Genomic DNA, 115343 nt, shown 5'->3' with positions numbered 1-115343 from the left:
AGACACAGCGCTTATTTTCATATCACATGATGGTGCAAATTTTTGCATAGCTGTCTGTTACAGAACGTTGTCGATTAACAGAGCCTTTTAGTTATAAAATATAAAAATGAAAGGCGGACACTTTTACTTTACGTACGAAGTGTCCGCCTAGCTTTTATATAAGGTTTTGCACGCAACATCGTTCATGTCAAATACCAATTTCTCCTTTATTCAATTCACTTCGTATGCTACAATTACAATGCTTTTAGTTTTAATAATTCTAAGCGAATGCGCTCTAGCTTTTGCTTACATTGTGACTTTTTACTTTCATTTTTTTCTTCAAGTGCTTCAAAAAGGGTTGCTAATTCATAGTCCATTTCCATTCGTAAAACTGCTGCTCTATGTCTTTCAACTTCTTTAGCCTTTAACGCTTGGTTCATGACTTGTTTCATAATTAACATTCTCCCTTCCCTAATTAACTAAATTTTCAGATTTGTTTATATATTTATCTTATCATATGATGTCCGACAAAAAATAGCAACAAATTTATACGCTAATTTATCAATAAATTTTTATTTTTTTTTATTCGCTATGCTAAGATAAGCTTAGAAAGTTCAATAGGAGAGGTGCTTAATGAATCAAGTACACTTTACAACAAGTGATTTCAACACATTTACAATCGATGGTCTTGAAGAACGCATGGACGCTTTAAAAGAAAGAATTCGCCCAAAGCTTCAGGACCTTGGTGACTACTTTGCCCAGCAATTATCCATTATGACCGGAGAAGAAATATTTCCGCATGTCGCTAAGCATGCACGTCGAACCATTAATCCACCAAAGGATACATGGGTCGCTTTTGCGGCTAACCGCCGCGGCTATAAAATGATGCCACATTTCCAAATTGGGTTATGGGAAACCCATCTATTCGTTTGGTTTGCTGTTATTTACGAGGCTCCAAATAAAGCAGAATTCGGCAAAAGACTTGAAGAAAATGCCGAGTTATTAAAAAACAGCATACCAGAAAACTTTGTCTGGTCTATCGATCATATGAAACCTGATGTTATTCCTCACAGCGGATTGAATACAGAAGATTTACTTTCCATGTTCAAACGACTTCAAACTGTTAAAAAAGCAGAGATTCTCTGTGGGATCCAGATTCCGCGTGAAGAAGCAGTTCAATTAACGGATAAGGAGTTAGTTGATACAATCCAATACACATTTGAAACGTTATTACCACTCTATAAATTGCAATAAGAATAAACTAAGCATCATCGAAACGAATGATGCTTAGTTTATTTTAAATGGTAGTACATCTTACTGTTGTACTTGCTTTTTACTCGCTTGAATTAACTCGATAATATCTTGTTTGCGATTTTGCTCAAGGCTTTCGATAATTTTGCTGCCTACGATAACCCCATCGCAATATTTTGTTGCACTGCGAACATGTTCCGGAGTAGAAATACCAAACCCTGCTAAGACTGGAACAGGACTGATTTCTTTTACTTGTTCTAGATAAGCTCCCACCTCACTGCCAAATGCTTCACGCGCTCCTGTAATCCCCGTGACCGTGACCGCATAAATAAATCCTTGTGCAGTTTCCGCAATTTCAGCTATTCTTTCTTTCGATGATGTTAAAGTGACTAAACGAATCAAATGGATTCCCGCCTCTTGAATCGGAGCGAATAAACCTTCCTCTTCTACAGGAATATCCGGAATAATACAGCCGGCAATCCCCGCTTTTACGCAATCAGTCACAAACTGCCCGATGCCATAGGCTAAAATGGAATTGCTATATCCCATGAAAATAAGCGGAATCGAAACGTCTTCTCGGATACTCACTAATTCCTCTAAAATTTTCTTTAATGTTGTACCATTGTTAAGTGCGCGAATACCTGCACGCTGGATAACTGGACCATCTGCTACTGGATCTGAAAAAGGAATCCCCAGCTCAACAGCAGTCGCTCCCTGCTGTTCAAAAAATAACAATTGCTCTTTTAAACTAGAAAGCTCGCCATCTCCCGCCATAATATAGGGAATGAATGCTTTTTCACCATTCTGCTCACAGCTTTTTAGTGCCGTAGCTAGTCGATTATTACTCATGTTCACTACCCCCTAATCTCGCTTGAACAGTTTCGACATCTTTATCTCCACGTCCTGAAAGACAGATGACAATCCCTTCCTCTTGTTTCATTTGCTTAGCTAATTTAAAACCGTAAGCAATCGCATGGGAACTTTCAAGGGCTGGAATGATCCCTTCTTCCTTCGAAAGCATCTGAAGGGCTTCTAACGCCTCTTCATCCGTAACAGATGTATAGGTCACCCTGTTGATATCTTTTAAGTAACTATGCTCTGGGCCTACTCCAGGATAATCCAGTCCAGCTGAAATCGAATGAGCTTCTTGAATTTGTCCATCTTCATCTTGTAGTAAATACATATAAGCACCATGAAGCACACCTGGTTTTCCCTTTGTTAAGCTTGCTGCATGAAGCGCTGTGTCAAGTCCATGTCCAGCTGCTTCGACACCGTACATTCGAACAGACTCGTCTTCTACAAACGGATAAAACATGCCCATCGCATTACTGCCGCCGCCAATACATGCAACAACAGCGTGAGGCAAACGACCTTCTTCTTCAAGATACTGCTTTCTCGTTTCCTTTCCAATCACACTTTGGAAGTCCCTTACAATCACTGGAAATGGATGCGGTCCTAATACAGATCCCATAATATAGTGTGTATCTTCCACATGAGCCACCCAATAGCGAAGCGCTTCATTTACAGCATCCTTCAGCGTCCCACTGCCTTGAGAAACAGACACCACTTTCGCGCCTAATAGCTCCATCCGAAACACATTTAATTTTTGACGTCGAATATCTTCACTGCCCATGAAAATAATACATTCTAAGTTTAAAAGTGCACATACCGTAGCTGTTGCCACCCCATGTTGCCCTGCTCCTGTTTCAGCAATGACTTTTTTCTTCCCCATTCTTTTCGTTAACAACGCTTGACCAATTGTATTATTAATTTTGTGAGCACCTGTGTGATTTAAATCTTCACGCTTTAAATAAATTTTTGCTCCGCCAGCTAGCTTCGTTAAACCTTCAGCAAAGTAAAGCGGTGTCTCGCGGCCGATATATTTCTCTAAATAATAGTCTAATTGTTTTTGAAATTCCGGGTCTTGTTTCGCTTGTTCGTATACTTCTTCTAATTCAGTAATGGCATGCATTAATGTTTCTGGAACAAAACGACCACCGTAAACCCCAAAATGTCCTGTTTGGTCTGGTTGTACATATTTACTCATTGTTCATTCCTCGTTTCTGTCGCGCTTTGCTTCGCCTGCAAAACGAAAGCCCGCATTTTTTGTTCATCTTTTACGCCGTCCGTTTCTACCCCGCTCGCTACATCCACACCAAACGGCTTTACGACCCGAATTGCTTCGGCTACATTATCGGCTGTAAGACCGCCTGCTAAGATGATTTTTTCAAATGGTAGAGATGCAGCAGCAAGAGCGTTCCAATCTAATGTTTTAGCTCTCTGTGCGGATTTTGGATTCTTTGGTAAATCAACTAAATAATAATCAGCTGGATAGTTTACTAGTTTCGTAAAATCAGCGCTCGACTCAATCGAGAATGCTTTAATGACAGGAAGAGGCATGCGGCTTGCAAGCTCTGCTGATTCTTGACCATGTAACTGGATATAATCTAATCCTGCAAGAGCAGCTGTACGGATAATATCTGCTTCACTTTGATTGGAGAATACACCGACTTTTTTAATATGCTGCGGTAATTCCTTTGCAATAGCACGAGCCTCTTCTGGCTCAATTTTACGACTGCTCTCCGCAAAAATAAAACCGATAAAATCCGTCCCAGCGTCTGCTGCTATTTGCGCTGCTTCTGCCGTTTTAACGCCACAAATTTTTACAAACATAATGGTCTCCTTATAACGTCAATTGAAACTGCTTTAATGTTTCCGGTAAATCAGCGGCTTGCATCAATGTTTCTCCAACAAGAATGCCTCTTGCACCCGCTTTCTTCACACGTTCTACATCCGCTACCGTTTTAATACCACTTTCGCTAATGATAAGGTGACGATTAGAATCTAAGCGACTTGCTAATCTCTCCGTCACAGCTAAATCGACTTCAAATGTTTTCAAATTACGATTATTAATGCCAATAATTTCTGCATCTATCGCTAAAGCTCTCTCTAATTCTTCTTCATCATGTACTTCTGTCAAAACATCTAATCCTTTTTGTTTCGCATACGTATAAAGAGCTTGCAATCTCTCTTGCGATAGAGCGGCAACAATTAATAAAATAACCGTGGCCCCTGATTCATACGCTCGATCAATTTGAATTTCATCGACCATAAAATCTTTACATAATCTCGGAATTGCTACATGTTGACTCACCTGTTGCAAGTCTTCAATACGCCCTTTAAAAAACTTTTCGTCGGTTAAAACAGAAATAGCCGTCGCCCCGTTTCGTTCATACGTTAATGCTTGCTCTACAGGATTTACATCTAAATTAATTTCTCCTTTAGATGGTGAAGCTCGTTTAATTTCAGCAATGACCGACATTGATGCAGCAGTTCGTAATTGTTCAACAAGCGAAGGCCGCGTCACTTGAAGTGCCTCACCCTTTAATCCGGTTTCTTTTAATCTTGCTACTTCTATTTCTTTCTCGTCAATGATTTTCGTTAGAATATTTCCCATTTATTGCACCACCTTATTGGATGTACCATGTGTAATAAGTGCTTGAAGCTTAGCTAGCGCAGCTCCACTATCAATACTTTCTTGCGCAATCTCAATTCCTTCTTGAATCGTTGCCGCTTTTCCGTAAGCATATAACCCTAAGCCTGCATTTAAAAGAACGGTATCGCGATACGCGCCTTTTTCACCTTTTAATAATCGCAAAAGAATATCCGCATTTTCTTTTGCATCTCCACCTTTAATAGCCGTATTATCATACACTGGCAAACCAACTTCATGAGGGTGAAGAGTAAAAGAAGTTACCTTCCCTTGATCAAGTAATGCAAGGAAGTTTTCTCCTTGTAAACTCGCTTCATCCATAAAACCAGCACCGTTTACAACAACAGCACGTTCTCTACCAATTTTATTTAACGAATGAGCAATTGTCTCAATCATATCACGGCGATTAATCCCAAGTAACTGTGTATTTAAATTTACAGGATTTGTTAAAGGTCCAATAAGATTAAAAATTGTTGGAATTTTCAATTCTTTCCTTACCTTCATAATTCTAGCCGTTTTCGGATGAACAGCTGGTGCGAACAAAAACGTAATCCCAATCTCTTCTAATAAAGACTCCATTTTTTCCTTTTCAAGATATAGATTAATGCCTAGTGCCTCCAGCACATCGGCACTGCCTGTTTTACTCGAAATGCTTCGATTGCCATGCTTAGCAACCTTTACTCCTGCTCCAGCCAACACGAAGGCGGATGTTGTACTAATATTAAAGCTTTGTGAGCCATCTCCGCCTGTTCCGCAGTTATCCATCACATTAACGCTGTTTGTCTCTACCGTTTTCGCTTGCTCACGCATGACTTTCGCTAAACTTGCAATCTCTTCTGCCGTCTCTCCCTTTGATTTTAAGCCAATCATAAAGGCCGCAATTTCACTATCCGTGACCTCTTCACTAAATAACGTTTGGGTTGCTCTGCTCATCTCTTCTGCCGTCAAATTTTGACGCTCTGCTAACTTTTCTAAATATTGTTTCATCCTTAACTCCCCCATTCGCTTTCTTTACTTAAACAGATGTTTCAATTTGATAAAGAAGTGCTATTTTATAAAATTCATGCAATAACTCTTTCCCTGTCTTAGTCCCGATTGATTCTGGATGGAATTGCAAACCATATAGCGGATAACTCTGATGTTTCAACGCCATAATTTCTCCGTCATCTAAAGATGTTGCCGTAACTTCAAGCTCTTCTGGCAAACTTGCTCTTTCAACGACTAACGAGTGATAGCGCATAACCGGAAATTCTACTTCTTGTTTAGCAAATAAATCTGTTCCCGTACTTTTAATCACAGACGTTTTTCCATGCATAATATTTTTAGCGCCAATCACATTTGCTCCAAATGCTGCACCAATCGCTTGATGACCAAGACAAATTCCTAAAATCGGAATCTTTTTGTAGAATGCTTGAATAACGTCAATGCTCACGCCCGCTTCCTCTGGTCGGCCCGGCCCTGGAGAAATCACAATCGCTGTCGGTTGTAGTGATTCAATTTCAGCAATCGTAATCTCATCATTCCGTTTGACGAGAATTTCTTGTTCCACTTCGCCTAAATATTGATATAAGTTATATGTGAAAGAATCATAGTTATCGATTAATAAAATCATTTTTTATGCACCTCCATAAGGGCTCTAGCTTTATTTTGTGTTTCTTCATATTCCTTCGTTGGGTTAGAATCATATACAATTCCCGCCCCCGCTTGCACATATGCTTTCTGATTTTTAATGATCATCGTTCGAATCGCTAATGCCATATCTAAATTTCCACCGTAGCTAATATAACCAATCGAGCCAGCATACACACCGCGCTTAGTATTCTCTAATTTATTAATCAATTCCATTGCGCGAATTTTAGGTGCTCCTGAAACGGTACCAGCCGGCAGACAAACGGTTAACGCATCCAAACTTGTAAATCCATCACGCAGTTCCCCGGTAATTTTGGAAGCAAGATGCATCACATGCTGATAACGTTCAATTTTCATTTCTTCTGTTAAATGAATCGAACCAATCTCACATACACGCCCTAAATCATTTCTTCCTAAATCAACAAGCATACGATGCTCTGCTAATTCTTTCTCATCAATGAGTAAGCTTTCTTCTAAGCCTTTATCCTCTTCCAGTGTCTTTCCTCTTGGGCGTGTACCAGCAATGGGATTAACATTTACCGTTTTTTCAGATACACTAATGAGACTTTCTGGAGAAGAACCTAGTACCGTATAATCTCCAAACTCTAAATAGAACATATAGGGAGATGGATTCGCTAATCGTAAGCGGCGGTAAGCATCAAATGGCTTTCCGTTAAAAGGCGCTTGAAAGCGTTGTGACAGTACAATTTGGAATACTTCACCAGCTACAATCGCTTCTTTTGCGTCCACGATCAGTTGTTCAAATTCCGCTTGACTAAAATTAGATGAGAACTGCAGCGGTTCTGCTAACAGTTCCTCACTCGGAACATTCGGCTCTAAAATCATCTTTTTCATATTAGCAAGACTTGCTTCATAATTTTCTTCGCCTGTTAATAGATGAATTTTTTGTAATAAGTGATCAAACACAATTAATTGTTTAAAAAACAGAAAATGAGCATCTGGCATACCTAATTCGTCTTCTGGGACGTAACCGATATTTTCATATTGACGGATGACATCATACCCGATATACCCCATCGCTCCACCGTTAAAAGGCGGCAATTCTACACCATCTGCTTCAACCTCAACAAGTAGCTCACGCTTTAAAAATTCAACGACTTTGATTTGTTCTTCACTCGTTACTCCCGTTTCGTGATCAGTCACCACGACTTTATTTTCGATTGATTTTACTTCTAAATATGGGTCCGTACCAATATACGAATAGCGGCCATTATCTTGATGAGAATGAGAGCTTTCTAATAAAAATTTCTTCTCACCCTGCAACTTTTGAAAAATAGCAATTGGTGTATGGATATCTCCTTCGATTGTTTTTCCTTTAAACCGGATTTTTCTTTGTTGATTCACCTTATTCATCTTCTTATCCTCCTTATTAGAAAAGCGCAAGGCGCTATGTATTTTTCATATAAAAAAATCGTCCTCTACAAACGTAATGTGTACGTTTGTAGAGGACGATTTAGACCGCGGTGCCACCTCAAATTGGAAAGGACTCTTTCTCTTTCCCTGCTCAATTCCGTTAACGGTGGAAATCCGGGTCCCTCTACTATTGTTCAAGACACCACTCATAAGTCCATTCATCTTTATATATCGTACCGGATTCCACCAACCCCGGCTCTCTGTAAACGCCTCTATAAAGATTACTACTCTTATTCATCGATTTGTTATATGAGAAAAGTGTAAGGCGTCTGGAGCCAGACACCAAAACATATCAGAAATTTTATCATTTCTACCTTTTAAAAAAATGCAAAAAGGGCCCTCATCCAAAGGACGAGGAACCCGTGGTACCACCTTTATTAGCTTCGAAAAGCTCACTTTATAGCATTCTTTATTAGAATGCCTATCTCAAGTAACGATGAGACACATCGCCAAAGCCTACTCCATCCTGTTTCGGTTTGGGGCTCGGAAGTCCATTCTCTTAACTTTGCTCACTGGTTTGCACCAACCACCAGCTCTCTATAGAACAACTATTTAAGATACTACTCTTCGTCTTTGCCTGTATATTCATATAATTTATACTTGTTATGTTAGAACAATCCTTTAATAAAGTCAATAAATTTTCTAAAAGTTTTAACAATAAAATCATTTCATTTGAATCCAGCCATCATCGGCTGTTTCTTTTGCTTTTTTTATTACTTGATAAGCGGAATAACCACTGCTTTCTTGAAATTCATCGGTATAGTTTTTCTCATCCGCTTTTCCTGGCACAATTTCTTTGAAGCGTCGATACGCCTTCATTAGCTCTTCTTTTGAAACTTTACTTTCATAAGCTTTTGCAATTGCTTCAAAAAAAGTAATTACATCTACAATTTCTTCTGTTGACCACGTATAGTCCATTGGATATTGATATTCCATTATTTCGCACCTCTTTATTATATGTTTCGCTCTTGCTGTTCGGCACTTTCGTTTATTTTGCCCATTTATTTCGAATTTCTTCTGCTTGACCAATAATACGATCAAATAGCTCAGCTGTTGACGGAACATCACGAATTAACCCCATCACTTGTCCAGCCCAGCCGAATCCTTCTTCTTCAACACCCTCGTAAATATAGCGTTGATTCGCTTGCCCGCTTATGTAATCTTTCAACTGCTCGTATCCACCGTTTTCTTTCTCGATTTCTAAAATTTTATCTGTCCAATTGTTCGCAATCGCTCGAGCTGGTGCTCCAATAGAACGTTTAATAACAACCGTATCATTTTCCGTCCCAGCTACTAAAGCGTTTTTATACAGTTCATGAGCATGGACACATTCCTTAACTGCAATAAATCGCGTCCCCATCTCAATCCCTTCTGCGCCTAATGCTAATGCCGCCATTAAACCTCGACCATCCCCAAAGCCGCCTGAAGCAATAACAGGAATCTTAACAGAATCAACAACTTGAGGAATTAATACGGATGTTCCGATATCATCACGTCCTAAATGGCCGCCTCCTTCTTGTCCAACAACCATGACCGCATCTGCACCTAATTGCTCAGCTTTTATCGCTTGTCGTCTTGCTGCAACAAGAACAAGTTTTTTAACGGGTGTATCTTTGACAAAATCTAAAAAAGGAGCCGGATTTCCTCCTGTAACAGAAACAGCCTTCACTTCTTCTTTCAAAGCTACTTCAAGAAAATGCTCATACGGACGCCCATGATTACCAATGGCAAAATTAACACCAAATGGTTGGTCCGTCAAAGATTTTGTTTTTCGAATTTCTTCTTGAAGTTCTTCAGGTGTACGTAAAGACATCGCTGTTACTTGTCCAAGACCGCCTGCATTGGAAACCGCTGCAGCCAAATCAGCATATGCTAAATAGGCTAACCCCCCTTGAATAATTGGATATTTAATACCTAACAATTCTGTAACACGCGTACTCCATTTCATTATAAGTCTCCCCCTTTTATTTGCTTTGTTAAATGACGTTATTACTACCTGAATGAACACAGCCTATCATTTACATGATTCCCCTGATAACGCCCGTTCTGGTATTTCCTTATATTATTACAAATTTTTACTAAACCTTCAATTTTCCGATCTTATTTTTCGGAAATTTTCCTATGCAACGACATTTATACATGCTATAATTTCTCTTGTTTTATGCGAAATTTACATTGATTAAGAAATGGGGTCAAAAAGAATTGTCACAATATGAAACTCCTTTATATACTGGCTTAATCGATCATGCAAAAAAAAATCCGATTCAATTTCATATTCCTGGACATAAGAAAGGAAATGGAATGGATCCGGAATTTCGCGAATTTATTGGCGAAAACGCATTATCTATCGATTTAATTAATATCGCTCCGCTAGATGACCTTCATCGACCTAAAGGCATTATTAAACAAGCGCAGGATTTAGCAGCTGAAGCATTCGGAGCTGATCATACATTTTTCTCAGTTCAAGGAACAAGCGGTGCAATTATGACAATGGTTATGACGGTTTGTGGACCTGGAGATAAAATTATCGTCCCTCGAAATGTTCATAAATCGGTTATGTCAGCGATTGTATTCTCTGGAGCTGTACCTATTTTTATTAATCCAGAAATTGATAAAAACTTAGGAATTTCTCACGGCATTACGATAGATCAAGTGGAAAAAACATTACAGGAACATCCTGATGCAAAAGGGTTACTTGTCATCAATCCAACCTATTTCGGCATTGCTGCGGATTTAAGAAGGATTGTCGAGACAGCCCATTCCTATAATGTACCTGTCCTAGTTGACGAAGCACACGGTGTTCATATTCATTTTCACGATGAATTACCTCTCTCAGCGATGCAAGCAGGTGCAGATATGGCCGCAACAAGTGTTCATAAGCTCGGCGGTTCTATGACGCAAAGCTCGATTTTAAATGTGAAAGAAGGGCTCATCCCCGTTAACCGTGTGCAGTCTATCCTTAGTATGTTAACAACAACCTCTACATCTTATATTTTACTCGCTTCCCTTGATACTGCTAGAAAACAATTGGCAACAAGAGGAAGAGAAATGATTGATGAAACGATTAAATTAGCCAATTATACACGCGATGCCATCAATGAAATTTCTTTTTTATATTGTGTAGGAAAAGAGATTTTAGGCAAGAAAGCCACATACAACTACGATCCAACTAAATTAATTATTTCAATCAAGGACTTAGGAATTACAGGATATGATGTTGAAAAGTGGCTTCGTGAAAAGCATAACATCGAGGTAGAATTATCAGACTTATATAATATCCTTTGTTTAGTTACACCAGGAGATACGAAAGCGGACGCTGATTCCCTTATTTTTGCTTTACAAGACTTAGCTGAGCAATTTAAAGGTGAAGCAAACGAGAATGATCCCGTTCGCGTTATACTGCCAGATACACCGAATCTTGCTTGTACTCCTAGAGACGCCTTCTATGCGGAAACAGAAGTTGTACCGATTGAAGAATCTATTAATCGCATTAGCGCTGAATTCATTATGGTATATCCGCCTGGCATCCCAATCTTCATTCCAGGAGAAATGATTACGGCTGAAAACATCACATATATTCAAAAAAATATAGAAGCAGGACTGCCTGTACAAGGACCTGAAGATCCTGAAATCAAATTTTTACGAGTAATTAAGAAACAACAACCTAGAAAAAGCTGGCTCACTTGAGTCAGCTTTTTTCTAGTTACACTATTGATAAAATAAAGTAAAACTTTCATCATCAGGGTTCTTCCTTCCCCCCCCCGCTGATGGTTAGTCACCAATCGGACCTTTACTACAAAAGCGAGGCGACTGTTCAGCCCCGACAAGCATTACAGCTTATAACCTCGAGGGGCTAGGAGCCGCAACTAGATGAAGGCAGTTATCCCCCACCTATCTTCCTTGTTCACTCTGAATCTTGAGGTGGGGTCTTACTGCCCGTTAAATGTGGGATAAATAGTCATTCATACAATCCCCTATAAACAGAGCCTAAAACACAAAAAAGGTACCTTCCAAGTTGAAAAGCACCCGAACTTCTACGTCATTATTTATTTTTTAATTTTCCTCAGCAGCAGTTGCATTACAGCTAGGGCATTTTTGACTATGCGAATAAAGAATACTTACTTTTTCATCTTCAAAATGAGCGATTGTACTATCACAGCTTTGGCAAATGATCGTTCCCATTCCGACAACTCCCTTCTAATATATTAGATGTTATATAATCGAATTGTAACCGCTTTACATCCATAATAATATAACACATTTAAAATTTCAAGCGAAAAAGTATAACATATATTTTGCATTTTCATCATTTTTTCACTTAAATTCTCTTATAGCGTTATAAACAAAATTTATCTTCTTTTTAACAATAAAAATCATACAAATAATAGTAAAGTATAATGAGGCAAATTGGAGTTAAGGAGGATGAACATGACTGAACATGCATATATTAAACTCGTTCCATATCCAGAACGAACGACAGTTACGCTTGACACAATTAAAGAATTATTACATGACTATCAAAACATAACCTCAAAAACAGGCAAGCAAGTAAATTGGAATTACCATGAAGCAGCCTTTCCTTATGAAATAAAAGAGCCAACACCTCCTACAAACAATATGATATACCTTCAATCCCTAACAGACGGTTATCATCTTATCTTAATCGGAATGGATCAAGAACAAATTCATGAGAAAGAAAACGAACGTATCCAAACGTATATTCAGATAACGCTCGTCGAACATTCTACATTTGGAGATAAAGGCAAAGCTAATGAGCTATGTAAATTTCTCGCCAAACAATTAAAAGGGGAACTCCACTTGTTCAATAAGCGCATCATGTACTTTTATCCTCGTAAGTAAAGAAATTCTTTTAATGAATAGGAATAATCACTTCCAAACAAATTTGCAAGACCCCATAACAAAACAAACTCATCACGGTTACTAACAGCGTCTGTTTAGTTGATTGTAAAATAAGCTTTCCAATATAAATAGCGAAATAGGAAAACAGAAGAAACATTAGTGATTTATAGAAGAAGCGATCATTCATTGACAACCATTCCGCAAGCGTATAGCTGCTCCAAATGATTAATTGAAAAAGGAAAACACAATATTTTTTCACATTAGTCACTCCATTCATTTCTAAATCTATGGGCATCCATTAAAACTTCTATAGTTTCATCTTATGTAACGCTTCTGCTATCCATTTCCATTGATCAAAATTTTATAGACAAACCATTCATTCCTCTATAAAGTAAAACTTTTCTATCAGTGAGGGTTTCCCTTCATCCCTCACTGATAGTTAGCCACGTTCTACGGTCACTAAAATCTCGCTTCACTTCAATCAAGTGACCATATGAACCTGATTGGTGAAAGTTTACCAATCGAACTTTTACTATAAAGGCGGAGCTAGGGGCCGCAACTAGATGAGGGCAGTTCCCATTTATCTCTTTGTTTCCTCATAAGCTTAAGGTAGGAGTCCTACCTCCATTAAGTGCCGGATAACGCAAAAAGCACACTGCTAAAAAGCAGTGTGCTAAAAACATCACGTTAATTATTTAATAATATGGATAGGAGTGCCTAGAGCTACTTCAGCAGCTTCCATTGTAATTTCTCCTAATGATGGATGTGCATGAATAGTCATCGCAATATCTTCAGCTGTCATACCTGCTTCAATAGCAAGTCCTAGTTCAGCAATGATATCAGATGCATTTGCACCAGCAATTTGCGCACCAATTACTAATCCATCTTCTTTACGAGTCACAAGCTTCACAAAACCGTCTGTCGCATTTAAAGAAAGCGCACGGCCGTTTGCACCGTATGGGAATTTAGAACCAATTGCCTCAATTCCTGCTTCCTTCGCTTGTGCCTCAGTAAATCCTACAGTCGCTAATTCTGGCTCAGAGAATACAACAGCTGGGATTCCTAAATAGTCAATTTCAGAAGGGTGTCCAGCAATTGCTTCAGCTGCAATTTTACCTTCGTAAGATGCTTTGTGTGCTAATTGTGGACCAGACACAACGTCACCAATAGCAAAGATGTTTGGTATATTTGTGCGGCCTTGTTGATCTGTTTCAATTAAGCCTCTATCAGTTAGGTTAATACCAACTTGCTCAAGACCGATATCAGAAGTATTTGGACGACGACCAACTGTAACAAGTAAGTAATCAGCTTCGATTTTCTTCTCTTCACCTTTTACTTCATACGTTACAATAACGCCGTTTTCTGTTTCTTCTACACCTTTCGCAAGTGCTTTTGTAACAACTTCTACACCTTTACTCTTTAGGTTTTTCTTCACTAGAGTTGTCATTTGTTTTTCGTAAGCACCTGAGAAGATATCATCTGATCCTTCAAGAATTGTTAATTTTGTGCCCATGTTTGCATAAGCGCTACCAAGTTCAACCCCGATAACTCCTCCACCGATTACAACCATAGAAGATGGAACTTCTTCAAGAGCAAGAGCTCCTGTAGAGTTAATAACACGTTTAGAATATTTGAAAGCTGGGATTTCAACCGGTGTAGATCCAGTTGCAATAATTGCATGTTTGAATGTATAAGTTTGAGCTGAGTTTTCAGTCATCACACGTACATTGTTAGCATCTACAAAATATGCTTCACCAGCAACAACTTCAATGTTATTTCCTTTTAATAGACCGCTTACGCCGCCTGTTAATTTATTAACAACCGATTCTTTCCATGCTTGTACTTTTGAAAAATCGATTTTTACGTTTTCTGCAGTAATCCCAATGTTTTCTGAATGCTGTGCATTATGGAAACGATGTCCTGCTTCAATTAATGCTTTAGATGGGATACATCCTACATTTAAGCAAACCCCACCAATTGCACCTTTTTCAACAACTGTTACTTTTTGACCAAGCTGTGCTGCACGAATTGCTGCTACATACCCTCCTGGGCCAGATCCGATGACTAAAGTATCTGTTTCAATTGGAAAATCTCCTACTACCATGATGATTACGCCTCCATTAACAATAATTCTGGGTCATTCAGTAACTTTTTAATATGATTTAAGGCATTTTGACCTGTCGCACCATCAATGATACGGTGATCAAAGCTTAAAGACAGTGCCAAGACTGGAGCTGCAATAATTTCTCCATCACGAACAATGGCTTTTTCAGCTATACGCCCAATCCCGAGAATAGCAACTTCTGGATGGTTAATGATCGGGGTAAACCATTGACCTCCTGCAGAACCGATATTCGTAATCGTACAGGAAGCCCCTTTCATTTCTCCAGGAGTCAATTTACCTTCACGAGCTTTATCAGCTAACTCATTAATCTCTTTTGAAATAGCAAAGGGCGATTTGCGATCTGCATCTTTTACAACGGGAACGAGTAAACCTTTATCTGTATCGGCAGCAATTCCAATATTGAAATAATGCTTATGGATAATTTCACTCGTCTCATCATCAAAGGATGTATTAAGTATAGGATACTCACGTAATGCACTTGTTAACGCTTTAACAACATAAGGCAAGAAAGTTAACTTAATTCCTTTAGCAGCAGCAACCTCTTTGAACTTTTTACGGTGAGCAACAAGTTGCGTAACATCGACTTCATCCATTAATGTAACGTGCGGAGCCGTTTGTTTAGATTTCACCATTGCTTTGGCAATCGCTTTTCTCATTGCACTTACTTTCTCACGCGTTTCTGGATATTGCCCCTCAGGAATCACAACTGTTTCAGCAACTGTTGTTTCCGTTTCTTGTTGTTGCGAAGCTTCAGCTTGTTCAGTTTCTTCTTGTGGAGCTGTTTGACCATTTATGTAAGCCATAATGTCTTCCTTCATAATGCGCCCATTATCTCCCGAACCTGTAACTAAGCGAATATTTACCCCTTGTTCTCGTGCATACTTTCTCACAGAAGGCATCGCAATAATACGACGACTTGAATCAACATCCGCTGCTGGAGCAGGAGATGACTCTTGAACAACCTCAGTTGTTGCCTGAGTTTCAGCTTCCGCCTTACTAACGTCTTCTGTTTTTTCCTCCTCATGATCCCCTTTAAACTTAAGATGTTCATACCCAGGAGCGTCAAATGTAACAAGAACATCACCAACAACGGCAACCGTTCCTTCTTCTACAAGAATGTCTTCCACCGTTCCTTCAACAGGAGATGGAATTTCTACGACGGCTTTATCATTTTGAACTTCACAAAGAACGTCGTCTTCCTGAACTTTGTCTCCTGGCTTTACAAACCACTTTACTATTTCACCTTCATGTATACCTTCTCCGATATCAGGGAGTCTAAATTGAAATGCCACTGAACTCAACCTCCTATATTAAATCATACTTAGTGCTGCGAATAAAGTCATTTGTCACGAATTTCTGATTATCCTTGTCAAATTATCTGACAATCACTTTACCGTTTCTTCAAAAAGTAGGATTAAAACTTCAATACTTTTGTTGCCGTTTCAATAATATCTTTATAATTCGGTAACCATACTTGTTCAGCTTGTGAGAACGGATATACTGTATCTGGTGCAGCAACACGTAACACAGGAGCATCTAAACTTAAAATGGCACGTTCTGTAATTTCTGATACAACATTAGCTGCGATCCCTGCTTGTTTTTGTGCTTCTTGAACAACAATTGCTCGTCCTGTTTTTTCAACAGAAGCAATAATTGTTTCAATATCTAATGGAGAAATGGTACGTAAATCAACCACCTCAACAGAATGACCTTCTTTCGCTAATTCTTCAGCTGCTTTAATAGATTCCTGAACCATCGCTCCATACGTAATAATAGAAAGATCAGTACCTTCACGTTTTACGTCCGCTTTTCCTAGAGGAATGCTATACTCTTCTTCTGGTACTTCTTGGCGAAATGAACGATATAATTTCATATGTTCAAGGAAAATAACTGGATCATTATCACGAATGGCTGAAATTAATAACCCTTTTGCATCATAAGGTGTTGAAGGAATGACGACTTTTAATCCTGGTTGTTGTGCCATTAGTCCCTCTAAACTATCAGCATGTAACTCCGGTGTATGTACACCGCCGCCAAATGGTGAACGAATCGTTACTGGTGCGTTATAGCGTCCGCCTGAACGATAGCGCATACGCGCCAATTGACCGCTAATCGAATCAATGACCTCATAAACAAATCCAAAGAACTGAATTTCAGGAACCGGACGGAAACCTTGTAGAGATAACCCTACTGCCAAACCACCAATTCCAGATTCAGCAAGTGGTGTATCAAAGACACGCTCTTCACCAAATTCTTTTTGCAGATTTTCCGTTGCACGGAAAACCCCACCGTTTACTCCAACATCCTCTCCAAAAACCAATACATTTTCATCATTACGCAACTCTGTACGTAATGCATCTGTAATCGCTTGAATCATCGTCATTTGAGCCATGGCTTACTTCGACTCCTTTTCTTTATAAATTTCAAATTGCTCTTTTAAGTTAAATGGCATCTCATCATGCATAATTGAAATTAAGTCCGTTACTTTTTGTTTCGGCTCTGCGTCCGCTACTTTAATAGCTTCTTTAATATCTTCTTTTGCTTGTTCAATCGTTTCATTTTCTAATTCTTCACTCCACAAACCTTTATTTTCCAAAAACTTACGGAAGCGAACAAGTGGATCTTTCAATTCCCATTCATTATCCAATTCTTCTGTACGATAACGTGTTGGGTCATCACCAGCCATCGTATGTGGTCCATATCGATATGTTAACGTTTCAATTAAAGTTGGGCCTTCTCCATTAACAGCACGTTCTCGAGCTTCCTTCGTTGCCACATAAACGGCTAACGCATCCATTCCATCAACTTGAATACCAGGAATTCCTGCTGCTACCGCTTTTTGCGCTAAAGTTCCTGCAGCCGTTTGTACTTCTACAGGCGTCGAAATAGCAAAGCGATTATTTTGAACGATGAAAATAGCTGGGGCTTTAAACGCACCCGCAAAGTTGATACCTTCGTAGAAGTCACCTTGAGACGTTCCACCATCTCCCGTATATGTGATGGCTACTGATTTTTTACCACGCTTCTTCATGCCGAGCGCCACTCCAGCCGCTTGAACATATTGAGCTCCAATAATAATTTGTGGAGAAATTACATTTACACCTTCTGGAATCTGATTCCCTTTGAAATGTCCACGAGAAAATAAGAAAGCCTGTGAAAGCGGTAAGCCATGCCAAACAATTTGTGGAACATCACGATATCCCGGTAAAATAAAATCCTCTTTTTCTAAAGCAAACTGTGAAGCAATTTGCGACGCCTCTTGTCCAGCAGTAGGAGCGTAAAAACCTAGTCTGCCTTGACGATTTAAAGAGATGGAACGTTGATCTAAAATTCTTGTGTATACCATACGTCTCATTAATTCTTGTAACTCTTCATCTCGTAAATCCGGCATAGCTGCCTCATTTACTAGTTCGCCCTCCTCATTCAATATTTGAAAAGTTTGGAACTGCCCTGCTACCGCTCGAAACTGTTCCTCTACATCCAATTGAAATTGTTTCGTTTTTGAAGCCATTCTGTATCATCCTTTCATTAAAAGGTTATTCATTATTATTGTATAAATCTTAAACTGTAACGCATCTCTAACAAATTATGTTTCCCTTTAGCTTTCGTTTGCAAACATTATCATATAATTTACATTGCACACCTTATTTCTGTATCAATAAAATCCTTTAAAAAAGTAATACAATTTGTTTTCGTACCCACAGTTTACAAGATGAATCGCCCTAAAGTCAATCCCTTTAATAGCGTTAAATCAACTTATTTTTAAGATTACCCATTTATTTACACCAGCACCCCAAAAAGATTCTGTTATAGTATAAAAGAAAAACTGTATTATAAATTTATTTTATCTCTCCCTCTCTCTTATTGATTTAAAATAACGTTTCCCTTTAGCCAATTGAGACATCACCGTGAATTATTCTACACATGAAGCTATTTCCCACATCACCATTACTATTCCACGAAAATATTTAAACGCTTACATTTCCATTTTTTATAGTACAGTTTCTCTCCCAAACAAAAAAACTGGCCAATCAGCCAGTTTTCATTCTTCATCATTTCCTAGTTCATTTTTTCGATAAAAATCTGCTTTTTGTCTCATAAATTTTTCTGTTAATTCATTAAATTGTTCATAATAACGCAGTACTTTTTCATAACTTTTATTTATTTTTTCAATTTGTTCTTGCAGCTGATCCATTTTCAAGGTTTCCTTTGTAAACATTTCATATAATTCTCGATCATAAACTAAACTTTGCCCATATGCTTCATATAACTTCTCATACGTTTCGTAACGTTTGTTCATCGTCTTATGAAGGGTTATGACTTGTTTCTCTATTTCTTTTCGTTCGATTTTATCAATTTGGTCTTCCATTTTCATGGATGTTTTCTGAGAAGCCTGAATTTTTTTATGTTCCACGGCAAGAAATTTTTCTCTTTTCTCAATATTATCCAAAGCCTCTTCCGCTAAAACTCTAATAGAATCTGATTGCCGCCAACCTAATTCAATAATGTCTTTATATATTTTCTTTTCTTCCTTTTCTAACTGTGTAATTCGTTTATGCTGTTCTTCAAATTCATGTTCTTTCTTTACTGACTCTTCTAGTATTCGATACACTTTTTCCTCTGGAGAGACACTGGCCCAACACCCTGATAACAAAATGGTCGAGCATAATACAATAGCTAGTATACTCAAATGTTTATGCATCCATCACTTACCTCCCCTTCATAATTTTATTGATGAATTTATTTATGAACAGGGCCCCCGCCTACACGATTTGCTGCGTTATGCATAGGCTATAGTAATCGTTTGGGAAACCAAAATGATCATGTTTCAAAATATTATATATGGAGGTATCACATATGTTCTACGGAGGCTATAATCAAGCTTGTTGTTACCCTGTTGCTCCTTCCTACGGTTATGGTGGCTGCGGTGCAGTAGGAGGATTTGCGTTAATCGTTGTCCTATTCATTCTGCTTATTATCGTCGGTGCTTGTCTGTGCTTCTAATATGACTATATGGTAAGATTGGGGAGTTCTTACTCCCCGCTTCATTTTTTATCCTATTTTGTGTATCTATTTAACAATTTCTTGTTCATTTTGTTAAAATGATAACATACATAAAAAAATCGGGGTGCAAAACATGTTAACAACAAAAGATATTATTAAAGAAGGAGAACCTACCTTAAGAAAAGTAGCTGAGGCAGTTCCTCTTCCTGCGTCAGAAGAAGATAAACAAATTTTAGCCAGCCTAATGGAGTATGTACAAAACAGTCAAAATCCAGAACTAGTTCAACAATACAATTTACGTCCCGGAATCGGACTCGCCGCTCCACAAATTAATATATCAAAACGAATGATTGCCGTCCATTTAACAGATGGTAAGGGTAAATTATATAGTTATGCCCTCTTCAACCCAAAAATTATTAGTCATTCTGTGGAAAAGGCTTATTTAACAGCTGGTGAAGGCTGCCTCTCTGTGGATCGCGTTGTACCTGGTTATGTTCCTCGGTATGCTAGAATTACCGTAACTGGAACGACACTTGAAGGCGAAGAAGTCAAACTTAGACTAAAAGGACTTGCCGCTATTTGCTTTCAACATGAAATCGACCATCTAAACGGAATTATGTTTTATGATCATATTAATAAAGAAGACCCTTTTAGTATTCCACCCAACTCAATCGCCATCGAAAGGTAGAATGAAACTTCAGCTTCAAGAACTTAATTGTTAGTAAACTACGAGAAGCCTCTCTTGCGCTATGCAAGGGAGGCTCTTTTTACATGACACTGTTGTTTTTGGCTCATATGTGTTACACACAATGCTATGTAACACAATCTTCAAATAAGCTGCAGTTTCTTTAATCCATAATAAATTCCTTCTTCCCCCACATCTTTTGTTACATAATCCGCATGTTCCTTTACAGTTGAAGCAGCATTCCCCATCGCTATACCATGACCAACGGCTTCTAGCATCTCAATATCATTTAGTCCATCCCCAAATGCATAAACATCTTCTAACTGAAACCCAACATGTTCCATAAGCATTTTAATTCCTTCCGCCTTTGAACCATCACTCGGCAGAACATCCGTAGAATATTGATGCCAACGGATAAAACGGAAGGAGTCACAGTGCTCGCTAAATCGCTCCTCTTCCTCTTCTGTACAAAATAACAACGCTTGATATACATCGTGCTGTTCATAGAAATCCGCTTCTACATCAGGATGCGGGAACCGCAAACTTCCTAACGCTTCTTGGATTCGCTCATGGTTGGCCACACTAGATTTCATTGTTGCTTCATCCATAAAAACAATCGGAGTATGATTATATTTCTCTGCCGTTTCATGCAGCTTTTTCAGCTCACTAATCTTTAATGGATTTCGATAGACCACTTCTTTTTCAAATACTACATATTGCCCATTAAAACTTACAAACGTATCAATGTTTAATTCTTCTCGTAACGATTCGAACATAAACGGCGAACGCCCTGTTGCAATGGCCACAAAAACCCCATTATTCTGTAATTGTTTAATCGCTTTTTTTGTTGAACTTGGTAATTTCTTATCATGATCAAGTAACGTGCCATCTATATCAAAAAATACAATTTTCACTCTACCTTCACTTCCTATCATTTGTTTTCATTATGTAATAAATTTCCCTATTTATTAGTCAAGTCACCATTTCTTTTCTACTTCATTCAAATTCCCATATTTATCAACGTAATTTATTACCAAAATGACATATGATAATGATGAATAAACCACTCTTGTATTTCAAATGGTTACTATATCGACTACCGCTTTTTAGAAAAATACGGCAAGTACTACAAAGAAATATTTACATTATTAAATATTGCTATACAATAATATCAAGGGAGCGTGATCACCATGTTAAAAAAGCTGCGTAAAAAACTGCTTAAACAATGGAATGATCTTCTTAGAAAAAATCCATCGCCTAAAGTACCTCTATGAATTTGCGTCAACTTAATCTACTGGTACATTACCTATTTGCGATATTTTTTTAAAACGGTCCTTCTAAAACTTGCGAAGGACTTCTTCCTTATTGTAAAGTTTTATTTAAGTGTACTTCTTACGGATTACATATATAGGCGTTTCCAACGATACATATATGTTACACTATTTACGTACAGTTTTATTGATTAATTAGTTTTAATTAACAATAGTCTATCATATCACTCATTATTCAAATAAAGTTTTATGTGACTAATATGATGTTTAACACGCAGTACAACTAGTTTTCTATTGGTATGATGTTGTAAAACATGAAAAATTTGTTGTTTTTATATATAATGAAACAAGCAATGTAATTAAACGAGGAGAGATTATTATGATTTTTAAGGTATACCATCAAGTAAATATAGCAGAGGTTCCAATTAGAGAAAACACGCAAATTCTTTATGTAGAGGGAAAATCTGTTCGCGACGTTCGTCAAAAGTTAAAACAAAAACCCTTTAACGTAGAATACGTGGAAGTTGTTGAAGGAGCTTATTTAGATTATGAAAAACAAAACGAAGATTATAAAGTATTGGAGCTAGGATAATTTATGAAATTTGTCAAAAACGATCAAACAGCCGTTTTCGCATTGGGCGGTCTAGGCGAAATCGGTAAAAATACTTATGCTGTTCAATTTCAGGACGAAATTGTCATCATTGATGCTGGAATTAAATTCCCAGAAGATGAACTTCTCGGTATCGATTATGTCATTCCTGATTACAGCTACTTAGAAAAAAATGTAGATAAAATTAAGGGAGTATTTATTACGCACGGGCATGAAGACCATATTGGCGGAATTCCTTACCTTCTTCGAAAAGTAAACATTCCTGTATACGGTGGTAAACTTGCACTTGGACTGCTTCGTAATAAATTAGAAGAGCACGGTCTATTACGTCAGACAAAATTAATCGAAATTACAGAAGATGAAGTTATTAAATTCCGAAAAACATCGGTGTCTTTCTTCCGTACAACTCACAGTATTCCAGATTCATATGGAATTGTTGTCAAAACACCACCTGGACAAATCGTCCATACAGGAGATTTTAAATTCGACTTTACTCCTGTCGGTGAGCCAGCTAACTTAACAAAGATGGCTGAAATCGGAAAAGAGGGCGTGCTTTGTTTACTATCAGATAGTACAAACAGTGAAGTCCCTAACTTTACGATGTCAGAACGTCGCGTTGGCGATACGATTCATGATGTGTTCCGTAAAGTAGATGGGCGAATTATTTTTGCTACGTTTGCTTCAAATATTCATCGTCTTCAACAAGTTGTCGAAGCAGCAGTGGCAAACGGACGCAAAATCGCTGTCTTTGGACGCAGTATGGAAGCAGCTATTACAATTGGACAAGAACTAGGCTATATTACTGCACCAAAAGATACTTTTATGGATGCACAAAGCATCAATAGAATGCCAGCTAACCGTGTGACAATTCTATGTACAGGTAGCCAAGGCGAACCGATGGCTGCCCTTTCTCGTATTGCGAACGGAACGCATCGTCAAATCCAAATTATCCCTGGGGATACCGTGGTCTTTTCTTCATCTCCTATTCCAGGGAACACAGTCAGCGTATCTAGAACGATCAATCAGTTATATCGAGCTGGTGCAGATGTCATCTCTGGACCATTAAGTGATATTCACACATCTGGTCATGGCGGTCAGCAAGAACAAAAGCTAATGCTGCGTCTAATTAAACCGAAGTTCTTTATGCCAATTCACGGAGAATATCGCATGCAAAAATTGCACGCTCAACATGCTATCGATTGTGGTGTACCTGAAGAAAACTGCTTTATCATGGATAACGGCGAGGTACTTGCGTTAAGCGAAAACACAGCGCAAGTAGCTGGAAAAATCCCTTCTGGATCCGTTTATATCGATGGAAACGGAATTGGCGACATCGGAAATATCGTTCTACGTGACCGTCGCATCCTTTCAGAGGAAGGATTGGTTGTTGTCGTTGTCAGCATTAATATGAAAGAGTTTAAAATCTCAGCAGGACCAGACATTATTTCTCGTGGATTTGTTTATATGAGAGAATCTGGTGACTTAATCAACGATGCTCAAGCATTAATTTCTAAACACTTAAACAAAGTCATGGAGCGTAAAACAACACAATGGTCAGAAATTAAAAATGAAATTACTGACACACTAGCTCCATTCCTATATGAAAAAACAAAACGTCGTCCAATGATTTTACCAATCATTATGGAAGTATAAAAAAAGCCTCTAGCACATTTTAGCTAGAGGCTTTTTTTTGTTATTCTAATCGTTATTACGTTATATATATCGTAAAAAGCACAAAAAAAGCAAGCATCGACTCACATGCTTACTTTTTTATGCTTTAAACACCACACAATTTTCTTTCAAAACGACTAATATCTGTATCTGCGCCGACTACAATGAGAATATCACCTGCGTTAATGGCATCATGGGCCTGTGGAGAAACATTAATATTAGTTCCCCTTTTAATAGCCACAATATTGAGTCCATAACGAGCTCGAATATTAAGATCAAAAATAGACTTCCCACTCATTTTCTCACTTGCGACAATCTCGACAATTGAATGATCCTCAGAAAGCTCCAAGTAATCTAATATATTATTGGAAACGATATTATGAGCAATTCTACGCCCCATATCCCGTTCTGGATGAACAACTGTGTCAGCCCCAATTTTACGCAAGACTTTTTCATGATAGTCATTTTGCGCTTTCACCGTTACATGATCTACACCTAATTCTTTTAACATAAGCGTCGTTAATATACTGGCTTGGATATTTTCACCGATTGCGACGATGACATGATCAAAATTACTAATGCCAATGCTTTTAAGTACATTTTCATCTGTCGTATCCCCGACGATGGCATGTGAAGCAATTTTGGCAAATTCATTTACACGATCCTCATCTGCATCGATTGCTAGAACTTCCATACCTTCTTGAGCAAGCGTTCTAACAATACTGCCACCAAAACGACCTAGACCAATTACCGCAAACACTTTTTTCACTGTCACCCCTCCAAACATCCCTTAGCCGTATCTAGTAATATGTTACCATATTAACCATTAATAGGTATAAAACGAACTGTTATAGCATGACTAAGGACTTCTAAGGGCTTATTCAGCTTGTTCGTTTTCAGCAAGAACACGGTTCACACGTTTCTCAAGCATTTTCATTCCGCTTCCACCTGCTTGGAAATGACGAAGCTTTCCTTCTTTATCAAACACATAATAAGCTGGAACATATTGATTCTCAAAAGCATCATTCAATTTCAATTCACTGTCTATATAAATTGGTTGAGTAATGTCATGTTCCGCTGCAATTTGTTTAATTTCATCTACATTTAAATCTTTCTCAGAACGCGGCATATGTACAGCCACTACATTTAATTTATCTTTATAATTATCTCTAAACTCATTAATTTGCGGCATAGCTTCCTTACAAAGATGACAACTGATTGACCAAAAATGAATTAACGTTGGTTTTTCACCAATCAATTCAGCTTTCGTTACTTCTCCATTTAACCATTCTGTTGCACCATTTAACTCTGGCATTTGATCGCGTAATTTCATCGTAAACCCCTCCATTATATACATATCACCGTCTAAAGCGTATATGTTCATCGTTTGTGTTACTCGAATTGGATACACCTATCTTTAAAAAAAGACCTAACTAATAAGTTAGGTCTTACTATTAATAGTCAGTAAATGAAACTTAAAGTGTTTTTTGACCAGGTCTCCAGTTCGCTGGGCAAAGACCACCAGTTTGAAGTGCTTGTAGTACACGTAATGTTTCATCAACATCGCGACCAATATTGTTATGATTTACTACTTGATATTGAAGCTCACCTTCTGGGTTGATGATGAATAGACCGCGAAGAGCAATCCCTTCTTCTTCAATTAATACACCATACTCACGAGATACAACATGATTTGTATCAGCAGCAAGCGGGTACTTTAACTCACCAAGACCATTATCTGTACGGTCTGTGTTAATCCAAGCTAAGTGAGTATGAATTGTATCTGTTGATACACCGATTACTTGTGCATCAAGATCTTCAAACTCATCATAACAATCAGATAATGCTGTAATTTCTGTTGGACATACAAAAGTGAAGTCCATTGGATAGAAGAATAAAACTGTCCATTTGTCATTTTTAATGTTTTCTTCAAGACTTACTTTTCCGAATTCTTTGTTTGGTAATACTGCTTCCATTTCGAAGCGTGGTGCTTGTTTTCCTACAAAACGTTCTGCCATTTAAATTCCCTCCAATATGTATTCAATTGAGAATGTGAATTAATATTCTCAGTTATTTTTTACCACTATAGTCTATTGTAGAACCAAATGATGGTAAGGTCAAGAATTTAGCTTATTTTGTCGAATGTGCTTCACTTTTTAACAATTATAATTTCATAATTATTACGAATTACCTTTAAATGTAAAGTAATTCACTAAATGGGTAATCGCTAGATCAATCGCTCGTTCATTTGGATTCAACTTTGCATGATGCAGCCCATATTCCGATTGGACTCCTAACCAAAACATAAAGCCAGGAATCTCTTTTAGCATATAACCAAAGTCTTCTCCCGTCATGGCCTCTTTACAATGATAGAAATCTACCTCTGCTGCTTCATCAGTAAATTTCATAAACTCTCGTGTTAATTGTTCCTCATTATCCACTTGATAATACATTGAACCATAATCAATTTCCGCTTCACATTCAAAGCCTGCTTTTATTCCCTCTACAAGCGCTCTAATTCTAGACTTCACCTTGTTCATTGACTCCGCGTTCAACGTTCGAATAGTCCCTTCTAAACGAGCTTCTTCGGCAATAATATTTTGAACAGTTCCTCCCGTAATCTTTCCAATTGTAATAACAGCTGAATCAAGCGGATTCACATTACGAGATACAATAGATTGTAATTGGCCAACTAATTGACAAGCAGCAATCACCATATCATTTGTTTCATGAGGGTATGCAGCATGTCCACCTTTACCTTTCAGATCGATGAACAATTCAGACGTATTCGCAAATAATAATCCTTCTTTTACAGCAATAGTCCCGACTGGGTATTCAGGAGCCACATGCAGCGCAACAATCATATCTGGCTTCCATTTCTGCATTGTCTCTGATTTCATCATAGGCTCTGCCCCGCCAGGTCCTTCTTCAGCAGGTTGAAAAATAAATAACAAATTATCTTCAATAGCATGCTTAGCAAAATGAGTCAGTACACCTAGTGCAATACTCATATGAAAATCATGTCCACACGCATGCATATAATCTTCATGCTGAGAAGCAAACGCTAACTCAGTTTGTTCTTTAATCGGTAAACCATCAATATCTGCTCGGTATCCTATCGTTTTTCGCGGGTTCGTTCCAGCAATTCTTACAAAAATGCCTGTTCGCCACGTTTCGATTTCCATTCGGTCATTTTGAATACTGTGCAAATAGTTTAATAAGTAAGCTTGTGTTTTAAATTCTTGAAAGCCAATCTCCGGAATTTGATGTAAGTCCCGACGAATAGCAACAAATGGACTTAATTGCGACATGATTCTACTCCCTTTCTATTAAGAAAAGCGCGGATAAAAAATATCCACGCTCTCCCCTGTTTATTGTACATAAAAAATTAAAGTTGACGAAGTTCTTGCAAAATCTCTGTTTTTGATTTTGTTTTTTCATCGATTTCTTTAATAACTCGTGCAGGTACACCCGTTGCTACAGAGTAAGGTGGAATATCTTTCGTTACGACAGCACCAGCTCCAATAACAGAACCTTTACCAATCGTTACACCTTCTAATACAACAACGTTTGCTCCAATCAGAACGTCATCTTCTACAACAACTGGTTTAGCAGAAGGCGGCTCAATTACACCTGCTAATACGCTTCCAGCACCGATGTGAGCGTTTTTTCCAACTGTTGCACGTCCACCAAGTGTAGCATTCATATCGATCATTGTACCTTCACCGATGACAGCACCAATATTGATTGTTGCACCCATCATAATAACTGCATTGTCGCCAATTTCCACTTGATCGCGAATTGTAACGCCTGGCTCGATACGAGCTTTGATTCCTTTTAAATCTAATAAAGGAATCGCTGAGTTACGACGATCATTTTCAATTACATAGTCTTCAATTTTGCTTCCAGCAGCAGTAAGAGCTGCTTCAATATCCGCCCACTCACCGAAAACAACTCCTGTGTTTCCAGTAATGAATGTTTTAGATTCTGCTCCAAAATCGATACCTTCTAAATCACCTTTAACATAAACCTTTACAGGTGTTGATTTTTTGCTATTCGCAATAAATGAAATAATTTCGTGTGCATCCATTTGCTTCATTTCGCTTAACCCCCTAGTTATGTATCCTTACTCGTTTTTAATTTATCAGACAACTGCTCGTAAAACAAGCTGAATCTCTCGAAAAAACATAACCTGCTTGTTTTACTCAGAAAAATAGGATATAATTTCCTATTACTTCACAAGAACAGAATAAATTCGAATCGCTTAACCTCTCTTATATCATTCCTTGCTCGAGAATATGCTCTTTCACTACCTCTGTAAAAGCTTGTACTTGTTTGAGCTGAAACGCCGATTCATAGCCGCATAGCCACGTATCACGCTCAATGGAATGATTCTGGCTATCAAAAAGAGGAATCTTAAAAATATTCGTATCTTTATCATGAAGTGTAATCGCTGGTAAAATCGCATAGCCAATCCCATTAAACACCATTTGTTTACATGTCTCAATTTGATCGACAACAATCGTATTTTTCGGTGTGGTTTGAAATTGTCTATGCCACCAATCTTGAATTTCTTGATAATAATTCGAATCGCTCTTAAACTGAATAAACGGTCGATCCGTCTCAAGCACTTGATCTAGCTCTTTCATTTCCGTGTCCACTAAATACAGCATATCCGTAAATAAATGCTGTTTAACCCCTTTCCAATCAGGAGCTCCACGTATAATGCCCACATGAACTTGCCCTTCATAGAGCGATTTTAAAATCTCACTGCTCCAACCAGTTATGAGGGAAATTTTTGCATGCGGATATTTTTGGACAAACTTCTTTAACACTTGAGGTAACCAATTTTGTCCGACAATCGATGCACAGGCAATTTTTAACGTTCCATACACCTCATGATCCATTGCTTGAATGCTTTCGCGTACCTTTTCTTCCTTCTCACGTACTTCGTTGGCAAAACGAACAACAGCCTCTCCTGCAGGTGTTAGAGATAACCCTTTTTGTGAACGTAAAAATAATTTGGTTCCCCAATCTTTTTCTATCGTCTGCAGTCGCTGTGACAGCGCTGGTTGTGATACAAATAATCGTTCTGCAGCTTTCCGCATATTCATTTCCTCAGCTAGAACAGATAATAAATGATATTCAGAAAATGACATTAAACATCCACCTTGATAATTTTTTCTTATCGTTTTATTTAAATTTATCCCACGTTTCATTATCAACAAAGTCGCTTTATAATACAAGCAAAAAGCGCAAGTATAAGATAAACGGCTAGCAGATACGTTCTTTGCCTTCCGAAGCAATTAATGCTGGCCTGGGGCTAGACACCAAAACGCAGCGAAATGTGATACTTTCTTAACCTCTAAAAAGCATGAACAGCCTTTCCTAATCAAGAAAAGGCCGTACATCCTATTATTTCTTTTTCCGTACAAATAGCAATAATAGAAAGCTAATGACACTTAGCAGCAAGACAATAAGATAGACCATATGTAAAGAAAGTGTCAAACCAGTCTGAAGCACCTCAACAATGTGATCTGGCAGCTTTGCTCGCGCCTCACTATCAAGCAATTGATTAGCCGTATCTAAAGTCACATTCTCTTCTGGTTTCGTATGCTCTGTTAAATAAGCTTGAAAGCGGGTATTCAAAACACCGCCAAGCAAAGCAGCTCCAACCGTATTCCCTACGTTTCGCATAAACATATTTGAGGCTGTTGCAATCCCCCGCTGCTCCCAACTTACTTTATTTTGAATTAATACAATAAATGAAGTGGAAGTTAGGCCCATTCCGACTCCGATAAAAAAGGATCCCATTGCAGCGACAAAAGGCCCTGATTCTGGCTTCATAAAAACGAGTACAATACTTCCGACGATTAAAGATACGCCGCCGAGTAACGACGTTTCCTTAAAACCAATCCTCAGCATTAACCGTCCCGCAAATGCGGACGCAATCGGCCAACCAATCGACATGGCTGTTAATGTAAAGCCAGCAACTGTCGGTGAACGCTCCATAACTCCTTGAACAAATGTCGGGAGAAAGCTGGACAAACCAATCATCATAATACCTGTTGTTAAAGAAACAATATTAGCAATTAAAATCGCCCGCTCTTGCCAAATATTAAACGGCATCATGGGCTCAGGTGCCTTTTTCTCTTCTCGTACGAAAAAGAAAAAGGCACTAAGAGCAGTGATCATAAGTATAAGGATAGGCCATGAAATCCATGTCCATCTTACGCCGCCTTCAACGAGAATAATCATAAATGTAGAAATCCCAAGTGTGAGCAAAAGAGCACCTTTATAGTCAATATTATGCTTTTTCTTTTCAATATTCTCATGAAGGAAAAACCAAATCCCTATGATTGATAAAATACCTAACGGCACATTTATCCAAAATATTAAACGCCAGGTGAGGGATTCAACAATTAAACCACCGAGAGCCGGCCCCATTACAGCAGAAATCCCCCATACGCTAGACAAGTACCCTTGAATCCGCGCGCGCTCTCGCTTATCATAAATGTCGCCGACAATCGTAGTCGCAACAGGCGCTACAGCTCCAGCTCCGAAACCTTGAATAAACCTGTAAATAATCAACTCGGTCATCGTATTAGCGAAGCCGCATAAAATCGAACCGAATAAAAAAAGAATCATACCAAATAAAAAAATCGGTTTCCGTCCAAATAAATCGGATAATTTCCCATAAATCAATACCGTAACCGCGTTCATTAATAAATAGCCAGAGAAAACCCAACTGTATTGGGCAAAACCGCCTAATTCATTCACAATGGCCGGCATAGCCGTCGATACAATTGTTCCTTCAATAGCATTTAAAAACATCGCTAACATAATAGCCGCAAGAATTAACGGTCGCTTTAATGACTTATTTTTCTGTAGTGTATGTTCATCTCGAACCATACCAACACCCTTTCCGGTACAGCTTCACTTACGCTGCACAATATGTAGAAAAACTCTGCTATAAAAAGAAAACTAGCCTCCATTGCGGAGGCCAATTTCATTATCCCTTAAGAGTCCAACTCTTCTTCATATACATGCTGTAATAATACTTTCCTTGTTATAATACCTTCAAAAACCCCTTCGTCTGTTTCAACACATACAAACGGATGGTCAATTAATAACTCTAACCCCTTCATCACTGAATCCTCTACATGAAGTCGAGGGATATCTCGAATCATAACTTCGGAAACCTTTTTATTTTCAAGATTATCAAATTCAATCCGTTCGAGTCCCAATATGGATTCAAGAATCACAGGTGTACTAATTAATCCATGCAGTTTATACATTGGGTCTAGTACCGGAATCGCCGTATAACCACTTTTTGTTAATACTAAAAGCGCATGTTCAAGATTGTTGGCTACTTGCACGTGGGCGACCCGTTCTGAAGATATCATCAAGTCTTTCACGCTTGAATCTAATAAATTCCCATCATGAGTACCAATCATGTAAAAACTCCTTACCATATGTTATTAAAATTCTCTCTTATTTCTAGTGTAACATAGGTAACGAGAAATCGCTTCACCAAATATCCTCGATTTCAAATAAATGTAAACGCATTCATCATCCCTTACTTGTTTGTATATTTTTCGCCACATATCGACAATTCGGACACTCATAAATGACATTTTGATTAGATTGAGCAGTTAACACAGATTCAATATTCCTTTCATCTAAACAACTCGGACATCTTACCATTATTTTATTCATATGACCCCTCCACGTATAGCATTCCTCGATGTTTAATGATTTATGAATAGGCTAGAAGCACTACCTTTGAATGGACGGGGCCTCAGGTTAACATGCTCTTACAAGCAATAGCAGCATACATATAGCCTCATAGAAAAAAGCCAACCCTAAAATTAGATCAGGTTGGCTCTTTTAGCATGTACTATTAAGATTGAAGTAAATCAAAGATTTCGATTGTAATCATATCAACATTATCAAATTGATATTTCGAAGACTTCCCTTTTTCGCTGTATACTTCCAGCTCAAACATGTCCGTTTTGCTGAAATATGTAACTTGGCAGATTTTCACTCCATCTATTTCAAAAAAACGTTGAGCAGACTCGGTTTCCTTTGCTTGCTCTTGAAGATTTTTCAATCTGGTAAGAATGCCCTGTAATTGAGACATACTACCACTCCTTTCTAATATAAAACCTTTTCGATAGGTTTCACTATATCATACTTTTCTATCCAATAACCACGACCAAATAAATTCAGAATACTTAATTATTCATTCTTTACATGGCACTATTAACAGAATAAAATAAGGACAAGCATTTGTACATAATAAATTACGGAGGTGGCCTAAATGGACACAATTTCTGAACTCGGATTTCGCATATCATTAATCGATGGATTCGATTTAAACCGAGAACATCGAACTGGTACATATCTCATACACGATACACCTTTAACGATTGTAGAAACATCAGCAAGTCCCTCTATTCCTCATCTCTTAAAAGGTTTAGCCGAATTAAATATTAATCCTGCAGATATTGCTTACATCATCTTAACCCACATTCATCTAGATCACGCTGGCGGTGCGGGATTATTTTTATCACATTGCCCAAATGCAAAAGTTATTGTTCACCCTAAAGGAGCTAGACATCTCGAAGACCCTTCCCGTTTAATTGCAGGCGCCAAGGCTGTCTATGGTGATAAATTCGATGAATTATTCAACCCTATTTTACCTATACCCAAAGACAAGCTCATTATTAAGCACGACCAAGATATCCTTCAACTCGCTAATGGAGCTTCACTTACTTTTTATGATACACCAGGACACGCGAATCACCATCTCAGCATTTTTGATTCGACTTCTAAAGGAATGTTCTCTGGAGATACAATCGGTGTCTATTATCGCGATTTAGATGAGGCAGGAATTGAATGGTATATGCCATCTACTTCACCAAATCAATTTAATCCAACAGCGATGTTAGCCGCCATTGATTTATATCGGAGCATCGGGGTTGAACGCATTTATTTTGGTCATTACGGTGTATCTGACAACCCTGAAGAAGTTTACCGTCAAATCCAAACATGGCTCCCTATTTATATAGAAACAGCTGAGAGCGCCTTCCATTCATGTTCAAGTTTTGATGAACAAGTGTCAATGACTCAGAAAACACTGTATGACAAAACACGTGATTTACTAGCAAAACAAGGAATTCCTGCTGACCATCCAGTTTTTGAAATTATAGCGCTCGATTTAGAAGTCTGCTCAATGGGACTCATCGATTATTTAATGAGAAAACAAAAAGAAGAAAAGATAAGCAAACCGCTTTAAAAGAATAGTTACTTTCTCTATAATAAGAATACGAAATCGAACTGCATATTGGAGGAAGAAAATGAAAGACGTAACTCTTTATACACAACCGGACTGCCCTCCGTGTCAAATTATGAAATTGTTTTTTAACGACAACAACATATCCTATAAGGAAAAAAATATCAAAACAGATAAAACTGCACTTCAAGAGTTAACAAAGAAATACGGATCTTATTCAACACCTACTGTTGTCATAGATGGAAAAGCCATTATCGGCTTTGAACTTGAAGAAATCAAAAAAGAACTACAATTAGATTAGCAAAATATAAGGAAATCCATACGTATAGACGAAAAAAGTTGAGCCTAAAGTTGTTCATAAACAACCTTTGAGCTCAACTTTTTTTGTCAACTCTTATAATAAAGCATCATTTTCGTACAAATAACTATAAGATAAATCAAGGAAAACATATTCCTTGTTATTAATCGGATAAGAGAACGTTCGAATTGTTTCACCTGTTTCAATATCACTATACAAATCTGATAAAATCCCGGTCTTTTCATTCCTCATTTTAATAATATTTTCTAGGAAATACGGTCTCCAGCTCCAATTACTATTTAAGTAACTCTTTTGAATGAGCCATTCACCATCTTTGTAAAGAATATTAGGTGACGTTTGGTATCCTTGGTCATCACATACATACAATCGAAAACAAACTTTTTCTAATTTATTGGCTAGCACTTTTAGCATTTCTTCATGTGATTCATAACGCTTCTGTACTTTCAAAAACGTATTTATCTCTTCATTGAATTGTTGCGTTTTTTCATAAACAGCTTCTAATTTCTTCGTTTCATATGAGATAAAATTTTGACATTCTTGCTGAAACTTTTCACGCAATTTATGCTTGTCAATAAATAACAAATCGGGCCTTGATAAAAAGTATCCTTGATAATAGCGCCCTCCATTTTTCCAAGCAAATCGAAGCTGGTATTCTGTTTCGATATTTTCAAATAATAAGCTCGCTCCAATTTTTCTAGCTAACATACTAAGGGAAAATAAAACGACTTGATAAGCATCTCCGCCAGATATACGCATTTGTTCTACATTAACCTTTAGAATATTAGGTGACAGTTGTGCAATCTTATCAAGCTGGCTATGGTCCCCTAAATGATCGAACGCAACCTTAATACCGTACGTTTTATAGTACGCAAGTACGTGCTGCAATGGCTCAAAATTATCGATATCAATAGTGTCAGATAGCTCGAGCACAACACGTGAAAGCTCGTCTAATTCTAAATGTTGTTTCAACGTCTCCATAAATTGCTCGCCATGATCAAACATCAGTAAATTTGGGTCACGGTTAATAAAAATAAGAAATTCTTCTCCGAAATCCTTAATACGTTCTAGTGCTACTTCCAGTAAATAATTATCTACTTCAATTCTATACTCTTCTGGAATGGTCGCATCTTGAAAAAAAGGTCCTAAACTCTTATATTCAGAGTTCTCTTCAAAACGCCCTAATATTTCGTAACCAATAACCTGATGTTGATCCGCACTAAAAATCGGTTGAAAAAACGGAACAACTCGGTCAAGATTCGCCAATATGTTATCTGCATCCATGATGTATTCCCCCTAATCACGAAACATCAATATGCACAAATTATACCATTAGTTTCTATTCTTGATAATACGAAATTTCTTAAAACCCATTAAGTAACCTATTATCTTTAAAATGGAAAGAACAATGGGATTGTTAAAACTAAGACAATTCCAACAAAAATTTGCAATAAAATTCCCATTAACACGAAATCTTTTGACTGATATTCACCAGCGGTCATTACAAGAGTATTGCTAGACGTAGCTTTAGGTGAAGATAATGCAACACTTGCAGCAATAGCAATTCCCATTAATATTGGAATTGGACTTACTCCTAATGTATTAGAACATAGTAAGGCAATTGGGGCCATCACAATCGCAGTTACTCCATAAGGAATAAACGGACTTAAAAGCATCGTTAATAAATAAAAGCCAGCTAGCAAACCATACGGACCTGTATAATCAAAGAATATAGCAAACCAATCACTAATTAATCGTACACCGCCTGTATTCTCTAACGCCCGCACAATGCCCATCATCGCCGCAATTAATAAAACAGGCTCCCAATTAATCTTCTGATAAGCTTCTTCCATCGAACGTACACAACCGGTTACTACCATCAGCAGTGCGGCGATTACAACAGATAAGACAAATGGTATCGCGCCAATGGATAAGAGAATAGTCATCAAGGCCGTAATAGCAGCAGCTATAATCGGCGCCTTCGACTGAGTACGCTCCCGTTGTTCGACAACTTCTTCAGAGGCGCTTCCAATGACAATCATGTCTTCAAGATCCGCTGAAATGCGCTCAATATTTTTCCACTCTCCATGAATAAGAAGAGCATCACCTTGCTTTAGTCTTTCTGTCCCGACCTCTGTTTGAATATATTCGCCATTACGATTAATCGCTAATACGTTACAACGATATTTTTCACGAAATTGCATATTCATTAGTGTTTGATTTTCATAATTAGAATTAGGCATAATTAAGATTTCCGTTAAACCAAATTTACTGCTCACGAAGTGCTTTTTAATTTGTTCTGGATTAAAGTGTTTATACTCTAATTCATAATCGACGGCTAACCGCTCTACATTCTCGACTTCCCCAAACACTAAAATAATATCATCTGGATGCAGTACTTCATCTGCTTTAGCGGAAATAACCGATTGCTTTGAAAGCAAAGGCAATTGCTTCTCTTTCGCTTTACGCTTAATTTCAATCAACGTAATTTCATACTGAAACGGAAGATGTAAATCAGCCAGTCTTTCTCCAACAATATCCGAGTTGCCCGGTATGTGTAAATAATGCAGACGATCATATACTTTATAAATGCCGGCTAATTCCCTGGCCGATAACTCCTTCACGCTGTTCCTCGCTGCTAATGGTTCTTCCGGCAGCAGTTTTCGCCCTAGTGTCAGCATAAATACTACACCTGCTGCAAAGGCCACAAGTCCGATAGGTGTAAAATCAAAAAAGTTCAACTTTACGATGCCTTCGCTTTGTAAAATATAACTAATCAAAATATTCGGCGCCGTCCCAATTAAGGTAAGAACAGCACCTAAACTACTCGCATAAGCGAGCGGTAATAAATAACGAGACGGGCTCATTTTTTTCTTCAAAGCCATGCTTACGACAATCGGAATTAAAATGACGACAATACCCGTTCCACTAAAAAAGGCACTAAGTAATCCCCCCGTTATCATTACAATAAGCAGCAGTTTTAATTCTGAACCTACACCGAATTTCAATAAATAATTTCCAACTTCTTCAACAAGCCCGCTATTAAAAATACCTGCACTTACGATAAATAAAGCAGCAAGCGTGATGACGACCGGATTCGCAAATCCCGCTAAAAGTTCCTCTAAAGATAAAATTCCAGTTAAACCTAGTACAACTAAGCCAACTAATGCAATCAAATCTGCTCTAAATTTTCCGTATATAATACAAGCGATTGTACATACAAGTATGAGAACTGTTATAAACAAAGGCTGAGTCATCAAGCACCTCCGTATAGGCACAAACAATATGTCCTATCCGTTTCCGTTTCTTTAATATAGTGTAACAAAAGAATATATCACTTCTTTTTCTATCTTTTATTTGTTAATATGAGGAAGTATCATTTATTAGATAGGTTGATTAACATGAATAAAACTATTTCACGCAGAACATTTCTAAAAAAAAGTATTGCCTCTTTATTAACCATCACCGGTTTAGGAATTGGCGGAAAATACTACATCCATAATATTGAACCGCATTGGTTAAAAACCAATCATATTCCAATCAGTCACTCCTTCATTCCAAAAGGATTTCACGGTTTAAAAATGGTTCAGTTCAGCGACACACATTTAGGGTTTCAGTTTCAATTAAAAGACTTACAAACACTTATCCAAAAAATAAATGCCCTGCAAGCGGATGTCATTATCTTTACAGGAGATTTAATGGACAAACCGGATAAATACAGGAATTACAAAGAAATTATTCCTGTGTTACAAAAGCTTCATGCTCCGTTAGGGAAATTCTGCGTATATGGAAACCACGATCACGGTGGTTATGGTTCTGAAATATACAAATCCATTATGGAAATGTGTGAATTTACGCTCCTACAAAACGCAAACATAGAGCTCTCTCTTTTATCAAAGGAATCTATTTATCTCACAGGTATTGACGACGCAATGCTCGGTCAGCCAGACTTTTCAGAAGCACTTTCTGATATTCCTGAAAGGAAGTATACCATTCTATTATCTCATGCACCTGATTTAGCAGATACAGCAAAGAACTATCCAATTCACCTGCAAATAAGCGGTCATAGTCACGGTGGACAAGTGCAAATTCCGTTTTTTGGAGCGCTTGTTACTCCACCTTTTGCTGAGAAATATCCGGAAGGCTTGTACAACATCGACTCCCTCACTTTATATGTGAATAGAGGAATCGGTACAACTCGCCTTCCTTATCGTTTTTTGTCGCGTCCAGAAATTACAGTGTATGAATTACAATCTCCACACATCTAGACTGATTCCTGCATGAATAATGACAAAATGCTGTACTAGCCAAAAAAATGCTGTAGAAGAAATGACATAATCCATGTCATTTTTTCTGTTGCTTTACAAATTTATTTTCTTATTTATAATAACGACATCGCTACAATATTGCCAATAAAAAATACGAATATACAGCCTATAATCGAACCTAGTATATATAAAAAGGCTTTAATATACTGCTGTTTCCCAAGCAAAAATAGGCTTTCTGAACTAAATGTTGAAAACGTTGTGAAAGCTCCTAAAAAACCCGTCATACTAAACAATTGCCACGATAAATCCAACTCATTTCCCGCTGAAATACACACGCCTAATCCAAAAGAGCCCACCAAATTAATAATTAAAATACTTAGTGCAATCGTACTTTCCGGTAAAATCCTCTTCAAGTACGTTTGCACGCTATACCTTGCAATAGCTCCAACCATTCCACCAATCCATACAAGAACAACATTCATCCTCGTTCCTCACTTCTTCTACCTAGAAATACATGTTGCCCAATGAAATAAGCGGTCAGTCCGCCTAACACCGTACACCCGATATATAATCCACTAAGTAGTATCGACTCTCTCATTAAAGCCACAGCTTCAGCAGAGAACGTCGACATCGTCGTAAACCCTCCGCACAAACCGGTACCTAAAGCTAACTGAAGAATCTCTCCTCGATTTCGATTCATAAAATAACTCGTGACTCCCCCTAGTAAAAAACTACCAACAATATTAATCAACAGGGTGCTCAATGGAAAAATGGATGACGGCAGTACTTCTTGAATCATATAGCGCAATACAGCACCAGATCCACCACCAACCCCAATAGCTAGTATTCGAATTAACATGTATACTCACCTCAAACTTCCATCCGTGTGAGGTTTCCTTCATCCCCCAATGCCCGCAGATGGTTATTCACATTCTACGACCACTAAAAGCTCCACCTTCATCAAATGGCCGTACGGACCTCATTGGTGAAAGCTGACCTTTAAAAAACCAAAAGTTACATTTCCTTGTATCTCGCCAATCAGACCTTTACTACAAGAGGCAGCTGTTCGGCTCACGATAAACATAAGATAAGAGCAGTTATCTCCTTCCACCTTCTTTGCTTCTTTCTAAACTTGAGGTGAGGTCTTACTGCCTGTTAAATGTGGGATAAATATCATCATTATAACAGAATGGAGTGAAACAGGCTCTTTTCGGGGCAAATCCCATACACTATATAGAAAAGCATAAGCATGTAGATAGATTATTCGATAGGCTTTTCTAGCGACTTTCAATTAATGATAACCTATCTCTTCGCTCCTGCCATTCTACAAGGTGTGAAACTATATAGTTTTTCAAAAAGGAGGTTTTTATATGCAAACATATCCATACGATTACCCTGCCTACTCTTATCTTCCTTACCCTTATTCTACTTATTCATCCTACCCGATTGATCGATACGCTCCTGAACACCATCAATATGACGACGAAAGATTTTTTCCTCTTGGACTCGGCCTTGCCATACCAGCTGCGTTCATTGCAGGTTTAGCTGTTCCACTTCTTTGGAACCGTCCATTCTACCCGCCTTATCCTAGTTACCCTGGCTATTATGGCGGATTGGGTGCCCCAGGATTTCCTGGTTATTACGGTGGATTCGGACCTCAAGGAGTCCCTGCCTATCCGCCGCAAATGACTGCACAAGCAGCAACATCAGATACTATAAATATTTATAATCGAACCCCTAACCTGTAACAAACGTTCTGTCTCTACCTCATTATATCTTTCAATCATACCTCACTTCTAGATTAGAAGTGGGGACTTTCACGTTTTTTTTGAAAAAGGTCGTAAAACTAAAACATTTCTTTTATAAATCTCAGAATGACTTTCTTAAATATTGGAAAGTGGTATAATGATGATGCATAGATATGTAAATGACTTACAAACTACATAGATTATCGAACTAACAATGCTACCAAAAAGAGCATAAAGCTCACGAAGAAAAGGAGTTCCTGTAATGAAAGATATGAAAGGACAGTCTGAAATGGCAGATACCTCAACCGACTCCCTTGCGCAAGCAGTATTTATTGTCAACAAGCATGCAAAAACAGCTTTGGAGCCAAAATATTTGTATGACTTAAAACGCCTCGCTTTAAATAAATTGTTGAAAGAAGGTAAAGCAAAGAAAATAGGTCTCCATTTCTCTGATAACCCTCGTTTTGCTGCACAACAATCCGACGTAATCGTTACATGCGGTTCATATGTCTTTCACCTTCCACCTACAAAGGAAGATTTAAAAATTTTACCCCATCTTGGTAACCGTTCAGCATCCATTCGGAACCCTAAGGCTGTTATGTCATTATCGAAAGCAAAACAAATACTACAATCTTATACTGGACAAGCAAAGGACCCACAATCTAAACCAGATATGAAGAAAAAGCAGAACAAAATGAACCAACCTAACCAGCGATACTACAACCCCTTTCCTTCATCCTTTTTAGGTAAAGGATCGAAATACTAGTTGGAAATCTAATGAATTTTTACTTTTTTAGCATCATTGAACTAAGGATAAAGGTCACGATAAATCCCAATCGCCAATCCTAAAAAAACGAGTTTAAGACTATACGTCTCAAACTCGTTTTTATTATGTAGATTTATCCCGCGCTTAACAGGTAGTAAGCCCCCCACCTCAAGCTTATGAGAAAACAAAGAAGATAGGTGTGGAGAACGAAAGAGCCCACTGATGGAATTCACTTTATAAACTATATTCATCAATTAATTTAATTAAAGCAGTAATCTCAGGTTTACTAATTTGAGCATCCGCCCCAACAATCTGGCCTTTATGGCGAAGACTATCAGTAATTAATGAAGAGAAGATGATAACCGGCAGCTTGGATAATTCAGGATGCTGCTTAATTCTCTTCGTTAAATGATGCCCATCCATTTGCGGCATTTCAATATCTGTAATAACTAAATGCACTTCATCTGCCAGCGGTTTCCCTGATTCCACTATGCCCTCTAAATAATCTAATGCATCTTGTCCATTTTCAAAAAACTCCAAGTACTCAAAACCAGCTTCTGTTAACGTATCATGAAGCAATTTACGCAATAGCGGGGAATCCTCAGCCACAACCAATCTTGTTTGTGAATTTGAGCGTTTCCCAAGCTTTTTCACTTGCTGAATACTAATTCCTGTTTCTGGATTAATTTCAACGACAATTTTCTCAAAATCTAAAAGCAGAATCATGTCACCATTTAATTTAATGACCCCAATAATTTGGCCTTCAAGGCCTTGATACATATCAGAAGGTTTTTCAATTTGCGTCCAAGAAATACGATGTATTTGTGTAACCGAATGAACATGAAATACGACTTTTTGTTGATTGAACTCGGCCACAATAAACTTATCTTGTTTCGGATTTTCTGAAGCGGGGAACCCTAATGCGTCTGCCACATTCACAACAGGCAAAACTTCACCACGCAATTCAATAATTCCTTCTACATTAGGATGTGCGTGGGGCACAATAGTAATCGGAACAGGATTAATAATTTCTTTCACTTTAATGACATTAATCCCAAATTTATTTTTTCCAATACCAAATTCCACAATTTCTAATTCATTTGTCCCACTTTCTAATAAAATCCCTTTGTTTTCTTTCATATCCCTCGTCCTTCCTAGTTCAATTCCCATTTACTACATTTAATATACCATGTTTTGTTGCTATCAAATTAGATACTTTAGTGAAAATGACCTATTTTCAACAGAGAAACTTCACGTATTGGAGATAGGTTCCTTATTTCCGTCCACTCCCCTGCTCCACCAATCCCCTTATACTACATAATTCGGATTTCACCACTAAATTGTTAATAGTAAATGCCAAAATATTTTTGTAGTCGACTCTTATTCATCATTTTACTAATTATCAATGTTAGTAGTTAACATATTCAATAAACTAAAGGGGAAAATTAGTTATAAAACATGACATACAAATCATTATTGAAGGAATAATTAGAAGGTGTTAATATGATAAGCTTTATAGGGATTACTGATAAAAATAAGTTAGAAAATCATGTGTTTATAGATGATTTGAATTTCTCTAAATATAAATGGTTTTGGGTAGATTTTAATGAGCCTACTAAAGAAGAGCTAACACATTTAGAGAAAACTTTCCACTTTCATCCACTCGCTATTGAAGATTGTATACAGACACTTCAAAGACCAAAATTAGATTATTATTATGATTATACTTTTTATACTACACATCTCGTTCGAGAAGAAAAAAGAAAAATCTTAAAAGAGGAGTTAGATTTTTTTGTAGGAGAAAACTTTATAGTGACTTTCCACCTTAATCCAGCCATAGAAGTTTCTCAAGTATGGGACAGATTACTATCTCAAAAAAATGTTGAGAAATGGGACACATTCTATGTGTTTTATCAAATTTTAGACAAAATCGTGGATAATTACTTCCCATTAATTTATAAAATAGAAGAAAAATTAAATAAAATTGAAGATAATATACAAAATAAATCAATGAATCATTTAATGAATGAATTGTTTGATACAAGATATATGTTGTTAAATCTAATGCATACCATTCATCCAATGCGTGATTTACTTTACCGTATGCTAAACTCTCACCATTTGAGAGGTGTAAAAAAAAGAAAAGAATACTTCTCTGATATTTATGACCATCTTTTGAAACTATCAGAAATGATTATGACGGATAGGGAAGTAACTGCAGACATAAGAGATAGTTATCTCTCATTAAACTCTCATCAAACAAATAATGTGATGAAAGTTCTTACCATTATAACTTCCATATTTGCTCCTTTAACACTGATTGCTGGGATTTTCGGGATGAATTTTGAATATATGCCCGAATTAACATGGAAATATGGTTATTTCTTTTCTCTTGGATTAATGGGGGTTATTGGAATATCTATGTACTTTTGGTTTAAAAGGAAGGGGTGGTTTTAAGCCAGTGCGCCTTCCCCAGCATATTAAATCGAAAGTCTGGTATGATAGCCTCAAATGTATATATGCTTTAAGGAAAAGGTTTTCCAAGTTTACAGTACTTTTGATTCTTGAACTCTTTTTCTTTTTTGCTTACTATTATCCAGCCAGCTTTTTTTCATAAGATACCAGAACATAAGCGGCGCGATTCCTCCCATCATAGCTAGTACAACAAAATAACCATAGCACCAATTCAGCTCCGGCATAAAAGAAAAGTTCATACCATAAATCCTTTTGAATGATTTAACAATTAACTCTTATTATCCTCTTCCATCTTGTTAATAGAAAAACAATAAAAAATAAAAGAAGATTTATTTTCTTTATTTCGCCATGAAATGATAAAATATATGCATATTCAAAGGAGGAATAAAAACAGATGGATCATATACTTAATCCTCTTGTTAAATCGGTGGAAATATCCGGCATACGTAAATTCTATAATATGGTAGCCGATATTGAAGGGACTATTTCGTTAACGATCGGACAACCTGATTTCCCGACACCACTTCATATAAAAGAGGCAGCTAAACAAGCAATTGACGAAAATTATACAGTGTATACACATAATGCTGGCTATTTAGAATTAAGAGAAGCAGCTCGTGAATATGTAAAGAAGAAATATGCTCTTTCCTATCGAGCAGAGGATGAAATTATCGTGACAACAGGGGCAAGTGAAGCCATTGATATTGCCTTTAGAACTATTCTATTACCTGGCACAGAAGTCATTCTGCCTGGACCTGTTTACCCTGGCTATGAACCGATTATAAAAATGTGTGGTGCGGTTCCAGTATACGCAGATACAACGCAAAATAATTTTCGGATGACAGCCGATGTAATCGAGCCCTACATAACAGAAGCTACTCGTTGTATTGTATTACCTTATCCATCTAACCCAACAGGTGTTACATTAACGAGCGCCGAATTAGAAGCTATCGCCGATCTTTTGCGCGGCAAAGATATTATGATTTTAGCAGATGAAATTTATAGTGAATTAGTATACGATCAAGAACATGTTTCGATTGCTAGCTTCTTAAGAGAACAAACAATCGTGTTAAATGGCTTATCTAAATCTCATTCAATGACAGGATGGAGAATTGGCTTTTTATTTGCCCCGGCAAATATTTGTCAACATATTTTAAAAGTACATCAATACAACGTGACGTGCGCTTCATCGATTTCTCAGCGAGCAGCTCTAGCTGCGCTCACTACAGGATTTAATGACGCACTGCCAATGAAAGAAGAATATGCCAAACGAAGAGACTATGTATATAACCGACTTCAGGCAATGCAGTTAGACGTCGTTAAACCAAACGGTGCATTCTACTTTTTTGTTAAACTGCCAAAAGGATATACCTCTTCTCTAGATTTTTGCCTGAAGCTTGTTCAACAAACAAAGGTCGCTGTCGTTCCTGGTGAAGCTTTCTCTTCACTCGGAGATGACTATTTCCGTATTTCTTATGCGTACTCTATGGAAACATTGAAAGAAGCACTGGATCGAATCGAAGACTTTTTACGATAAGAAAGCCAATAAGAAAGAAATAAGCATGCAGTCCATCACAGACTGCATGCTTATTTACGCTTCACTTATAATATTTATACAATGCTTGTGTACCGCTGTTTTCCTCACCTGCTTCTGCAAGTTGGACATACAATGATTTACTTAGGGCAAGCCCTGGTGTATCCATCCCCATTTTATCAGCCTCTTCAAGCGCAATCGTCATATCCTTAATAAAGTGTTTAATATAAAAACCTGGTTCAAAGTCCTCTTTCACCATCCGTGGCACAAGATTCGTTAACGACCAGCTGCTAGCCGCTCCAGTAGAAATACTTTGCAGCACACGGTCTGGATCTAATCCTGCTTTTTTCGCATACACAATCGCTTCTGTCACACCAATCATCGTCGAAGCAATCGTAATTTGGTTACACATTTTCGTATGTTGCCCGGACCCTGCTTTTCCCTGGTAAACAACATTATTCCCCATGACTTCTAAGATCGGTTGAACCGCCTTAAAATCTTCTTCTTCACCGCCGACCATAATCGCAAGCTTGGCATCTCGCGCTCCAATATCCCCTCCTGACACAGGTGCATCAAGAGCTGCCATTCCTTTTTTCTTAGCCTCGCTCGCAATTCGCTCAGCTAAAGAGGGGGTAGACGTTGTCATATCAATCATATATGTACCAGGTTTACCGTTTACAATAAGTCCTTGCTCACCGAGATAAATATCCTCCACATCTTTCGGATAGCCAATCATCGTAATAATTACATTCGCATGCTGTGCTAGTTCTTTCGGTGTATCCGCCCATTTTGCCCCTTGATTCAGCAGCTCTTCCGCTTTTTCCTTTGTTCTCGTATACACATATAGCTCGTATCCTGCTTTTAATAAATGATGGGCCATACTTTTTCCCATAACACCTGTACCAATAAAACCGATAATTGTATTCTCCTTCATTAGTACCAATCCCCTCACTCCCAACACGTTTGTTTAAATTGATTTAACCATACCGCCATCTACTAAATAAGACTGTCCTGTTAGATACGTATTCGCTCCTGAAACGAGGAACGTCACGAACTTAGCAAATTCTTCTGGTTCTCCATATCGTCCAAGCGGAATATTTTTCAGTAATTGCTGAGATAATTGCTCCTGTGTAATTCCTTTTTTCTCAGCGGTTACTTCATCTAAATATTGAATACGCTCCGTTGCAATTCGTCCTGGTCCAACTGTATTAATTAAAATATTGTCAGGGGCTAATTCAACAGACAATGTTTTAGCTAACCCAACAATGGCTGTTCGGAACGTATTAGATAAAATCAATCCTTGAATTGGTTCTTTAATCGAAGAAGAAGCAATATTCACAATTCTTCCTCCCTTTTGCTTTAAATAAGGCAAGCTTTCACGAATCGTACGAATATAACTAAGTAAATTCAACTCAAAAGATTGCTGCCAATGCTCATCACTCATATCCGCAAACGTCCCTGCAGGCGGTCCCCCTGCATTATTGATTAAAATATCAATACTTCCAAACTCATCTACCGTCTTTTTGACAAGAGCCTGGATATCTTCTAGTTTCGTAAGATCTGTTACTGTATAAACAACTTTCCCTAATCCTAGCTTTTGCAGTTCTTCTTGGGCTTTAACAAGCTTCTCCTCATAACGGCCAACGAGCATCACATTACTGCCCTCTTTTACAAGCTCTTCTGCAATCGCCTTTCCCAGCCCTTGACTTGATGCTAAAATCAGTGCATTTTTATTCTCTAATTGAAAGTCCATTGTAATCCTCCTAATGTTATCAATTTACTTCTATGATTACTATTATAGCTGTCTATTAGGAAAAATAGGGAAATAAACTCTCAAATTTTTCGTTTATATACATGAAAAATAGCCGAATGGCTTTGTCCATTCGACATCAAAATCATAGCAGAGATTCACTAACATACATCATTCAGTGCTTGCTGAATAAATTGTTGGACATCCTCCGCTGTTTCCATATGTAATACGGCCTCTGCCAGCTTTCTCATTTCTGTTTGTGAAAGCTGATGAATATAAGAACGAACTTGTAAAATGGAAGCAGCATTCATGGAAAACTCCTCCACACCCAGCCCTAATAAAATAGGAATCGCTATTGAATCTGCTGCCATTTCGCCGCATAAACCTACCCATTTACCTTGATTATGAGCAGCATCACTCACCATTTTAATTAAGCGAAAAATAGCTGGATTGTATGGTTGATATAAATAAGCTACTCGTTCATTTAAACGATCCGCTGCCATCGTATACTGAATAAGATCATTTGTACCGATGCTAAAAAAATCAACTTCCTTCGCAAATACATCCGCCATAATCGCTGTTGCAGGTACTTCTACCATCATCCCAATCTCGATGTTCTCATTTACCTGTGTTCCGGCATTCAGCAGCTCTTGTTTCACTTTATTCAAGAGCATTTTAGCTGTACGTAACTCTGTTAAAGTCGTAACCATTGGAAACATAATTTTTAAATGACCAAAGACGCTCGCACGAAGCAACGCTCGTAATTGCGTCTCAAATTGAACAGGCTCTTTTAACGAGTAACGAATCGCTCTATATCCTAAAAAAGGATTACTTTCGTAAGGGAGATGCAGGTGCGGGACGTCTTTATCCCCTCCCACATCTAATGTGCGAATAACAACAGGTTTTCCTTGCATGCCTACTAAAATCGACTTATACGTTTGAAACTGTTTTTCTTCACTCGGTAACTCATTTCTCCCCATAAATAAAAATTCCGTACGAAATAATCCTACACCTTCCGCACCATTGAAGAGAACGCTGCTTCCCTCTTTCTCTGAAACGATGTTCGCTGCTAAAGTTACTTGATGCCCGTCTTTAGTTACAGTTGGTTGATGAACAAAATGATCCCATTTGCTTGTTATAGCTTGTTCCGCAATTTGTTCCGACTCATAGCGCTTCACTAGATCAGAGGTTGGATTAATATGAACCTGCCCTCTAAATCCATCAATAATTACCATGTCACCATGATTAATAGAAGCTAGCCCTTCTTTTACTCCTACAATGGCCGGAATATTAAGAGAGCGGGCAATGATAGCAGAATGCGATGAACTGGCTCCGCGTTCCGTGGCGAAGCCTTTTACATAAAGAGGGTTTAATCGAGCAGTATCTGACGGTGTCAAGTCATTGGCAATAATGATGACGTCCTCGGCTATTAAACTTAGATTAGGCAGATGAGCACCAAGAAGATGAGCTAACAACCGCGTTTTCACATCGTAAAGATCAATTGCGCGTTCCCTAATCAATAGATTATCATTCTGCTCAAACATCATCATAAACATATCGACCGTTTCCTGAAGCGCGAACTCAGCATTGATTTGTTCTGTTTGAATTTTATGTTGAATAGAAAGTAAAAATTCTGGATCTTCTAGTATAAGTAAATGAGCATCAAAGATGGCTGCGTGATTATCACCAATATGCTGTTCTGCTTTTGCCCGTATCATCTTGAGCTCAGCTCGTGACTTATGTATCATTTCTTGAAAACGGACAATTTCCGCATCACTGTTTTCAATCGTCCTTCTTTCGACAAACAATATAGGTTCGTCGAGTCGATACGCTTTTGCAATGGCTATTCCAGCAGAAGCGGCGACTCCACTTAATAGAGTGGACATATTAATGAGCTAAACCTTCTTTATCCAGCGTCTCCGTAAGCGTTTTAATCGCATCATTTTCATCGCTGCCGGTAGCTGTAATCGTGATATCCGCATTTTTACCAACACCTAAAGACATTACACCCATAATAGACTTAAGGTTCACCGTTCTCCCTTTATATTCCAATGTAATTTCTGAATCGAATTTACCAGCCGCCTGTACTAATAACGTTGCTGGACGCGCATGAATACCTGTTTCCGCAACTACTTTAAACTTTTTTTCTATCATATCAATCTAACCCCTTTATCAAGATAATCAACAAATTAGGAAAGCCTTTTCTTTTTAGATGAACAAGGAACAATCCTTCATTCTTCAGAATAGCATTACTACTTGTTACAAACAAACGAAAATCCAAACAAATAGTAAAAAATCAAGAAATTCTTATTAAAATTCATTTGAAAATCTCGTTTATAACTAATTGGTTTATAAATCTAATTGTGCATTCTTCGTAAAAAACACTTTATAGCTAAGCAAAATAAAGATAATAACGGTTAACGAGACACCGCCAAGCCCGCCTAAAATAACCGCAATTTGATATTCAATGGCCACTGTGGGACTAATTCCTGCAAGAATTTGTCCTGTCATCATACCGGGTAAAAAAACAATTCCCATCCCTAACATATTATTAATCGTCGGCAGAACAGCAGAATCAAACGCTTGATCAACATACTTCTTAACCGCTCTTTTAGGAGCAGCCCCCAGCATAAGCATCGCCTCAATTTTATCACGGTTGCTAGTTATTCCTTCATATAAATTTTTTAAAGCAAGCGTTAATCCCGTCATCGCACTACCTATAATCATCCCTGCTATTGGGATAACATAGCGCGGTTTATACCATGGTGTAAAATGAATGACAATGCCATTAAAGAATAATAGGGTAATAATCGGCCCTGTCATCATGCTGCATGCAATACACCACTTGATTTGTCGCTTAATTGGAAACTTCATTTGTTTAAAAATATTCATAATGGAAAAGATGGACATAGCTCCTAATATAGTAATCGTAATGACTGGATGTGGATCATTGAAAATATACGTTAACACATATCCTGCTATAAACAGTTGAATAGTCATCCGAAAAGTCGCAATAATAATTTCCCTTTCACGAGAAATCCCCCCGCCTTTTCACGATTACTAGTAAGATCACCACAAACACATATGCTGCACAAAGGCGCCAAAATTCAATATCAATGATACCGTTACTCTCCATACCTTCTTCACGCCCCTATCGTTTTTTCAGCATAATCGTTTGATCTGCACACTGCTCAACCAACTTTGTCGAATGCGTAATCATAATAACGCTCCCCCCTGCCTCCTTAACCTTTGCAAGAAAGCGCGTCATCACCTTTAATTCCGTTTCTTCATCTAAAGTAGCAGTCGGTTCATCCAACAGATACACTTCAGGTTGTAAAAGAAGAAGTCTTGCCAGTGCCACCCTTTGCTTTTCTCCACCAGAAAGTGTTTCGGAATCTTCCGATAACGCTTTCGGTAACTGTACAATCTCTAATACTTCTTCTAATTCGGCCAATGAGCAAGCAGGTCTTCCTGTAAGCTCTAACCCTACTTGAAGATTATGCTCAATCGTTCCTGGGAAAATCAAAGCTGTTTGTGACAGCATCGTTACCTTTCTGCGATAGGCAATGGGATCAAACTGTTCAATTGGTGTATCACGATACAAGATTTTTCCGCTATCAATATCTTTCATACGATTCAACAGCCGTAATAACGTCGTTTTTCCTGCCCCGCTTTCCCCTACAAGACAAGTGACAACGCCCGACTTCACTTCAAGATAATCTAGGTTAATAATATCTTTATAAACGACCTTTTCTAAAACAAACATCTCTCCGTATGCCCCTTTACTTTTCCCCTTCATTTAACTACACTATAACTTTAGTAAGAATATATGTTTTCTTTCTGTATCTTAATTCAATCATCAGAAATGTACAACCAATATAAATGGAGGTTCCTTATGTTACAATCCTATTTAAAATCTATCCTACTTGTATGTGTGAGTATCCTTTTACTCACCGCTTGTAGTGAAACAGAAACAATAGAAGAAAAAACAGAGAACGCAACAGCACAACAAATTAACTCTCCAAGCAAAGAAGAAACCGTTCAAGAAAAGAAAGGAAGCACCTTCACCGCAGAAATCGTTAAAGTCATCGATGGAGATACCGTGAAAATTAAGCTGCCAAACGGCAACAAAGAAACGGTCCGCTTACTTCTTATCGACACACCGGAAACCGTTCATCCATCCAAAGCTGTTCAACCTTTTGGTCCAGAAGCAAGTCAATTTTCAAAAGAATTAATGCCTCCTGGTTCTAAAGTAGAAGTTGAAACCGGCATTAGTGAACGAGATAAATACGGACGCTTACTTGCCTACTTTTATGTAGATGGCAAAATGGTCAACAAGATGCTGCTTGAAAAAGGACTTGCACGAGTAGCCTATGTGTATGCTCCAAATACAAAATATTTAGATGAACTAGAAGCCGTACAGAAAGAAGCCCAAAAGAAAGCAATTGGCATTTGGTCCATCGAAAATTATGTAACATCAAAAGGATTTAATGATTCAGTTGCAGATACAAAAGACAAAAAGCAAAAAGAGCCTACTGTTAATGAACAAACTTGTGAAAACCCAACTATTAAAGGAAATATTAATTCAAAAGGAGATAAAATCTATCATCTCCCTTCCGGTGCAAACTACGATGTAACAAAAGCAGAAGAAATGTTTTGTACCGAAGAAGAAGCAAAAGCAGCTGGTTTCCGTCCATCACAACGCTAAAACAGCAGCTAAAAACAAAGTAAACGGCCAGCTCTCTATAAGCCGGCCGTTTACCTTAACTACGCGGTTCATCTAAATATGTATAAACGACTTCCCCATTATGCTTCGCTTCTCCACGAAAATGTTTAAAATCTTCTCGCTTCACAAGCTGTTGTCGAAACGTCATGAAGTGCTCCTTTGTTACTTTATACTCCTGAATATCCCGATTCGCTAATTGATTAAGAATTGTTTGTACGTCTTGTTCGTTCATTGGATATACCACCATTCCTTTATCCTTTTCTTATAGGTTCTGTTAAATAACATTGTTCTAAAAACCTTTTTCATTGTAGCACATGTCCACTCCTAAAATATTTTTTGAATTTTTTGTAATTTTTTCTACTATTTTCTTTACGAACCTAAAAAAATAGTGCAAACTGTATAGTAAACTATTTATCTTCGTCAAATGAATAGTGTTTTTAATCCACCTCGCAATCGACTCTTAAATAATTTTGTAGTCGACAGACCAAAACAGCATATACATAGTTTAACCCTCTTTTTTGGTCCATTAATCTGAACTATGGAAGGATGATCGCAATGAAAAAAGCAGAAGTAGGTAATATTATTGAATTTCGCGAAGGTTTACAAGGAATCGTTGAGAAAGTAAATGAAAACTCTGTCATTGTCGATGTGACCTATATGGACAATTATCGAGATTTAGATCTTGAACAAAGAACAGTTGTCAACCATAAAAACTATACAATCATTAAATAATTTCCCAGTATACAACACAACAGTTGTACATCCCTCAACTTTGTAGATAAGAATGTCTAATTTGTGGCATTTGTGCTTATATTTACACATTCCTATAACTCCTTTCTAAAAGAAACGGCTATAATAGAAGGGACCTGTCGGAAATATTCTTGCTCATAAACACAATAGACATTTCAGAAAGTTGAGGGAAAACAGTATGACAAAATGGACATCAATCTTATCAGGAGTTGCTGTAGCAACATTAGTATTAACAGGATGCGGCACAACAGATAAAGACGAAGTAAAAGAACCAACAAACGAAGAAGTAAACGAACAGCAAAATGGTTCATCACAAGCTGAAGAAACAAATGACAACCAAAATGGCTCTTCAGAAAATGAGGAGACAAATGAAGAACAATCCAACGAAGCACACGTCATGGAAAAAAATTTAAAGTATACGTTAAACAAGGAAAGCAAAGAAGAAACAGCTTTTTTAAAAACGAGCGACAACCAACCATTTAACATGTACGTACTTCCGGAATTTGAATTAAGCTCTGAAGAACCTGGAAAAGATCTCGTTTTTTTATCTGAAAATGATGCCATTTCGATGCGTATTGAGCTATTACCAGAAGGTACAGATTTAGTAGAGACAGAAAAATATATGAAAACGTACCTTAGCAGTATTTCAGAATCAATTTCTGATCCGAAGCTCCAGATTGAAAATGGTGTCGGTTATGAAGTAGTGACACCAGACGATGAAGTCGTTACCTCCGTTTTAATCAAAAATGAGAAGGCTCCTGTTCTTCTTACAATGTTTACAACAAAAGAAGATGATTATCGAAGTGCCTTTTTAGAGATGGCAAAAACGATTCTTGCAAAAAAATAAAACAACGATAAGAGAAAGGCGCAAATAGCTCCTTTCTCTTGTCTATTCATTCAACTTTACTTCGCCAAACAAGCACTAAGAAAAGTAAACTGATGTACCCAAACAGTGGATATAAATAGCCAATTAATCTCCCATAGCCTACCTCACTAATAAAAAAGGCAATCATAAACAAGAGAAGAATTATACAAATACTTGGCACTTTCCAAAATCCACTAATTTGTCGTTCTAAACCAAATATATTTCCAATAACTGATGTGAAAATTTCCCCGTAGATCACAAGAATAAATACCCAATATAAAGTCTCTCCTGCTGATTTCATAATAATAGCGGAAGGAATTTCATAATCCGCTATATTAGGCAAAGTCATTAAAGCAAAATGACCCGATAACAAAATAATAGTGAGAAAGATTCCTCCAAGCATGCCGCCGCGCTTAATGGTTGCCTGATCTTGAACTTCATAGGCAATGGGCACAAGTACCGCTTGCGCCAGTGCTAAATTAAAAGCTGTATACGAAAAAGGAGAAACTAACACCTTTACCGTTATTCCTGTTTCTGGTATATGTAATAACGATTCAAAAAAACGCCCGTTTCCAATCGTTAACACACATAAGAGTACACTAAAACTAATCATGATTGGCACAACAAATGAATTAATAGCAAATAATCCCTGCGTTCCAAATATTAGAACTGCGATTGCAAGCACAATCGTTAACCAAACACCAGTATGTTTGGACATTCCTAACTGTTCCTCAAAGACAGCTCCTGCTCCAGAAAGCATCACAGCACTAACCCCTACCAGCATCGTTAAAAATAACAAATTAATAAGAGAAGCAATCTTTTTACCGAATAAATATTCATTAAACTCCTCATAAGAAGCCGCATGAATTCGAGAAGAAATAAGCATCATTTTTGTTCCTATAAAGATAAATAAATAACCTGCTATTAAAATCCCTAAAAAGCCGTATAGGCCGTATTGGGTAAAAAATTCAACAATTTCCTTTCCAGTTGCAAAACCGGCACCTACAATGGTTCCAACATAAACCGCGGCAATCTGAAAAACTCCTGCCCACCGTGACAACATCCCTTCGCCTCCTTATCCCATCTATATGTGTAGAAAAGGCGTTTTAGACAAGCTTATTACGGATTTTGCGAAAAGAAGGTGCGCTCCCCCTTTAGCTATGAGAATGGGCAGATATTATTCTCTATTTAAGACTCTATTATCGAACTCTGTTGGTTATCATAAAGTAAAACCTCCATCAATAAAAAAAGCTAATCGCGTAGATTAGCTTTTCCCTGCTTATAGAGCCTTGTCATCAACGGTTGCTAACCACGTATCAATAGTAGCAACAACCTCTTGAACAGTTCCATCTTCAAATGGTGATTTTAAGTTAGCTGCCTCAACAAGACCAAGAAATGAGCGACTGCCGCCTAAATCGCATAAATGTAAATAATCGTCCCAAGCGGTACGATCTCCTTCTATAGCTCGTTTCCAAAATTGAAACGCACAAATTTGCGCGAGCGTATAGTCAATATAATAGAAAGGCGAATTATAAATATGTGCTTGACGCTGCCAAAAGCCACCCTTTTCTAAAAAAGGATTACCATCATAATCACGGTGCGGCAAATATTTTTTCTCAATCTGTCTCCATGCTTGCTTTCTTTCATCTGGTGTTGCCTCAGGGTTCTCATATACAAAATGCTGAAACTCATCGACAGCTACACCGTATGGCAAAAACACTAACGCAGAGCTTAAATGAGAAAACTTATATTTATCGGTATCTTCCTTAAAGAATAATTCCATCCACGGCCAAGTTAAAAACTCCATACTCATTGAATGAATTTCACATGCCTCATAAGTAGGCCAATAATATTCAGGAATATCTTGCAAGCGACTTCGATAGACCTGGAAGGCGTGCCCTGCTTCATGCGTTAATACATCGATATCCCCAGATGTACCATTGAAATTTGAGAAAATATACGGAGCTTTGTAATCCTCAATAAATGTACAATACCCACCGCTTTCTTTTCCTTTTTTCGCAACTAAATCCATCAACTCATTGTCTACCATAAAGTCAAAAAACTCTTTCGTTTCTGCAGAAAGCTCACTATACATTTTTTTACCGTTCTCAATAATCCAATGAGCATTTCCCTTTGGTGTTGCGTTTCCTGTTTTAAATTCAAAGTTTTCATCAAAAAACTTTAAAGTCTCAACACCGATACGCTCTTGTTGACGTTTCTTTAAACGGCTTACATGGGGCACGATAACTTCCTCCACTTGCTTCCGAAACTTAGCAACCATTTCCGCGTTGTAATCTGTTCGGGCCATACGGTAATATCCAAGCTCCACAAAATTCTTATACCCAAGCTTCGTCGCTATTTCATGACGTACTTTTACGAGCTCATCAAAAATTTGATCAAGCTTTGCATCATTGGATGCTAAAAACTGATAATACGCATCACTTGCACTCTTCCGCAGCTCGCGATTCGGCGACTCCATAAATGGCTGTAATTGAGCAAGCGTACGCTCCTCTCCTTCAAATTCGATTTTCGCTGAAGCAATAAGTTGTGAATATTCACTAGACAGCTTATTTTCCTTTTGCAATAACGGAATAACCGTTGGCGAAAACGTTTTTAACTGAGCTTCTGCTAGTTTGAACAGCTGAGGCCCCCACTTAGCTTCAAGCTCTTTCCTAAATGGAGAACGTACCAGCTCTTCATAAAACAACGATGTTACTTCTTCCATCTCTGGAGCGAACTCATCTAAATAGTCATTTTCTACTTTGTAAAATTCATCGTGTGTATTAATGGAATGACGAATGTGAGCAATATTAAACATTGTGCCCACAGAATTACGCATTTGATTAATGTCTTGTACGGCTTCTATTTGTTCATCCGCATTCTTTGCTTTTTTAAACCTCTCCATAGCGGAAGAAAATAGCTCTTTCACTTCCCCTATTTGTGGACGTTTATACTCGTATTCCATAAATGTCATGCCCGCACTCCCTTTTCTTTCATAATATATACCCCTAGTGTATAACCTCCCTGTAAGCATAGCATATTATCCGACATTGGAAATCTTTTCTCCTATCATTAAAAAAATGTTGAAGATCATCTATGTAAGATAACAGATTTATGCAACAAACATGTTTAATCCAACAAAAAGAACACCTCTTGTATAAGGTGTTCTTCAGTCCATCTATTTATTAAGATTGCACGCCATAACCAATCTTCTTAATTAATTCAATTGCTGTTTCTTTTTCTTCTGGAGTCAACGCACTCATAATATCATCAATTCTTTTTTCGTGTTCAGGGAACATCCCCTCAATAAATGCTTTTCCTTTTTCCGTAATTTGTGCAAACGTAACACGACGATCATCTTTACATGCAACACGAATTAAATATTCTTTTTGCTCTAATTTATCCACAACATATGTGATACTACCGCTCGCAAGCAAAATTTTTCCTCCTATTTGCTGCAGTGGTTGATCTCCTTTATGATAAAGCAATTCTAACACAGCAAATTCAGTAGGATTTAGCCCATGTTCAGCGATGTGTTTATTTACGATATCATTGATAGAGCGATGTGCTCGCGATAACACAATAAACAGTTTTAAAGAACGCTGAATACTATCTTTCTCCATTACTTCACAACCTTTAAATATTTTTAATTAAAATATCTCGAATTTAAATGATTGTAATATATTTCTCTTTCTTTGTCAAATTCACCTATTAAACACTAGGCTATTGTTTCTTTATACAGTTTGATATACTAAGAAACAGCACAGTAAATTCATACCAATAAATCTTCACGTGCTTCCCATGATTCAGCATAAACCTTTATATCATCCATCTTCCTTTATTAAAAGGAAAGAAAAATACATAAATGAAGGAGCTAGAAGTATCATGAACACGGCGACAACTAGTCAAAAAACAACCAAACAAAGTCAAGAAATGACATTACGTGTGTTACTCATCATTGGCTTATGCCATTTATTAAATGATTCACTACAAGCTGTTGTTCCAGCTATGTTTCCAATTTTAGAAAAGACGATGTCTCTTAGTTATACCCAATTAGGTATGATCGCGTTCACTTTAAACATCGTGTCTTCTCTCTTACAACCTGCCGTCGGTTTTTATACAGATAAAAAACCGATTCCCTATGCCCTTCCCATTGGACTGACAAGCACGTTAATAGGAGTTACATTGCTAGCCATTGCACCTACTTATTCTATCATTTTATGTGCGGTACTGCTAATGGGATTTGGCTCTGCTATTTTTCATCCAGAAGGCTCACGCGTTGCTTTTATGGCAGGGGGGCAAAGACGTGGACTTGCTCAGTCCATTTATCAAGTAGGAGGCAACAGCGGTCAGGCATTAGCTCCACTTATTACAGCCCTTATACTAGTTCCATTCGGACAAAAAGGAGCTCTTTCGTTTACACCTATTGCCTTTCTTGCTGTCATGCTATTACTGTATATTGCGAATTGGTATGCACATAAACTGGTAGAATTTAAACCGAAGACAAAGGCAGTACAGACGCACAACAAAGCATTAACGAAAAAAGTGTCCATCGCATTAAGTATCGTATTATTTATCATTTTTGCTCGTTCTTGGTATATTTCTTGTATGACCAACTTTTATAGTTTTTATTTAATTGAGCAATATGGATTTCCGATTAAGACAGCACAGCTTTTTCTTTTTGCCTTTTTAGCAGCTGGAGCCATCGGTACGTTTTTTGGTGGGCCATTCGCTGACCGTTTCGGCCGAAAAAATATCATTCTTTATTCCTTTATTTTGAGCGCGCCATTAACGATTCTATTACCATTTGTATCATCTACTATAGCCTTTATCTTGTTACTAATCATCGGCTTTATTATTATGACAAGTTTTTCTGTAACGGTGATTTTCGCACAAGAATTATTTCCTGGAAAAGTTGGCACAATGGCTGGTCTAACCGTTGGATTTGCTTTTGGAATGGGAGCTGTCGGCTCTGTTGCTTTAGGAGCAATCGCAGACGTAATGGGGATTATTACGATGATTAAAATCGTTAGTTTTCTGCCGATTTTAGGTATTATAGCAATCATTCTTCCTTCAGATGACCTATTAAAAAAATGGTATGCATAACCTTTTTCTAACTTTTGTATACTTTCAATAGATTATCTAAATGAAGTAAGGAGTACGATATGAGTGAAATATTAATAGGCAGCATTTTATCTGCCCTTTCAACCGGAGTCGGCGCTTTACCGATTCTATTTCTTAAAAACACAATCAGCCATCGCTTTCGAGATACATTGCTTGCCTTTACAGCAGGCATTATGATGGCTGCTTCCATTATGAGTTTAATTCCTGAATCATTAGCAAATGGAAGCTACATTCAGCTTGTTATTGGCATTTTCCTTGGCGTGCTAACATTAACATTACTTGAAAAAAACATTCCACATATGGATCTAGACCATAACAAGAGCGGAATTGAATTCGATGAGAAAGCATTGCTAATCGTTACAGCCATTACCCTTCATAACATCCCAGAAGGTTTATCGGTAGGTGTAAGCTATGCTTCGGATTCAGCTTCGGAAACAGGGAATTTAATTGCTTTTGCAATCGGCTTACAAAATGCCCCTGAAGGCTTATTAGTTGCCTTATTTCTATTTAATCAAAAAATTAGTAAGCTAAAAGCATTCATTATCGCAACCTTAACAGGATCGATTGAAATTGTTACTTCCTTATTAGGATATTATTTAACCTCTTACATTACTTTTTTAGTACCATACGGCTTAGCATTCGCAGCAGGAGCTATGTTATTTATTATCTATAAAGAATTAATTCCTGAAAGTCACGGTGACGGGAATGAGCAATCCTCAACATATTCCTTTATTATTGGATTACTTTTTATGATTCTTTTACTAGAAATCTAAACAAAATAAATGGCTGACTCGATGATTATAGGGGGTCAGCCTTCTTTAGCAGCGTCTATACGTCTTCTAACTTTGTAAGTTGCTGTTTTAAAATATACCGTCGAATCGGAAATAAAGTCCCTTCCCTACTATTAATAAACTGACATCCATAACGAAAACCATCTTCGGTTTCTTGTACATGTTGAATCATTACTTCCAGATGATTCATAGTCTCCTCCATCATAAACGATATTTTGTATGGCCTATGCGCCGAGAGCTTACGCGCACAAAAAAAGCCTAGTCCCGTAATACTCACATCCAAAACAGTAACAGGTATTTCTTTTTGCTCTGATTGTATATAAGCACGTATTTCACAACAGGTACGAACGGCTTTTCTACGTTCCCTTAAATTTAACTGATCAAACCAAGGGATATATAGGTATAAATTATGTTGTTGTTTTTTTATAATTTTTGTATCAAACTTTTGATCATTAACTACACAAGCAACAGAATCCCCAGCATGAAACTCTTTTGAATCCTTAATAATTACATTCATTAGCTCCCCTTCAACTGAGAAAAGAGCAGCCTGCGTAACTTCTTGATTCTTCAATAATTGTATAAACTCCATACCATCTTCCTTTGTTCCATCGTGATGCTTTTTATTATACCAAACAATGCAACCTTTTTTGAGAAAATTTACCCAAAAGATATTTCTAATTTGTCTACCTGTTATATTCCTTGTATACAGGTCGGTTTACCCACAATCATGCCCAATAACCAAACTCTCTTTCACTTTTACTTTCACTTTCACAGCTAAATGATGCTGTAAAATCAAATATTCATTAATTAATAAATCCAATTCTTGACTTGAACGAACCGTCGGCTCACCATTCATTCCATACACTCGGGCCAGTTCCATCATCTCTATTCTCTTTATATTTATTTCAGCCGAGACTTCTCTCGGGCTCCTTAATTTTTTCAACTTCATAGTAATTGGCCTGATCCCCCTATTAATTATAGTCTCTATAATTAACTAGTATTACAAATTAAACAATATATGTAAATAGATTCGCAAAATAAGACAAAACTTTTCATTTTATGCTGTACAAACAAACGAACAAAGAAATAATTTTTGACATTTTCTGTAGGTTTTCATATAAATTAAAAGGAACCAATAAACTAGATTCTGTCAATTAGTAGCATCCCTTTAACCTTTAATATAAGCCAGATTACCATCATTACGTCCGATTTTCTTATACTAGCACTACATGAAAGAATTCCTAGTTGCATCATCATATCGATAGAGCTATGATTATTTAGTGAAAAACCAGACCGAAATACAATAATTACCAAAAGGATTCTATTACACTTTTAAGGAGGGGCTATGCGACATCGCGATACTTATTTTGACAATGCAAAATTTATTTTGATAGCTTTTGTTGTTTTTGGACATTTGCTTAATTCATATATTTATGAAAGTGAGATTATTCAAGCCTTATATAAAACAATCTATTCTTTTCATATGCCAGCCTTCATCCTTGTATCAGGATTATTTGCTAAAGGCTTTTATGAAAAAGGATATATCTTAAAAATCACAAAAAAATTAATTCTACCTTATATCATCTTCCAAGTGATTTATACGGTTTACTATTATTATTTATATCAGCGTTCATCATTATCGGTTGACTTACTTGACCCGCAATGGTCTTTATGGTTTTTAATCAGCTTATTTTGCTGGAACATTATGTTACTCGGTTTCGCAAAACTTCCCCCTTCTATAGGCATTATTTTATCAATTATTATTGCCTTATTAGTCGGGTATATCGATTCGATTTCCAATTATTTAAGTTTATCGAGAACATTTGTGTTCTTCCCACTATTCTTAATTGGCTATCATATTAGTAAAGAGAACTTAAAGAAGCTAACGAAACCAAGTATTCGAATGACATCGTTTTTAATCATGTTGTTTGTTTTCATCGGTTTTTATGTATATCCCGATATTAATTATAAATGGTTGCTCGGTTCTAAGCCTTATTCAGAACTTGAAGAAGCAACGATTATTTCCATGTTTAAGCGGCTTGGCTTTTATGGTTTAAGTTTAATTATGGTATTTGGTTTCTTATCGTTAATTCCTCGTGGAAAATACTTTTTCACAAACTGGGGAAAACAAACTCTTTATGTATATTTACTCCACGGTTTCTTTATTAAATTCTTCCGTGAAAGTGAATTTCATAATTACTTTAATAATACAGAGTATTTCATCATACTCGTTGCCATTTCGTTTGTATTAACGATTATTCTTTCAAGCAACCTTGTAGGGTCATTTGCTCAACCAATGATTGAATTAAAGCTATCTCGATTTAAACAATTCAGGCAACATCCCAAAGCTGAACGAACAAAACAGCATGAATCAACAACACATTAAGCATCTCTACGGAGGTGCTTTTTATATTAGGCTATGTTAATAGACATTGATGCAATTTTCCGCTTAAAAGAGCCAAAAATAAACAACGTTTTTTAATGAAGTCTAATCATAAAATTTCACATAACTATTCGTTGTACGAGTGTAGGATGCAAGATTCATTTTTCAATCTCGTGCTGCTATGTTAAAATAAATGATTAGTGACTTAATTTATACAAGTGATTGTTTACGAAGGAGGCATTGCGTGTACACGCATTGTAATTATGAATACAATTATTACGACATTAAATGCAAAATATATCCATACATCTCTATCCATTCGCTATTTAAAAGCTTATGCAGAACCTGATTTTTCTGTTCAATTAGCTGAATATACGATTAAAGATCCTATCATGAACATTGTTGGTGACTTACATGCGAAGAAGCCAGATGTCATTGGCTTTAGCTGTTACATTTGGAATATTGAAGAAACGATGAAAGTCGTAGCCATGTTAAAGAAGATCAATCCAAATTTATGTATCGTTCTCGGTGGACCTGAAGTAACGTACGATGTTAGTGAATGGCTCGATCTTATTCCTGATGCGGATTTCATCGTTATTGGTGAAGGAGAAATAACCTTTAAAGAATTATTAACAGAACTAAGCGGTGAAAGAAACTTCAAAAGAATTGGCGGAATTGCCTACCGTCAAGATGGAAAGAAAATCATTCAGCCACAGATTGGAAAAATTGATTTAAAGACGTTACCATCACCGTATCGTTTTGAAGAAGATCGAGAGGCGCTTTCAAAACGTGTCGTCTATATTGAAACGAGCCGTGGCTGTCCGTTTAACTGTCAATTCTGTTTATCTTCTATTGAAGTGGGCGTCCGCTATTTTGATCGCGAGAAAATTAAAGCAGATATTCGCTACCTAATGGAGCACGGTGCCAAAACAATTAAGTTTGTCGACAGAACCTTTAATATTAGCCGAAGCTATGCAATGGAAATGTTCCAATTCCTAATAGACGAGCATCGACCAGGAACAGTTTTTCAGTTTGAAATCACAGCCGATATTATGAGACCGGAAGTAATTCAGTTCTTAAATGACCATGCACCAGCAGGGCTTTTCCGCTTTGAAATTGGTGTACAATCCACCAATGATCAAACAAATGATCTTGTCCAACGAAGACAAAATTTTGAAAAGCTGACAAGAACCGTGACAATGGTGAAGGAAGGGCAAAAGATTGATCAGCATCTCGATTTAATTGCTGGTTTACCTGAAGAGGATTATTACTCTTTCCAAAAGACCTTTGATGACGTATTTGCACTAAGACCAGAGGAACTACAACTAGGCTTTTTAAAAATGCTGCGCGGAACAGGGTTGCGTATTCGCGCTAATGAACACGATTATATATACAGCGACCATGCCCCTTACGAAATTCTTGGTAATAATGTGCTATCGTTCGATGATATTGTACGTATTAAACAAGTGGAAGATGTATTAGAAAAATATTGGAATGATCACCGGATGGACTATACGATTGAGTATTTAATTCAGAATACATTCCCCTCTCCATTCGATTTCTTCCAACAGTTCGGGACGTATTGGGATGAAAAAGGATGGTCTCGAATCGGACATCAATTGGAAGACTTATTCCGTCGCTTACAGCAATTTTTAGCGACGAAAGACGAGATTGAAACAGATTTTGTTACCGGATTAATGAAATATGACTATTTAAACAGTCAGAAGTATAAACCGCGAAAAACTTGGTGGGAACCTTCTCAAAAGCAAGAACGTAACTGGATATACGAAGAAATTCTAGCAGATTCAACAAAGTTAGGTGAACAGTTTGCTTCCCTGCAATTAAATGAAAAAGATTTGCGTAAGCATACAATGATTGAAGAACTTCCATTTGATTTAAATACGTATTTAACTACAGGTAAAATGATGCGCCACTCCTCTGTTATGGTTGCTTATTTTGATCCTAGCGGAAAAGGCTCCACCATCTATTCATATACAACTAATTGATGAACAAAACCCCTTTTCATCCAGACTGATGAAAAGGGGTTTCTTTGCTTATCCTGTAATCACTCGTTCTTTTGGATAATGATAATTTTCCGTTACTTCTTTACGCCCTACACTGAATAATAAAGATGTAATCCCTACTCTACCAATAAACATCAAAATCATCAGAAGACCTTTCCCAAATTCACTTAATTCAGGCGTAATTCCTAAAGACAAACCGACTGTCCCGAAAGCAGAGCATACTTCAAAAACAATCGCAGTTAACGTAAAATCTTCCGTAATCATTAAAATAAAAATACTGCTAATGCTGAGAAGTAAACCAACAATGAATACAGCCATCGCTTTAAAAATATCATCAGGATGAATCTCTCTCTCAAACACCTTAATCGACCGTCGACCTCGCGCAAAGTTCCATACAAATAAAAGAAGAATGGCGACAGTCGTCGTCCGAATTCCCCCTCCAACAGAACTAGGGGAAGCACCAATAAACATCAGCAAACTGAGGAGTAATAAGGTAGGCTCCGAAAAAGCTGTAATATCCATCGTGGTAAGCCCTGCACTTCTCGTTGTAGTAGACATAAATAAGGAATAAAATAAATACTCATGCCAACTTTTATCTTGCAAGAAACCATTCCACTCCATTAATAAAATAAATAAAGTACCAGCAACTACTAGTCCAAAAAATGTAATGGAAGTTAACTTTGTAAACAAAGAAAATCGAAACTTAAATGTGCGTTTTCTTGACGTAAAAAATTCTCTTAATTCGATTAAAACAGGAAAACCAATTGCTCCCGAAATCAGTAAAATCATGACGACTGTTTGAACAAAATAATCATGTTGATACGGAACCATAGAAATCCCCGTAATGTCAAAACCGGCATTTGTCGTTGCACTAATGGACATAAACAAACCATCTAGCATCGCGCTTCCTAAGTCTGGCTCATATTTGAGAAACCATATTCCAAGAATAAGTGCACCTATAAATTCAATCACCAAAAAGATTTCAATAATTTGTTTTAATAATTTAACAGCACCTGATAATTGCATCTGATTTTGATCGGCCATAATTAATTGACGTTCTTTTAAACCGATTTTCTTGCCTACGATAAGCCAGAAGAAGGTTCCTAACGTCATAATCCCAATTCCGCCAAATTGGAGAACAAACATCAAGATAAAATAACCCGGAACCGTAAGCACTTCCGATACGTTAACAACCGATAATCCCGTTACACTAACGGCACTCACTGCCGTGAATAAGGCATCACTAAAGCTATATTCCACTTCTGGCCGAATCGCAATTGGGAGGCTAAGCAATCCTGTAGAAATACTAACGGCAATAAAGTAATACCCAATAATAAGCTGAGCAGGAGAAAGCCTAGCCAATATTTTTTTAAACATAGTCATCTACACGTTCCCGTTCCTCTCATTCTGTTGACATTCTCTTCAAACGTATGTAAAATACAGCTCTACTCGGTCAAACATCCTCTTTGTAGGATGCTGATCCTGGATCGAAATTATCAATTCTTGTCAAGCCATGAATCTCCCGTACCATTAACTTATTGAATTAAAATAATTTCTTAACCTAGTGTACCCGTTTTTCAACCATTTTCCAATCCTTCTCGGCTTATTCCATTCCTTCAACTATACGGTGCTCTTGCCAATAGAAAAGCAACCTCAACGCAACTAAAAAAAATTAATCTACTTATACTATGACTACAGCGGCAAATGCTACTGTATAACATATAAACTAAAGGAGATTATAACATGGCTAATAATAACAGCAGTAATAAATTACTTGTTCCTGGAATTGAACAAGCTTTAGAACAAATTAAATATGAAATCGCTTCTGAGTTTGGCGTTCAATTAGGATCTGATACGTCAGCACGTGCAAATGGATCTGTAGGCGGAGAAATCACAAAACGATTAGTGCAACAAGCTCAATCTCAGCTTAGCGGTAAATTTTAATACAATAGAATAACATGGCTAAAGCCCGGTCTTTGACCGGGCTCTTTCGTTAATCATTATGACGATGCTTCTCTCCATCATTATTTTCTTTTTGTGATTACCTTCATTACCTCAATGGGATTTCTCTTCTTTTATTGCTCTTTCTTTTGTTGTACTTTCCTTTGCTGCTCTTTCTTTTGTTGCGCTTTCTCTCGTTGCGCTTTTTGCCAGTTCTTCTCTTTCTCTCGTTGTACCTTTTGCCGTTCCTTCTCTTTTTCTCGCTGTACTTTTTGCCATTCCTTCTCTTTTTCTCGCTGTACTTTTTGCCATTCCTTCTCTTTTTCTCGTTGTACTTTTTGCCATTCCTTCTCTTTTTCTCGTTGTACTTTTTGCCATTCCTCCTCTTTTTCTCGTTGTACTTTTTGCCATTCCTTCTCTTTTTCTCGTTGTACTTTTTGCTGTTCCTTCTCTTTTTCTCGTTGTACTTTTTGCTGTTCTCTTTCTCTTTTTTTCACTACATGTTCTTTTTTTGATGAAGATAGCTTTTCTTTGTTAGACTTCTCCACTTCTACTGACTTTTGATTATCCTTCAACCCCGACTGACTAGAAGATTTCTCATTTGTTGCTTGTTTTGTTTCCTGATTCGTTTGTAAAGGCTGAGCCGTCTTTTTCTCTTCAGTCTTCTGAATAGGAGTATTCGTTATTTGACTTTTCTCTTGTGATTGATTGTCTTGATTCGTTTGAATCTTCTTTTGCTGACTCTCCCGTTTTTGTTCAACATATTTCCCTGTTGAGAGCCCTTGTCTTTTCGCTTCATTACGCTCTTCTTTTGTCGCTTGAATAACTTGTACTTTTGTACGATTTATCGGCCATTGCTTGGGCATATGCTGCAGCTCTTTATTTAATTGCTGACTGACCTTCTTATTCTTTTCGATCATGGTTGTGGAAACGACAATTTTCCGTGTAGAACCCTTCAGATAACCTAGTTCCTTTGTCTTAGTAACAATATTTTCAGTCACCGTCGAAAGCTCTTTATTTTCCCATACACCCAATTCCTTCACGACACGTTTTCCATCATCATTTAATCCCTTTAGTTCAATCACATCTAAATCATCATCTACACCTATTTCAACACTAGGATTTACATCAATCGTCATGTAAGCAGAGACATGAGCCGAGGGCTGAACAGTAATAATTGAGAAAAACAGAAGACAAGCAGAGGCAAACGTACCAATAACGGCTATTTTCTTAGAAGAAATGGGAAACGTTCGTTCTACTGGGATAATCGTTACTTCATCACCAATTTCATACACTCCGTTATCCCGGTTTCTTCTGACAAACTCACCTTCTGGGGTCAACAACGTAATATGTCGTTTAGTCACTGATAGAACTATACCCTTTTTCACTGCTGAGTCACCCCTTCTATGTAATGCGCTAAGTACATAAACTCTTCATTTAAAATGATACACATCGCAATAATATATTTACGATGTCGTTCAATCGTTTTTCTACTCACTCGTACTTTTTCTTCTAATTGTTTAATCGGAAGCCGTTTCTTCATAAACAAAAGTTCTCTTAGCTCCTCATCATCCATTAATGTCTTTGCAATAGAAATCGCTCCTAAACGAGCATCTATATGCTTTGGTGAATGATGAACTAATTCTTGAAAAGATAAGCCAAATTCCTGTAAACGACGATTATAAAGAAGAATTTCCTCTCTTCTTTTTAATGTTTCTTGCTCCTGTTCAAATGCCTGGATGGAATTCTGATCATCGAGAAATGAATCATCGCCCCCCTCTTCATTCCAAACAGACTCCAAAATCACTTCCTTATTCCTTGACTGACTTCTTAAATAATCAATCACTCGGCGCTTAATAATAACCTCAGCAAACGCAAGCAAAGACTTTCCTTTTTCACATGAATATTTATCAATTGCTTCATTGAAAGCAATCAGACCAATACTGTATTCATCATCTGATTCATGAATATATCGATTACAAACGCTTGAAACTGTTTTAGCAATAAAAGGCTTATAAGAATCGATCGTGTCATTTCGAAGCTTCGTGTCACCTTGTTGAATTTTGATGACGCACTCTTCTAATGAACGTTTTTTCTTCAATGCTGTAAATAAAAAACCTATCATGCGTACATCTCACTCCTTTTGACCATTAAACATAAGGTCAATATATTAATCTTAAGCGGAGCAGATGTGAATCACAGTTTCAAAAGTCCTATTTTCAAAACAAACTGATATTTCCATTATGAAACATAAGAAAGAATGCCCATTTTTCAGATTAGGTGTTTCCTCTTTATCCGAACTCCCTATAATAATACGAGATAGCAGATTTTTTTATGGGGATATTCGATTCAAAAAAAAATCCAGGCGCCATATCAGACACCTGAATTGTTATTTAGACTTCTTGTATTTGTTTGTCTTTTTTGTCCTGTTTGTCTTTTTTTCCGGATAATAGAAAAGCTCCAACTGCAATTCCAAGTAACACAGTCCAGAAAATCGACTTCCATACAATCGATTCTGGGAAGTGTTCATTAATGACTCCTAATGACGGATGAGCAAGTGTATGAACAGCCAGCTTTACGCCAACCCAACCTACAATCAAAAAGGCTGCTGTTTCAAGTGATGGTCGTTGATGCAATATTTTCACGAACGCATTAGCTGCAAATCGCATAATAATTAGGCCGATGATTCCACCTAAGAACATCACCGAAAACTGTCCGCCATCAATGCCGCCCACTTTGAACCATCCTGTTTCAGGAAGGGTTACTGCTAACGCTACAGCTGCAAGCATGGAGTCAATCGCAAAGGCAATATCTGCAAGCTCTACTTTTAAAACAGTCATCCAAAAGCCAGAAGTGGCTTTCGCTTTCGGCGCAACATCCAGCTCATTCCCATAATACTTTTTATAAATATTATGAAAAGCAATAAATAGTAAGTATAAGGCACCAACCGCTTGAATTTGCCATATATTAACCAAATATGTGATAAGAAACAAGCTGACAAAACGGAATATAAACGCTCCAAATAATCCATAAAATAACGCTTTTCGTTGTTGATCTTTTGGTAGATGTTTTACCATGACAGCCATAACAACTGCATTGTCTGCGGCAAGAAGTCCTTCAAGGGCAATTAATACGAGAAGAACCCAGCCGTATTCCAATAATAGTGATGCATCCATTTACTTTTCCCTCCAATAGTCAGTATGTCTTTCCCCCCTATCGGCATTCGGCAAAACAAAAAGACCTCTGCCGTAATAGGCAAAGGTCTTGCTGAACATGAAGTCATGTCAACAAAGCCGATGAATGTCTCCATCCATGTAATGACGACTTTGTTTTAGGGCGAACCCTAACGCTACTCCCCTTTGATTAAGGAAAAATCATATTTAATATATTAGTAGTATATGATATACCTTTCTATAACACAAGTATTTTTTAATTGATTGTGAAAAAACAGGGAAATTCTCCTTATTTATCCTTAAAATTCGATAATTTAAGTAATTGTCGATAGCTCTTTATAAAAGAAACCCAACTGATTTTCCTAGCGAAATACTGTTGAAAAAGCGAAAGGAAATGGGTATATTTACCCTCATACGGGTACCATTGAATTTCAGCGGACTTTTTCCCTGAATCATGTACAATTGCTTTTTCATGACAAAAAATACGAAGGCCACCTTCACCATGATAGCTGCCAATCCCACTCTGTTTCGCACCGCCAAACGGTAAATGAGGATTAGCAACTGAAACAAGCACATCATTAATATTAACAGCCCCTGTCACTAATTGCGCCGCAATCCGCTTTGCTCTATGTTCATCAGAGGTCCAAACGCTTGAATTTAAACCGTATGCACTATCATTTGCAAGCTGAACTACCTCTGCTTCTGTATCAAAAGGAATAACAGGCAGCAGGGGGCCAAAGGATTCTTCATTAATTACTTTCATCGTATGATTCACATTTGATAAAAGTGAAGGTTGGATAAAACACGTACCTTGCTCCCATTCGTCAGGTGCGGTCCCTATTTCAAGCTTTGCTCCTTTATCAAGAGCATCCCGAATATGATCGGCTACAATATCCAATTGGGCAGGGAATGTCATCGAACCAACATCATCATGCAGCGAATCTCCTTGTTTTAAGGAGGCTACTTTTTTCTTCAATAGCGTCAGAAATTGTTCGTAAATCGGACGTTCTATATAAAGTCGTTCAACGCTCATACATACTTGGCCGCTGTTTGTAAATGCTCCCCATAAAGCTGCATTTACAGCCCTCTCTATGTTAGCATCTTGAAAAACAATCATCGGGTCTTTCCCGCCTAGCTCAAGTGTCGTTGGAATCAATTGCTTTGCCGCCACTTCTGCAATAATCTTTCCTGTTCGCACAGAGCCTGTAAAGAAAATATAATCTGGCTTTTGTTCTGTAAGTGCCGCACCTAACTCTTTTCCACCATGAGCGAATTGAACAACACCTTCTGAAAAACCAGCTTCTACAAATAATTCTTCTATCATTTTACCAACTAGAGGAGTTACTTCGGAAGGCTTCGCAATGACTGTATTCCCCCCAACAAGGGCAGAAATCATAGGAGTTACCGCTAGTTGAAAAGGATAGTTCCACGGGGATATCACAAGTACAGTTCCCCTTGGCATATACTCCACATATGATGTTTTCCCGATTAATAATAAAGGTGTTTTCATTTTTCTTCGTTTAAATAACTTTTCAGCATGCTTTTCAACATACAGCATGGCATCAAGCGTTGGCATTAAATCTGCCACAAGTGCTTCTGTTTTGACCTTTCCTGTATCTTTCGAGATGATGTCAGCAAGCTTATCCATCTTGTCCACAATTAAAAGCCTTAACCGCCGAATATATTCAATTCTCTTCGAAATAGAAAGTGTTGACCACATATCAAAGGCCTTATGTGATTGTTCATATAGCTTAGGAATGGAGTCAAGCGACGTTTCCTCCAGCTCAGCAATCTTCTCACCAGTTGCTGGAGCATATACATTCCACTTCATTTGTTGCTGCACCATGTATCCCTCATCCTCGTCTGTCATCATTCATCTTAGCTCCATTATATAACTTTGTTCATATTATTAAAAAAATCAGCTATATCCGCTAAGCTTATTGTATAAAACATTTCACCTTCACGCTATTTCAAAGAAAAAAACCTCAAATTTCATTTTCCAAAGGAAGTTTGCCCCTTCTTGGCGAAAATATGATTTTAGAGGAATTTTTTTTACCATTACAGGCAGTTTTCCGTTACTATAGAGAAGGGCGATTTGGTCGCTCATATGTAAAATAGAGGTGAACGCACAGGTGAAAAGAATAATTAAAGCCTACGACTATCCAATTTTTATCGCTATTGTGCTACTCTGCTTATTCGGACTCGTTATGGTGTACAGTTCTAGCATGATTACAGCTGTAGGGCGTTACAACTACCCAATGGATTATTTTTATGACAAGCAAAAGATGGCACTAATCCTCTCTTTTGTAGCCATGATTGCGACGATGATTTTTCCTTATAAAGCTTATCAAAATAAAAAGTTTCTCATGTTTCTCATGTTTGGTATTGCAGGCTCATTAATCGCCGTCGATTTATTCGGTCATGCTTCAAGCGGGGCTCAAAGTTGGATTAGAATAGGATCTAGCTCGTTTCAACCAGCGGAATTCGCGAAGCTAGCGATGATTATTTATCTTGCCGCTATGTACGGAAAAAGACAAGATCGTATTAACAATATTGATAAAGCAGTCATCCCGCCGATTTTGTTTCTCATTGGGATTTGTTATTTGATTGCTGCCCAGCCCGATTATGGGTCAGCAGCCATTATCTTTTTCATTTCCTGTACAATCATTGTCTCTTCCGGAATGACGCTAAAGAGCTTAAGCAAACTTACAATTATCTTCCTGATTTTTGCGGGTATTTTCGCTCTAGTTGTACTTATTACAGGAAATTTATCGAATGTATTTTCCGATAATAAAATAGCTCGTTTCACAGGATTTATGGACCCTTTTGGTAAAGCTGGTGATGATGGATATCAGCTTGTTAACTCACTTCTTGCCATTGGATCGGGAGGATTAACAGGGGTAGGTCTAGGCGATAGTGTACAGAAATATGGATATCTTCCAGAGGCACATACCGATTTTATTTTGGCAATTATTTCTGAGGAATTAGGTATTTTTGGAGTAGGATTTGTATTGCTTACTCTTGGATTTATCGTGCTGCGTGGATTTATACTATCCGCTAAATGCAAGGATCCTTTTGGAAGTCTATTATTAATTGGAATTTCTTCAATGATCGGCATTCAAGTATTTATCAATGTTGGCGGAGTAATAGGCTTAATTCCAATTACAGGAATCACTTTGCCCTTTATTAGTTATGGAGGAACTTCATTGCTGCTCATGATGATTTCAATGGGAATCTTTCAAAATATCATTATGCGTATGAATCTACTCGAAGAAAAAGAAAATAGCACTCCAAAGATTGTGGAGGAGATACATAACAGCCAGTAAACACTTACTGGCTGTTACTTTTTATGATAGACTAACAGCGCAAACCTGCAACTTCAAACGAGAAAAGAATTGTTTCCTAAATAACTATGTTATACACTCACTAATACTTTGGGTGTTTTTTCTGGTTTGCCAAGATAATAGCCTTGAGCCAGTTCAATACCAATATCACGACAAAATTCAAGCTCTTCTTTTCGCTCAACCCCTTCAGCAAGCGACGTTATCCCAAGTTCTTTAGAAATATTAACTAGTTCAATTAATCTCTTTTGTTTAGTTAGGTCTTGATGGCAGTTCATGATATGTGCTCGATCAATCTTCACATAATCTGGAACAAGCTGCATTAGCACTTCTAATGTCGAATGACCACTTCCGAAATCATCTAGCGCTACTTTAATCCCTTCCTGTTTATATACACTAAAAATTGTTTTTAAATGATCTATGTCTACGATTTCCTCTGTTTCAACAACCTCAAATACGATATCTTCTGGTCGTACATGATGGCGCTCAATGTGTTGGATAATACTTTTTACACTGAATGCTGGATTATAAATGGTTGAAGGTAAGAAATTGATAAAACTTTTAATTCCATGAGGGATAACACCCATTCGAGATTGGATGGCTGTTTTCCTTGCTTTCATATCTAATAGATAATGCAGTCCTGTAGCTTGGGCAGCTTCAAACAACCGGCCAGGTGAAACTCTAGCTAAAGGATCTCGTAATAAAGCTTCAAAGGCAATGATTTCATTACTGTACAACGAAACAATAGGCTGAAAGAAGCTGATAAATTCCGTCTGACGAATAATTTGAATCATGTCATGTTCTTTTATATTTTGTAATAATTGATGAAGCGAGTACATAATAGACGGCTGACATATTGCTTGAACTAGATTCCCTTCTATGTGATCGCATCTATCTAATTTTGAAAGGATTGTTTGTACTTGTTCCATCACGCCCTCTTTGGAACGATAAGAGAGATACAATCCGCCATTTGCCTTAATAGCTTCTGGATACATATTTTCCATGTCATCCATCCCATGAAGAAATAAATATCCTTCCTCTCTAAAAACAAACATTAAGTCACATGAACTACAACACATCTTGTCCATTATAAAGGCCCCCGTATATAACTGCTCTACCTATTATTAATTGTACATGCAGAATCGTATAAAAACCATAAAAACAACGACTTTATAACTATTTTCCATCAAATAATTAACTATGGTATGTCCTGTCCTATGATTTTAGACCTAAATAAATAAAAAATCAATAGCATTTGTAATCAACGCCAACAAAAAATAGCTCATGCAAACTGCTATACATGAGCTTTAAATTAAACACTTATTTTATCCCACTCTTAACGGGCAGTAAGACCCCCACTGATGGAAGGTTCACTTTATATCCATTGGATTATACAATTCTATATCTGGATTCTTATCCTCGAACCAACGTAGAGCGAAATCATTTTCGAATAGAAATACATACTTGTCATATCGATCCTTCACAAGAATGCTTCGTGAGCTATGTAGATTTTCATCTACTTTATCTGCCTCTACCCAACGAGTCACCTTACTGCCAATTCGCTCCATCAACACTTCGACGTTGTATTCATTTCTCATTCGATGCTCAAATACTTCAAATTGAAGCTGTCCGACTGCACCTAATAGATACTCTTCCATTCGTACGGTCTTAAACAACTGAATAGCCCCTTCTTGAACAAGCTGATGAATGCCTTTATGAAAATGCTTTTGCTTCATGACATTTTTAGCCGTAACCCGAACAAATAGCTCTGGCGTAAATTGAGGTAAACGTTCAAACTGATACATCTCTTTGCTCGTTGTAATCGTATCCCCAATTTGATAGTTCCCTGTATCATACAGCCCGATAATATCTCCGCTAACCGCTTCATTTACCGTATTTCGGTCATCAGCTAAAAATTGTGTAGAAGAAGACAGATTAATTGGTTTACCCGTACGACTTAAGTTTACACTCATACCACGCTCAAATTTCCCAGAGCAAATACGTAAAAAGGCAATTCGATCTCGATGCTTCGGATTCATATTCGCTTGAATTTTAAAGATAAAACCTGAGAAATCTTCGCTTTCTGGATCCACTTCCCCACTCGTTGACATTCTCGCTTGCGGTGCTGGAGCGAACTGTAAATACGCATCTAAAAACGTTTGTACACCAAATGTCGTTAACGCACTTCCGAAGAACACAGGACTCAATGTACCATTAGCGATTTTCTCCTCTGAGAATTGATTTCCCGCTTCACTTAATAACATAATTTCCTCTAATGTTTGTTCATAAAGAGGAGATTCCTGTAATTCATGTTCGATTTCTAACTCGCCTTCTTCATTTAAAGGAAGGAAACGATTAGTTTCATCTTCACTTTTAAATTGCTCAATCCGATTGTTAAATCGATCGTAGATACCTACAAAATCTTTCCCCATCCCAATCGGCCAATTCATTGGATATGTTTCAATGCCTAGTACTTCCTCCAGCTCTGCGAGTAATTCTAGAGGTTCCTTTCCTTGACGGTCCATTTTATTAATGAAGGTAAAAATCGGAATTCCGCGCATTCGGCAAACTTTAAATAGCTTCATCGTTTGGTCCTCAATCCCTTTTGCTGAATCGACAACCATGACAGCACTATCTACAGCCATCAATGTACGGTACGTATCTTCACTGAAATCTTGGTGACCAGGTGTGTCTAAGATGTTCACACGAAAATCATTGTAATCAAATTGCATAACCGATGATGTAACGGAAATTCCGCGCTGCTTTTCAATCTCCATCCAGTCACTTGTCGCATACTTCCCTGTTTTTCGTGCTTTAACAGTACCAGCGTCACGAATCGCACCACCGAATAATAGTAATTTTTCTGTTAATGTCGTTTTCCCGGCATCCGGGTGAGAAATAATAGCAAAGGTTCTTCTTGATTGAACCTGATCATGTAAAGTTGGCATAATTTTTTCCTTTCGTTCATCAAAGTTTTACATTTCATGTATAGTATGATGTTACATTTCATCTTTATAGAATAGAGCCTTAAAATCGTACGGTAAACAATTGATTGTACAACTGTTATCTTAACTATGCACAATAGCCTGTTCAACCTTTCCATTTTAACATGAGCGAAAAAAAGATGTACACCTAAAATGCATTTTGCCAAAAAAAGAGTTTCAAATGTCGACAAGCACATATTTTTCAATCCTGTATACAATAAAAGAAAAATTTCTTCTACTTATATATTAAAGTCTTACTCTTTACTAAATTTAAAATAAATGGAATTTTTTAGATATTAAATCGTTTATTTGTTGTTATTTCGAATATTTTAGTTTATAATTCAATATAATAGGTTTTACCATTTAATCAAAAAATTCACATATTATCAAACATCTTCTGAAAGAAGATTGAAGGTTTTTGCTAATGTGTGAATGCCTATTTTTCTATAATTAAGAAAAAAAGTGTCACCATTAATCTTTTGTTAATGTTTAGGAGGATTTATCGTATGACAGTATCAGGTAAAGTAAAATGGTTTAACAGCGAAAAAGGATTTGGATTCATCGAAGTGCCAGGCGAAAACGATGTATTCGTACACTTCTCTGCTATTCAAGGTGAAGGCTTCAAAACATTAGATGAAGGCCAAGAAGTTGAATTCGAAATCGAAGAAGGCAACCGCGGACCTCAAGCTAAAAACGTTGTGAAATTATAATTTAAATTAAACATTATATGAAACAAACACTTAAAGAGGGATACAGCTCTATATGAGCCGTATCCCTCTTCTTACTTTATGCCGTTAATGCTCGTCTCAACTGCTTTCGAGCTCGATATAAGTTTACTTTTACCGTCGTCGGCTTCATATGCAAAACGTCCGCGATCTCTGTTTCCTTCAACCCGCCATTCACCTTCAATAATAATACTTCACGTTGCTTATCGGCCAATTTCATTACTTGCCTGCATAAATCTTCCTTTAAACAACTTAATTCTATTTCACATTCAACAATTATATGGCAGCCCATCCCCTCCATTAATTCTTGCTGAAAAACCTGACAAATCCGCTTTTGTTTCCGGCAAAAATCAATCGCTGTTCTTGTCGCCACCGTCGATAACCAAGCACCCACCTTATCCATATCGACAATCGTATCTTTTTTATAATAAGCCTTAATAAACGTCTCCTGCGTAATATCATGAGCTAAATGAGGGCATTTAATAATCGCTAAAGTAAGGTAATAGAGCCGCTTATAAAACTTTTTATAGGTGGAAGTAAAACTACATTCCTCCGATACTTTCCCCTCGCTCATTCTCTCTCTCCCCTCATTGGTTAAAATGCTCTTTAATAAAAGCAGGTGCGTATTCATTCGATAGTCCCTTAATATCTATTTCATTACTTTCTTTATAATAAACGGCAACAATATAGCTTTCACCTGTATTGGACACTAGCGTATTTAATACCGCTTCCTTTTGATTGCCATTTGTTATTTTTAATGCATTCTTATCTGGTACAAACCTCTCATTATAGTAATCTACCTGCGAATCATATGGCTGCACGAGCATATAATCGATTTCCTCCGGAAGAATCCGTACGTCATTGTCTTTCCCTGTTTTCTTCATCCATTCCGTAAAATGTTGCATAGAAGCTTTCCATGATAGATGAATAAAACGATTTTTTTCTAACACAATCGAAATATCTGCATACTCGCCAGTTGGATTTAGCATTTCTTCATAACTCTGATTGGAAAGATCCGTTTGTATCGCTTGAATCGCTTCTGTAATTTCCTTTGAACCACGCAGCTCAATTGATTTATCTAAATAACTATTAGCAGAAATAGAAATTCGATACACATCCTTTGGAGATGTCGTTAATAAAGAATAAGCTTTTTTCTTATATTCCTCAGATTCATAGATGTTTTTTAAATAAGAAGAGAAAGCTTTATAATTTTGCAAATAATATTCACGCACTACTTTTTTTCCATTCGTTAACTCGTACTTTAAAGAAATAGATTGGTAACGACGATCCGATGCTAACATTTCGCTCTTGCCATGCTCGAGAATTTGCTCATGTAAATTTTGGAGCACCTTCAGATTACGCTCTTCTTTTAAGGCAACGTATGCACTATTTATCTCATCACTGTAACTCCCGAGTTCCTTTCGAATATAGACTTTTTCAACCTGTGCTAAATTAGGAATATTCGTTTCAAAGCCTAGCGGGTCAAGCTTGATTAAGCCGACACCTATACATACTGCTATCGTAAAGTATCCGAATCCTGTAAATGCGAGTTGAATTCGCCACGTTTTCTGCAGTACCATTTCTGCTATTACATAGCCAGCCAATGCCCCGATTATTAAACCACCTAAGAGCCATCCTATACGTTCCGTCGTACCATGAAAGTACACACTGCTTAGTAACATTGCACATGTTGTTAGCCCATATTTAAATACCGGTTTCATAATCGGAAACACAAAGGCATGTGACACATACTCAAGTTTTCTTTTTTGATATAAAAGCAGTGAAACAAAAAACAAACTACTTGCTACAAGGATATATATATAAATATCAATTGAATGCAGCTTCTCCCCGCCTAAATGAGTTGCTTTAACGAGCGGTGATAATCGCTCAACAACTGAATTCGTATAATAGCTTTCCGAAAATCCCAATAATAAAAACTGAATATTAGCACCTAGGAGAATAACTAAACCAACAGGAAGAAGTAACGTAATATACGTTAACACAGCCTGCAAAGCCGATAATCCCGTAATCATCCCGATAAAAACAGCCACTGAAAAAATGAGCACTTCAATCGAAAAAGTGACAGTTGCCCATACTCCGATATCCTTTAACGTAAATAGCCCGCTTACATCTATCGTCCAATAAAAAACAAATAAAATAAATGCGGTTACTATAATCGGGACGAGTAGAAAAACAAGACCAGCAGCAAGATGATGACCATAAATTTGCTTTCTTGATATAGGCAAGCTATGAATAAAGTCAGACATTTGTTTCACTTGTAAAAAGCGAAACAAAAAGACAGCAACTAACACAGGAGCAACGACCATTAACGCATATTGAATCGTACTATGAATAGCAAATAAATTTTTTACTTGTCCATAATAATCTGTTCGTTCTCCTACGATTGAGATACAGAGCTCCAGCGGCAAAGCAAACAGTAACCCTAGTATAGATAGAATGGAAATCCAGCCGGAGCCTCTAAACATATACTTCCACAGTTCTTGATTAATCGAGGACATTTTGGATGGCATACCCAACATCCCCCATTTCATAGATAAAAATTTCTTCTAACGTCAGCGGCAACATATCGAAAATATCCGGCTGATACAAATGAAAATGATCCGTAATTCCTTCTTCATTTCCTTTTATAATGCAAATCACGACGCTGCCTCGTTTTTCTTTATGTAAAATATGCAAACCGCGATACAACCCGGTTGGAATTTTATCTTTAAAAGCAAATTGAACTTTATGTACATCAGCTTTCAAATCATCCAATTCCTTCTCAAGAATAATTCTCCCTTGATGTAAAATTGCCACATGGTCTGCTAAATCTTCAATTTCACGTAAATTATGCGAAGAGATGACAATCGTCATTTCACGCTCCGCTACATCTTGAATCAAAAGCTGTCTGACATTTTGACGCATAACTGGATCTAACCCATCAAATGGTTCATCTAAAATTAACACATCGGGCATTGTTGATAACGCTAACCAAAAAGCGACTTGCCGTTGCATCCCTTTTGACAGACGATGGATTTTACTATGTATAGGAAGTTGAAATACTTCTTGCAATTGAGTAAAACGCGCTTCGTTCCAGTCACTGTACATCCGGCTATAAAAGTGAGCCATCTGTAAAATCGTATAATTAGAAAGAAAATAAGGTGTATCAGGGATAAACACACAACGATTCTTTAACTGTGTGTTTTCAAACACAGGCTGCTGATCAATCTGAATATCTCCTGCATCCTGCTCCAGAATACCCGCTAGCATTTTTAAGAACGTTGTTTTTCCAGCCCCGTTTGAGCCAAGCAATCCAAAAATTGACCCTGTTGCAATTGCTATATTTAAATCATGAACCGCTTCCTTCTTTTCATACAACTTTGTCACTTGTTTACATTCAATCATGATGATCCCCCCTTATTCCAGCCCGTGTTTGCTCAATAATTTGATAAATTTCTTCGATATCGATACCTAAATAAAGAGCCTCACTCACAATCTTAGCAAGCTCTGCCTTAAGCTTCTGTTCCTTTGCTGTATCTCTCACCCTATTCGCTGATGAAACAAAGCTTCCCTTCCCAGGAAGCGTATAAATGAACCCTTCCATCTCCAACTGTCTAAATGCTTTTTGAATCGTATTGGGATTGATTGTTAATTGTTGAGCTAACGTTCTAACTGAAGGCAACCGTTCATTTTCCTTCAGCACTTCTGTGATGATTAGCTCTTTTAACTTATCCATCAACTGTTCGTAAATTGGCTTTCTGCTGCGAACATCTAACTCGAACATCATCCCTCTCCTCACTGTACCAAGTGTACTACTTAACATAGTACACATTGATTATAAACAGCCTTTTCCAGTAAATCAACCTCCTTTTATGGAAACAGCTGTTAAAAAACTCTCCTTAAACATCAAAAAAGCAATCTGCCCCTTATCTAGGGGAGATCGCTTTTTAAATTTAGTAACATTGAAAAGAACGAATTTCATCGGCATCAATGCCGAAATACGACCAGCGCTGACTACTTTCTCTCCAACGGTATCCTGCAACAGAATTTCTGCCAACATATGTTGGATAAAACCAGAATGAGCGTCTATTCCTCAGCCAGACATACGTATATCGGTATAAACAACCACGCATAGAAGGAGCATCTATAGCCTGCGTTGATACTTGTGAAAGCTGCGGCACAAATGCAGGCGGAGGGGTTGTTGGCGGTCCGCCGCCTTGTGCAGGACCACCATATTGGCCGCCTCCATATGGTGGAGGGCCCGGTGGTGGACCATATCCTCCTTGGGGTGGGCGTGGTGGCGGGTTGGGCGGACGGAATGAATCTTCTGCTATTGGTTGAGTATATGGATTATAGTCATACGATATTAGTGGATACATATAAGGCTGTTGTTCATGATATGGATTATATGGATACATTTCTTCACCTCATCATTCAGCTTCCTTTTATCCATATGTATTTCCCAAAATATAGTGCCTGCCTTAATTAATTTATCGGCAAGAAGTACATGTTGAATCAAGGGCTTTGACTTACAGTTAAGTCTGCTGACATAAGTTATATTTTTACATATGTTTGACGACTTGAAGACAATTCGTTATAGTACCTCTATAACATGTAATCAAAAAATGAGGGATTCCTATGCTGGAATTATTAATAGGATTTGATTATCAAACGATTCAACAGGCTTTATGGGCCGGCTATATTATGACATTAGTCTTTCCTCTTGCTGCTGTTTATTTTTTAAACACACAGAGCACAAAATTAAATCATAAACATCAAGCTTTAATTCAAGCCAAACACGCTCAAACCCCGATTAATTTTGATAGATATTTTGACTACCGTATGTTTCAAGGCTTTTTTACAAAAGTTCGACAAAGAAGCGCACCGGATGATTCAGATAAAACAAACCTTCTTCACATTGTTTAATACAAAAACAATTTGAGGAGGAAAACAATTGAAAAAAATTATGATAGCTGTAATCTTTACATCACTGCTTTCAGGATGCTCACTCACTGACAATAACGACGGAATGTTTCATACATTCTTGGTGAATCCAATCATATCTCTTTTAGATTTTAATGCGACTTTATTTCATGGTAACTACGGGTGGAGCATTATACTCATGACAGTAATAATCCGTCTCTTAATTATGCCGCTTACCGCGAAACAGTATAAAACTCAACAGGCGATGAAAGGTAAGATGGACGCCCTAAAACCTGAAATGACGACGCTTCAAGAGAAGATAAAATCAACAACAGATGCGACAAAAAAAGCAGAACTACAACGAGAAATGATGCAGCTCTATCAAAAGCACGGCGTAAACCCTTTAAATATGGGATGCTTGCCGATGCTTATTCAAATGCCGATTCTAATGGGCGTTTATTACGCGATTAAAAGCTCTCACGAAATCGCGACACATAGCTTTCTTTGGTTTAACCTTGGTCAAGCTAATATTATTATGGCGCTTATTGCGGGTGTTATTTATTACTTGCAATTCAAATTTTCTTTACATCAAATGCCTACAGAACAGCAGCAACAAATGAAATTCATGGGATTGCTTTCTCCCATTATGATTCTATTTATTTCATTCTCTGCTCCAGCCGCTCTCCCTCTATACTGGTCAGTCGGCGGACTTTTCTTAATTGGGCAATCTATGTTGTTCAATCGAATCTATAAAAAACAGCCTGCAAACCAATCGACTGAAACAACGTTGGAAAAAAGCTAGGCACTGTAAAAAAGATGATTCCTATGCGGAGTCATCTTTTTTAGATTTCAATGATAACTTTCCTCAATCAAAAAAGAATAGCTCCTTCGCTATTCCAACATATTTCCCGTTCTTTTCTTAATCCATCCATTGCACGTCCATCAAAACATGAACTATTGGAAGCAAAAGTTATTACACCCTTTTCTTTTATCCTTTCACTTAACCATTTAAATGCTCGAATATAAGTCTTAGAATTTAACTTATGCCATTGCATAAAACTTTTTTTCGGCACCTTTCTTAGCTTATTAACCATCGAATTTGATTTTACGATAATAAACGTAGTTGACTTTATTTCCAAACTGGATATCATTAGTCACTTCTTATAAAAAAGAAACTTGTTCGGATGTAAAGAACCTATTAAAATTATTGCGCCGCACGCATAAAAGACACCAGCAATCCCAAATACAGAGGACAATGATCCCAATGAAAGGGGACCTACAACTTGGGTCAATTTATTAAATGTTAAACGAAGACCCAACCCTTCTGCTACACGCTCTTTAGGCAAAGCAATAATTGTTGCAAATATAGATAATGGCTGACAAATTCCAGTACAAAAACCGAGAATGATTGATAAAATGCTCAGCCAGAGTATATGATTGGACAATGGATTCAACATGTACATGATACCGGAAACCAAAATTGAAGTAGTAATGATTACATCACGATCCACACGCTTGGAAACCCATGGCAAAAAGCTTCGGATAAACATTCCTGCTCCCGCATTCAGCGCAATGATTCCGCCAATCGCTGAAGGGGATAAACCATTTTCTGCAGCAAACAAAGGAAAAAAGGCAATATACGTATCTTTTGCTAACAGCCCGACTGAACTGACCAGCACCGCTCTTTTTAAATCAGGAATGCGAAGTAACTGAAATGAGTTCTTTTCATTCTTTTTCTCTTGTATCGGCATCGCTTTTTTCTCTGAAAAAAATAAAGACAATAGCAGTGGTCCGGCTAACGCGAAACTTAATGTTAAAAAAGCGGTACTATATCCTATTAAGTCGGTTAAAAAACCAGAAAAGAGTGGACCGAAAAAACTGCCCGCAGCTATAGCAATACTAAATACGGAAATATAATATTCACGCAATTTACTCTTTGGAAATTGACCAGAATATGCTTGCATCGACAAGACGAATACGAGTTGAGCGAAACCTGAAAAGATTTGTGAAATATATACTCCTACTAAATTATGAAATATGCTTAAAATAAGCATCGATAAAATACCAAATATAACACCTGCAATCAGTGGTCCTTTAACTCCAATCCGGTCAATCATTCTTCCTGATTGAATAGATAAGAATAATGGAAAAAAAGAAAATAATGCAACAATGAGTCCAATTTCAGCATGACTTGCACCGAGTTCATCTGCATACAAAGGAAGAAGCGGTCTGCTTCCGGCAATGCTAACCATAAACAACGTCGTAGATATAAAAACGAGATTTTTATTTATTTTTCTCCTTTTTGTCACATAAGCACACCCATTCCTTTTGATCATACTGGAAAAAGGGAAAAGCAGACGACTCCTAAGGAATTCGTCTGCCTATTTTATCATGACGAACAAGTTCTAATTCTTCACTGAATTCATCTCTCGAACTACATATTTTAATTTTCTCTTTTTTAAAAGTGAAGTCTTTTGATAAATCGTAATAAATTGATCTAATTTCTGACTGTAACATATAGTGTCAGGGCTATTTAATCCAGTTTTTTCTGCAATCTGGATTAATTCTTTTCTTAATTGATAGATTTTATGTTCTAATTTATCATCCTTTATTAAAATCATTATGGTTTCATCACATATTCTATAAACCACCTTGAGATTTCCTTCGCTACTACTGTGCTTTTTCTTTCTATCCGGTCAAACATCACACTCGTTACCATGGCTTCTGTGATAATTTCTCCGTCTTCATTAATAATGTTTTGTTCAAGTACGAAGCTCGTGCTTCCCAACCGAGCAGTACAGGTTTTAATCCATAAGCGTTCCCCTAATCTTGCTTCTTTACGAAATAAAACATCCAGCTTTAATACCGCTGTTCCTAAGTCTTGTTTCTTCAAATCTTGTTTTGAAGCTCCTGCTTCTTGATACCAATGTTTTCGGCCCTTTTCTAGATAGGAAACATATACACAATTATTGACATGATCCATACTATCTATGTCTTCTTCTACGATCCATTCTATTATCGTCTCCATACAGCACCGACTTTCTAAATAAGATAGACTTTGTAGTTTATCTTATACCATTACGTAACAGATCTCGGGCGATTGTCCAGCGATGGACTTCCGAAGCTCCCTCTAGGATACGGATGACACGAATATATCGATACATAAATTCAAGCGGCATTTCTTTGGCTAAGCCCATTCCTCCATGCATTTGAATAGCTTGATCAGCTACTCTTTGAGCCATTTCAGTACCAAATACTTTTAACATAGCTGCTTCACGACGGATATCTTTGGCCCCTTGATCCATCTTCCATGCAGCATGATATGCCATAAGACGTGTTGCATGAATATCAGTCGCTGCATCTGCAATCCACCATTGAATAGACTGACGGTCAGCTAAGTATTGGCCAAATGTTTTTCTTTGATTCGCATATTCTATCATCATCTCTAGCATTCGCTCTGACATTCCAACTGAACGCTGGGCAAGCTCTAAACGCCGAACCCCTAGACGATTCGCCATAGGAACAAAACCTTGTCCAACTTCACCTAAAACTTGACTTTCATCTAATTCTACATCTTCGTAAATAAGTTCATATGGATGTTGATAACTAATAGTTGGTATACCTTTAGAAATCGTTAATCCTGGTGTGTTTTTATCTACTAAAAAAGCTGTGATTCCCCCTCGCTGTCTCTTTTCTGGATCCGTAACAGCCATCGTTATAATAAAATCTGCCTTATCGGCATGACTAATCCAAATTTTTGTGCCATTTAATACCCACTTGTCTCCTTTTTTCACAGCGGTTGTTTGCATAGCGCCAATATCGGAGCCTGCATTTGGTTCACTAATTGCGATAGCCGATCTCTTTTCTCCTCGAATGTACGGTAATAGATAACGCTCTTTTTGTTGCTCTGTACAGCAAGCAGCTAAAAAGTGAGCATTCGGTGCATCTGGAGGTAAAGTAAAAGGAACTATGGTTTTAGATAACTCCTCCATCACAACAGCCTTAGCTAAAAACCCTAAATTTGTCCCACCATATTCCTCTGGAATATCTAATCCCCATAATCCCAATTCCTTTGTTTTCCTAAGCAAATTTTCCTCTATCTCAGGAGGAAGTAACGGCGAATTGTCTAAACCTCGATTAGCTTCGTTCTCTATTACTAAATGTTCTAATGGCATTAATTCTTTTTTTACAAAGTTACGAACTAACTTCTGTAGCATTTCTATTTCATCAGGTAATGTAAAATCCATTTCCTCTCACTCCTTATTTATATGATTAAAGTATATAAACTACTAAAATATTACGTTAATAGAAAAATTGTCTTTATCTGAGAACAATCAAACCTTAACTTGTTATTTGAACACGCTTACAAATAATAATGAAATATGGATTTTTAAACATTAAGTTGGTGTAGACTGACTATTTTCCATTTGTTGTGTTATTGGTTCCGAATTATCTACCGGCACAGTATTAGGAATATAATTCAATGCAAAACCAAATAATCCAGCAAAGGTACTCAAAATAAACGTAGGCTTTCCAAAAGTATCTGCACTGAAAATGATAAGATCCCCATTAAGTAAAAGAAGGCCTACCATTTGTCCAATAACTAGCAAGGAACCGCTTAACAAAAATAATACGCAGCTAACCTTAAATAAAAATTGAAAAGTTTTTCTCATCATTTCACCTCTCTTATTAATGTATTGGGAGAGGTAATACTCCCATTCCAATTAACCATCCAATGATAAAAATTGGGACCACGTAATAAGCAATTAACGGAACAAACATCTTTTTCGGGTCGGCACCCGCTAACCCAGCAGAAATAAATATTGAACCAGAAGCAGGTGGTGAAGAACCTTCTGTACTTGCGAATACAAGGATGCAGATGACCGCGGCAACTGGATGGACTCCTACTGAAATAAGCGCAGAGAAAGAAATCATTCCCACTGCAGTTAAAGTGGCAGTAGAAGATAGGGGGCCTGCTACTAAAACAACTAATACCCCTATAATCGCGACCATTAACCATTTTGATATAGAAAGCGTTTCCATTAAGGTTGTTAAATCTTCAGCCAATCCTAAATTACTTAGAACTTCTCCTGCAGCAAAGGCAAATAATAAAATAGCACCAATATAAGCGAAACGAGGAATGGCATTGTTTAAAAATTTAGACCAATCCGTTGAACTTTTTGGCAGCTTTGTCCAACCTACTATTAATCCGATAAATATGATTAAAATAGGAATCCACGTGATTAATGATATACTCCCTATCGCTTCCTCCCCTATATTTGGGTTGGCTGCTAGCATTTCTGAAACAGGTCCAATGGTAATAATCATTGGAATAAGAGCTCCTAGAAAAATAAACAAAGATTTCCAACCGGCTCGTAATGAATGGCTTAATGGTTGAACAAATTCAGGTGAAACTGCCTTAATTTTGTGTTTTCGTACAAGATACATAATTAAAATTATTCTATATAGCACTTGATAGGCTCCTGCTACGAACAAGGCTACATATATGTTAACTTCTGAAACCAAGGCAGCAACAGGTGCAAAACCTAACATGATAAACATAGAACTCGAAGGTGGAAGAGCTGTTCCCAATCCCCCATTTCCAGCTACTACTGTAGCGGCTAATTCACGACTCCAATTTGTCTTCACCATCCATGGAGCTGTAAAAGCCCCTGTAGCCGCGGTATTAGCTGAACCTGATCCGGCTAAGGTACCCATTGCAGCTGAGGCTATTGTATCTATATAGGCAGCTCCGCCAGGAAGACGTCCAAATATAGAATTAAGAATGAGTAGCATCCCACTTAGCACTTCTGTCCTGTCAATTAAATAAGACATAAACACAAATGCCAATGCTGCATACATTACTTCATATGTGGCGGCATACACCAATCCATCCCATATTAACTGTGGAGCCTGGGTCCCACCAAACAACGCAGTCCCTATAAAACCAAAAAACATCGCTTCTCCAATATTTCTTTTCAGAAAGACATTCCAAAAGATGATAATTCCTATAAAAACTAGTAATGCTAAAACAGCATTTCCCATCACTGCACCCCCTCTTTTTTAGAAGCATATATATTTCTCTATTATCTTTGCAGTTTTCTTTTATGGTTATAGCTTTTTATGCGATGCTTACTACTCGAAAAATTTTTATTATACTAGTTTTATATTGAATCAAGCTTCTAAAACAATGCTATCTCCCTTGGAATTTTGGTTTTCTTTTTTCAGAAAATGCTAGCACGCCTTCTTTATGATCCTCTGTTTCTTTGATAATAGCAAAGTGAGAGGAAATGAGATCTAACGATGATTCTAAGTCCATTTTTAGTGACTGTTTAACGGCCCTTTTAGTCATTCGAATTGCTACTTGAGGGCCGGATGCAATTTGTTTGGCCAACTCTAATGTTCTTTCCATAAATTCTTCTCGTGGATATACTTGGTTTACCAATCCTAATCGCAGAGCCTCTTCTGCATCGATAAAGTTACCGGTCCATAAGAGCTCCAGTGCCTTTGCCTCTCCTACTAATCTAGGCAAATAATATGCTCCACCATCTCCGGGAACAAGCCCTACCTTTACATATCCTTCACTTACTCTAGCTGTATCTGCCATTGTCCTGATATCCGCCATAAGAGCCATATCCAATCCTGCTCCTACTGCTGGACCATTAATTGCCGCAATCACAGGCTTATCCATTTTTTTCAGAGTCAATGGAACACGATGAATAAATTTCCAAAGTCTATGTTTATGATCTAAGGGAGAGTCTTTCCCCTCATTCATTGTTTTTACATCACCTCCGGAACAAAAGGCATCTCCAGCACCAGTAATAACTATTACATGTACGTCATCATTTTGCTGTGCCTGTTCTAAAGATTCAACCCACGCTTCAATCATTTCAGTGTTAAACGCATTCTTCTTTTCCGGTCTATTCAAGGTGATAATTTGAACATGGTCTTCTATTTGATTTATTATTGTTGACGTCATAATTCTCCCTTCACATCCCTCTTACAGATTATATTTATTCTTTCGCGAGCCTTTATTGAATAACCTGTTTTTTACGTAAGTCACTAAGTTGTTCTTCATTTAAGTTCACATACTCCATTAGCACTTTATCTGTATGCTGGCCTAATAAAGGTGCAGGTACCACTTCATCTAATGGAGAGTCGGATAATCGTATAGGAGAACCCGGAACCTTTATTTTCCCTTTTTCTGGATGATCAATCTCAACAATCATCTTTCTGGCTATTAAATGTGGATCATCAGCCACTTCTGCAATAGATAAGACGGGTGCAGATGGAATACGCGCTTCATAGAAACCTTCCACTATGTCCCACTTCTTCTTGTCGGCTAACCAATCCGTTAATATCTTATCAATAACCTCTACATTCTTAGCACGATCTACATTCGTTCGAAAACGTGAATCCTCCAGCAAATCTGCTCGACCAATATGATTCGCCAATGATTCCCAGTGTCGTTGAGCATCACAAAAGATAGCAATATAACCATCCTTCACTGGATATACATTATAAGGTGCAATGGCTAATCCGCTATGACGGTTCCCAGTTCGCTCTGGTAACGTACCCTCGCTTCTATAGAAGCCTCCCAATGGTGAAGCTAAAACAGGATACATCGTATCATGCATAGCTACTTCTACTAATTGTCCTTTGCCCGTTTTTTCTCGTTGATAAAGAGCTGTAGTAATTCCACCGAATAAATGAATAGCACCCATTATATCCGAAAAGGCAGGTCCAGCTTTTACTGGTGGTCCATCTGGAAATCCTGTGCTGCTCATCACACCACTTATTGCCTGAATAGTGATGTCCATAGCAGGCCAATCTGCATAAGGACCTTCTAATCCGTACCCTTTACCAGTTGCATAAATCAGACGTGGATTAACCTCTTTCAGCGTTTCATAACCGAGCCCTAATCGATCCATCACACCTCTAGCATAATTCTCTAATACTACATCTGCTTTTTTGACTAAATCCAAAAAAAGCTCTTTCCCCTCCTCTGTTTTTAAATTCAATGTAATCCCTAATTTATTGGAGTTAAACATTAAAAACTCATGGCAATCTTTTCTTCTTTTCCGTAGAGATTCACCATCCATTGGTTCCACTTTAACTACCTTAGCTCCTTGATAAGCTAACATTAAGGAACAGTATGGACCATTATATATTTGTCCTAGATCTAACACTAGTAAGCCTTCTAACGCTTGACTCATTATTTCTCCCTCCCTTTATGTGGTATTACGAATAAAATCCAATTCTCCGTTATAAAATAATTCATTTATTGTTACAAAGGATTTGTTTCATCTATTTTCAAGAGTTCGTACTACAAAACTAGAAATCTCTCTTCTTAATGTAAAATAGAACCCTAATTTAACCGCTTACATAATCAAATGTAATTTACCTTATAATCTTCAATGACACATCACAACACTATCTATGAACTGATAACTGTTAGTTATTTACTTCATCAACATTCAAGCAAATCCCCCCTTCAATCAATAAAAATACTATTACATTTTTAGTATTTTTATTTGAAACACTTTCAGTGTTGGATATAAAAAATGAGTGTATACTTTTTGTCTGCTTTAAACATTTGGTAATTATTACTATAAATGATTTTTGTGCTATAATACCAATACTTCCTATTTATAGAACCATAACCTCAAGCTATGAATCTTTAAGAAATACTTTGGAGGTAAAAATGATGGATACTCGTTTATTAAAGTACTTTGAATCAATAGCTCGGAATAAAAACATAACTAGAGCTGCATCGGAGCTACATATCTCTCAACCATCTCTCAGTAAACAAATGAAAATGTTTGAGCAAGAACTAGATTGTAAGTTGTTTAAAAGAAATACAAGAGAAATTACTTTAACAGATGCAGGAAAAGTATTATATAAGCATTCAGTGCAGATTCTACAACAACTGAAAAATGCCACTAAAGAAATGGAAGATGTTAAGAATGTAGGTTTAGGTGAAATTAGCATCGGAGCTTATGTAACTAGTATCCCATGGTTATGTGAAATAATTCCTGAGTTTAAAAGGAGATACCCACATATCCCTATTAAAATTAAGGAAATGGGAGCAGAGGAAATTGCGGAGTCATTAAAGCAATATGATGTGCATATTGGAATCACTTCCAATTGCCAAGATACAGATGTATTAAAGTTTACTCCTGTTTTTGAAGAGCCTTTAGTATTAATTACTCCGCTACATCATCATTTAAGCAATAGAGAAGAAATTAGTTTTACTGATTTAGACGGAGAGCCTCTGATTTTTTTCCCGAGCAATTATCATACACGCCAAATTACAATGGCTGCTTTCAATCAGAATGATATAAAACCCAATATTGCTTTTGAAACTAGCAGAACCAGCTCAATTATTAGCCTAGTTGCTTCTGAATTAGGGAGTGCTTTAATATTCGAAAGCCATTTAAATTCTCAAACAGAAAAAAATATTAACATAATTCAAGTAAACAATCCTATGATAAAAAGGACATTATATACTGCAATCCACCATGATAGGAATCTACCATCTATAATACATGAGCTGAACTCTCTCATTTCTCAGTTTTTTATAAGTAATCAAACCTCCCCTGAATAAGGTACCTATTCACTGGCGCTTCTACCACCCTTCGGACTTCCGTTTCAGATATTGAACGCCATAGAATGTATTTAGGGACTGGACATATAGTATAAAAACTTAATTTGTATCGTAACAATTCGCCTCTGTAGCTCTTAGAATGGAAAGAGTGTCTGGTCACAAGGTAAGGGTTTCAGAAGCACCGAAAAGCAAATTAGCTGAGGCAGATGGAATTTCTTCTGGTGAAAATCCGTAGGGAGGCGCGTTCTCTCCTAGCCTATGCTTAACGATTGTGAGTGCGGGTTCGAATCCCGTCAGAGGCATTCCATTATTCATACGTATCAATTGAATATTATTGGTACCCTTTTGACAAAGAATATGTTCGTTCATACATAAATGAATCACTATATTTTTTGTTTCAAAAGACAATTCAAAAAAGTGTACGGGTTACTTTAATGACCGTACACTTTTTCTTTGTTTGATAAACAAACTCTCATTTAAGAATACCGTGGAATGATTCGATACAAGCATTATCATAACAGTTTTCTTTATGTCTCATGCTACTTGTCATATGGTACGAATAGCTTCTGATATTCGTAGGAAGCATAGTATCCCATCGTTTTCTTTTTTCAATAGCCTCTTTAGTCACAGGAGTGGTCACCGCTCAATTTCAAACACAAACTCCCTCTCCTCATATTCTCTCTCCTTAAACATTCGTTCTACAAATCGAACATTTTTATCGGTCATGAACAAAACAGTAGACGATCTTGTTCCATAATCCGGAGTTTGAATAAATAGCGGAGAAAGCTTTCGTTCCCACTCTAAAGAAACACCTGTACTTGGCAGTTCTTCATCTGGAGCAGGGTCGGCATATTGCAAGCTCGAGAATAAGCAGTCTTTCAATGTTTCAGTTGAACCTTTCAAACAGCTTTCCAATCCTTCTTTTCCTTTACGTACTTTTGGCCACGGCGTATCCAACAAATGATTGCTCAGTCCATACAGCCCAGGTTGTAACAAGCGAATTTCATTTTCTATGTTCGAATAATAGTAAAGGGAACTTCCATCCCCAACGATTAAGTTAAATCCAGGATATTGATCACGATGCTGTTGAATCATTTGCAAATACTGTTGAGGCTGATTGTCCCCCATTAAGAATTGACCAACTAATTCTCCACGAGAACGCATATTGCCGCTTTCATTATCTGGGTCACGATAATTGGTAAGAGCCGCAAAACGTCCTTGTTTAGTGACCCCCATCCATGTTCCCATTTTTTCTAAATCCCTGCCTGCTAACACATGCGATGCGTCTTCCCAAAAAGACGCCTGTGCGGTCGGTCTTTCATAAAATTCATCCCGATTGGCAGCAACAACTAAGTCATATCGTGCATCCATTTTATATGCGAAATTTATCAAACACATATCTGTCACTCCCTTCTACACATCGTTTCTGTTACAAAAACCATTTCTGATGTAGTATCGGTGAAATGGATAAAAGAGATTAAACCACTAAATCCGACTGTAAATAATGCGCAAGTAAATTCGCTGTATGCTTTAACGAAGAAATATGTGTCCGCTCAAATGCATGGGACGCATCGATTCCAGGGCCAATTAATCCATGTACAATATCATGTCCGGCTCGAATGGCTGTGGACGCATCAGAACCATAATACGGATAAATATCGACTCGATAATCAATCGCATGAGCTTTCGCTAAGGATACAAGATGTTGACGCAGCTTATAATGATACGGCCCTGATGAATCTTTGGCACAAATAGAGACACTGTACTCATCCGTCGCTTGCCCGTCTCCAATTGCTCCCATATCAACCGCTATGTATTCGACGACTTCATCTGGAATATTCGAATTTCCTCCATAACCAATCTCTTCATTATTAGAAATGAGAAAATGTGTCGTATGCGATAAAGAAATGGCTCCCGTTTGAATGCGCTCAATGATATGAAGCAAAATGCCGACACTTGCTTTGTCATCTAAATGACGAGATTTAATAAAACCGCTCTCTGTTACTTCTACACGTGGTTCAAATGAAACAAAATCTCCAACAGAAATACCGAGAGCTTCTGTTTCAGCTTGAGATTTCACGGCTTCATCAACCCGTACTTCGATGGCTTCTTCATCACGCTTCACCTCTCCGGCATTTTTATACACATGAACAGATGTCTGGTGAATTAAGATCGTTCCTGTATACGCCTTCCCTTCTACAGTATGGATTGTACAATATTCCCCTTCAACGGAATTCCAGCGAAACCCTCCAATCATCGCTAATTTCAAGCGGCCATTCGGTTTAATTTCTTTCACCATCGCACCTAATGTATCCACATGGGCCGTCAACAAACGATGTCTATTCTGGTCCTTCCCTTGTATTGTCGCCAGTAAAGCCCCTTTATTCGTTAGCTGATACGAAACATGATTTCTTTTCATAAACGCAGCAACATAAGCAATCGCCTCCTCTGTATACCCCGATGGACTAGGAATGGTAACTAATTCTTTTATGTAGGAAACAATTTCTTTTTCATGAATCATAGAAACCAAGATTAACACTCCCTTTCTTCGTACACTAAGTATACCGTTTTTTACTTATGGGAAAAAGCAACGCTCCATAGCAAATGGCCGATTCGGCAAGCGAATCGGCTGTTTGTTGATTATTTAATTGGTTTTTCAGCTGTTACTGCTACCTTCGACCAATCTACATAGACACTGCCTGTTTCAAGCTTCAAATCTCGCACCCGTTTGTTCACTCCTAGAAATCCATAGCGAAATAAAGTAGGAATAAGCGGTGCTTCTTCTTTAATCAATGCTTGCCATTCTTTATAAACCTCTGCACGATACTCATTATTAAACGCCTCTACTGAAACGCCTTTTTGCAAAAGCTCATCATTCTTTTCATTCACCCACCGAGTATAATTGAAAGCGGCGTCCCTTGCCCAAAGGCCAGATGGATCAGGATCCGAACCAACGCCAAAAGCGGCTTGATATAAATCAATTTTTTCATCATCTTTTTTCAAGCGATCATAAAAAGAGTTAAACTCATGAAGCCTTCCTTCTAACAATTGGACATATAGACCAACATCCCGCCATTGCTGAATATAGTACCGAGCTAATGGCTCCGCTGCATCTCCACCAGCCATCGAGGCAAAATTAAGTACAAATTTCTTGCCTTTTGGATCCTCCCGAAAGCCGTCACCATTTCGATCCACATAACCTGCTTCATCTAATAACCTCTTTGCTTTTTCAGGATTATACGTATACCCTTGAAAACTTGCATCATAATAATTAGGCTGTGTAGGCGGAATCACCGTATTCGCTTGAAAACGGAGTCCTTTATATAAAAATCGTCCGACCTCATCATTATTAATTGCATAACCGATTGCCTGGCGAACACGTTTATCTGACAACTTCGTTCCGCCCATTACATTTTCTTTCTTATCTAAATCATAATGACCTAGCTTAAAACCGATATACGTATAGGTTGATTCCATTTGTCCAAGAAGATTGACATTCGTTAACTTTTTTGTTCCCTCATACAAATCAGCTGAAATCTTAGCAATATCAATTTTTCCAGCCTGCAGCGCTTTAACGGCTGTGGTTGAGTTCACAACAGATAGAGAAATACGATCAAGCTTCGGCTTTCCTTTCCAATACTCATCAAAAGCTTCAAACTCAATCGCTTCCCCCTGAACAATTTTCTTTACTTTAAATGGTCCAAAACCGATTGGGTGTTGACGAATTTTCTCAGAAGCTGACATTTGTGCAACTGGAATATCCCTTAAATACTTTTTATGAAGCGGATATGTCCACACCCCTGTTAAAATCGATGGATTGGCTTCTTTAAAGGTTAAAGAAACCCGATTTCCGTTCACTTTAATACCAGATATACGCTCTGCTTTTCCTGCATGATATTCATCCATTCCAATAATATTTTGGAAAGTTGTATCATAGCGCGATCCGTTATAATCAGGGTGACCAATTGTTAAATAAGCAAACTCTAAATCTTCCCCTGTTACGGGGTTGCCATCATGCCACTTAACACCGTCTCGAATCGTAATCGTCATCGTTTTATAGTCTTTAGACATTTCATATGTCGCGGCACCCTCTTGAGTAAATTGCGAGTTTTCATCTGTCGCGAGCAGCGCTTCATCAAAAAATTGCAAGATTTCCGCATCATACGCATTTTCAAAAAAAACTCCATTTAATATTCCTTCGAACGGACTGTCTGCGACTAAACCATAATTTAAATGACCACCTTCAAGTGCATTAGCTGTGTTTGTTGTTTTTGTTAAAAATGTCTGACTCGTTCTAACACCTGCCACTTCTTGATGGACTTCCTCTATCTTTTGTCCTGATTGACAAACTGCTACTAATATGAAGCTTATGAATGTGCATAATACTTGGTAGCCTTTAGCGTTCATAAAAAACCTTCCTCTTGTTGTTCATTATCTTCTTTGTCTAGCGTCCGTCGCACGTTTAATCGCTTGACCGACAAAATTGATACTTAACATCATCACAAGAATCATGACAGAAGCTGGCAGCCATACCCACCATTTATGCTCTAACACATCTGGATTTCTTGCATAGCTAATGAGCGTTCCAAGACTCGGTGTACTTTCCGGCAATCCAAATCCTAAATACGTTAAAGCTGATTCAAGCCCAATATTCCCCGCTAAATTCAAAATAAAATTCACGATGATAATCGAACTTACATTAGGGAAAATTTGAAAGAACATAATCTTCCAATGTGGAGTTCCTAACGTTTGTGAAGCCTGCACATAATCTAATTCCCGCTCCGCTAACACTTTGGAACGAATCAATCGGGCCTTGCCCGTCCAATAAAACAAAGTCATCACCAAAATAAACGACCATATTGTAAATTCGGGAATAATCGTTACTAATACAATAATAAACATCGTCGTCGGTAAAGAGATAATAAAATCAATAATGCGCATGACGACATGATCTGTCACCCCACCGAAATAACCAGCCACCAGCCCCGTTGTTAACCCAATCAAAGCGGTTAACAATGTGATACAAAAGCTAATCGTAAACGAATTACGCGTTCCAATAATTAATTGACCAAATACATCTCGTCCGCCATAATCCGTCCCTAACCAATGCTCCAGAGAAGGAGGTTGATGAAGAGCTCGTAAATTAATTCGAGCAACTTCTTCCGCATCCATAACAAAAGCTGCGCTGTACACAAAGAGCAGGATGGAAACTAATAAAATGAACGACCCCATCGCTAAACGATCTTTTTTCATTTGCTGCCAAATTAGCTGTCTTCCAGAAGGTGTTATTTGTATAGGTTGTCCATGTTTTTCTGTATTTACGTTCAATTCCATTACTCGCTTCACCTCTCCTTAGTCAATCCGTATACGCGGATCAACTATACTTAAAATAATATCGGACAGAAGAGTCCCCAATAGGGTAGCAAAGCCAGTCATCATGACAACAGCGGTAACAACACTAAAATCACGAGCATGAACAGAGCTTAGAAATAATTGACCGATGCCTGGATAATTAAAAATCGTCTCAATAATTACAGCCCCACCTACTAAGCCCGTAATTTCATAGCCTAAAAAAGCCGCAATCGGTAAAAAAGAGTTTCGTAATACATGATGAGTATAAATATTTGTTTCTGGTACGCCTTTAGCTTTTGCTGTTCGAACAAAGTCCTTCATTTTATTATCAATGACTTCATTCCTTAAATATTGAATAATCACTGTTGTAGAAACAATTGCCGTACTAAACGCCGGTAAAATCATATGATTAATTTTACTCAGTACATAGGCAAACGTCCCTTCTTCCACTGTAGGATTAACGCTTCCCCCCGTCGGAAATAAATCAAGGGAAAAACCGAATACAAAGAGCATAATAATCGCAAAGATAAACATAGGAGTCGCAAAGCCTATATACGTATAACCTGTAATCACTTTATCAATCCATGAATCGCTGTACCGTCCACTTATTAACCCCAGTGGTATAGCGATTAAATACGTAAAAATTAAAGTCAAGAGAGCTAAATTCACTGTATTCCAGATTCGGTCTTCAATCACATCCGTTACTTGTACTTTATGTGTATACGATACTCCCCAATCTCCCTTTGAAACATTGCTCACCCATCGAATATATTGTTCATGCCAAGGGTCATTTAATCCCATTTTTTCTCGCTGTGCTTCAATGACATCCGGATTAGCTCGCGGATCAATTTCTCTGCCTCCTAAAGCATCACCCGGCATTGCTTTAGCCATCATAAATACGAGAACACTTAAAATAAATAACTGTGGAATCATCATCAATAACCGGCGTACAATAAATTTCCACATAGGCTTCCTCTCACCTCCTATGGCAATGCTACTTTATGTGTGGCACTAATCGGCTTTAAATCATACGCTCTTCCATTTTCATCGAAGAAGGTAGAATACAATTGCTTGTATTCTTCAGCTACCTGTTTTCGAAGCCCTATTTTTTGCCCGCGAGCATCAGGTGATAAATCGGGAACCGCAGCCATTAACCGTTTCGTATAAATATGCTGTGGATTTTTGTAAATATCTTGACTCGTTCCTTCCTCCACTAATCGCCCACGATACATCACACCAATGCGGTCACACATATGCCGAATGACACCAAGATCATGCCCTACAAATAAATACGTTAACTGAAATTCTTTTTGCAAATCTTGAAGAAAGTTCAACACTTGTGCCTGGACAGATACATCCAAGGCTGACACAGGTTCATCCGCAATAATCAATTTAGGTTTCAACGTTAAAGAACGAGCGATACCAATCCGCTGGCGCTGTCCACCCGAAAATTCATGTGGATATTTATAAATAGAATCTGGATTTAGTCCCACTCTTTCTAAATACTGTTGCACAATTTTTCTCTCTTCCGTTACCGATACACGTTCAAAATTTCGAATTGGCTCCGCAATGATATCCAGCACGCGCTTTTTCGGATTTAAAGAGGAATATGGATCTTGAAATATCATTTGAATATCTTTACGAAAAGGCTTCATTTCTCCTCTGCTCAAATACGTAAGATCTTTGCCTTGAAACGTAATGGTTCCAGCAGTCACCTGATGCAGCTTTACAATGGCCTTTCCTGTTGTGGATTTACCGCTTCCCGACTCGCCAACAAGCCCGTACGTTTCTCCTTTCTGTAATTCAAAAGAAACACCATCCACCGCCCGAACATGGTCTACTACTGTATGAAATAAACCGCCTCGAATTGGAAAATAAACTTTAATATCTTCTACTTTTAGCAACGTCATCGAATCGCTGTACCTCCTTCTTTCGGAAAATGAAACTGTTTATAACAAGTGCAGCGAACAAAATGACCTGGTTCCACTTCATGAAGCCTCGGAAATTGCGCATGCGATTGCACAGAAATCCATGGAATCCTTTCTTTAAACCGACAGCCGCTTCTGTTCATTTTCGCAATAGACGGCACCATCCCTTGAATTACATGCAATCGATTCTTTTCTTTCTTCACAGTAGGAATAGAGTGAAGCAAAGACTTTGTATAAGGATGAAGCGGCCTCTCCAATATTGTTTTTACACTTCCTTTTTCAACAATTTGTCCCGCATACATCACAATCACTTGATCAGCAATCTCTGCGACAACGCCTAAATCATGGGTAATAAAAATAATACCCATCTTTGTTTTTTGTTGAATGTCTTTTAATAAATCTAGAATTTGTGCTTGGATGGTTACATCTAGTGCGGTGGTTGGTTCATCGGCAATAACAAGGGAAGGAGAACAAGCTACAGCAATTGCAATCATCACTCTTTGGCGCATCCCTCCTGACAATTCATGAGGATATTGCTTATAGGTGCGCTTTGGATACGGAATCCCAACTTGTTCAAGCAGAGTAAGCGTTTTGGCTTTTTGCTGTTTTTTTGATAAATCTGTATGATAATGAAGACTTTCTTCTATTTGTTTACCAACTGTCATAAGGGGATTTAATGCCGTTAACGGCTCTTGAAAAATCATACTAATATGTCGACCGCGAACTTTATTTAACTTAGATTCTGCTTCATTCAATAAGTTTGTTCCTTTATATATAATAGAACCTTCTGATTTTGTTCGCTTTTTATCGTGCAATTGCATAATAGACAAAGCAAGTGCACTCTTACCGCAGCCTGACTCTCCTACAATGGCAACAATTTCATTTTCATGAACGGCAAAAGATAAGTCATCAACAGCTGCATAATATTGATCATCAATACAAAATGAGGTTGTTAGGTTTTCTACTCGCAGGAGTTCTTTTTCCATGCCTATCCCCCTAACCGTTTTTATAGCATTACTCAACTTTTAACATTTTTTAGTTATTTTCTCAAATAATTACTGTTATTTTTTATCATTTTTATTTTTTTATACCTTTTAGACAACAAAAAAATCGAGTATGTACTCGATTTTTCATAAAGACCAAACAAGGTCGTTTCCAATAGTATCGGCAATATATTGTGTATCTGTTCTCCGCTTCTTTCTAGCTTGTGCTCGTTCTTTCGCTGATTCATATAGCGCTTTCTCCGTTTCTGTTTCCGAAATTAAACGAGGAACCGGAATAGGATTTCCCTTTTCATCAATCGCTACAAAAGTTAAAAAAGAAAGAGCACATAAATTTTGAACACCGCTTTGCAAATCTTCAGCTACTACTTTTACAACCACTTCCATGGAGGTGCGGCCTGTATAAGTAACAAAGCTTTCTAAACAAACCGCATTGCCTTCAAAAATTGGATGCAGAAAATCCACCGAATCCGTTGAGGCCGTTACAACATGTGACCGAGAATGGCGCATCGCTGAAATAGCCGCTATGTCATCAATTTGCGCCATTAATTTCCCTCCAAACATCGTACCAATATTATTTGTGTCTGGAGGAAGAACGATACTTGTTTTAACAACTAGAGAGTCCCGGCATTTTTTTGTTTTTTCCATGATGACACCCCTTTTTGTCGACCTGTAGTATCATTAATCTTCCCCCTTAAGGGATTCTAATTGTGAATGAACGGCAATCATCCCCTAAAGGCTTTATTAAATATCGCTTTAGATTCACAAGCTTATTATAGCCAACATAAAAGAAAGCTATTGCTCATTTTTTAGCAATAGCTTTCAGGAATTTTTTTAATATCTGTTTGACAGGGAAGTGTATTACTATTTGTCTCTAAATGCAGCCGCATTTAAAAGAGAATCGAGCTCTTGACTTGCTTGAACCGCCAGCTGACTTGTAAAGCCAAAATCTATAGCTAATCTAATCATTTCTTGTCTTTTTTCTTCAATTTTTTCATTAATGAGTTCAGCATATAGCTTCTCCATCATTCATTTCCCACTTTTCAATATATTTACAAAAATATCATAATAGATAATTAGCCCCAAATCAATCTAATTTACCCCTTCTAATTGTAATAAATTTGCAAATATCTTTAAATAGGAATACATTTCTTGAATATTTTGTGACAATCCGAACATAACTTCCAATTTTCATTTTTATGTAAACAAATCAACCTTCACTATGTCATCCATGAGGAAGAGGAATGTTGATCGGGTTTATTGACAACAAGCTTATATTCATCTTCTAATACTCTTAATGGAACATCATATAAATGCCGCTCATCTTTTGTTTTGTATACACCTTTTGCTAATAATTTATCAATTAACAGCGCTTTTCTCTCTTCAATCTTTTTAAATAATTCCATATGTATAGCCCCTTTCTATTCTGTTTATGTAATACTTGAACCCCTTATATCATTCCATATTCCAGCTGTATTCAAGCGCATATTTAAAAAGCCTCTTCTTATCCAAGAAGAGGCTACTGTATTCATTCGACTCTTCTTATCTTCCAAGCATCTGCTTGTTGGATGTGGCACAGTTCCTATAACAGGTCTGCTGCCGAGGCTTCAAAGGGCCAAATCCCTCCACCTCTCTGGATAAGAATTAAAAAAGTAATATGAAAGTATATAAATACTATATGATTAGTAAATAAATGTCAATATCGACATAAGAAATCGTTTGCTCAACTATGCTAGCATAACCTAAATAAAAAAAGAGTGCAAGTGCACTCCTTTCTCAAAGTTCTATTCTAATACTGTATTTTTCGTTTCTTTACCGAAAGCAACCGCGATGACACCGATTAATATGGCAACGGTAAAAATCGTAAAAATCATACTAATCGACGTATTGGCAGCTACTAAGTACCCAACTAATAATGGCCCTAAAATTCCTCCGATACGTCCAATAGCCGCTGCCATCCCTGCTCCCGTTCCCCGGATCACTGTTGGATATTGTTCCGGAGTATAAGCGTATAAAGCCCCCCATGCACCTAAGTTAAAGAAAGAAAGAAGAATTCCTGATGTAATTAACAATGGCAGCTCTTCAGCTGTTCCAAAGAAATAGGCGCTCGCTGCCGTACCAATTAAATAAGTAATTAATACAAATTTACGACCCATTTTTTCAATAAACCAAGCGGCCGTAAAATAACCTGGAAGCTGCGCAAGCGTCATAATTAACACATATTCAAAGCTTTTAATTAAGCTGAACCCTTTCATCAGCATCACACTTGGTAACCATAGAAACATGCCGTAATAAGAGAAGACAACACAGAACCAAAGCACCCATAAAATGAGGGTTTGTTTGGAATACTCTTTCGCCCACACTTTTTTCATATTTTGAAGCATCGATTGTTTTTCCTTTGGCTTCAACTCTTCATATTTCGGTGAGTCTGGTAAACTAAAACGCAGGTATACCGCATAAAAAGCTGGTAACGCACTTAAGATTAAAGCAATTCTCCAGCCGTATGCCGGAATGATAAAATAAGAAATAAGAGCCGATAAAATCCAACCTAACGCCCAAAAACTTTCTAATAAGACAACGACTCGTCCACGTTTGCTCGGTGCTACACTTTCACTTACAAGTGTAGATGCGACAGGAAGCTCTCCTCCCAGCCCCATGCCGATAAAAAAGCGTAAAATTAAAAATAAACTAACCGTCCCTACTAATGCTGATAATCCGCTTCCGACAGAAAAAAGTAAAAGCGTAATAATTAAAATATTTTTACGTCCTACTTTATCTGCCATTGCTCCAAACAACAAAGCCCCGACAGCCATCCCAATCGATTGCGTACTTCCAATCCATCCAGCCTGCACATCAGTCAGATTCCATCCTTCCTCCATTTTCAAAGCCGCAATAATAAAGGAGAGCATCCCCACATCGAGGGCATCAAACATCCAGGCTGCTCCAGCAATCCCTAACAGCTTGCGATCTGCTATCGGTTTTGTTTTTTTATCCATGACAATTCCTCCTGATGAACTTCCGTAACACTAAAAAAATTCCTACTATTTATATTTTTATCCCATTTCTATTTTATCTATTATTTTTGTTTATGACTATAGTAAATACAACTGTCATGACAAAAATATAGACATTTTTTTAAAATCTATCATAAGAACGCTGATGATTTCTGACTAATTTCGTGCAGAACTGTGATTTAGCACGCCTTTTAAAGAGAAATTTTCACCTTTTAAAAAAAATATTAAAATTACACTATTTAACATTTGAGTATAATCATTACATTTGTTAAGATGAATTGGGGCATATCATAAACGCTCTCACCTGTTTATCCCACACCATGATTTGCACAATACCAATTTACGCATATTTTAGGAGGTATTTATGTCAAATCTTACTTTGCAAGTTAGTGAAAAGCTTCAAAAGTTTTTACAAGGACCAAAAAAGCTGTATATTAATGGACAATTCGTTGAAAGTGTTTCTAAGAAAACATTTTCCACTCCGAATCCAGCAACAGGTAAAAAACTTGTTGAAGTATATGAAGGTGATAAAGAGGATATTAATTTAGCCGTCAAGGCAGCTCGTAAAGCATTTGATGAAGGCCCATGGTCAAGATTAAGTGCAGCGGAGCGCAGTCGTTTAATGTACAAGCTCGCAGACTTAATGGAAGAAAATAAAACAGAGCTTGCTCAACTTGAAACATTAGATAACGGTAAACCAATTAGAGAAACAACTAATGCAGATATTCCATTGGCAATTGAACATATTCGATATTACGCAGGCTGGTCAACGAAAATCGTTGGACAAACTATCCCTGTAAGCGGCAATTATTTTAACTATACAAGACATGAAGCTGTTGGAGTTGTTGGACAAATTATCCCATGGAACTTCCCGCTCTTAATGGCCATGTGGAAGCTTGGGGCTGCCCTTGCCACTGGTTGTACAGTTGTTCTAAAACCGGCAGAACAAACGCCTCTGTCTGCCCTTTACCTTGCTGAATTAATTTCTGAAGCGGGATTCCCAGACGGAGTTATCAACATCATTCCTGGCTTCGGAGAAACAGCAGGCCAATCTTTAGTCGATCACCCTGAAGTAGATAAGATTGCCTTCACTGGCTCAACAGAAGTCGGTAAACGCATCATGCGTTCTGCTTCCTATTCACTAAAACGTGTGACGCTTGAACTTGGTGGAAAATCACCAAACATTATCCTGCCTGATGCTGATTTCTCTAAAGCGATTCCTGGCGCGCTAAACGGGGTTATGTTTAATCAAGGACAAGTTTGTTGTGCCGGCTCTCGTGTCTTTATTCAAAAGAAGCATTACGATAACGTGGTAGCCGACATGGCAAGTCATGCTAAATCCATTCAACAAGGAACAGGGCTTGATCCAAATACTCAAATTGGACCGCTTGTTTCCGAAGAACAACAAAAGCGCGTGCTTGGCTACATTGCTAAAGGGATTACAGAAGGTGCAGAAATTCTAGCTGGCGGAGCTCCTCCTAGCGAAGAAGGTTACTTTGTTGCACCTACTATTTTCGCAAACGTAGAAGATAACATGACGATTGCGAAAGAAGAAATCTTCGGTCCTGTTATTTCAGCTTTACCATATGAGGACTTAGATGATGTCATCAAGCGGGCAAATGCAAGTGAATACGGCCTTGCTGCTGGTGTTTGGACAAGCGACATTGCCAATGCTCATTATATTGCTAACAAACTGCGTGCTGGTACAGTTTGGGTCAACTGCTACAATGCATTTGATGCCGCTTCCCCATTTGGCGGATACAAACAATCCGGTATCGGCCGTGAAATGGGCTCCTATGCTCTAAACAACTACACAGAAGTGAAGAGCGTTTGGATTAATTTAAATCGATAATACTAAAGAAAATGGGTCCCCTATTCATACGAATGGGGGCCCTTTCTTTTATGCCGTAATCTCGCCAATTCGGAAAATAATCTAACCAATTCAGGGCAGAATTTCGCCAATTCCGGGTAAAATCTTGCCATTTTAGTCTCAATCATTACCTCCCCTCCTCCCTCATTTGTTAAAATGAACATGAATATAAAAAAGGAGGTTTTTTCCTATGTATGAAATAGCGATTATTGGAGCTGGAGCTGCTGGAGGCAGCGCCGCTATCTTTACAGCGAAAGCAGGAAAACAAACAGTCATTCTAGACAGCAATCAAAGCGGCACAAAAAGAGCTTGGTTAGATAATCATTACGGTACAGCTGGAATTGCTGGACCTGATTTATTAGCAACAGGTCTAGCCCAAGCGAAAAAATTTGGTGCAGAGTTAATTGAAACAAAAGTAACGGGAATTACTAAAACAACTGAAGGATTTCAGATTCAAACAGAAAACGGATCAGTTGAAGCGAAACAAATCATTTTAGCAACGGGCGGGCTAACAAGCTTAGCTGAAGAAGCAGGTATCACAACAAAAGATGGTACAGAGCCAAGATCAAAGAAAGTGTTTGATGTAGATGCTGCTGGAAAAACAAACGTAGAAGGCATTTGGGCTGCCGGAGCATGTGCAGGAACGAGCGCACATACAATCGTGACAGCTGGAGACGGCGCAAGAGTCGCAATCAACTTAATCAGCGAAATAAACGGCGAGCGTTATGTTGATCACGACGTATTAAAATAACAATGAAAAACAACAAACTGCAGGTCCAGTTTGTTGTTTTTCATTGTTTACGGATGCTATAAGTTTCTTTTTTCTTTCTCTATTAGTACAATATAAGTTGTAGATTTTGGAAAAGGAGGAATCATAATGAGTGATTTCCAAGCAAATTTAGAAAAATATGCAGAGCTAGCTATAAAAGTCGGTGTTAACATTCAACAAGGACAAACGCTTGTTGTCAATACGACACTAGAAGGTGCAGAGCTCGTACGTTTAATTGTCAAAAAGGCTTATGAAGCTGGCGCATATAATGTAATTGTCAATTGGAACGACGACATTGTGAATCGCACAAAATATGAATTAGCACCGGACGAAGTCTTTCACGAATATCCTGAATGGCGTGCAAAAGAAACCATTGAACTAGCTGAAAAAGGGGCAGCCTTTCTATCGGTGATTTCCTCCAGTCCTGATTTATTAAAAGGCGTAGATTCAAAGCGAATTGCGAATTTCCAAAAAGCATCTGGTACTGCTTTAAAACCATGGCGCCAAGCTATGCAATCCGATAAAGTAAGCTGGTCGATTGTAGCCGTTCCTTCTGAAGCTTGGGCAAACAAAGTATTCCCTGAAGAGCCGGCTGAAAATCGCGTACATAAATTATGGGAGGCTATCTTCAAAGCAGTTCGTGTTGATACAGAAAACCCTGTTGAAGCATGGAAAACACATGATGACACCTTGCATGAAAAAGTAGATTATTTGAATGACAAGCACTACAAAAAACTTCATTACACAGCTCCAGGAACTGACTTAACAATTGAGCTTCCTGAAAAACATCTATGGTGCGGCGCCGGCAGCATCAACCAACACGGACATCATTTTATGGCCAACATGCCGACGGAAGAAGTGTTTACGGTTCCATTAAAAACAGGTGTTAACGGAACAGTAAGAAGCACAAAACCGCTTAGCTATGGTGGAAATATTATCAATAACTTCTCTGTTACATTTAAAGATGGACGCATTATCGAGGTACAAGCAGAAGAAGGCGAAGAAATTTTAAAACAATTAGTGGATACAGATGAAGGCTCCCACTACTTAGGAGAAGTCGCACTCGTGCCATTCAACTCCCCTATTTCACAATCTAATGTGTTGTTCTTTAATACACTATTTGACGAAAATGCATCAAATCACTTAGCTATCGGCAGTGCATATGCCTTCTGTCTTGAAGGCGGGAAAGATATGACACCAGAACAGCTAGCTGAACATGGCTTAAATGAAAGCTTAACCCACGTTGACTTCATGATTGGCTCTGACAAAATGAACATCGACGGCATTCTAGCTGACGGTACTGCTGAACCTGTCTTCCGTAATGGAGATTGGGCGTTTTAACATTAATCATATAATTACATTCATCAGCCACGTATTTCTATATACTAGAAAACACGTGGCTGTTTCTTTTTCCATATTCTTCATTCGATAGATAGTCGATATGCCTTTACAATGATTCCGTCATCAGCAGGTTGAAAATCAAATTGCGGCATTCGTACAAAGCCCATACGTTCATACAGCCGCATAGCAGATTTCATAAAGTCTGCTGTATGTAAGCCGATATACTGTGAACCCTTTACTTTTGCCCGACTAATGCATTCTTTTATTAATGCCTCAGCAACACCCCTTCCTCGTGACTGTGGTGTGACTGCAAGCATTCTTATTTCAGGGTAATCTAACATATCAACAAGTCCTTTATAAGCATCTGATTTCGCAGGAAACAGAGCAACACTGCCTACCACTTCCCCATCTAATTCAGCAACTAGAAGTTCAACCTCCTCCTGTTCATCAGCATGTGACGCGATAGATTTCTTTAGAGCTTCCCAATGTCCTTCCGGGATGTTTTGTGCATGTTCTTCATACGCCTCTATTCTTTGCTGTCGAAGCATTTCTACTTCATCATTGAAAGCCTTACGAATTTTGACCATGTAATTTCCCCCTCTTGTCCTACACAAATATGTTGCGAAGTAATTCTGCAAGCTCTTTTTTCAATCTTCCTCCATAAACAACTCCATCAGCATTTTCTCCCGATGCTGTAAAAAATACTTCGTTATTTGATAATGCTCCGTGCTCTCATAATCTACTTCTTTAATTTCTTCATTATAGCAAAAACAAGCAACGACAACTATTCAGTTGTCGTTGCTTGCTTCGCATATCTTGATTCCACTTGCGATAATCCTAGATTTTCTCGTAAAGTACTTCCCTCATATTCTGTCCGAAACAGCCCTCGTTGCTGAAGAATTGGAATAACCTCTTTCACAAAATCTTCTAAGCTATTAGGAAAATGTGAAAACATAAGATTAAAGCCATCTGCCGCTTCGTTCACAATCCATTCTTCCAACTGATCTGCAATTTGTTCTGGCGTTCCAAAAATCATTCTATGCCCTCTTGAACCGGCAATTCGAAGATAGAGTTGTCTAATCGTTAACTGTTCACGCTTGGCCAGATCAATAATGAGTTGACGTCGACTTTGATTTCCATTTGTCTCTGGGATTTCATCTGGTAAAGGACCATCTAAGTCATAAGCGGATAAATCAAGCCCTCCGAGATATTCAGATAAAAACTCTAAACCTATTTCAGGTGTAATAAGCTGTTGAAGTTGTTCATATTTTTCAAAGGCTTCTTCTACTGTATGACCAATGTAAGGAGAGACACCTGGCATAATCTTCACATCATCAGGAGAACGACCAAATTCTACAGCTTTCTGTTTTACTTTTTTATAAAATGCTTGTGCATCTTCTAATGTTTGCTGTGCAGTAAAAATGACATCAGCTGTTTGTGCCGCTAAATGAATACCATCATCCGATGACCCTGCCTGAACAATAATTGGCCGACCTTGTGGTGAGCGCGATGAATTAAGCGGGCCTTTTACAGAATAATAGTTTCCTTGGTGATTCAATGTATGTAATTTATCTGGAATAAAGTACTGACCCGACTTTTTATCTCGCACTAAAGCATCTTCTTCCCAACTGTCCCATAATCCCTTCACAACTTCTACAAATTCCGCTGCTCGTTTATAACGCAAAGAATGATCTAAATGAGATTGTTGGTTAAAATTATTCGCTTCCGTTTGATAATAAGACGTCACGACATTCCAAGCAGAACGGCCACCGCTTAGGTGATCTAAGGAAGAAAATTTACGTGCAATATGAAATGGTTCATTGTACGTTGTAGATGCTGTTGCTACAAGTCCGATATTTGTTGTAACAGCAGATAAAGAAGCTAATAATGTAAGTGGCTCAAATCTAACTAGCTCTGCTGGATGTGAAAGATTATTGAAAGATAAGCCATCACTTAAGAATAGCATATCTAATTTGCCACCCTCTAATATTTTCGCAATATTTAGAAAATAATTAACTAAAGTTTTCAATAAATTATTAATAATTTTTTCAGACTGTCTCAACTCGAATAATTTTCTTTTGTCAGTCTCTTCTTCTTTTATAAAAATATCATCCATATCCTTATGTAATTGTTTTAATCGATTTCCTAAATAAGACAGATTAGGTATTTCTTCTGACTCATTTGTAATTACCTGTGTTCCAAAATAATTAGTTTCAATGTATTTTTAAAATTATTAATATACAGAATATTTCCTTTATGGCGTTAATCAGATATTGAGTATTAAAACTAAAAAGACCCTCCTTCCAAGATACATTCATCTTGAATAGAGAGCCTATAGTAATCTAGTCACTTTATTTAACTGCTCTTAATATTTAGTTATATGACAAATATATTCATCGTTCTGGAACAATACTTTTTAAATAATAACGAATATTCTCCTCAGTCATTTCACCAGAAATTCTTTCTTTAATCTCTCCTTTTTCGTTAATCAAAAAAGTAACAGGAAGCGTATTAACTTCATATGAATCAGCTACATCTGCATTCCAATCAAGTAAAACTGGGAAACTCAACTCTTTTTTTGACACGAATTGGTTAACTATTATTCTTGGTTCTCCAACATCAACTGCTAGTACTTCTATGTCTTTATCTTTATAGTCTTTATATGCAGACTCCAAATACGGCATTTCTTTTTCACACGGAGGACAATATGTAGCCCAAAAGTTAAGAAACACACCTTTTCCCCTATAATCCTCTAATTTGACCTCTTCACCCTTTAAATTTTTCAAAGTAAAATTAGAAGCAAGATCACTTTTATCAATCGCAGTCACTTCTTTCTCTTTAAAAAAATTCATATAAATCGCATAACCTATACCTAAAACTAAAATAGCGGCGACCAACCCTTTTATAAACAAACTAGCTCTTTTTTTTACATTACTCATCAGAAACATCTGACTCCTTTCATTGCGTCACCTGAAAGGGAAGGATTGGCATTTCATGTAAATCTTTATAACTAACATGAGCGATAACTTGATGTTCACCGGGTTCACTAAATTTCAGTTCTAATTGATAGGTCCCATTTGCACTTGGTTCAATCGGCAAATTTCCATAAGACATTCCATTTTCAATAACTTCAAACATAACTTCAGCATCTTTACTAATGTCCTCATTCCCATATTTCACTGTTGAAGTAAAGGTAACTTTTTCATTAATTTGAACCTGTTTAGGATCACTTTCTATTGTCACTTCTAATTCTTTTGGCTTTTCAGCCTTTATTTGATTTTCAACTGAACTTGAGCATCCAGCAAGCCAGAATATAAACAGAATGATTACAATTGTTCGCATCATACTACTCCTTAATGAAAGTAAAGACTCTTCCCTCTTTTAATGAGGGAGAGTCTTACGACAATTTTTCTTACTTAATTGGCTTCACTTTTTAAATTCGTCCAGAACAACAACCGCTTTTTGATTTTTTCAAAAATGATCATAATGGCTAAAATGATTAAACTATTAAAAATGATGCCTGCTAGAACAAAATCATATTGAGTAAAATCTGTATAATACTGTATAAAATGACCCATTCCCGATTCGGCTCCAAACATCTCTGCCATCATTAACACGATAAACGAAAATCCAAGAGACGTACCTATACCACTCAAAATCAATGGCGAACTTGCCGGAAGAATAACTTTGAAAATCAGGTCTTTTCCTTTTAACCCTATTGTTCTTGCATTGTCCCAGTAAGGCTTATCAATTAATAATACCCCTTGAATGGTACCAAGAAAGATTGGCCAAAAAGTTGTGATAAATAAAATGAAAATAGAGGCTGACTTAAAAGTTGGAAACAACGCAATGGCGTACGGAATAAATAAAGTTGGTGGAAGCGGGCTAAAAGTCTGGAAGAACGGCTCTAAAATTACCCTAAATCTATGGTGTAAACCGAAATATAACCCTCCACCAATACCTAATACTAACGCTAAAGCAAAAGCTGGGACTAATAACCCCATTGAGCTTAAAAATCCTTTAAATAAATCTAAAATTGCTTTACCAAATGCTATTACAACAATTTCTGGAGAAGGAAAAATCACTGGATCCAACAATTCTGTAAAATTAGTAATGTAAACCCATAATCCTAGAAAAGCAAAGGCAATTAAAGTCGAATAAATATATAGATGAAAAAATTTTCTCATAGGACCCTCCTAGAAGTTTTGTTGATTGAATCTCTCTAATTGTTTTTGATAATATTCATCATCCGGATTTTCTTCAATAAGTTCATCGATAGCTTGTTCATAGAATGAAAGATTAAAATGAGCATTCATATCAATATTTTCTGCTTCCTTCTTGACGTATCCAATACTTTTCATTTTCTCCCATAATTCTAACGTCTCGTTTTTGTTTGGATCAGCTGTATTAATTAAATGTGGTTCATTTACAATTTCATCAATGGTAGATTCAGATAAATTCTTAAATCTATCTATCGATGCTTCTAGATTTTTTTCGGGACTCTCTAACTTCACACGTTCGGCCTTAATAAGAGCTTTCATAAATTTTTTATAAGCAATTGCTTGTTCGTCTGATATATCGCCTCTTACAGTAACTCGGCAGCAAACTGCATCTGGTTCAATATCATTAATCCATTGAACCGGTGCTAAACCAAGTTCTAACGTCTTTGTTAAATGTCCTGTACCAGAAATGCCTACATCAGCTTTTCCGGTTTTTACCGCTTCAAGTACTGAAGCCCTGGAGTCTAGTTCTATGAACTCAACATCCTTCTTAATATCAATTCCGGCTTCCTGAAGTGCTGCTTTAAAGTAAACATCCAATGTATCTAAATGCACGACAGCAATTTTTTTACCTTTATAATCTTCTAATGTCTTATATTGATCTACATTCTCTTTTTTTGCGACAAGCGGATGTCCGCCTTCCATATGCCCGCCAATCATCTGAAAATCAGCACCATTAGCAATAAAATTCATAGGAGCGGTTGAACCAAATGTTAGAGCAATGTCTACTTTTTCTGCCTGTAATGGAGTTAATCCATCTCCTGATAAACCAACCATATCCACTTTTAAATTCTCTTCTTCGAAAAAACCTTCCGCCCTAGCAATATCCGCAAGAGGTGCTCCATATAAATTGCCATACGCAACTTTTAGCTCATATGTTTTTTCGTTATCTTTTGTTGACGCTTTTTCCTGCCCATTGCAAGCTGATAAAGCTAATACTGCTGATAACCCCATACCTACTAACCATTTTCTTTTTCTCATTCTACTTCCTCCCACTAATCCTCAATCGTTATTAAATTCCTTCTCCTCCAACACGTACTTCATAACTCTCTTCCAGTTTTTCGAAAACACCTCGATTCATAACACTTAACACATAATCTCTAAACTTTATAAATTCTAAGCTTTCGAATAACTGTTTACGATTTCGAGTCTTAGGAAAAGGAACATCTATAATTTCTGCAATTTTACCAGGCGGCCCTGGAGTAAACATCACAATACGATCCGCTAAGAAAATAGCCTCTTCCGCGTCATGTGTTACAAATACAATCGTTCGCTGTTGTTCACGGTTCACTTGAAGAATCAAATCCTGTAGATTAATTCTTGTAACCGGATCAAGTGCCCCAAACGGTTCATCCATGAACATTAAGTCTGACCCCAATGAAAGTGCTCTTGCAATAGCTGCACGTTGGCGCATCCCACCTGACATTTCTCCTGGATATTTTTTAATAGCATGACCTAACTGAACTAATTCCAAATAACCTTGAGCCAACTGTTCTAACTCTTTTTTTGTTTTTGATTTTTTTAATTTTTGCTTTAATGCTAGAATGATATTTTCTTCTGCCGTTAACCAAGGAAATAATGAATAATCTTGAAATACAACTGAGCTATCTGGTAACGATTTTGCAACGGACTGATTGTTAACCAAAATTTCACCTTGTTTAGGCTGAGCTAATCCTGTTAGCAATCGAAGAAATGTACTTTTCCCAGATCCACTAGGTCCCATAAAGACGACAAATTCTCCTTCTTTAACAGTTAGATTAATATTGTTCAAAATTTCTAAACCATCATAATCAAAATAAATAGACTTAGCTTCAATCTTATTAGGAACAGCGACATTTTCCGTTTTCAAATTTATAAATTTTTCGAGAACTTTCGCCACTATCAATCCCTCCACTCATTCTTTAAATTAAACTAAACAAATAGGAATAGTTTTCTTAACTCCAAAAAAATCCTTTATATTTTGTTCATTTCGAAGGGGCAGATTATATCCATTTTTTACGATTCAGTGAACTTTTAAATAAAATTCATCAAATTGTAACTTTATTTAAGGTAAAAAATAACCAGAGATATCTACTGTAAATATCTCCGGTATGAACATTTCTTCCCCCTCATTTGTTATGCTTGTTCTTGCAAATGATTGTTACGATAACTTGATCCTATATGTTCCTCTGATAATCTCACTTGACCTTTTCCAAAGAGTTTTTCTCTATAGACACCTTCTTCATATTCCATTTTCAATCGACCACGACGCTGAAGTTCTGGAACAACAAGCTCAGTAAAGTCTATAAACGTTCCTGGCGTGATTGCATACGCAAGATTAAATCCATCAATATCCGTTTCGTCAATCCACTCTTCAAAAGTGTCAGCTATTTGCTCAGGAGTTCCTATTGCAACAGGACCCATCCCGCCGATTCCAGCAAAATTTGCTAATTCACGGACCGTCCATTTTTTATTCGGGCTAGATTTTGTTAACACTTCAAGCATCGATTTAACGGCATTCGTTTCAATATATTTAATTTCTTCATCTGGATCATATTGAGAGAAATCCACACCTGACCATCCACTCAATAAAGAAAGAGCACCTTCATAGCTAATATAGCTTGATAGTTCCTCATACTTTGCCCATGCTTCTTCCTCTGTTCGGCCCACAATTGGTGTAAACAAAGCAAATACTTTCAAACTTTGAGGATCTCTTCCCTGCTCCCTTGCCTGTGTTCTTACATCTTTCACATACGCAGCAGTTGCTTCTTTTAAAGGGGCTGAAATAAACGTACATTCAGCATGTTTACCTGCAAATTGACGTCCTCTTAATGAACCTCCAGCTTGAAATAAAACAGGCGTTCTTTGAGGCGAAGGTTCGCATAAATGAATACCAGGTACATCAAAATATTTGCCATGATGATTGATTTCATGTACTTTTGTTGGATCGGTAAACATTCTTTTTTCCTTATCTTTGACGACAGCACCGTCTTCCCAACTGCCTTCCCACAACTTATAGCAAACTTCTAAATATTCCTCTGCTATATTGTATCTTTCTGAATGCTGGAATTTATCCCCGATTTCAATATTCTTCGTTCCGCTTTCCAAATAAGAGGTTACGATATTCCACGCAATTCTTCCATTTGTGAGATGATCTAAGGTAGACATCCTTCTTGCAAAAGTGTATGGATGTTCAAAGGTGGTAGAACATGTAATGCCAAATCCTAAATGTTTAGTCGCATGCGACATCGCCGATACAAGCAGAATTGGATCGTTTACAGGCACTTGTGTTGCTTCACGAATGGTCGTTTCTTTATCTCCACCGTACACATCATAAATCCCTATAACATCGGCAATAAACAAACCATCAAATCTACCTTTTTCTAAGATTTTAGCAAGCTCCACCCAATATTCAATATCCTTATAACGATGGGATTGGTCTTCAGGATGCACCCATAGACCTGGTGATTGATGAGCCACACAATTCATATCAAAGGCATTTAAATAAATTCTCTTTTTCTTCATATTATTTTCCCTCCTCAAAAAGCTCTAGTGGTAGGCCAACTAAGCCTTTTCCAATTTGTTCACGAGCTAAATTATTAGAAGGAGCCATTGGAATTCCGCCTCGTGCATCACGATAAATTCGTTCAAATGTACCCTCAATATAGCCGTAACCTCCTGCTACATCCATCGCTACTCGAGCTGCAGTATCAGCTAATTCAGTTGCTAGGACTTTATGTTCCGTCAGTTCACCAGCAAGAGGCAGCAACGATTGATTGTTTTTACACAGTTCATCATATTGTCTAGCTAAATCATATTGCCATGTTCGTACGGCTGCAATTTGAATTTTTACTTCCGCCAATTTTTGACGAATCACTTGATAGTCCGCCAAGTTTTTATTGAAATCTTTATGAGTCGTTTTTGTGACATGTGCGATTGCCGCATCAAGAGCACCTTGTGCCACTCCAAGCCATACAGCGTTTAAGCCTAGAATCGCACCCGTCCCATTGATTACATCATGACTAGCTACTTGCAGTAAATCACGATGATGGACCCTCACATTTTCAAACTTTAGTGGTCCACTATGATTTCCACGTACACCTAATGCTTTCCATGGCTTAGCTGTAATTCCCTCTTGATGTCCATCGACGATAAAAAAGCTATGCTCACTTGGATCGGTACTACCAGCTGTACGAGTCTGAACAACATAGTAATCGGATTGTCCACCACTTGTCGTAAATGACTTTTCAAGATTTAAAATATACTCATCCCCGTCTTGTACAGCCTGACTTAGGTTATACCATACATGCCCACCTGTTGCTTTTTCACTGACTGCAAAAGTTGTGATTGCTCCTTCACGAATCGGCAATAGCCAACGTGCTTTTTGATCATCGTTCCCAAATAAATTAATAGTTTGAGCAGCACCAACATGCATCGCATAGACAAGTCCAGTAGATGCGTCAACTTTACCGATTTCTTCTGCTACAACGGACAAACCGACGTACCCTAAGTCTAGCCCACCCCATTTTTCTGGTATTGTTACAGAATTCCAACCTTCTTTAGCTAAAGCTAGTAAACTTTCACGAGGAAACAAGCCTTCTTTATCACCGAGTCCGGCATTGGGTTTAATCACATTTTCTACAATTGGTTTAACTTTTTCTCTAATTTCCTCAATATACGATCTTGAATAGATATTTTTTTCAGTTACTACATTACTCATATGTAACCCCCCTATTTTTTTAGTATTTTTCAAGATATAAAGGAATCGTTTAAAAGTATACTTCCTTTAGCGGTAGCTCCGTCCCATTTACCACATAACCACCAATAACACGGGCTTTATAAACGGTTGGATTATGAGAGGCTAATGTACGAATATTCCGCCAGTGGCGATCAAGATGCGCTGACTGCTTTGTCGCCGATGCACCGCCAACCTCAAATAGTAATGATGCTGACTTTAACGCAAGTTCATCTATAATGACCTTGGCCTGTGAAGTTTTCAGCGAAGCATTATGACTAAGTGAATAATCAATGACCCCATCCACCGCTGCATTCACTGCAATATCAAGAGAATCTGCAGCCGCAAGCAGAGTTGCTTCAGCAGCATAAGCTATGCTTGAAATTTCACCAATTACCTGTAGCAGCTGTGGATCTTCACGTGGTATATCAGCGGCAGCATAACTAAATGTACGGGATCTTCCCTTCACTAAGGCCGCTGCATCTGAAACAACATTTCGTAGGATACCTACAATAACAGCGTGAAGATAAAGCTGTACAAAGGAATTAAATGGTGTCTTATCACCACTCAATTCAATTACCTCTTCACTAGTGACGAAAACATTATGTAAACGAGTCGTACCACTTCCAGTCAACCTTTGTCCGATACCATCCCAATCATCCTCTAAGCTGACGCCCTCCCGATTAGTTGGGATAATCGCTGATATCGGCAACCCTTCTGGGGTGGATGCCATCACCACTACATAATCTGAATATAAAGTACCCGTACTGAAGTACTTGGTGCCATTCAAGCGATAACCATCCCCATCTGGAGATAGAGTAGTTTCAAATACTAAATTTCCAACATTTTTTGATGAAATCTCCGTAAAAGCATTCCCTATAATGGCTCCTTCAGCTATTCTTGCTAACCAAGTTTTACGTCTTTCTTCATTATTACTTTCACGAAGAAATTGCTCCACATAGCCATAATGAGCTCGAAGAATATGCGCTACATCTGGATCGGCTTCAGCTAGACGTACTACAACGTAGAAAAGATCACGAATACTTACATTACTGCCGCCATACTCAATAGGTAACTGCAGAGCACTAAGTCGAGATTGCTTAATTAAATCAATCGCATAAAAGGGACGAGCCTCACTACTAGCATTTCTACGTTCTGCTGCATCACAAGCAATTTCAGCAATCAATAATTCGAATTCAGGCGAATCAATTTTTACTGGCGCAGTAAATTTTGGCGAGCTCGAATCATCTTTTTTGTTATTGATATCTTCGACTTCTATTTCTTTTTGTTTAGGCATTATATACTACACTCCCTTATCCCTAAATATTATTATTCATATATTTATAGTCGTATTTATGTGTAAAATAACCATTCCTTTTTTGAAGAAACCACCTCCTAACCATCCTTACTACGTATCAACGAGTGACTACATTAGAAGAAAAAGCACCTCTATATTTTGCAGCAGAGTGGCGCTCACTAAGACGGTCTGTTCCAAAAAGTGTATGGCGGAAAGTACCTGGCTCACCATGCTTATTACGCACTAAACCACG

Annotated in this window: 116 protein-coding genes, 1 pseudogene, 2 riboswitches and 2 other annotated features; of the genes and pseudogenes, 30 read left to right on the top strand and 87 right to left on the bottom strand. The window is 37.6% G+C overall.

All coding sequences use genetic code 11. The features are described from left to right. Positions 1-233: 233 nt before the first annotated feature. Positions 234-431: a hypothetical protein gene (locus D1953_RS05555; protein ID WP_119116166.1), complete on the bottom strand. Its 198-nt coding sequence runs from the start codon at positions 429-431 to the stop codon at positions 234-236. A 181-nt stretch (positions 432-612) separates the two neighbouring features. On the opposite strand from D1953_RS05555, the gene D1953_RS05550 reads away from it, so the two are divergent. Next, positions 613-1233, top strand: a complete 621-nt coding sequence (locus D1953_RS05550; protein ID WP_119116165.1) for a YktB family protein — start codon at positions 613-615, stop codon at positions 1231-1233. Positions 1234-1293: 60 nt separating this feature from the next. On the opposite strand, the gene trpA is transcribed toward D1953_RS05550, so the two are convergent. From trpA to D1953_RS05505, 9 genes are all read right to left on the bottom strand, one after another. Then, complete coding sequence (trpA, locus tag D1953_RS05545; protein ID WP_119116164.1) at positions 1294-2079, bottom strand: tryptophan synthase subunit alpha; 786 nt, start codon at positions 2077-2079, stop codon at positions 1294-1296. Continuing rightward, positions 2072-3277 carry a tryptophan synthase subunit beta gene (trpB, locus tag D1953_RS05540; protein WP_119116163.1) on the bottom strand — a complete coding sequence of 402 codons (1206 nt, stop codon included), beginning with the start codon at positions 3275-3277 and terminating at the stop codon, positions 2072-2074. Before trpB ends, trpA begins: the two co-directional genes overlap by 8 nt. Continuing rightward, the gene (locus tag D1953_RS05535; RefSeq protein ID WP_119116162.1) at positions 3274-3903 is read right to left on the bottom strand and encodes a phosphoribosylanthranilate isomerase; all 630 of its coding nucleotides are present in this window, start codon (positions 3901-3903) and stop codon (positions 3274-3276) included. The genes trpB and D1953_RS05535 overlap by 4 nt, the downstream gene beginning before the upstream one ends. A 10-nt stretch (positions 3904-3913) precedes the next feature. After that, on the bottom strand, positions 3914-4687 hold the full coding sequence (gene trpC, locus D1953_RS05530; protein WP_119116161.1) for an indole-3-glycerol phosphate synthase TrpC: 774 nt from the start codon (positions 4685-4687) through the stop codon (positions 3914-3916). Beyond that, entirely contained in the window at positions 4688-5710 is a 1023-nt protein-coding gene (gene trpD, locus D1953_RS05525) for an anthranilate phosphoribosyltransferase (protein WP_119116160.1), read from the bottom strand. 28 nt (positions 5711-5738) lie between these two features. Beyond that, positions 5739-6335, bottom strand: a complete 597-nt coding sequence (locus D1953_RS05520) for an anthranilate synthase component II (RefSeq protein WP_119116159.1) — start codon at positions 6333-6335, stop codon at positions 5739-5741. Continuing rightward, positions 6332-7726: an anthranilate synthase component I gene (trpE, locus tag D1953_RS05515; RefSeq protein ID WP_245979941.1), complete on the bottom strand. Its 1395-nt coding sequence runs from the start codon at positions 7724-7726 to the stop codon at positions 6332-6334. Before trpE ends, D1953_RS05520 begins: the two co-directional genes overlap by 4 nt. A gap of 88 nt (positions 7727-7814) precedes the next feature. Then, positions 7815-8033, bottom strand: a binding site (T-box leader). Positions 8034-8130: 97 nt separating this feature from the next. Next, positions 8131-8369, bottom strand: a binding site (T-box leader). Between the two features lie 80 nt (positions 8370-8449). Further along, on the bottom strand, positions 8450-8722 hold the full coding sequence (locus D1953_RS05510; RefSeq protein WP_119116158.1) for a UPF0223 family protein: 273 nt from the start codon (positions 8720-8722) through the stop codon (positions 8450-8452). A gap of 52 nt (positions 8723-8774) precedes the next feature. Further along, the gene (locus D1953_RS05505; protein ID WP_119116157.1) at positions 8775-9734 is read right to left on the bottom strand and encodes an NAD(P)H-dependent flavin oxidoreductase; all 960 of its coding nucleotides are present in this window, start codon (positions 9732-9734) and stop codon (positions 8775-8777) included. A 254-nt stretch (positions 9735-9988) separates the two neighbouring features. On the opposite strand from D1953_RS05505, the gene D1953_RS05500 reads away from it, so the two are divergent. Continuing rightward, positions 9989-11473, top strand: coding sequence for an aminotransferase class I/II-fold pyridoxal phosphate-dependent enzyme (locus tag D1953_RS05500; RefSeq protein ID WP_119116156.1), 1485 nt, complete (start codon positions 9989-9991; stop codon positions 11471-11473). Between the two features lie 366 nt (positions 11474-11839). On the opposite strand, the gene D1953_RS05495 is transcribed toward D1953_RS05500, so the two are convergent. Then, complete coding sequence (locus tag D1953_RS05495) at positions 11840-11968, bottom strand: GapA-binding peptide SR1P (RefSeq protein ID WP_119116155.1); 129 nt, start codon at positions 11966-11968, stop codon at positions 11840-11842. Positions 11969-12214: 246 nt separating this feature from the next. Here D1953_RS05495 and D1953_RS05490 point away from each other — a divergent pair, with 246 nt between their 5' ends. Further along, positions 12215-12646 (top strand): DUF1885 family protein, encoded by a 432-nt coding sequence (locus D1953_RS05490; RefSeq protein WP_119116154.1) that lies wholly within the window; start codon positions 12215-12217, stop codon positions 12644-12646. A gap of 10 nt (positions 12647-12656) precedes the next feature. Here D1953_RS05490 and D1953_RS05485 read toward each other — a convergent pair whose 3' ends face one another. From D1953_RS05485 to D1953_RS05460, 6 genes are all read right to left on the bottom strand, one after another. Further along, positions 12657-12905 (bottom strand): hypothetical protein, encoded by a 249-nt coding sequence (locus D1953_RS05485; RefSeq protein WP_182480512.1) that lies wholly within the window; start codon positions 12903-12905, stop codon positions 12657-12659. A 432-nt stretch (positions 12906-13337) separates the two neighbouring features. Next, positions 13338-14750 (bottom strand): dihydrolipoyl dehydrogenase, encoded by a 1413-nt coding sequence (lpdA, locus tag D1953_RS05480; protein WP_119116153.1) that lies wholly within the window; start codon positions 14748-14750, stop codon positions 13338-13340. 5 nt (positions 14751-14755) lie between these two features. Further along, on the bottom strand, positions 14756-16063 hold the full coding sequence (locus tag D1953_RS05475; protein WP_119116152.1) for a dihydrolipoamide acetyltransferase family protein: 1308 nt from the start codon (positions 16061-16063) through the stop codon (positions 14756-14758). Between the two features lie 122 nt (positions 16064-16185). Beyond that, positions 16186-17163, bottom strand: a complete 978-nt coding sequence (locus D1953_RS05470; protein ID WP_119116151.1) for an alpha-ketoacid dehydrogenase subunit beta — start codon at positions 17161-17163, stop codon at positions 16186-16188. A 3-nt stretch (positions 17164-17166) separates the two neighbouring features. Then, the gene (gene pdhA / locus D1953_RS05465; protein ID WP_119116150.1) at positions 17167-18282 is read right to left on the bottom strand and encodes a pyruvate dehydrogenase (acetyl-transferring) E1 component subunit alpha; all 1116 of its coding nucleotides are present in this window, start codon (positions 18280-18282) and stop codon (positions 17167-17169) included. Between the two features lie 531 nt (positions 18283-18813). After that, entirely contained in the window at positions 18814-19473 is a 660-nt protein-coding gene (locus D1953_RS05460) for a YkyA family protein (protein WP_119116149.1), read from the bottom strand. Between the two features lie 155 nt (positions 19474-19628). On the opposite strand from D1953_RS05460, the gene D1953_RS05455 reads away from it, so the two are divergent. Together D1953_RS05455 and def are read left to right on the top strand one after the other, a co-directional pair. Continuing rightward, a complete protein-coding gene (locus D1953_RS05455; RefSeq protein ID WP_119116148.1) occupies positions 19629-19775 on the top strand; it encodes a YjcZ family sporulation protein in 147 nt (48 codons plus the stop codon). A 133-nt stretch (positions 19776-19908) separates the two neighbouring features. Beyond that, positions 19909-20463, top strand: coding sequence for a peptide deformylase (def, locus tag D1953_RS05450; protein WP_119116147.1), 555 nt, complete (start codon positions 19909-19911; stop codon positions 20461-20463). A gap of 140 nt (positions 20464-20603) precedes the next feature. Here def and D1953_RS05445 read toward each other — a convergent pair whose 3' ends face one another. Next, the gene (locus D1953_RS05445; RefSeq protein WP_119116146.1) at positions 20604-21395 is read right to left on the bottom strand and encodes a Cof-type HAD-IIB family hydrolase; all 792 of its coding nucleotides are present in this window, start codon (positions 21393-21395) and stop codon (positions 20604-20606) included. A 715-nt stretch (positions 21396-22110) separates the two neighbouring features. Here D1953_RS05445 and D1953_RS05440 point away from each other — a divergent pair. Next, positions 22111-22323, top strand: coding sequence for a DNA-dependent RNA polymerase subunit epsilon (locus D1953_RS05440; protein ID WP_119116145.1), 213 nt, complete (start codon positions 22111-22113; stop codon positions 22321-22323). Between the two features lie 3 nt (positions 22324-22326). Next, positions 22327-23994: a ribonuclease J1 gene (gene rnjA, locus D1953_RS05435; RefSeq protein WP_119116144.1), complete on the top strand. Its 1668-nt coding sequence runs from the start codon at positions 22327-22329 to the stop codon at positions 23992-23994. Positions 23995-24118: 124 nt separating this feature from the next. Here rnjA and D1953_RS05430 read toward each other — a convergent pair whose 3' ends face one another. The 10 genes from D1953_RS05430 to D1953_RS05390 all read right to left on the bottom strand — a co-directional run bounded on the left by D1953_RS05430 (position 24119) and on the right by D1953_RS05390 (position 32155). Beyond that, on the bottom strand, positions 24119-24781 hold the full coding sequence (locus tag D1953_RS05430) for a potassium channel family protein (protein WP_182480511.1): 663 nt from the start codon (positions 24779-24781) through the stop codon (positions 24119-24121). A gap of 108 nt (positions 24782-24889) precedes the next feature. Continuing rightward, positions 24890-25345: a TlpA family protein disulfide reductase gene (locus D1953_RS05425; protein WP_119116142.1), complete on the bottom strand. Its 456-nt coding sequence runs from the start codon at positions 25343-25345 to the stop codon at positions 24890-24892. 142 nt (positions 25346-25487) lie between these two features. Then, positions 25488-26030 carry a peroxiredoxin gene (locus D1953_RS05420; protein ID WP_119116141.1) on the bottom strand — a complete coding sequence of 181 codons (543 nt, stop codon included), beginning with the start codon at positions 26028-26030 and terminating at the stop codon, positions 25488-25490. 162 nt (positions 26031-26192) lie between these two features. Next, the gene (locus tag D1953_RS05415; protein WP_119116140.1) at positions 26193-27323 is read right to left on the bottom strand and encodes an N-acetyldiaminopimelate deacetylase; all 1131 of its coding nucleotides are present in this window, start codon (positions 27321-27323) and stop codon (positions 26193-26195) included. 77 nt (positions 27324-27400) lie between these two features. Continuing rightward, positions 27401-28111: a 2,3,4,5-tetrahydropyridine-2,6-dicarboxylate N-acetyltransferase gene (dapD, locus tag D1953_RS05410; protein WP_119116139.1), complete on the bottom strand. Its 711-nt coding sequence runs from the start codon at positions 28109-28111 to the stop codon at positions 27401-27403. A 175-nt stretch (positions 28112-28286) separates the two neighbouring features. After that, a complete protein-coding gene (locus D1953_RS05405; protein WP_119116138.1) occupies positions 28287-29171 on the bottom strand; it encodes a transcriptional regulator CcpC in 885 nt (294 codons plus the stop codon). Between the two features lie 256 nt (positions 29172-29427). Then, positions 29428-30924: an MDR family MFS transporter gene (locus D1953_RS05400; protein WP_119116137.1), complete on the bottom strand. Its 1497-nt coding sequence runs from the start codon at positions 30922-30924 to the stop codon at positions 29428-29430. Between the two features lie 107 nt (positions 30925-31031). After that, entirely contained in the window at positions 31032-31469 is a 438-nt protein-coding gene (gene cbpB / locus D1953_RS05395; protein ID WP_119116136.1) for a cyclic-di-AMP-binding protein CbpB, read from the bottom strand. A gap of 115 nt (positions 31470-31584) precedes the next feature. Next, positions 31585-31731 carry a hypothetical protein gene (locus D1953_RS21145; protein ID WP_182480510.1) on the bottom strand — a complete coding sequence of 49 codons (147 nt, stop codon included), beginning with the start codon at positions 31729-31731 and terminating at the stop codon, positions 31585-31587. A gap of 184 nt (positions 31732-31915) precedes the next feature. Continuing rightward, positions 31916-32155: a DUF1797 family protein gene (locus D1953_RS05390; RefSeq protein WP_119116135.1), complete on the bottom strand. Its 240-nt coding sequence runs from the start codon at positions 32153-32155 to the stop codon at positions 31916-31918. A gap of 180 nt (positions 32156-32335) precedes the next feature. On the opposite strand from D1953_RS05390, the gene D1953_RS05385 reads away from it, so the two are divergent. Then, entirely contained in the window at positions 32336-33313 is a 978-nt protein-coding gene (locus tag D1953_RS05385; protein WP_119116134.1) for an MBL fold metallo-hydrolase, read from the top strand. A gap of 61 nt (positions 33314-33374) precedes the next feature. Next, positions 33375-33611 carry a glutaredoxin family protein gene (locus tag D1953_RS05380; RefSeq protein ID WP_119116133.1) on the top strand — a complete coding sequence of 79 codons (237 nt, stop codon included), beginning with the start codon at positions 33375-33377 and terminating at the stop codon, positions 33609-33611. Positions 33612-33704: 93 nt separating this feature from the next. Here the strand turns inward: D1953_RS05380 and D1953_RS05375 are convergent, their stop codons facing one another. Both D1953_RS05375 and D1953_RS05370 read right to left on the bottom strand, forming a co-directional pair. Then, positions 33705-34910, bottom strand: coding sequence for an EAL domain-containing protein (locus tag D1953_RS05375; protein ID WP_119116132.1), 1206 nt, complete (start codon positions 34908-34910; stop codon positions 33705-33707). A gap of 107 nt (positions 34911-35017) precedes the next feature. Then, positions 35018-36883: an SLC13 family permease gene (locus tag D1953_RS05370; RefSeq protein WP_119116131.1), complete on the bottom strand. Its 1866-nt coding sequence runs from the start codon at positions 36881-36883 to the stop codon at positions 35018-35020. 144 nt (positions 36884-37027) lie between these two features. On the opposite strand from D1953_RS05370, the gene D1953_RS05365 reads away from it, so the two are divergent. Further along, a complete protein-coding gene (locus D1953_RS05365; RefSeq protein ID WP_119116130.1) occupies positions 37028-37894 on the top strand; it encodes a metallophosphoesterase in 867 nt (288 codons plus the stop codon). A 113-nt stretch (positions 37895-38007) separates the two neighbouring features. Here the strand turns inward: D1953_RS05365 and crcB are convergent, their stop codons facing one another. Continuing rightward, positions 38008-38376: a fluoride efflux transporter CrcB gene (gene crcB / locus D1953_RS05360; protein ID WP_119116129.1), complete on the bottom strand. Its 369-nt coding sequence runs from the start codon at positions 38374-38376 to the stop codon at positions 38008-38010. Beyond that, positions 38373-38753: a fluoride efflux transporter FluC gene (locus D1953_RS05355; RefSeq protein ID WP_119116128.1), complete on the bottom strand. Its 381-nt coding sequence runs from the start codon at positions 38751-38753 to the stop codon at positions 38373-38375. The genes crcB and D1953_RS05355 overlap by 4 nt, the downstream gene beginning before the upstream one ends. A 511-nt stretch (positions 38754-39264) precedes the next feature. Here D1953_RS05355 and D1953_RS05350 point away from each other — a divergent pair. Further along, positions 39265-39642: a hypothetical protein gene (locus tag D1953_RS05350; RefSeq protein WP_119116127.1), complete on the top strand. Its 378-nt coding sequence runs from the start codon at positions 39265-39267 to the stop codon at positions 39640-39642. Between the two features lie 271 nt (positions 39643-39913). Further along, complete coding sequence (locus D1953_RS05345) at positions 39914-40408, top strand: YkyB family protein (RefSeq protein WP_119116215.1); 495 nt, start codon at positions 39914-39916, stop codon at positions 40406-40408. 234 nt (positions 40409-40642) lie between these two features. Here D1953_RS05345 and D1953_RS05340 read toward each other — a convergent pair whose 3' ends face one another. Beyond that, the gene (locus D1953_RS05340) at positions 40643-41548 is read right to left on the bottom strand and encodes a chemotaxis protein (RefSeq protein ID WP_119116126.1); all 906 of its coding nucleotides are present in this window, start codon (positions 41546-41548) and stop codon (positions 40643-40645) included. A gap of 363 nt (positions 41549-41911) precedes the next feature. On the opposite strand from D1953_RS05340, the gene corA reads away from it, so the two are divergent. Then, positions 41912-42865, top strand: coding sequence for a magnesium/cobalt transporter CorA (gene corA, locus D1953_RS05335; protein ID WP_119116125.1), 954 nt, complete (start codon positions 41912-41914; stop codon positions 42863-42865). A gap of 89 nt (positions 42866-42954) precedes the next feature. Here the strand turns inward: corA and D1953_RS05330 are convergent, their stop codons facing one another. Next, positions 42955-43122 carry a CorA family divalent cation transporter gene (locus tag D1953_RS05330; protein ID WP_119116124.1) on the bottom strand — a complete coding sequence of 56 codons (168 nt, stop codon included), beginning with the start codon at positions 43120-43122 and terminating at the stop codon, positions 42955-42957. Between the two features lie 155 nt (positions 43123-43277). Between D1953_RS05330 and D1953_RS05325 the strand changes: the two genes are divergently transcribed. After that, a complete protein-coding gene (locus D1953_RS05325) occupies positions 43278-44420 on the top strand; it encodes an aminotransferase A (protein WP_119116123.1) in 1143 nt (380 codons plus the stop codon). Between the two features lie 61 nt (positions 44421-44481). Here the strand turns inward: D1953_RS05325 and D1953_RS05320 are convergent, their stop codons facing one another. The 6 genes from D1953_RS05320 to D1953_RS05295 all read right to left on the bottom strand — a co-directional run bounded on the left by D1953_RS05320 (position 44482) and on the right by D1953_RS05295 (position 49933). Continuing rightward, entirely contained in the window at positions 44482-45351 is an 870-nt protein-coding gene (locus tag D1953_RS05320) for an NAD(P)-dependent oxidoreductase (protein WP_119116122.1), read from the bottom strand. Positions 45352-45384: 33 nt separating this feature from the next. Then, positions 45385-46170, bottom strand: coding sequence for an SDR family oxidoreductase (locus D1953_RS05315; RefSeq protein WP_119116121.1), 786 nt, complete (start codon positions 46168-46170; stop codon positions 45385-45387). 158 nt (positions 46171-46328) lie between these two features. Further along, positions 46329-48053, bottom strand: coding sequence for a phosphoenolpyruvate--protein phosphotransferase (ptsP, locus tag D1953_RS05310; protein WP_119116120.1), 1725 nt, complete (start codon positions 48051-48053; stop codon positions 46329-46331). A gap of 1 nt (position 48054) precedes the next feature. Next, positions 48055-48321 carry a phosphocarrier protein HPr gene (locus tag D1953_RS05305; protein ID WP_119116119.1) on the bottom strand — a complete coding sequence of 89 codons (267 nt, stop codon included), beginning with the start codon at positions 48319-48321 and terminating at the stop codon, positions 48055-48057. A gap of 195 nt (positions 48322-48516) precedes the next feature. Next, positions 48517-49167 carry an ABC transporter permease gene (locus D1953_RS05300; RefSeq protein WP_425454249.1) on the bottom strand — a complete coding sequence of 217 codons (651 nt, stop codon included), beginning with the start codon at positions 49165-49167 and terminating at the stop codon, positions 48517-48519. A gap of 151 nt (positions 49168-49318) precedes the next feature. Next, the gene (locus D1953_RS05295) at positions 49319-49933 is read right to left on the bottom strand and encodes an ABC transporter ATP-binding protein (RefSeq protein WP_119116118.1); all 615 of its coding nucleotides are present in this window, start codon (positions 49931-49933) and stop codon (positions 49319-49321) included. Positions 49934-50062: 129 nt separating this feature from the next. Between D1953_RS05295 and D1953_RS05290 the strand changes: the two genes are divergently transcribed. Continuing rightward, on the top strand, positions 50063-50875 hold the full coding sequence (locus tag D1953_RS05290) for a thermonuclease family protein (protein WP_119116117.1): 813 nt from the start codon (positions 50063-50065) through the stop codon (positions 50873-50875). A gap of 55 nt (positions 50876-50930) precedes the next feature. Here D1953_RS05290 and D1953_RS05285 read toward each other — a convergent pair whose 3' ends face one another. Next, positions 50931-51125 carry an abortive phage infection protein gene (locus D1953_RS05285; RefSeq protein WP_119116116.1) on the bottom strand — a complete coding sequence of 65 codons (195 nt, stop codon included), beginning with the start codon at positions 51123-51125 and terminating at the stop codon, positions 50931-50933. Positions 51126-51448: 323 nt separating this feature from the next. Between D1953_RS05285 and D1953_RS05280 the strand changes: the two genes are divergently transcribed. Next, positions 51449-51625 carry a YkvS family protein gene (locus D1953_RS05280; RefSeq protein WP_119116115.1) on the top strand — a complete coding sequence of 59 codons (177 nt, stop codon included), beginning with the start codon at positions 51449-51451 and terminating at the stop codon, positions 51623-51625. Between the two features lie 196 nt (positions 51626-51821). Further along, positions 51822-52490, top strand: coding sequence for a hypothetical protein (locus D1953_RS05275; protein ID WP_119116114.1), 669 nt, complete (start codon positions 51822-51824; stop codon positions 52488-52490). 46 nt (positions 52491-52536) lie between these two features. On the opposite strand, the gene D1953_RS05270 is transcribed toward D1953_RS05275, so the two are convergent. The 3 genes from D1953_RS05270 to D1953_RS05260 form a co-directional block, all read right to left on the bottom strand. Beyond that, entirely contained in the window at positions 52537-53571 is a 1035-nt protein-coding gene (locus tag D1953_RS05270) for a YkvI family membrane protein (RefSeq protein WP_119116113.1), read from the bottom strand. Between the two features lie 216 nt (positions 53572-53787). Then, positions 53788-55482 (bottom strand): M3 family oligoendopeptidase, encoded by a 1695-nt coding sequence (locus D1953_RS05265; protein ID WP_119116112.1) that lies wholly within the window; start codon positions 55480-55482, stop codon positions 53788-53790. Between the two features lie 211 nt (positions 55483-55693). Further along, entirely contained in the window at positions 55694-56131 is a 438-nt protein-coding gene (locus tag D1953_RS05260) for a MarR family winged helix-turn-helix transcriptional regulator (protein ID WP_119116111.1), read from the bottom strand. A gap of 262 nt (positions 56132-56393) precedes the next feature. Between D1953_RS05260 and D1953_RS05255 the strand changes: the two genes are divergently transcribed. Next, positions 56394-57614: an MFS transporter gene (locus tag D1953_RS05255; protein WP_119116110.1), complete on the top strand. Its 1221-nt coding sequence runs from the start codon at positions 56394-56396 to the stop codon at positions 57612-57614. Between the two features lie 59 nt (positions 57615-57673). Continuing rightward, on the top strand, positions 57674-58405 hold the full coding sequence (locus tag D1953_RS05250; protein WP_119116109.1) for a ZIP family metal transporter: 732 nt from the start codon (positions 57674-57676) through the stop codon (positions 58403-58405). 55 nt (positions 58406-58460) lie between these two features. Here D1953_RS05250 and D1953_RS05245 read toward each other — a convergent pair whose 3' ends face one another. Together D1953_RS05245 and D1953_RS05240 are read right to left on the bottom strand one after the other, a co-directional pair. Continuing rightward, a complete protein-coding gene (locus D1953_RS05245; RefSeq protein ID WP_119116108.1) occupies positions 58461-59012 on the bottom strand; it encodes a PilZ domain-containing protein in 552 nt (183 codons plus the stop codon). 126 nt (positions 59013-59138) lie between these two features. Then, positions 59139-59372: an aspartyl-phosphate phosphatase Spo0E family protein gene (locus D1953_RS05240; RefSeq protein WP_119116107.1), complete on the bottom strand. Its 234-nt coding sequence runs from the start codon at positions 59370-59372 to the stop codon at positions 59139-59141. A 396-nt stretch (positions 59373-59768) separates the two neighbouring features. Here D1953_RS05240 and D1953_RS05235 point away from each other — a divergent pair, with 396 nt between their 5' ends. After that, a complete protein-coding gene (locus tag D1953_RS05235; protein WP_119116106.1) occupies positions 59769-60809 on the top strand; it encodes an acyltransferase family protein in 1041 nt (346 codons plus the stop codon). Positions 60810-61069: 260 nt separating this feature from the next. After that, positions 61070-62812: a B12-binding domain-containing radical SAM protein gene (locus tag D1953_RS05230; protein WP_119116105.1), complete on the top strand. Its 1743-nt coding sequence runs from the start codon at positions 61070-61072 to the stop codon at positions 62810-62812. Between the two features lie 48 nt (positions 62813-62860). Here the strand turns inward: D1953_RS05230 and D1953_RS05225 are convergent, their stop codons facing one another. Beyond that, a complete protein-coding gene (locus D1953_RS05225; protein WP_119116214.1) occupies positions 62861-64207 on the bottom strand; it encodes a TrkH family potassium uptake protein in 1347 nt (448 codons plus the stop codon). A 366-nt stretch (positions 64208-64573) separates the two neighbouring features. Here D1953_RS05225 and D1953_RS05220 point away from each other — a divergent pair, with 366 nt between their 5' ends. Then, on the top strand, positions 64574-64774 hold the full coding sequence (locus tag D1953_RS05220) for an alpha/beta-type small acid-soluble spore protein (protein ID WP_119116104.1): 201 nt from the start codon (positions 64574-64576) through the stop codon (positions 64772-64774). A gap of 131 nt (positions 64775-64905) precedes the next feature. On the opposite strand, the gene D1953_RS05215 is transcribed toward D1953_RS05220, so the two are convergent. From D1953_RS05215 to D1953_RS05200, 4 genes are all read right to left on the bottom strand, one after another. Beyond that, positions 64906-66159 carry an anti-sigma factor domain-containing protein gene (locus tag D1953_RS05215; RefSeq protein WP_119116103.1) on the bottom strand — a complete coding sequence of 418 codons (1254 nt, stop codon included), beginning with the start codon at positions 66157-66159 and terminating at the stop codon, positions 64906-64908. Then, entirely contained in the window at positions 66156-66896 is a 741-nt protein-coding gene (sigI, locus tag D1953_RS05210) for an RNA polymerase sigma factor SigI (protein ID WP_119116102.1), read from the bottom strand. The genes D1953_RS05215 and sigI overlap by 4 nt, the downstream gene beginning before the upstream one ends. A gap of 268 nt (positions 66897-67164) precedes the next feature. After that, on the bottom strand, positions 67165-67947 hold the full coding sequence (locus D1953_RS05205; protein WP_119116101.1) for a TerC family protein: 783 nt from the start codon (positions 67945-67947) through the stop codon (positions 67165-67167). Positions 67948-68040: 93 nt separating this feature from the next. Next, positions 68041-68141: riboswitch (yybP-ykoY riboswitch) on the bottom strand. A gap of 92 nt (positions 68142-68233) precedes the next feature. Beyond that, complete coding sequence (locus D1953_RS05200; protein WP_245979932.1) at positions 68234-69817, bottom strand: aldehyde dehydrogenase family protein; 1584 nt, start codon at positions 69815-69817, stop codon at positions 68234-68236. A gap of 259 nt (positions 69818-70076) precedes the next feature. On the opposite strand from D1953_RS05200, the gene D1953_RS05195 reads away from it, so the two are divergent. Beyond that, positions 70077-71270, top strand: a complete 1194-nt coding sequence (locus D1953_RS05195) for an FtsW/RodA/SpoVE family cell cycle protein (RefSeq protein WP_245979929.1) — start codon at positions 70077-70079, stop codon at positions 71268-71270. Positions 71271-71359: 89 nt separating this feature from the next. Here D1953_RS05195 and D1953_RS05190 read toward each other — a convergent pair whose 3' ends face one another. Together D1953_RS05190 and D1953_RS05185 are read right to left on the bottom strand one after the other, a co-directional pair. After that, the gene (locus tag D1953_RS05190) at positions 71360-72373 is read right to left on the bottom strand and encodes an EAL domain-containing protein (RefSeq protein WP_119116100.1); all 1014 of its coding nucleotides are present in this window, start codon (positions 72371-72373) and stop codon (positions 71360-71362) included. Between the two features lie 282 nt (positions 72374-72655). After that, positions 72656-74233: a peptide chain release factor 3 gene (locus tag D1953_RS05185; RefSeq protein ID WP_119116099.1), complete on the bottom strand. Its 1578-nt coding sequence runs from the start codon at positions 74231-74233 to the stop codon at positions 72656-72658. Between the two features lie 542 nt (positions 74234-74775). Here D1953_RS05185 and D1953_RS05180 point away from each other — a divergent pair. Continuing rightward, the gene (locus D1953_RS05180; protein WP_119116098.1) at positions 74776-74979 is read left to right on the top strand and encodes a cold-shock protein; all 204 of its coding nucleotides are present in this window, start codon (positions 74776-74778) and stop codon (positions 74977-74979) included. A 76-nt stretch (positions 74980-75055) separates the two neighbouring features. Here the strand turns inward: D1953_RS05180 and D1953_RS05175 are convergent, their stop codons facing one another. The 5 genes from D1953_RS05175 to D1953_RS05155 form a co-directional block, all read right to left on the bottom strand. Then, positions 75056-75568, bottom strand: coding sequence for an RNA polymerase sigma factor (locus tag D1953_RS05175; protein ID WP_182480508.1), 513 nt, complete (start codon positions 75566-75568; stop codon positions 75056-75058). A gap of 13 nt (positions 75569-75581) precedes the next feature. After that, complete coding sequence (locus tag D1953_RS05170) at positions 75582-77525, bottom strand: DUF6449 domain-containing protein (RefSeq protein ID WP_119116096.1); 1944 nt, start codon at positions 77523-77525, stop codon at positions 75582-75584. Further along, positions 77500-78399, bottom strand: coding sequence for an ABC transporter ATP-binding protein (locus D1953_RS05165; protein ID WP_119116095.1), 900 nt, complete (start codon positions 78397-78399; stop codon positions 77500-77502). The genes D1953_RS05170 and D1953_RS05165 overlap by 26 nt, the downstream gene beginning before the upstream one ends. Continuing rightward, positions 78392-78778 (bottom strand): GntR family transcriptional regulator, encoded by a 387-nt coding sequence (locus D1953_RS05160; protein WP_119116094.1) that lies wholly within the window; start codon positions 78776-78778, stop codon positions 78392-78394. The genes D1953_RS05165 and D1953_RS05160 overlap by 8 nt, the downstream gene beginning before the upstream one ends. Before the next feature lie 169 nt (positions 78779-78947). Continuing rightward, the gene (locus D1953_RS05155; RefSeq protein ID WP_245979926.1) at positions 78948-79412 is read right to left on the bottom strand and encodes a hypothetical protein; all 465 of its coding nucleotides are present in this window, start codon (positions 79410-79412) and stop codon (positions 78948-78950) included. Positions 79413-79632: 220 nt separating this feature from the next. On the opposite strand from D1953_RS05155, the gene D1953_RS05150 reads away from it, so the two are divergent. Both D1953_RS05150 and yidC read left to right on the top strand, forming a co-directional pair. Next, on the top strand, positions 79633-79920 hold the full coding sequence (locus D1953_RS05150; protein ID WP_119116093.1) for a hypothetical protein: 288 nt from the start codon (positions 79633-79635) through the stop codon (positions 79918-79920). A gap of 40 nt (positions 79921-79960) precedes the next feature. Then, the gene (yidC, locus tag D1953_RS05145; RefSeq protein WP_182480515.1) at positions 79961-80719 is read left to right on the top strand and encodes a membrane protein insertase YidC; all 759 of its coding nucleotides are present in this window, start codon (positions 79961-79963) and stop codon (positions 80717-80719) included. A gap of 352 nt (positions 80720-81071) precedes the next feature. Here yidC and D1953_RS05135 read toward each other — a convergent pair whose 3' ends face one another. The 8 genes from D1953_RS05135 to D1953_RS05100 form a co-directional block, all read right to left on the bottom strand. Then, complete coding sequence (locus tag D1953_RS05135; protein WP_182480507.1) at positions 81072-82226, bottom strand: MFS transporter; 1155 nt, start codon at positions 82224-82226, stop codon at positions 81072-81074. 96 nt (positions 82227-82322) lie between these two features. Further along, positions 82323-82538 carry an aspartyl-phosphate phosphatase Spo0E family protein gene (locus D1953_RS05130; RefSeq protein ID WP_119116090.1) on the bottom strand — a complete coding sequence of 72 codons (216 nt, stop codon included), beginning with the start codon at positions 82536-82538 and terminating at the stop codon, positions 82323-82325. After that, the gene (locus tag D1953_RS05125; protein ID WP_119116089.1) at positions 82538-82945 is read right to left on the bottom strand and encodes an acyl-CoA thioesterase; all 408 of its coding nucleotides are present in this window, start codon (positions 82943-82945) and stop codon (positions 82538-82540) included. Before D1953_RS05125 ends, D1953_RS05130 begins: the two co-directional genes overlap by 1 nt. A gap of 37 nt (positions 82946-82982) precedes the next feature. Further along, the gene (locus tag D1953_RS05120) at positions 82983-84164 is read right to left on the bottom strand and encodes an acyl-CoA dehydrogenase family protein (RefSeq protein ID WP_119116088.1); all 1182 of its coding nucleotides are present in this window, start codon (positions 84162-84164) and stop codon (positions 82983-82985) included. Positions 84165-84314: 150 nt separating this feature from the next. Then, positions 84315-84593 carry a hypothetical protein gene (locus tag D1953_RS05115; protein WP_142920439.1) on the bottom strand — a complete coding sequence of 93 codons (279 nt, stop codon included), beginning with the start codon at positions 84591-84593 and terminating at the stop codon, positions 84315-84317. 13 nt (positions 84594-84606) lie between these two features. Continuing rightward, positions 84607-85962 (bottom strand): TRAP transporter large permease subunit, encoded by a 1356-nt coding sequence (locus D1953_RS05110; RefSeq protein WP_119116086.1) that lies wholly within the window; start codon positions 85960-85962, stop codon positions 84607-84609. Between the two features lie 148 nt (positions 85963-86110). Beyond that, positions 86111-86896, bottom strand: a complete 786-nt coding sequence (locus tag D1953_RS05105; RefSeq protein WP_119116085.1) for an enoyl-CoA hydratase/isomerase family protein — start codon at positions 86894-86896, stop codon at positions 86111-86113. A 52-nt stretch (positions 86897-86948) separates the two neighbouring features. Further along, positions 86949-88133, bottom strand: coding sequence for a CaiB/BaiF CoA transferase family protein (locus D1953_RS05100; protein ID WP_119116084.1), 1185 nt, complete (start codon positions 88131-88133; stop codon positions 86949-86951). A 488-nt stretch (positions 88134-88621) separates the two neighbouring features. Here D1953_RS05100 and D1953_RS05095 point away from each other — a divergent pair, with 488 nt between their 5' ends. Then, entirely contained in the window at positions 88622-89524 is a 903-nt protein-coding gene (locus D1953_RS05095; protein WP_119116083.1) for a LysR family transcriptional regulator, read from the top strand. A 636-nt stretch (positions 89525-90160) separates the two neighbouring features. On the opposite strand, the gene D1953_RS05085 is transcribed toward D1953_RS05095, so the two are convergent. From D1953_RS05085 to D1953_RS05035, 11 genes are all read right to left on the bottom strand, one after another. Continuing rightward, a complete protein-coding gene (locus D1953_RS05085; protein WP_119116081.1) occupies positions 90161-90922 on the bottom strand; it encodes an NRDE family protein in 762 nt (253 codons plus the stop codon). A gap of 79 nt (positions 90923-91001) precedes the next feature. After that, on the bottom strand, positions 91002-92045 hold the full coding sequence (locus tag D1953_RS05080; RefSeq protein ID WP_119116209.1) for a M42 family metallopeptidase: 1044 nt from the start codon (positions 92043-92045) through the stop codon (positions 91002-91004). Positions 92046-92164: 119 nt separating this feature from the next. Further along, a complete protein-coding gene (gene opp4A, locus D1953_RS05075; RefSeq protein WP_119116080.1) occupies positions 92165-93931 on the bottom strand; it encodes an oligopeptide ABC transporter substrate-binding protein in 1767 nt (588 codons plus the stop codon). A gap of 24 nt (positions 93932-93955) precedes the next feature. Next, positions 93956-94852 (bottom strand): ABC transporter permease, encoded by an 897-nt coding sequence (locus D1953_RS05070; protein WP_425454250.1) that lies wholly within the window; start codon positions 94850-94852, stop codon positions 93956-93958. Between the two features lie 24 nt (positions 94853-94876). Beyond that, positions 94877-95842 carry an oligopeptide ABC transporter permease gene (gene opp4B / locus D1953_RS05065; RefSeq protein ID WP_119116078.1) on the bottom strand — a complete coding sequence of 322 codons (966 nt, stop codon included), beginning with the start codon at positions 95840-95842 and terminating at the stop codon, positions 94877-94879. A 17-nt stretch (positions 95843-95859) separates the two neighbouring features. After that, a complete protein-coding gene (locus D1953_RS05060; protein ID WP_119116077.1) occupies positions 95860-96786 on the bottom strand; it encodes an ABC transporter ATP-binding protein in 927 nt (308 codons plus the stop codon). Beyond that, on the bottom strand, positions 96783-97790 hold the full coding sequence (locus D1953_RS05055; RefSeq protein WP_119116076.1) for an ABC transporter ATP-binding protein: 1008 nt from the start codon (positions 97788-97790) through the stop codon (positions 96783-96785). The genes D1953_RS05060 and D1953_RS05055 overlap by 4 nt, the downstream gene beginning before the upstream one ends. A gap of 144 nt (positions 97791-97934) precedes the next feature. After that, positions 97935-98453, bottom strand: coding sequence for an acyl-CoA thioesterase (locus tag D1953_RS05050; RefSeq protein WP_119116075.1), 519 nt, complete (start codon positions 98451-98453; stop codon positions 97935-97937). A 216-nt stretch (positions 98454-98669) separates the two neighbouring features. Further along, complete coding sequence (locus D1953_RS05045) at positions 98670-98834, bottom strand: aspartyl-phosphate phosphatase Spo0E family protein (RefSeq protein WP_281271525.1); 165 nt, start codon at positions 98832-98834, stop codon at positions 98670-98672. A 191-nt stretch (positions 98835-99025) separates the two neighbouring features. Continuing rightward, positions 99026-99211 (bottom strand): Fur-regulated basic protein FbpA, encoded by a 186-nt coding sequence (locus D1953_RS05040; protein ID WP_119116074.1) that lies wholly within the window; start codon positions 99209-99211, stop codon positions 99026-99028. A 133-nt stretch (positions 99212-99344) separates the two neighbouring features. Beyond that, positions 99345-99449: riboswitch (SAM riboswitch) on the bottom strand. A gap of 140 nt (positions 99450-99589) precedes the next feature. Further along, positions 99590-100801, bottom strand: a complete 1212-nt coding sequence (locus tag D1953_RS05035) for an MFS transporter (RefSeq protein WP_119116073.1) — start codon at positions 100799-100801, stop codon at positions 99590-99592. Positions 100802-101183: 382 nt separating this feature from the next. Here D1953_RS05035 and D1953_RS05030 point away from each other — a divergent pair, with 382 nt between their 5' ends. The 3 genes from D1953_RS05030 (at position 101184) to D1953_RS05020 (ending at position 104799) form a co-directional block, all read left to right on the top strand. Then, a complete protein-coding gene (locus tag D1953_RS05030; RefSeq protein WP_119116072.1) occupies positions 101184-102671 on the top strand; it encodes an aldehyde dehydrogenase family protein in 1488 nt (495 codons plus the stop codon). Positions 102672-102879: 208 nt separating this feature from the next. Then, positions 102880-103440, top strand: coding sequence for an FAD-dependent oxidoreductase (locus tag D1953_RS05025; RefSeq protein ID WP_119116071.1), 561 nt, complete (start codon positions 102880-102882; stop codon positions 103438-103440). A gap of 126 nt (positions 103441-103566) precedes the next feature. After that, positions 103567-104799, top strand: coding sequence for an aminopeptidase (locus tag D1953_RS05020; protein WP_119116070.1), 1233 nt, complete (start codon positions 103567-103569; stop codon positions 104797-104799). An 80-nt stretch (positions 104800-104879) separates the two neighbouring features. On the opposite strand, the gene D1953_RS05015 is transcribed toward D1953_RS05020, so the two are convergent. From D1953_RS05015 to D1953_RS04970, 10 genes and pseudogenes are all read right to left on the bottom strand, one after another. Beyond that, positions 104880-105386: a GNAT family N-acetyltransferase gene (locus D1953_RS05015; RefSeq protein ID WP_119116069.1), complete on the bottom strand. Its 507-nt coding sequence runs from the start codon at positions 105384-105386 to the stop codon at positions 104880-104882. Positions 105387-105583: 197 nt separating this feature from the next. After that, a pseudogene (locus D1953_RS05010) lies at positions 105584-106810 on the bottom strand (LLM class flavin-dependent oxidoreductase); the annotation flags it as partial. A 382-nt stretch (positions 106811-107192) separates the two neighbouring features. After that, a complete protein-coding gene (gene resA / locus D1953_RS05005) occupies positions 107193-107738 on the bottom strand; it encodes a thiol-disulfide oxidoreductase ResA (RefSeq protein WP_119116067.1) in 546 nt (181 codons plus the stop codon). Positions 107739-107757: 19 nt separating this feature from the next. Continuing rightward, on the bottom strand, positions 107758-108144 hold the full coding sequence (locus tag D1953_RS05000; protein ID WP_119116066.1) for a FixH family protein: 387 nt from the start codon (positions 108142-108144) through the stop codon (positions 107758-107760). 71 nt (positions 108145-108215) lie between these two features. Next, positions 108216-108986 (bottom strand): ABC transporter permease, encoded by a 771-nt coding sequence (locus D1953_RS04995; protein WP_119116065.1) that lies wholly within the window; start codon positions 108984-108986, stop codon positions 108216-108218. Positions 108987-108995: 9 nt separating this feature from the next. Then, positions 108996-110060: an ABC transporter substrate-binding protein gene (locus D1953_RS04990; RefSeq protein WP_119116064.1), complete on the bottom strand. Its 1065-nt coding sequence runs from the start codon at positions 110058-110060 to the stop codon at positions 108996-108998. Positions 110061-110091: 31 nt separating this feature from the next. Beyond that, positions 110092-110958, bottom strand: a complete 867-nt coding sequence (locus tag D1953_RS04985; protein ID WP_245979922.1) for an ABC transporter ATP-binding protein — start codon at positions 110956-110958, stop codon at positions 110092-110094. Between the two features lie 236 nt (positions 110959-111194). Next, the gene (locus D1953_RS04980; protein WP_119116063.1) at positions 111195-112583 is read right to left on the bottom strand and encodes an LLM class flavin-dependent oxidoreductase; all 1389 of its coding nucleotides are present in this window, start codon (positions 112581-112583) and stop codon (positions 111195-111197) included. A gap of 1 nt (position 112584) precedes the next feature. Next, positions 112585-113778 carry an acyl-CoA dehydrogenase family protein gene (locus D1953_RS04975; RefSeq protein ID WP_119116062.1) on the bottom strand — a complete coding sequence of 398 codons (1194 nt, stop codon included), beginning with the start codon at positions 113776-113778 and terminating at the stop codon, positions 112585-112587. 49 nt (positions 113779-113827) lie between these two features. Further along, on the bottom strand, positions 113828-115090 hold the full coding sequence (locus D1953_RS04970) for an acyl-CoA dehydrogenase family protein (protein ID WP_119116061.1): 1263 nt from the start codon (positions 115088-115090) through the stop codon (positions 113828-113830). Positions 115091-115343: the final 253 nt, after the last annotated feature.

This window comes from Peribacillus asahii, assembly GCF_003570725.1.
In the GTDB taxonomy this organism is placed as follows: Bacteria; Bacillota; Bacilli; order Bacillales; family DSM-1321; genus Peribacillus; species Peribacillus asahii.
The sequence above is the reverse complement of the archived record's forward strand: the minus strand, read 5'-3'. Positions and strand labels throughout refer to the sequence as shown.

What these genes read in the sequence shown, in the direction of transcription:
- D1953_RS05555 (WP_119116166.1), bottom strand. Translation starts at nt 431, where the DNA reads ATGAAACAAGTCATGAACCAAGCGTTAAAGGCTAAAGAAGTTGAAAGA.
- D1953_RS05550 (WP_119116165.1), top strand. Translation starts at nt 613, where the DNA reads ATGAATCAAGTACACTTTACAACAAGTGATTTCAACACATTTACAATC.
- trpA (WP_119116164.1), bottom strand. Translation starts at nt 2,079, where the DNA reads ATGAGTAATAATCGACTAGCTACGGCACTAAAAAGCTGTGAGCAGAAT.
- trpB (WP_119116163.1), bottom strand. Translation starts at nt 3,277, where the DNA reads ATGAGTAAATATGTACAACCAGACCAAACAGGACATTTTGGGGTTTAC.
- D1953_RS05535 (WP_119116162.1), bottom strand. Translation starts at nt 3,903, where the DNA reads ATGTTTGTAAAAATTTGTGGCGTTAAAACGGCAGAAGCAGCGCAAATA.
- trpC (WP_119116161.1), bottom strand. Translation starts at nt 4,687, where the DNA reads ATGGGAAATATTCTAACGAAAATCATTGACGAGAAAGAAATAGAAGTA.
- trpD (WP_119116160.1), bottom strand. Translation starts at nt 5,710, where the DNA reads ATGAAACAATATTTAGAAAAGTTAGCAGAGCGTCAAAATTTGACGGCA.
- D1953_RS05520 (WP_119116159.1), bottom strand. Translation starts at nt 6,335, where the DNA reads ATGATTTTATTAATCGATAACTATGATTCTTTCACATATAACTTATAT.
- trpE (WP_245979941.1), bottom strand. Translation starts at nt 7,726, where the DNA reads ATGAATAAGGTGAATCAACAAAGAAAAATCCGGTTTAAAGGAAAAACA.
- D1953_RS05510 (WP_119116158.1), bottom strand. Translation starts at nt 8,722, where the DNA reads ATGGAATATCAATATCCAATGGACTATACGTGGTCAACAGAAGAAATT.
- D1953_RS05505 (WP_119116157.1), bottom strand. Translation starts at nt 9,734, where the DNA reads ATGAAATGGAGTACGCGTGTTACAGAATTGTTAGGTATTAAATATCCA.
- D1953_RS05495 (WP_119116155.1), bottom strand. Translation starts at nt 11,968, where the DNA reads ATGGGAACGATCATTTGCCAAAGCTGTGATAGTACAATCGCTCATTTT.
- D1953_RS05490 (WP_119116154.1), top strand. Translation starts at nt 12,215, where the DNA reads ATGACTGAACATGCATATATTAAACTCGTTCCATATCCAGAACGAACG.
- lpdA (WP_119116153.1), bottom strand. Translation starts at nt 14,750, where the DNA reads ATGGTAGTAGGAGATTTTCCAATTGAAACAGATACTTTAGTCATCGGA.
- D1953_RS05470 (WP_119116151.1), bottom strand. Translation starts at nt 17,163, where the DNA reads ATGGCTCAAATGACGATGATTCAAGCGATTACAGATGCATTACGTACA.
- pdhA (WP_119116150.1), bottom strand. Translation starts at nt 18,282, where the DNA reads ATGGCTTCAAAAACGAAACAATTTCAATTGGATGTAGAGGAACAGTTT.
- D1953_RS05460 (WP_119116149.1), bottom strand. Translation starts at nt 19,473, where the DNA reads ATGCATAAACATTTGAGTATACTAGCTATTGTATTATGCTCGACCATT.
- D1953_RS05455 (WP_119116148.1), top strand. Translation starts at nt 19,629, where the DNA reads ATGTTCTACGGAGGCTATAATCAAGCTTGTTGTTACCCTGTTGCTCCT.
- def (WP_119116147.1), top strand. Translation starts at nt 19,909, where the DNA reads ATGTTAACAACAAAAGATATTATTAAAGAAGGAGAACCTACCTTAAGA.
- D1953_RS05445 (WP_119116146.1), bottom strand. Translation starts at nt 21,395, where the DNA reads ATGATAGGAAGTGAAGGTAGAGTGAAAATTGTATTTTTTGATATAGAT.
- D1953_RS05440 (WP_119116145.1), top strand. Translation starts at nt 22,111, where the DNA reads ATGATTTTTAAGGTATACCATCAAGTAAATATAGCAGAGGTTCCAATT.
- rnjA (WP_119116144.1), top strand. Translation starts at nt 22,327, where the DNA reads ATGAAATTTGTCAAAAACGATCAAACAGCCGTTTTCGCATTGGGCGGT.
- D1953_RS05425 (WP_119116142.1), bottom strand. Translation starts at nt 25,345, where the DNA reads ATGAAATTACGCGATCAAATGCCAGAGTTAAATGGTGCAACAGAATGG.
- D1953_RS05420 (WP_119116141.1), bottom strand. Translation starts at nt 26,030, where the DNA reads ATGGCAGAACGTTTTGTAGGAAAACAAGCACCACGCTTCGAAATGGAA.
- D1953_RS05415 (WP_119116140.1), bottom strand. Translation starts at nt 27,323, where the DNA reads ATGTCGCAATTAAGTCCATTTGTTGCTATTCGTCGGGACTTACATCAA.
- dapD (WP_119116139.1), bottom strand. Translation starts at nt 28,111, where the DNA reads ATGAAGCAAATGGATGCACACGAAATTATTTCATTTATTGCGAATAGC.
- D1953_RS05405 (WP_119116138.1), bottom strand. Translation starts at nt 29,171, where the DNA reads ATGTCATTTTCTGAATATCATTTATTATCTGTTCTAGCTGAGGAAATG.
- D1953_RS05400 (WP_119116137.1), bottom strand. Translation starts at nt 30,924, where the DNA reads ATGGTTCGAGATGAACATACACTACAGAAAAATAAGTCATTAAAGCGA.
- cbpB (WP_119116136.1), bottom strand. Translation starts at nt 31,469, where the DNA reads ATGATTGGTACTCATGATGGGAATTTATTAGATTCAAGCGTGAAAGAC.
- D1953_RS21145 (WP_182480510.1), bottom strand. Translation starts at nt 31,731, where the DNA reads ATGAATAAAATAATGGTAAGATGTCCGAGTTGTTTAGATGAAAGGAAT.
- D1953_RS05390 (WP_119116135.1), bottom strand. Translation starts at nt 32,155, where the DNA reads ATGTCTCAATTACAGGGCATTCTTACCAGATTGAAAAATCTTCAAGAG.
- D1953_RS05385 (WP_119116134.1), top strand. Translation starts at nt 32,336, where the DNA reads ATGGACACAATTTCTGAACTCGGATTTCGCATATCATTAATCGATGGA.
- D1953_RS05380 (WP_119116133.1), top strand. Translation starts at nt 33,375, where the DNA reads ATGAAAGACGTAACTCTTTATACACAACCGGACTGCCCTCCGTGTCAA.
- D1953_RS05375 (WP_119116132.1), bottom strand. Translation starts at nt 34,910, where the DNA reads ATGGATGCAGATAACATATTGGCGAATCTTGACCGAGTTGTTCCGTTT.
- D1953_RS05370 (WP_119116131.1), bottom strand. Translation starts at nt 36,883, where the DNA reads ATGACTCAGCCTTTGTTTATAACAGTTCTCATACTTGTATGTACAATC.
- D1953_RS05365 (WP_119116130.1), top strand. Translation starts at nt 37,028, where the DNA reads ATGAATAAAACTATTTCACGCAGAACATTTCTAAAAAAAAGTATTGCC.
- crcB (WP_119116129.1), bottom strand. Translation starts at nt 38,376, where the DNA reads ATGAATGTTGTTCTTGTATGGATTGGTGGAATGGTTGGAGCTATTGCA.
- D1953_RS05355 (WP_119116128.1), bottom strand. Translation starts at nt 38,753, where the DNA reads ATGTTAATTCGAATACTAGCTATTGGGGTTGGTGGTGGATCTGGTGCT.
- D1953_RS05350 (WP_119116127.1), top strand. Translation starts at nt 39,265, where the DNA reads ATGCAAACATATCCATACGATTACCCTGCCTACTCTTATCTTCCTTAC.
- D1953_RS05345 (WP_119116215.1), top strand. Translation starts at nt 39,914, where the DNA reads ATGAAAGGACAGTCTGAAATGGCAGATACCTCAACCGACTCCCTTGCG.
- D1953_RS05340 (WP_119116126.1), bottom strand. Translation starts at nt 41,548, where the DNA reads ATGAAAGAAAACAAAGGGATTTTATTAGAAAGTGGGACAAATGAATTA.
- corA (WP_119116125.1), top strand. Translation starts at nt 41,912, where the DNA reads ATGATAAGCTTTATAGGGATTACTGATAAAAATAAGTTAGAAAATCAT.
- D1953_RS05330 (WP_119116124.1), bottom strand. Translation starts at nt 43,122, where the DNA reads ATGAACTTTTCTTTTATGCCGGAGCTGAATTGGTGCTATGGTTATTTT.
- D1953_RS05325 (WP_119116123.1), top strand. Translation starts at nt 43,278, where the DNA reads ATGGATCATATACTTAATCCTCTTGTTAAATCGGTGGAAATATCCGGC.
- D1953_RS05320 (WP_119116122.1), bottom strand. Translation starts at nt 45,351, where the DNA reads ATGAAGGAGAATACAATTATCGGTTTTATTGGTACAGGTGTTATGGGA.
- D1953_RS05315 (WP_119116121.1), bottom strand. Translation starts at nt 46,170, where the DNA reads ATGGACTTTCAATTAGAGAATAAAAATGCACTGATTTTAGCATCAAGT.
- ptsP (WP_119116120.1), bottom strand. Translation starts at nt 48,053, where the DNA reads ATGTCCACTCTATTAAGTGGAGTCGCCGCTTCTGCTGGAATAGCCATT.
- D1953_RS05305 (WP_119116119.1), bottom strand. Translation starts at nt 48,321, where the DNA reads ATGATAGAAAAAAAGTTTAAAGTAGTTGCGGAAACAGGTATTCATGCG.
- D1953_RS05300 (WP_425454249.1), bottom strand. Translation starts at nt 49,167, where the DNA reads ATGACTATTCAACTGTTTATAGCAGGATATGTGTTAACGTATATTTTC.
- D1953_RS05295 (WP_119116118.1), bottom strand. Translation starts at nt 49,933, where the DNA reads ATGTTTGTTTTAGAAAAGGTCGTTTATAAAGATATTATTAACCTAGAT.
- D1953_RS05290 (WP_119116117.1), top strand. Translation starts at nt 50,063, where the DNA reads ATGTTACAATCCTATTTAAAATCTATCCTACTTGTATGTGTGAGTATC.
- D1953_RS05285 (WP_119116116.1), bottom strand. Translation starts at nt 51,125, where the DNA reads ATGAACGAACAAGACGTACAAACAATTCTTAATCAATTAGCGAATCGG.
- D1953_RS05280 (WP_119116115.1), top strand. Translation starts at nt 51,449, where the DNA reads ATGAAAAAAGCAGAAGTAGGTAATATTATTGAATTTCGCGAAGGTTTA.
- D1953_RS05275 (WP_119116114.1), top strand. Translation starts at nt 51,822, where the DNA reads ATGACAAAATGGACATCAATCTTATCAGGAGTTGCTGTAGCAACATTA.
- D1953_RS05270 (WP_119116113.1), bottom strand. Translation starts at nt 53,571, where the DNA reads ATGTTGTCACGGTGGGCAGGAGTTTTTCAGATTGCCGCGGTTTATGTT.
- D1953_RS05265 (WP_119116112.1), bottom strand. Translation starts at nt 55,482, where the DNA reads ATGACATTTATGGAATACGAGTATAAACGTCCACAAATAGGGGAAGTG.
- D1953_RS05260 (WP_119116111.1), bottom strand. Translation starts at nt 56,131, where the DNA reads ATGGAGAAAGATAGTATTCAGCGTTCTTTAAAACTGTTTATTGTGTTA.
- D1953_RS05255 (WP_119116110.1), top strand. Translation starts at nt 56,394, where the DNA reads ATGAACACGGCGACAACTAGTCAAAAAACAACCAAACAAAGTCAAGAA.
- D1953_RS05250 (WP_119116109.1), top strand. Translation starts at nt 57,674, where the DNA reads ATGAGTGAAATATTAATAGGCAGCATTTTATCTGCCCTTTCAACCGGA.
- D1953_RS05245 (WP_119116108.1), bottom strand. Translation starts at nt 59,012, where the DNA reads ATGGAGTTTATACAATTATTGAAGAATCAAGAAGTTACGCAGGCTGCT.
- D1953_RS05240 (WP_119116107.1), bottom strand. Translation starts at nt 59,372, where the DNA reads ATGAAGTTGAAAAAATTAAGGAGCCCGAGAGAAGTCTCGGCTGAAATA.
- D1953_RS05235 (WP_119116106.1), top strand. Translation starts at nt 59,769, where the DNA reads ATGCGACATCGCGATACTTATTTTGACAATGCAAAATTTATTTTGATA.
- D1953_RS05230 (WP_119116105.1), top strand. Translation starts at nt 61,070, where the DNA reads ATGAATACAATTATTACGACATTAAATGCAAAATATATCCATACATCT.
- D1953_RS05225 (WP_119116214.1), bottom strand. Translation starts at nt 64,207, where the DNA reads ATGTTTAAAAAAATATTGGCTAGGCTTTCTCCTGCTCAGCTTATTATT.
- D1953_RS05220 (WP_119116104.1), top strand. Translation starts at nt 64,574, where the DNA reads ATGGCTAATAATAACAGCAGTAATAAATTACTTGTTCCTGGAATTGAA.
- sigI (WP_119116102.1), bottom strand. Translation starts at nt 66,896, where the DNA reads ATGATAGGTTTTTTATTTACAGCATTGAAGAAAAAACGTTCATTAGAA.
- D1953_RS05205 (WP_119116101.1), bottom strand. Translation starts at nt 67,947, where the DNA reads ATGGATGCATCACTATTATTGGAATACGGCTGGGTTCTTCTCGTATTA.
- D1953_RS05200 (WP_245979932.1), bottom strand. Translation starts at nt 69,817, where the DNA reads ATGATGACAGACGAGGATGAGGGATACATGGTGCAGCAACAAATGAAG.
- D1953_RS05190 (WP_119116100.1), bottom strand. Translation starts at nt 72,373, where the DNA reads ATGGACAAGATGTGTTGTAGTTCATGTGACTTAATGTTTGTTTTTAGA.
- D1953_RS05185 (WP_119116099.1), bottom strand. Translation starts at nt 74,233, where the DNA reads ATGCCAACTTTACATGATCAGGTTCAATCAAGAAGAACCTTTGCTATT.
- D1953_RS05180 (WP_119116098.1), top strand. Translation starts at nt 74,776, where the DNA reads ATGACAGTATCAGGTAAAGTAAAATGGTTTAACAGCGAAAAAGGATTT.
- D1953_RS05175 (WP_182480508.1), bottom strand. Translation starts at nt 75,568, where the DNA reads ATGAGCGAGGGGAAAGTATCGGAGGAATGTAGTTTTACTTCCACCTAT.
- D1953_RS05170 (WP_119116096.1), bottom strand. Translation starts at nt 77,525, where the DNA reads ATGCCATCCAAAATGTCCTCGATTAATCAAGAACTGTGGAAGTATATG.
- D1953_RS05165 (WP_119116095.1), bottom strand. Translation starts at nt 78,399, where the DNA reads ATGATTGAATGTAAACAAGTGACAAAGTTGTATGAAAAGAAGGAAGCG.
- D1953_RS05160 (WP_119116094.1), bottom strand. Translation starts at nt 78,778, where the DNA reads ATGTTCGAGTTAGATGTTCGCAGCAGAAAGCCAATTTACGAACAGTTG.
- D1953_RS05155 (WP_245979926.1), bottom strand. Translation starts at nt 79,412, where the DNA reads ATGTATCCATATAATCCATATCATGAACAACAGCCTTATATGTATCCA.
- D1953_RS05150 (WP_119116093.1), top strand. Translation starts at nt 79,633, where the DNA reads ATGCTGGAATTATTAATAGGATTTGATTATCAAACGATTCAACAGGCT.
- yidC (WP_182480515.1), top strand. Translation starts at nt 79,961, where the DNA reads ATGATAGCTGTAATCTTTACATCACTGCTTTCAGGATGCTCACTCACT.
- D1953_RS05130 (WP_119116090.1), bottom strand. Translation starts at nt 82,538, where the DNA reads ATGATTTTAATAAAGGATGATAAATTAGAACATAAAATCTATCAATTA.
- D1953_RS05125 (WP_119116089.1), bottom strand. Translation starts at nt 82,945, where the DNA reads ATGGAGACGATAATAGAATGGATCGTAGAAGAAGACATAGATAGTATG.
- D1953_RS05120 (WP_119116088.1), bottom strand. Translation starts at nt 84,164, where the DNA reads ATGGATTTTACATTACCTGATGAAATAGAAATGCTACAGAAGTTAGTT.
- D1953_RS05115 (WP_142920439.1), bottom strand. Translation starts at nt 84,593, where the DNA reads ATGATGAGAAAAACTTTTCAATTTTTATTTAAGGTTAGCTGCGTATTA.
- D1953_RS05110 (WP_119116086.1), bottom strand. Translation starts at nt 85,962, where the DNA reads ATGGGAAATGCTGTTTTAGCATTACTAGTTTTTATAGGAATTATCATC.
- D1953_RS05105 (WP_119116085.1), bottom strand. Translation starts at nt 86,896, where the DNA reads ATGACGTCAACAATAATAAATCAAATAGAAGACCATGTTCAAATTATC.
- D1953_RS05100 (WP_119116084.1), bottom strand. Translation starts at nt 88,133, where the DNA reads ATGAGTCAAGCGTTAGAAGGCTTACTAGTGTTAGATCTAGGACAAATA.
- D1953_RS05095 (WP_119116083.1), top strand. Translation starts at nt 88,622, where the DNA reads ATGATGGATACTCGTTTATTAAAGTACTTTGAATCAATAGCTCGGAAT.
- D1953_RS05085 (WP_119116081.1), bottom strand. Translation starts at nt 90,922, where the DNA reads ATGTGTTTGATAAATTTCGCATATAAAATGGATGCACGATATGACTTA.
- D1953_RS05080 (WP_119116209.1), bottom strand. Translation starts at nt 92,045, where the DNA reads ATGATTCATGAAAAAGAAATTGTTTCCTACATAAAAGAATTAGTTACC.
- opp4A (WP_119116080.1), bottom strand. Translation starts at nt 93,931, where the DNA reads ATGAACGCTAAAGGCTACCAAGTATTATGCACATTCATAAGCTTCATA.
- opp4B (WP_119116078.1), bottom strand. Translation starts at nt 95,842, where the DNA reads ATGTGGAAATTTATTGTACGCCGGTTATTGATGATGATTCCACAGTTA.
- D1953_RS05060 (WP_119116077.1), bottom strand. Translation starts at nt 96,786, where the DNA reads ATGACGTTGCTAAAAGTAGAAGATATTAAAGTTTATTTTCCAATTCGA.
- D1953_RS05055 (WP_119116076.1), bottom strand. Translation starts at nt 97,790, where the DNA reads ATGGAAAAAGAACTCCTGCGAGTAGAAAACCTAACAACCTCATTTTGT.
- D1953_RS05050 (WP_119116075.1), bottom strand. Translation starts at nt 98,453, where the DNA reads ATGGAAAAAACAAAAAAATGCCGGGACTCTCTAGTTGTTAAAACAAGT.
- D1953_RS05045 (WP_281271525.1), bottom strand. Translation starts at nt 98,834, where the DNA reads ATGATGGAGAAGCTATATGCTGAACTCATTAATGAAAAAATTGAAGAA.
- D1953_RS05040 (WP_119116074.1), bottom strand. Translation starts at nt 99,211, where the DNA reads ATGGAATTATTTAAAAAGATTGAAGAGAGAAAAGCGCTGTTAATTGAT.
- D1953_RS05035 (WP_119116073.1), bottom strand. Translation starts at nt 100,801, where the DNA reads ATGGATAAAAAAACAAAACCGATAGCAGATCGCAAGCTGTTAGGGATT.
- D1953_RS05030 (WP_119116072.1), top strand. Translation starts at nt 101,184, where the DNA reads ATGTCAAATCTTACTTTGCAAGTTAGTGAAAAGCTTCAAAAGTTTTTA.
- D1953_RS05025 (WP_119116071.1), top strand. Translation starts at nt 102,880, where the DNA reads ATGTATGAAATAGCGATTATTGGAGCTGGAGCTGCTGGAGGCAGCGCC.
- D1953_RS05020 (WP_119116070.1), top strand. Translation starts at nt 103,567, where the DNA reads ATGAGTGATTTCCAAGCAAATTTAGAAAAATATGCAGAGCTAGCTATA.
- D1953_RS05015 (WP_119116069.1), bottom strand. Translation starts at nt 105,386, where the DNA reads ATGGTCAAAATTCGTAAGGCTTTCAATGATGAAGTAGAAATGCTTCGA.
- resA (WP_119116067.1), bottom strand. Translation starts at nt 107,738, where the DNA reads ATGAGTAATGTAAAAAAAAGAGCTAGTTTGTTTATAAAAGGGTTGGTC.
- D1953_RS05000 (WP_119116066.1), bottom strand. Translation starts at nt 108,144, where the DNA reads ATGATGCGAACAATTGTAATCATTCTGTTTATATTCTGGCTTGCTGGA.
- D1953_RS04995 (WP_119116065.1), bottom strand. Translation starts at nt 108,986, where the DNA reads ATGAGAAAATTTTTTCATCTATATATTTATTCGACTTTAATTGCCTTT.
- D1953_RS04990 (WP_119116064.1), bottom strand. Translation starts at nt 110,060, where the DNA reads ATGAGAAAAAGAAAATGGTTAGTAGGTATGGGGTTATCAGCAGTATTA.
- D1953_RS04980 (WP_119116063.1), bottom strand. Translation starts at nt 112,583, where the DNA reads ATGAAGAAAAAGAGAATTTATTTAAATGCCTTTGATATGAATTGTGTG.
- D1953_RS04975 (WP_119116062.1), bottom strand. Translation starts at nt 113,778, where the DNA reads ATGAGTAATGTAGTAACTGAAAAAAATATCTATTCAAGATCGTATATT.
- D1953_RS04970 (WP_119116061.1), bottom strand. Translation starts at nt 115,090, where the DNA reads ATGCCTAAACAAAAAGAAATAGAAGTCGAAGATATCAATAACAAAAAA.